Genomic DNA, 114,753 nt, shown 5'->3' on the forward strand with positions numbered 1-114,753 from the left:
AGCGGGGTGCTGGCCGGGCAGATCGCGGCAGGCGTGCTGGCGTTTGCCGTGATGATTGTGCTGTCACGCCATCCGCTGGTGGTGGAAATCAAACGCCAGTTTTGCCGCAACGAAAAACTGCAAAGCTTGCTCCGTGCAGGATAAGAAAACGCGTTAAGAGGTCATTATGAAATTACTTATTCTTGGCAACCATACCTGCGGGAACCGCGGTGACAGCGCCATTCTGCGCGGTTTGCTGGATGCCATTAACATGCTACGACCGGAAACCGAGGTCGATGTGATGAGCCGTTACCCGGTAAGTTCCTCGTGGTTGTTGAATCGCCCGGTGATGGGCGATCCGCTGTATTTGCAGATGAAGCAGCACAATAATGCGGCTGGCGTCATGGGGCGGGTAAAGAAAGTGCTGCGTCGGCGTTATCAGCATCAGGTTTTACTCTCGCGGGTAACTGACTCCGGTAACCTGCGTAATATTGCGATTGCCCAGGGCTTTACCGATTTTGTTCGTTTGTTGTCACGTTATGACGCCATTATCCAGGTGGGCGGATCGTTTTTTGTCGATCTGTACGGCGTACCGCAGTTTGAGCATGCTTTGTGTTCGTTTATGGCGAAAAAACCGTTGTACATGGTGGGACACAGCGTAGGGCCGTTCCAGGACGAACCATTCAATCAACTGGCGAATTACGTGTTTGGTCACTGCAATGCCCTGATCCTCCGTGAACCGGTTAGCCTGGAACTAATGAAGCGCAGTGAAATCACCACGGTAAATGTTGAGCAAGGCGTGGATACCGCCTGGTTGGTCGAGAATCATCAGGATGATGTCGAGTTGGGTTATGCCGTACAGCACTGGCTGCACACGGTGGCAAAGCAAAAAACCGTTGCCATCACGCTGCGCGAACTGGCGCCGTTTGATAAACGTTTGGGGACAACACAGCAGGCTTATGAGCAGGCCTTCGCCGGGGTGGTAAACAGGATCCTCGATGAAGGTTACCAGGTGATAGCGCTATCCACCTGTACCGGTATCGATAGTTACAACAAAGATGACCGCATGGTCGCGCTGAATCTTCGTCAGTACATCAACGATCCAACACGTTATTACGTGGTAATGGATGAGTTGAATGACCTTGAGATGGGGATCATTCTGGGGGCATGCGATCTCACGGTGGGCACACGTTTGCACTCCGCCATTATCTCGATGAACTTTATGACGCCAGCCATCGCCATTAACTACGAGCACAAATCGGCCGGAATTATGCAGCAACTGGGGCTCCCGGAGATGGCGGTTGATATCCGTCATCTGTTGGATGGCAGCCTGGAAGGACAAGTCGCGGATACCCTGGGGCAGTTACCTGAACTGAACGTACGCGTGGAGGAGGCGGTTAAGCGTGAACGCGAACAAGGGCTGCACATGGTGGCGTCAGTGTTATCGCGTATTGGGGAGGAGAAATGAAGGTTGGTTTTTTCTTGCTCAAATTCCCGCTCTCCTCAGAGACTTTTGTCCTGAATCAGATTACTGCGTTTATCGACATGGGATACGACGTAGAAATTGTTGCGTTGCATAAGGGCGACCTTGAGCATACCCATGCCTCATACGATACCTATCGTCTGGGCGATAAAACGCGCTGGTTGCTGAATGAACCGGACGGCAAACGGGCAAAACTGCAATACCGAAGCGCAGCAGCGTTGCGTGGCCTGGCTCGCGCAACGACATGGAAAGCGCTCAACACATCACGCTATGGCGACGAAGCGCGCAATCTTATTTTGGCGGCCATTTGTGGGTTAACGCCAACGCCGTTGCAGGCCGATGTCTTTATCGCACATTTTGGCCCGGCGGGCGTAACCGCGGCGAAGCTGCGTGAACTGGGTGTTATCCGCGGCAAAATTGCCACGGTGTTTCACGGTATCGATATTTCTCATCGGGAAGTGCTCGCCCGCTATACCCCGGAGTATCAAAAGCTGTTCGAGCGAGGGGATTTAATGCTGCCCATCAGCAATCTCTGGGCCGGGCGTTTAAACGATATGGGTTGCCCACCGGAGAAAATTGCCGTGTCGCGCATGGGGATAGATATGACGCGCTTTACTCCCCGTGAGGTGAAAACGCCGGGCACACCGCTGGAAATTTTGTCTGTCGCACGGCTAGCCGAGAAAAAAGGGCTGCATGTGGCTATTGAAGCCTGTCGCCAGCTAAAAGAGCAAGGCGTGGCGTTTCGTTATCGCATTCTGGGTATGGGACCCTGGGAACGCCGTTTACGCACGCTCATTGAGCAATATCAACTGGATGACGTCATTGAGCTGTCGGGTTTTAAGCCTAGCCATGAGGTGAAAGCCCTGCTTGAGCAGGCTGACGTGTTTCTGCTGCCCTCGGTCACGGGTGTCGATGGCGATATGGAAGGGATCCCGGTGGCGCTGATGGAAGCAATGGCCGTGGGTATCCCGGTGGTTTCTACTGTTCACAGCGGTATTCCTGAGCTGGTGGCATCGGGTACGTCTGGCTGGTTGGCACCAGAAAACGATGCGCAGTCGCTGGCGGAACGACTGGCGGCATTCAGCCAGCTCGACAGCGAAGGGGTAAAGCCGATTGTGCTGCGTGCCCGTGAGAAAATTGAAGCTGAATTTAATCAGGCCATCATCAACAGACAGTTAGCCAGCCTGCTGCAAACGATGTAAATCGAGGTTGTATGCCAGAGAAAAAACTCTCCCGACGCACCTTTCTGACAGCAGGCTCTGCACTTGTTGTCCTCCACTCACAGCTCGCCCGTGCGCTTCAACCAAAAGGCAGCGTCAACATTCAGGACTATAACCCAAAGGATTGGGTCGCCTCTTTCCGCCAGGCCTTCTCTGACGGGCAAACCGTGGTGGTTCCCGCGGGGCTGGTATGCGAGAACATGAATACCGGCGTTTTCATTCCTCCTGGCAAAACGTTGCTGCTGCAAGGTCGTGTCAGCGGCAATGGCCGTGGGCGCTTTGTTTTGCAGGAGGGGGGCCAGGTGACAGGCGAGGGGGGAGGGAGCCTGCATAATATTACCCTCGATGTGCGGGGCTCGGATTGCACGATTAAAGGGATCGCCATGAGTGGTTTTGGTCCGGTGACGCAGATTTATATCGGCGGTAAAACGCCGAGGATGATGCGTAATCTGACTATCGATGACATTACCGTCTCGCATGCTAACTATGGGATCCTGCGTCAGGGATTTCATAACCAGATGGAAGATGTACGGATCACCAACAGCCGTTTTAGTGATTTGCAGGGCGATGCCATTGAGTGGAATGTCGCGATAAACGATCGCGACATTCTGATCACCGACCATACCATCGAGCGTATCAACTGTACGAACGGCAACGTTAACTGGGGTATTGGCATCGGACTGGCGGGGAGTACGTATAACAATGACTACCCGGACGCGCTGGCGGTGAAAAACTTTGTTGTGGCGAACATCACCGGTACCGATTGTCGGCAGCTAATCCATGTGGAAAACGGCAAGCATTTCATCATCCGCAATGTCACTGCGCGCAATATCACGACGGATTTCAGTAAGAAAGCGGGAATAGATAACGCAGCGATTGCTATTTATGGATGTGACAATTTTGTGATTGATAATATCAAAATGGAAAATAGTGCAGGAATGCTAATTGGTTATGGCGTTATCAAAGGACGATATTTGTCAATCCCACAAAACTTTAGGTTAAATAATATTCACCTGAATAATGAATCGCTGGGTTATAAATTACGCGGTATTCAGATCTCCTCGGGTAATGCCCGATCCTTCGTCGCTATCACTAACGTGGAGATGACCTGTGCAACACTTGAGCTGCACAACAAACCTCAACACCTTTTTTTACGCAACATCAAGGTAATGCAGCAATCCAAAGTGGGACCAGCGTTAAAAATGCACTTCGATCTGCGCCAGGATGTGCGCGGCAAGTTTATGGCCCGGCAGGATACATTGCTGTCTCTCGCCAACGTCCATGCAGTAAATGAACACGGGCAAAGTTCGGTTGATATCGACAGTGTGAACCAGCATCGGGTTAACGCTGAAGCGCTGAACTTCCGGCTGCCGGAGCGGGGGCGGTAGAGTATATCCCCACTATAATCTTACTGGATATCATTTGCTAAAAGATTATAATCATGGCATTAACCGTTAAAGCTGGGGCTGGGCAGCATTGACTACTCAGGGAAGATGCTCATCTTTATCATATGTATCTTATGTTACGAACAGACAAAGTGATTTATGAACGATAAAGTTTTGCTCATCGGTGCTTCTGGATTCGTGGGTACCAGACTCCTCGAAACGACTGTTGCAGATTTTGATATCAAAAATCTGGATAAACAACAGAGCCATTTCTATCCACAAATCACGCAAATTGGCGATGTTCGCGACCAACAGGCTTTAGATCAGGCTCTTTCTGGCTATGATACTGTTGTCTTGCTTGCTGCTGAGCACCGTGATGATGTCAGCCCGACTTCTCTTTATTACGATGTGAATGTTCAAGGGACGCGTAATGTATTGGCCGCGATGGAGAAAAATGGTGTTAATAACATCATTTTTACCAGTTCTGTCGCAGTTTACGGCCTGAACAAAACCAATCCTGATGAAAACCATCCGCATGATCCATTCAACCACTACGGCAAAAGTAAGTGGCAAGCTGAAGAAGTCCTTCGTGAATGGCATTCCAAAGCTCCAACTGAACGTTCGCTGACCATTATTCGCCCGACGGTTATCTTTGGCGAACGCAATCGTGGCAATGTATATAACCTGCTTAAGCAGATTGCTGGCGGCAAGTTCATGATGGTTGGGGCCGGAACAAATTATAAGTCAATGGCTTATGTAGGCAATATTGTTGAGTTTATCAAATATAAACTTAAGAATGTGACTGCAGGTTATGAGGTTTACAACTATGTTGATAAACCTGATCTCAATATGAATCAATTGGTTACAGAAGTTGAACAGAGCTTAAGTAAAAAGATTCCCTCAGCGCACTTACCTTACGCTTTAGGCATGTTAGGCGGCTATTGCTTTGATATTTTGGGTAAAGTCACGGGCAAAAAATATGCGGTAAGCTCTGTGCGTGTGAAGAAGTTCTGTGCCACAACGCAGTTTGATGCAACGAAAGTCCATTCTTCTGGTTTTGTTGCACCTTACACGTTGTCTCAGGGGTTGGACCGCACATTAAAATACGAATTTTTGCATGATAAGAAAGATGACATCACGTTTGTCTCTGAGTGATTGTTGTTGCTAGCAATATCCGGGACGTAGTTAGCAACGATTTTTCGGAAACGGTATCACAAGTGTTAATTTCAATACGTTTCCGAGGAATCTGAGTTCATCTCTGTGCTGGTGAAGTGTAGTGTTTGCATTCGGTTTACCTTAACCTGGCTATTTTGCGTTAAGGATGGAGCCAGCGATACTGGCTAACATACGGCTAAAGTCTATACTTTATCAGCCGTTAAAAGGTAGGAGAGAGAATGACTAATTTGAAAGCAGTTATCCCGGTAGCGGGCCTTGGGATGCATATGCTGCCAGCCACTAAGGCAATCCCTAAAGAGATGCTGCCGATCGTTGACAAGCCGATGATCCAATACATTGTCGACGAAATTGTAGCTGCTGGGATCAAAGAAATCGTTCTGGTAACTCATGCGTCCAAGAATGCGGTTGAGAACCACTTTGATACGTCTTATGAACTAGAGTCTCTTCTTGAGCAGCGTGTAAAGCGCCAACTGCTGGCTGAAGTACAGTCAATTTGCCCGCCAGGCGTGACCATTATGAACGTCCGCCAGGCTCAACTACTTGGGCTGGGGCATTCAATCCTTTGTGCACGTCCGATTGTTGGGGACAACCCTTTCGTGGTCGTGCTGCCTGATGTCATTCTTGATACGGCAAGTGCTGACCCGCTGCGTTACAATCTTGCCGCCATGGTGGCACGTTTTAACGAAACCGGACGCAGTCAGGTACTGGCCAAACGTATGGAAGGTGACCTTTCTGAGTACTCCGTCATCCAGACAAAAGATGAGTTGGATAACGAAGGTAAAGTTAGCCGCATTGTTGAGTTCATTGAAAAACCGGATCAACCGCAGACGCTTGATTCGGATCTAATGGCAGTAGGGCGGTACGTGCTTTCTGCCGATATTTGGGCGGAACTGGAGCATACGCAACCTGGTGCCTGGGGTCGTATTCAGTTAACCGATGCGATTGCTGAATTGGCGAAAAAACAGTCTGTTGATGCTATGCTGATGACGGGCGACAGTTACGACTGTGGTAAGAAAATGGGTTATATGCAGGCGTTTGTTAAGTATGGGTTGCGGAACTTGAAGGAAGGAGCGAAGTTTCGCAAAGGTATAGATCAACTGTTAAGTGAGTAAATCCGTCGCTGACAGTTATTCTTTGAATATAGCGTGTGCTTAGGATGTTTCTGCCGTTTTATCTTTGCATAGCTACCACCATCAATGGTGGTAGCTATGCATAGTTCTGGGTTATATGATTAAGAACGGGCAGAAGCACATTTTAGGTACTTAGTATGCTTTTCTGGGGCGCAATAAAAACTAGCAGTGATATGTTACACTGGTGGTTCTTTAATTAGATAATAACAATGGGTTAATTATTGAAATTATCTCATTGATTCATGCCTATCTTCCTTGTCTCTGACGGAATTTAGTAAGACAATTAGCAGTTGAATAAAAGCCACTGTGTTGCACCCCTCTACTTGGCACATCACAGTAAAACATCAGTAATGTACGCAGTGCACTGGTAGCTGTTAAGCCAGGGGCGGTAGCTTTCATTTAATTTTTCCTACTAAGAGCTAAACTATGAAAAGAATTATTACATTTGGTACATTTGATGTATTTCATGTCGGTCATATTAACATTCTCGAACGAGCGGCCAAATATGGAGACTATCTTATAGTTGGCATTTCATCTGATGAATTAAATTATTCAAAGAAGAATAGATTTCCTATTTATTCACAGGGTGACAGAATTAAGATAATATCTTCATTAAAGTTTGTTAATGAAGTTTTTGTTGAAGAGTCGCTGGAATTGAAACTAGACTACATTAATAAATATAAAGCTGACATACTGGTTATGGGAGATGACTGGGATGGCAGGTTTGATTGGGTTAAACCTGTTTGCGAGGTTATTTATTTGCCTCGGACACCTTCGATCTCAACAACAGAGATAATTGAAGTTGTTAAAATGATAAAATAATCATGAAAAGAACCATTAATATTTTTAACATACAGAATAAAAACGTTATAATTTATTTGTTTAGTGATCTTCTGGCAAAAGCATTACCGTTTTTATTTATTCCAATATTGACAATGTATTTAAACCCAGAACAGTATGGTAATATCTCGTTGTTCAATATAGGGGTTGAGATTTTTGTGATTTTCATCATTATGGGAGGGAACTCGTACTATAAGATAGAATATTTTAATTTTGAGAACCCAATATCATCTCTCTATAATATAATATTTAATGTAACATTATTGTTTGCAATGGCTTTATTTTTTTCAGTTCCGCTCTATCTGTATTTTGATTCAGTGTATTTATTTAAGATACTGCCAATAATATTGTTATGCGCATATTTACAATCATTGCTTTATTTATATATAAGCTACTATCAATGTAATGAAAAGGCACTGATAGTTGGAGGGATAAATCTATTTTTCTCATTATGTAATTCACTGCTTATGATTTTTTTGCTCAGCTATATGGAGATGAATGAATCATCACGATATTTGTCTTTTGCTGTGTCCTTGATGATTTCCGTATTGCTTAGTTCATTGCTTTTAGGATTTAAAAACAAAGTCAAAATAAGTGCAAAAATAAATGTATCGCTGTTAAAATTTGGTGTCGGAATATTTCCACATGCCATAAGTTGGTGGGCTAGGAGTGGCGTGGAGCGATTACTGATAGGCTGGTATTTATCTATCTCATCGCTTGGAATATATTCATTAGCGATGCAGTTAACATCATTGATGCCACTACTGTGTAATGCTATTAATCAAGCTTTGATGCCAAAAATTGTAAGAAGTTTAAATGAAAAAAAAATTTGCGAGACAAAAAAAATTTTATTCAAAGCTACAGCGATTGTGATGGTGGTATGTGTGACATCATCATTCGCCATGCCGATGTTGCTTAGATATTTTCTTGATCATAGATATTTTGAAGCATTAACATATCTACCATACATGATCTTAGTGTTTATTTTTCAATCTGTGATAGTTTTATATAGTAATATTCTATATTTTTATAAAAATGTAAAATATTTATCTTCTGTCACATTTTGTACGTCTTGTCTACATATATGTTTAGCTATTATCTTGTTAAAGAATAGTTTCAATATATACTCAGTTATTATATCTTCTGCAATAACTTTTTTGATAGCATCATCCTTAGTATTCAGGAAAGCAATGCTATTGATGAGAGATGACTATGATATTTAATAAAATCAAGAATAGAATAATAATCTACAGTACAAAACTAGTCTTTTGTCTTCGTACTTATTATTATTTATTCAAGAATAGGAATAAAACAAAAATATTCGTGTTTACGGATTCTAGGGGGTATGAGGTAACCAATTTATGGAATAAAAGGAATCCCTTCTCATCATATGTTGGAGATTTAATAAAAGAATATAACGTTGAATATCATATTTGTGAGTATGCAAGTACTACAGTAATTGATTTTTTATATGAGTATCACAAACAAATAAACAAAGGGAAATCATATGATTTTGTAATTATGCATATTGGGTTGGTTGATTTCTCCCCAAGACCAAAAAACATGGCCATTAATATCATAAAGACAAAATCGCATAAAATAAAATATATGAATTGGCCATTGACTCTATTTGAAGAACATGTAAATATTCCAATTTCGAAAGAAATTTATAACGGTGAGCAACTTACTAATTTATACACACATGATTTTTAAAGAATGAAATTATTCCGTTGCTTAATAAAATTCCGGGCTTAATTTACATCGGTTGCAATCCGATTTTATCGAGTTGGAGAGGTAACTATTGGCAGGATCGGCCAAAAGATATTAACAACATTTTAATGTCATATAATACTCTCATGCTAACATGTTTGAAAGATAAAAAAATAATTAATATTGAAGCGTGGGATGAACATGAAATAAAAAAATATACTGTCGATAATATTCATTTAAATCGAGAAGGCTACGATAAAATAGCTATAGAATTAAGAAAAATATTGAGAATTGGAAGATGAATTTTTTAATTATTAGAGTTATTGTTCGTTTGCTGTCAATCTGTATACCGCCTAAAAAAGGACTTTTTATATACGGCAGTTGGTTCGGTAACAAATATGGTGATAATTCAAAAGCTTTTTTCGAATACATGTCAAATAACTCAGATGATGATAATTATTGGTTTACAAAAAATAAAGATGTTGCAGCTAGAATTAGTGCTGCTGGCTTTAAAACTCTGTACGGTATGAATTTCAGAAGTATTATAGTGCATTTACGTGCAGAAGCCGTATTTTGTAATTGTTCAGTGAACTCTGATTTACTTGGACAATTTCTGAATCGAAAAACGAAAGTATTTAATCTTTGGCACGGCACACCAATAAAGAAAATTGGTAAGGACGCGATTGCGACTGAGTTAAATGTAACTAAACTTGGTATCTCAAAGCAAAGTTTTTTAATTTCTGGTATTAAAAAAATAATACCTCATGGTGTTTATAGTTTTTTTAAACTCGATACTTACTACCTAGCAAGTTCTGCTACAGTTTCCTCTATACTACAAAGCGCTATGGATATTGATAAAAATAAAGTAATAGTATGTGGGTATCCTAAACTAGACAAGTGTTTTCAAAAGAAGCTCGAAAAAAAAATTGACCAAATTAAAATACTCTATGCACCTACATATAGAGGAGATTATAATAGTGAATTAGATATTTTAACACTGTTTGGATTTAATACAGAAAGAGCTAGAAAAGTTTTAAAGGAAAATAATGCAAATTTAACTATAAGGCTACACCCGGCAAATAAGTTACCTGAATTCTTGGTGAAAAACATTAACGATATAGATTGTATTGTTATAGACAATTCTGAAGATGTCTACGAAACTCTGTGCGATTATAGTTTAATAGTTACTGATTTTTCTAGTATCTATTTTGATGCTCTGGCTGTCGGTGTGAATGCTTTAATCGCACCGTTTGGTTTACAGGACTATCTGCAAAACGACCGAGAGTTGTATTTTTCGCTTAAAGATCTATATCCAGGTACTATGCCATATAGTTGGGATGATTTTTTTGATAACTTTTCTTACTATATGACTGAAAATATGAAAGATCTTTCTCAAGTAAGGACGCAATTTTATGATTATCCCTTTACTCCTTGCTCAAGGGATCTTGTGCATCATGTAAATTCAATACTTGACAGAGATTTTGTTAATGAAAAGCACAGTGAGAAATACTAGTTTTCTATATTTTGCACTTTTATGCATTTTTTTTAGTGTGAATTCAAGCCCAATAAATCCGGCATATATTTTGGGGGGGGGGTTAATATTAATCCTCTTTTTTCATATGTTGACTCATATGAAAATGCAAAAATTTACGCTAATAACAATTTTATTCTCAGTTTCATCTCTTATATTGCAATTGATAGGGATGAGAATGATGCCTTTTTATCCTGAGGGGCCTAACTATTTGACCCCAGTCTTATTCTCTTATTCGATTCTCATTTCAACTTGTGTCATTGAATCTTTCAAGGGAATCAGTTTTAAATCTAGGACAGTTATATATGAGAACATATTTAATCTTGCAATATTTTTTCTCTTTATAGAGTTGATAACTAGAATAATTAACTATAATAGTGCAAATGTTGGGTTCTATTCTCTCAAATATAGCGTTCTTTACTTTGATTCGAATTTCACAGGTTTGGTTATTCTAGCTTTATGTTCTTTTTCGTGGTATTTGAAAAACTTTCAAGGAAAGGATTTCAAAATACAACGTAGACTCTTATATCTGCTACTTCTGGTAACATTCTCTCGAGGAGCAATTGCTGCACTAATTATCACTAGAATAGGACTAGCTAACAAAAATAAAATCAAAATGCGGTCATATATAATGATTACATGTGCGGCTTTAATTTTTGGTATAATGGCGTATGAATATATATCAAAATCTGAAAGCTATGTTGGGTTTGATGGTAGTTTTAATAGCAAGTTTTATATCATAAGTAAGGCGTTGTCATTTTACTATACGCAATCTTCTCTCGTGCATTTTTTTGGTATCGGTTTAGGAAATTCATCCCAATTTATAGGAATATTTGCTCATAACATCTATGTAACGCTAGTGTTAGAAATGGGGATAGCTGGGACAATTCTATTTTTGATGTACATATCTTATACCGTTAAGTTATCAAATGGGCATGTCATGTATGTATGGATACCTGTGTTTATCGGTGGGATATCTCTATTTAGTGCTTTTTCTCCATTTATCTTTATAGTTACATCTTTAATATGTTGTGAGAGTGATTCTGATAGAGGAAAAAAAATTGAAAAACACACCTAAAATAAGCGTGTTAATTCCGGCTTATAATGTAGAACAATGGGTTGAAGAGTCACTTTTGAGTATACTTAGGCAGACCTATGAGAATCTAGAGGTTATAGTTGTTGATGACTGTTCTACAGATAAAACATATGAATTAATTAAAGGGATGGCTGCGCGGGATTCGAGAATAGTTTCTTTAAGAAACAGTAGCAATCTAGGAATAGTTGGGACTCTTAACTATGGCTTAAGATATTGTACAGGTGACTATATATTGCGGCATGATGCTGATGATGTTTCTGAATCAAATAGGATCACCGAACAACTTAGCTGTTTAATAGAAAATAAATTGGACCTTGTTGGTACTCAAATGTTGCCAATTGATAACGAGGGAAACATTATTGGTCCCATAAGCAAACTACCGTTATCTCATGAAATGATTGCTAGAATAGCAAATCTCATTTCGCCACTAACCCATGTATGGTTGTGCAAGAGAGATATATATAATAAATTAGAGGGGTACCGGAATATACCATATGCTGAAGATTTCGATTTTGTTCTCAGGGCTATAGATGCTGGATTTAAATGTGGCAATACATTTTCAGCATTAACTAGAATAAGGCATAGACCTGGTAATACTAGTGATGTTGCAAGCCTTTCCCAGCGAAGAGGACATTTTTATGCTTTGAAATTGCATAAGCAAAGGTTAAAAACAGGTATAGATAGATATAATATTTCTGATAGTGAAAAAATATTAGAGTCAAATAAAATAGTTGCTCTGGCTCATAGTAAATCAACAAAAATGTTGAGCACCGCATATCGAAGTAATAATAAACTAATTACCATTCTATATGTTATCTGCTCATGTGCTTTGTCTTACTATAACACACATTATATTTTCTCAAGAATTTTGGCAAAAAGAATCGTATCAAAATGAAAAAAATAGCTATTGTTACAGACTCCGTATCACACGGAGGTGTTGCTCGTGTAGCTCTAACGTTACTTGATATCTTTTTGAAGAACAATATCGATTGTGTAATCTATACAGTATATGATGAGAACGATTCTGAAGAAAGACCTGAGGTTATTTTGAATAAGAATAGGAAAGGTTATTTAAGTCGTTTATCAGAAATATCTCAAGATATAAAAAAGAAAAAATATACACATGTTTTTATTTTAACAACTGGTAAGCTATCAGTTTTTCTATCTCCTTTCTTAATGAGAACAAATTTCAAGAAATTTGTTTGTGAACATATAAGCTTTGAAAGTTATTCATCTTCCTTACAATTTTTGAAAAGGATAACTTATCATGTGTACAAAAATGTTATTGTATTAACTTCTCATGATCATAATTTATTGCAAGCAAAAAATCTTAATGTCAAATGCATTCATAACCCTTGTCCCTTTAGAAATGATGTTTCTTGTAAGACAGAAAACAATAAAAGGTATTTGGCTGTTGGACATCTTATACCCAGAAAAGGATATGCCCGTTTGCTGAATATATGGCAGCGTTATGTACACAACGGAGGACGAGGGACTTTAAGTATTGTAGGAGATGGACCTCTTAAAAAAAAATTACTGGCTATGATTGATGAACGACAAATTAAAAATGTGATATTTCTTGGTAACATAGAGGATATGGAGTCAATTTATAAAAGACATGATGTATTACTATGCTCAGCACATGCTGAGGGATTACCAATGACATTTATTGAAGCGCAATACTTCTCTTTGCCTGTAATTTCATATAATATTAAAACTGGGCCATCAGAAATTATTGTTAATGGAAAAAACGGGTACCTGATTAATAATAATAATGAAACTCTCTTCGTGGCAAGCATGTTTCAGAGTGAAGATAATAAAACATATAAGCAATTGGCGAAAAACTCCGCAGTTTTAGCCGAAGGATATTCTTATGATAAAATTTTTGAGAAATGGAGTTTATTAATTGATGGTTGAAAATATGCCAGAGTTTTCCGTTCTTATTTCATTATATAACAATGAAAAAAGTTCATATCTCGATGATTGCTTTAATAGCTTATTTATTCAGACGTTGCCAGCATCAGAAATTGTTTTAGTCTTGGATGGGCCAATTAGTAAAAATCTAATGACGGTTGTTGAAAAGTGGAAAGGGAAATTACCTCTTAAAATCTTTCCTATCACTGTCAATGTTGGGTTGGGTAAGGCATTAAATTATGGCCTAAATAAATGTTGCAATGATATCGTTTGCAGAATGGATACTGATGATATATGTATTCCAGAGCGGTTTGAAAAACAAATTAATTACCTTGTTAAACATCCAGATCTTTGTGCACTTGGTTCTGCTATTCAGGAGTTTAATGGAAAGGATAAAGGCAAAATAAGATTTTCTAAAGCTGGGCACAATAATATTGTCAACTATGCGAAAAGAAGAAACCCATTAAATCATATGACTGTTGTCTTTAGGAAGAAATATGTTTTAGATGTGGGGGGGTATCTGCATCACCTGTACATGGAGGATTACAATTTATGGCTACGACTAATTTCCGCTGGTTATGAACTGGATAATCTGGAAGAGCCTTTAGTCAACGCGAGAGTTGGTGAGGGAATGATAAAACGTAGAAAAGGTTGGAGATATATCCAATCAGAATATAAATTGTATATGTTAAAAAAACAGTTAGGGATTGACTTGGGCATTTCTGCATTTAGTGTCTTGTTAATTAGGGCGTCGCCAAGAATTCTGCCACAATGCATTTTATCAAAATTATATTTTTTTCTTCGAAAATGATAGTCATTCATTCTAAATGAACGTATAGCTATTTTATTAACAGATGGTGGGTATATTGGGTTGTATACTGTTATTTAACTTATATGTGCTGGTTATGGGATTGTTATCATTGGTGATTTTTTAAACACATAATTCAGTGCTATTAGTTATTTTAAGAAATCACTTTGCAAGGATTTCATATTTTAGGGGGGGCATAAATGATGAAACTTGCTCTCATAAATATTTTCTGAAAGCAATATTACTGATGTTGTCAACTTTGCAGAGTTGAATTTTGAAAACGAATTAATTAAAAATAATTGAGCATTAATATGATAATGTTGCCAGTAATCCTGAGCATTGCTGAATTAATGTCCTTTAATTCTTATGCCACGACCTATGATGATCCTGAAAATATTCCCTTGACCAAGAATTGTACCATCGGTGGGGCGACAAATCTAAACGAACATCAAAGTTGGTGCGAGTATAGGCTTTAATGTGTTGTTCGGCCTAATAGTAATTTTAATGTTACCCAATTAAGGGGCATTAATCCGGCAGGTTCTCATCCTTCCGAACATATTGATGAAATGCTTCGGGTTATCCAATCAATTTAGTCCATACACTGACTAGTGTAGGATGTGGTGAATTGGAAGTGTTGACCGTATTTGGAGGCCGCTTCTTCTACCTAAAGACTGTACAGGTGTTAGATATTTTATTCATGTTATAGACTTGGCTGATGAACACTTTCCTGTATTAAAAATACTTCAAAAGATTTTCATTTTGATATCTATAATTTAAAAACCAGAAAAAGGTACTAAGTGCTGGAATTAATATGTGTTTTTTAAAGAAGTCACAATAATGTGTTAATTATAGGATATACAATCGTATTCTTGGTGACACTGCTGAGTATTGGGTTGGCCTATTGTTAGCCGAAAAAATCCTCAATAAAGGACATTAAGATCTATTGAGTAAATGATGGAAGAAGCATGGAAGTGGCAGCTAAATAAATGAGCTAATAGTATTCTCCTTGATTTATAATTTATTGCTTATTTCTTTTTTATAAAAGCATCTTCCGCTATCCATATCAAGTATTACTGAGTTACCATCTAATCACATTCAAGCCGCGCATCCGTCGCGCGGTGACCACACCTGACAGGAGTATATAATGTCCAAGCAACAGATCGGCGTCGTCGGTATGGCAGTGATGGGGCGCAACCTGGCGCTCAACATCGAAAGCCGTGGTTATACCGTCTCCGTTTTCAACCGCTCCCGTGAAAAGACCGAAGAAGTGATTGCCGAGAACCCTGGCAAGAAACTGGTGCCTTACTACACGGTAAAAGAGTTTGTTGAATCCCTCGAAACGCCTCGTCGTATCCTGTTAATGGTGAAAGCAGGAGCGGGCACTGATGCTGCTATTGACTCCCTGAAGCCGTATCTGGATAAAGGCGACATCATTATTGATGGCGGTAACACTTTCTTCCAGGACACTATTCGTCGTAACCGTGAACTGTCTGCAGAAGGCTTTAACTTTATCGGTACCGGCGTGTCCGGTGGTGAAGAGGGCGCGCTGAAAGGGCCATCTATCATGCCTGGCGGACAGAAAGAAGCGTACGAACTGGTTGCGCCGATTCTGACCAAGATTGCAGCCGTTGCCGAAGATGGTGAACCGTGTGTCACCTACATTGGCGCTGACGGTGCTGGCCACTACGTGAAAATGGTTCACAACGGTATCGAATACGGCGATATGCAGTTGATTGCTGAAGCCTACTCTTTGCTGAAAGGCGGCCTGAACCTGTCTAACGAAGAGCTGGCGACTACGTTTACCAAATGGAACGAAGGCGAACTGAGTAGCTACCTGATTGACATCACCAAGGACATCTTCACCAAAAAAGATGAAGAAGGCAAATACCTGGTTGATGTGATTCTGGATGAAGCAGCGAACAAAGGCACCGGTAAGTGGACCAGCCAGAGCTCTCTGGATCTGGGCGAACCGTTGTCTCTGATCACTGAATCCGTATTCGCTCGCTACATCTCTTCCCTGAAAGACCAGCGCGTTGCGGCATCTAAAGTGCTATCTGGCCCGCAGGCTAAACTGGCTGGCGATAAAGCCGAGTTCGTTGAGAAAGTGCGTCGCGCACTGTACCTGGGTAAAATCGTCTCCTACGCGCAGGGTTTCTCTCAACTGCGTGCCGCGTCTGACGAATACCACTGGGATCTGAACTACGGTGAAATCGCGAAGATTTTCCGTGCGGGCTGCATCATTCGCGCACAATTCCTGCAGAAAATCACCGATGCCTATGCTGAAAACAAGGGTATCGCAAACCTGCTGTTGGCTCCGTACTTCAAAAATATCGCTGATGAATATCAGCAGGCGCTGCGTGATGTAGTGGCTTACGCTGTGCAAAATGGTATTCCGGTACCGACATTCTCTGCCGCTGTTGCGTACTACGACAGCTACCGCTCTGCGGTACTGCCAGCGAACCTGATTCAGGCACAACGTGACTACTTTGGTGCGCACACGTATAAACGCACTGATAAAGAAGGTGTGTTCCACACCGAATGGCTGGATTAATCTGATTTAGCTTAGTAGTAAACTCAGGCCCGGAGCGCTCCTCCGGGCTTTTTTATTGTCTAAAAATGGTATTCAGCCAGGTCTGATAGCCGATATCAGCGCAAATCACGATATACTCACGTTATGCTGACCCGATACGCCACGCAGGCTGGCGACGTGTTCACCCTCAATGTTTAACCGGAAGAAGTTACAGCGCGAATGAAGATAACTATCTCAGGAACAGGTTACGTAGGGCTTTCGAACGGTATTCTGATTGCCCAGCACCACGAAGTGGTTGCTCTGGATATCGTTCAGGCGAAAGTCGACATGTTGAATCAGAAAAAATCGCCGATAGTAGATAAAGAGATCGAAGAGTATCTGGCGACGAAGCCGCTGAATTTTCGTGCAACGACTGATAAGCATGATGCTTATCGCGATGCTGATTACGTTATTATCTCGACACCAACTGATTACGATCCGAAGACCAACTACTTCAATACCTCAAGCGTAGAGTCGGTGATCCGTGATGTGATTGACATTAATCCACGTGTGGTGATGGTGATTAAATCCACCATTCCGGTCGGTTTTACGCATTCAATTAAAGAGAAGTTTGGCATCGATAATATTTTCTTCTCGCCGGAGTTCCTGCGTGAAGGGCGTGCATTGTACGACAACCTGCATCCGTCGCGTATTGTTATCGGTGAACGTTCTGAACGCGCAGAACGTTTTGCTGCGCTGTTGCAGGAGGGGGCGGTGAAGAAAGAAATTCCAACGCTGTTTACCGACTCGACGGAAGCTGAAGCCATCAAATTATTCGCCAATACCTACCTGGCGTTGCGTGTGGCTTATTTTAACGAGCTGGACAGCTATGCAGAAAGCCTGGGCTTGAACTCCCGTCAGATAATTGAAGGGGTTTGCCTGGACCCGCGTATTGGCAATCACTATAACAACCCGTCATTTGGCTACGGCGGCTACTGTTTGCCGAAAGACACCAAGCAACTCCTGGCGAACTATGCCTCGGTTCCTAATAACATTATTGGCGCGATTGTTGATGCCAACCGCACGCGCAAAGATTTTATTGCCGACTCGATCCTTGCACGAAAACCTAAAGTTGTTGGCGTATATCGTTTAATCATGAAAAGTGGCTCTGATAATTTCCGGGCATCGTCTATTCAGGGGATCATGAAGCGTATTAAAGCCAAGGGGGTACCGGTGATTATTTATGAACCGGTTATGGAGGAAGATGAATTTTTTCATTCCCGGGTCGTTCGCGATTTGAACACGTTTAAAAATGAAGCAGATATTATTATTTCGAACCGTATGACACCGGAACTGAGTGATGTTGCCGATAAGGTGTATACACGAGATCTGTTTGGTAGTGATTAAACAGCGTTGCAGGAAAAAGGCCTTGTATAAGGCCTTTTTGTATTAAACAGCTTTTAACTATACGTTATAGAAATCACGATACCAGTCAACGAAGTTTTTCACGCCATCTTTAACCGTTGTTTCGGGTTTGAAACCGATAACGTCATAGAGTGCCCTGGTCTCTGCGCTGGTTTCCAGCACATCGCCGGGTTGCAGGGGGAGCATATTTTTAGCGGCTTCGATACCCAGAGCATCTTCCAGCGCCTTAATGTAATCCATTAATTCTACCGGGGCACTGTTACCGATATTATAGACCCGATACGGCGCAACACTTGTTGCTGGCGTTCCGGTCTCAACGGTCCATTGTGCATCAACCTGCGGGATGATGTCCTGCAGTCGAACGATCGCCTCGGCGATGTCATCAATATAGGTAAAGTCGCGCTTCATCTTACCGAAGTTGTAGACGTCGATACTTTTTCCTTCAAGCATCGCTTTAGTGAATTTAAACAGCGCCATATCCGGGCGACCCCACGGGCCGTACACGGTGAAGAAACGTAATCCGGTTGTCGGCAGTCCGTACAGGTGCGAATACGTATGGGCCATCAGTTCATTGGCTTTTTTGGTGGCTGCGTATAAGGATACCGGGTGATCGACGGAGTCATCCGTTGAAAATGGCATTTTGCGATTCAGGCCGTACACGGAACTGGAGGAGGCATAGAGCAGGTGTTGGACGTGATTATGCCGACACCCTTCCAGCACATTCAGGAAGCCAGTCAGATTAGAATCCGCGTATGCATGAGGATTTTCGAGCGAGTAACGTACACCAGCCTGAGCGGCGAGATGTATCACGCGATCGAACTGCTCGGTTGCGAAGAGCGCAGCCATGCTGTCCCGGTTTGCTAAATCAACTTTATGAAAATGAAAACCGGGCTGCACCAATAAATCCAGACGAGCCTGTTTAAGACTCACATCGTAGTAATCATTAAGGTTATCGATACCGACGACCTGATGACCCGCCTTCAGGAGGCGTTCACTCACGTGGAAGCCGATAAAACCAGCAGCGCCCGTAACCAGGTATTTCATTTCACATTCCTCTGTCAGGCCAAATTATAACCAGGTGCCAGCAAGCACCGCAAAAAATAGAATCATACCGCTAGATGGTAAAAAAGATAATGGCTATCTGCTACGAGCTGGGTGAATTTCAGGCGAATAGAGGCAAACATTCACATGCTGAATTGATTAATCGAATTATTTTTTAGCAAAGAGTAACGACGTATTGACACTGAGATTTTTCTGCGTTTCTTATTACGTTAAGGTTAAAATACCAATTAAAATCTTTAAAACAATCTGCAATTTTTATCAATAATCCTATGGCATTACCTGCATTTATGACTAAACTATTTCCAGTTTCAGTCTTTCCTCATTTAGGGTATTTATGTCTGTAAGTGATAACAACATATCCGGGCGTAGTAACGATCCGGAGCAGATTGATTTGATCGATTTAGTCGTCCAATTGTGGCGCGGTAAAGTGACAATAATTGTCTGTGTGGTCGTTGCGATTGTGCTGGCGGTAGGCTATCTGGCGGTGGCGAAAGAGAAATGGACCTCTACCGCGATTATCACTCAACCGGATGTGGCGCAGATTGCGACGTACAATAACGCGTTAAACATTGTGTATGGTAGCAGTGCACCAAAGGTAAGTGATCTGCAGACGAATGTGATTGGTCGTTTCAGCACCTCTTTATCTGCGTTAGCTGAAGCGCTCGATAATCAGGAAGAACCTGAAAAGCTGACTATTGAGCAGTCTGTAAAAGGCCAGCCATTGCCACTGGCTGTTTCTTATGTCAGCAATTCAGCGGAAGGGGCTCAGCGCCAGCTTGCTGAATACATTCAACAAACTGATGAAAAAGTCGCCAAAGAGCTGAAACTTGATTTGACTGATAACATCAAGTTGCAAAAGACGACGCTTGAAGATTCTCTGAAAACCCAGGAAGTAGTGGCGCAGGAGCAAAAAGAGTTACGCATCAAGCAAATCCAGGAAGCGTTACGTTATGCCGAACAGGCTAATGTGACGAAACCGCAGCTTCAGCAAACTCAGGATGTGACGCAGGACAGTATGTTCCTTCTGGGGAGCGATGCTCTGAAATCCATGATTGCGCACGAGGCGACACGTCCTTTGATATTGTCTGATAACTACTTCCAGACCAAACAAAAGCTGCTGGATATTGAAAATCTGAAGCTTGAAGGGACAGAGATGCATGCCTATCGCTACGTGATGAAACCGACCCTGCCGATTCGTCGCGACAGTCCCAAAAAATCGATAACTTTGGTGTTGGCGGTACTGCTCGGCGGGATGATTGGTGCGGGTGTAGTTCTGGGACGAAATGCACTGCGTGGTTACAAAGCGAAAGCAATGTAAGTCTGTATGCTTCTGAACTGAATAACAAAAACCGGGTATCACCCGGTTTTTTTATGCCCGAAGTTTACTGATGGCGCTTGCGCAAATTCTCAATCACGGTGGTCAGGTCGAGTTCCTGATCCTGCAGCAGCACCAGCAGGTGATACATCAGGTCCGAAGCTTCATTGGTCAGTTCGAAACGATCCTGTACCGTCGCGGCCAGCGCCGTTTCTACGCCTTCTTCCCCGACTTTTTGTGCGATGCGTTTGGTGCCGCTGGCATACAGTTTTGCCGTGTAAGAGCTTGCCGGATCGGCCGTTTTACGCTCAGCAAGCAGTTGCTCAAGCTGATACAGAAACAGCCACTGGTGGCTGGCTTCACCAAAACAGCTGCTGGTGCCTTTATGGCAGGTGGGGCCAATCGGGTTAACCAGCGCTAACAGAGTGTCGTTATCGCAATCTGGCGTAATGCTGACAACGTTAAGAAAGTGGCCGGAGGTTTCCCCTTTGGTCCACAGCCGCTGTTTAGTACGCGAGTAAAACGTGACTTTCCCGCTTTCGATCGTTTGATCCAACGCCTGCGGGTTCATATAGCCGAGCATCAATACTTCACCGGATACCGCATGCTGTACTACAACCGGCATCAGACCGTCGGTTTTCTCCCAGTCCAGTTCGCGGCATTGTTGCTTCGTTAACATATCCTGATCTCCACGCCCTGCGTTGCCAGGAACGTTTTTAATTCACCAATATTAATAATTTGCTTGTGGAAGACGGAGGCGGCGAGCGCGCCGTCAACGTCTGCGTCACGGAAGGCTTCGAGGAAATGTTCCATCGTGCCTGCGCCACCAGAGGCAATTAGCGGTACGTGGCAAACCTCACGTACTTTTTTCAGTTGCTCCAGATCGTAGCCGTTACGTACACCATCCTGATTCATCATGTTCAGGACAATTTCGCCCGCGCCACGTTTTTGGACCTCCTGCACCCAGTCCAGCGTTTCCCACTGGGTGACGCGGGTACGGTTTTCATCACCCGTATATTGATTGACGTGATATTTACCGGTTTCTGCGTCATACCAGGTATCAATGCCCACCACGATGCACTGTACGCCAAAGCGGTCCGCCAAACGGGTGATAAGCTCCGGTTCGGCCAGCGCCGGGGAGTTGATGGATATTTTATCTGCACCGAAGGAGAGGATCCGCGCCGCATCGTCGATGGACTTAATCCCGCCGGCTACGCAGAACGGAATATCGATCACTTCTGCCACGCGGGATACCCAACTCTTATCCACCACGCGACCATCGCTGGAGGCGGTGATATCGTAAAACACCAGTTCATCAGCGCCTTCATCGGCATAGCGCTTCGCCAGTGGGACGATGTCGCCAATGATTTCATGATTGCGAAACTGGACGCCTTTCACCACCTGACCATCACGAACATCCAGACAAGGAATTATGCGTTTTGCCAGCATTGGATGGCCTCCTCAACGGTAAATTTACCTTCCAGCAGCGCTCGTCCCACGATCACGCCACGAACGCCGGTATCACGCAACGCTGCAACATCGTCGATATCTCCAATTCCGCCGGATGACTGAAAGGCCACCTGCGGATATCGGGCGCACACTTCGTTATAAAGCGACACGTTGGAGCCCGCCAGCGTACCGTCGCGAGAAATATCGGTGCACAGCACATGTTTCAGGCCGACCGGTAAATAGGTCTCCACCAGCGCTTCCAGCGAAACGCCGGAGTCTTCCTGCCAGCCGCTAACCGCTACCTGTTTGTTCCCGCGCTCGTCAATACGAACGTCCAGCGCCAGCACCAGCGCGTCGGCGCCAAACCGGGCGAACCAGCCTTTAACGACCTCCGGTGACTTCACCGCAGTGGAGCCGACAACCACACGCGCAACGCCGGCATCGAGCAGAGCGGCAACGTCTTCTTCTGTGCGCACACCGCCACCAACCTGTACCGGAACGTCTACACTTGCGACCAGTGTTTTAATCAGGGCTATTTGGCGCTTGAGGGGATCTTTGGCTCCGGTGAGATCCACCAGATGCAGTACCTGCGCACCCTGTGCGGCGTAGTCCTGCAAACGAGGTAAGGGGTTGTTGCCGTAATCGCGCTGTTTTGCATAATCGCCCTGATGGAGGCGTACCACCGTGCCGTCGATTAAATCTAATGCCGGAATAATCATCACATCTCCAGAAAGTTTTTCAGCAACTGCGCCCCGGCGGCACCCGAGCGCTCAGGGTGGAATTGCACGCCGAAGAAATTGTCTTTTTGTACCGCTGCGGTGAACGGTTCGCCGTAGTTACACTGAGCGATGGTCCAGGGATTCACCGGCATGGCATAGCTGTGTACAAAGTAAAAATACGCACCGTCCTCAATGCCCTGGAACAGGCGATTACCGGCCTGTGGGTAAACGCGATTCCAGCCCATGTGCGGCAAAGGGAGGCCAAAATCGGTCATTTTGGGCACATCCTGATCAATAATACCCAGCAGATCCACACCATGACTCTCTTCGCTACGACGACCCAGCAGCTGCATACCCAAACAAATCCCCAGTACAGGCTGAGTACAGGCTTTGATGAGTTCAATGAGCTCACGTGCCTGCAACTGATCCATTGCTGATTGTGCAGTGCCCACACCGGGCAGGAAAAGTTTATCGGCGCGCAGGACAACATCGGCGTCACGGCTGACGATCGGGTCATATCCATGACGCGCCACGGCGGATTTCACCGAGTTCAGGTTGGCGCAGCCCGTGTCGAGGATCACCACGTTCATCACAGCACCCCTTTTGAGGAAGGAAGCGTGTCGCCTTCTACGCGAATCGCCTGGCGCAGCGTGCGGCCAAATGCTTTGAATAAACTTTCTACACGGTGGTGATCATTTTTGCCTTTCGTCTTCAGGTGCAGCGTCGCGCCCATGGTGTAGGAGAGCGAACGGAAGAAATGCTCGACCATCTCGGTACTTAAATCGCCAACGCGCTGATAGGCAAATTCAGCCCGGTATTCCAGGTGAGGACGCCCGGAGATATCCAGTGCGCAACGTGCCAGGCATTCGTCCATCGGCAGTACAAAACCAAAACGATTGATGCCGCGTTTATCGCCCAGAGCCAGCTTTAAGGCTTCTCCCAGCGCCAGACCGGTATCTTCCACCGTGTGGTGATCGTCAATATACAGATCGCCTTTCACGGCAATTTCCATGCAAAAACCGCCGTGGGTCGAGATTTGATCCAGCATGTGGTCGAAGAAACCTACGCCGGTATTAATTTTGCTCCGACCTTCGCGATCCAGCCAGACTTTGACATCAATCTGGGTTTCTTTCGTGTTACGTTCAACGTGGGCAAAGCGGTCGCGTTTGGTCAGCTGCTCGCTAATCATTGACCAGTTCAGGGTATCACGGTGATAGCGTAATCCGGTGATACCCATGTTTTCAGCCAGTTGAATATCAGTGGCGCGGTCGCCAATGACGTAGCTGTTTGCAGCATCCAGAGCCTGCTCAACGAGATACTGTTCCACCAGTTTGACTTTTGGCTTCCGGCAATCGCACTCATCCGCCGGCAGGTGTGGGCAGATCAGTACCTCATCAAACACAATGCCCTGCGAGGTGAAAATCTGCATCATCAGGTTATGTGGGCCATCGAAGTCAACCTGCGGGAAGCTCGATGTTCCCAGTCCATCCTGGTTGGTGATCATGACCAGTTTAAAACCGGCTTTTTGCAGTTTCAGCAGCGCAGGAATCACCTCCGGCTCAAAAGCCAGTTTGTCAAAGCGATCAACCTGAAAATCAGTTGGCGGTTCGGAAATCAGGGTTCCATCACGGTCAATAAAAAGATACTTCTGGCTCATACTTGCTCCGCACGTAAAGCGTCAATGACGCGCTGGCTCTCTTCGCGGGTTCCAACTGTAATACGCAGGCAGCCGCTTAACGAAGGTTGTTTGTTCTGATCTCGTAAGATAATGCCTTGATCCCACAAAGATTTAAACACCGAACTGGTGGCTTTAAAGCGTGCCAGAACATAGTTGGTTTGCGAGTCGAAAACCTGTTCCACGCAGGGGATTGTTTTCAGGTTATCGACCAGAAACTGACGCTCCTCCAGGATCTGCGCTACGCGTTCACGCATGGCCGTGATGCCTTGCGGCGTCAGCGCCTGGGCGGCGATATCCGCCACTGGCGTAGAAAGCGGATAGGGGGCAATCACTTTCAGCAGCAGATTGATAATTTCTTCATTAGCCAGCGTAAAACCACAGCGCAAACCGGCCAGGGCAAAGGCTTTCGAGAGCGTACGCAGGATCACCAGATTCGGATATTCGCAAAGCCAGCCAGCCAGTGTCGCCTGCGGACAAAACTCAATATAGGCCTCATCGGCAACCACAATGGCTTTACCTTGTGTCATGTCGATCAATGCGCGCAGATCTTGTGGGTTAATCAGCTGGCCGGTTGGGTTATTGGGGCTGCAAACGTAGACCACTTTCACACCATCAAGCTTGTCGGCGATGCCTGGCAAATCCAGTTGCCAGTTATCAAGGGTCGGGACGGTACGACATTCAACGCCAATTGTTTCGGCGCTGACGCTGTACATGCCGTAAGTCGGCGGACAGTACAAAATTGCATCTTTACCGGGTTCGCAAAAAGCACGGACCAACAGTTCGATCCCTTCATCGGCACCACGGCTGACCAGAACCTGCTCCGGTCTAACGCCGGCGTACTGCGCGTAGTTTTCGATCACCGCTTTTGGCTGACACTCAGGGTAACGGTTAAGCGTCTGTTGGCTTAACTGAAATTCAACGGCGGTCGGAAACTCGTTAGCGTTCAGCCAGACATCGCCATTGCCGCCCAGACGGCGGGCAGACAGATAGGGCGTCAACTCGCGGACGTTTTTACGGGCTAAGTCGGTGACGCTGAGAATCTTGTCAGTGCTCATGCTTGCTCCTTCAGGGCGTTAACACGCAGGGTGACGGCATTTTTGTGGGCGGTCAGTCGCTCAGCGGCGGCCAGCGTTTCAATGGTTGAGGCCAGGGCAGAGAAACCTTGTGGTGATAACTCCTGCACGGTCATCCGTTTCTGAAAATCAGCAAGTCCGAGACTTGAGCAGGTTGCGGTGTACCCGTAGGTTGGCAGGACGTGGTTAGTCCCTGAGGCATAATCACCGGCGGATTCCGGCGACCAGTCACCGAGAAATACGGAGCCAGCGCTGGTAATCTCATCAACCCGTTCACGCGCATCGCGGGTCTGAATGATGAGGTGTTCAGGACCGTATTGATTAGAGATAGCGATGCACTGATCTAAATCGTTAGCCACAATCAGACGGCTCGCGCTGAGCGCCTGACGCGCGGTTTCCGCTCGCGGCAATTCAGCAAGCTGACGTTCTACGGCCTCTGCGACACGGCGGGCGATATCGGCGTCGGGGGTGAGCAGAATCACCTGTGAATCGGGTCCGTGTTCAGCCTGAGAGAGTAAGTCAGACGCGACGAAATCGGGCGTTGCACCGCTGTCGGCAATTACCAGAACTTCTGAAGGACCTGCAGGCATGTCAATGGCTGCACCGTCCAGACGCTGGCTGACCTGGCGTTTTGCTTCGGTCACATACGCATTGCCGGGTCCAAAAATTTTATCCACTTTCGGTACGGTTTCGCTCCCAAATGCCAGTGCAGCAATGGCCTGAGCGCCGCCGACATTAAAGACATCCTGGACACCACATAACTGCGCCGCATAAAGAATTTCGTCGGCGATAGGGGGCGGCGAACACAGCACTACTTTACGGCAACCCGCGATACGGGCTGGCGTGGCGAGCATTAATACCGTAGAGAAGAGCGGTGCCGACCCCCCGGGAATATACAGACCCACAGAATCTACCGGACGGGTAACCTGCTGGCAGCGCACACCGGGCTGCGTTTCGATATCGACCACGGGCAGTTTTTGCGCATTATGGAACGTTTCAATGTTGCTAACGGCCACTGCCATGGCTTGTTTGAGGTCATCACTCAGGCGAGTGCCAGCGGCCGCCATGTCTTCAGTACTGACTTTTAGCGCCGTCACGTTGGTTTTATCGAACTTCGCGCTGTATTCACGCAGTGCATCATCACCACGGGACTTCACGTTATCCAGTATTTCACTCACCGTGCGGGTGATGCTATCCGACGCGGAAATCGCCGGGCGCATCAGTAATTCGCGCTGCTGCTCCGGGCTACAGCTGTTCCAGTCAATGATTGTGCTAAAGCTCATGGCTGTCACTCCATCATCTTTTCAATCGGTAGCACCAGAATCGAGCTGGCGCCGAGCGCTTTCAGTTTTTCCATGGTTTCCCAGAACAGGGTTTCACTGCTCACCATGTGCATTGCAACACGTTGCTGATCGCCAGCCAGCGGCAGAATGGTTGGGCGCTCAGCGCCAGGCAACAGGGCGATAACTTCGTCCAGTCGTTCACTCGGGGCATGCATCATGATGTACTTGGATTCACGTGCCTGAATGACCCCCTGAATACGGGTCAGCAATTTATCAATCAGCAGTTGCTTGGCTTCAGCCATCTCACCGTCGCGTTGAATCAGGCAGGCTTTGGAACGATAAATCACTTCCACTTCACGCAGGCCATTTGCCTCCAGCGTGGCACCCGTTGAGACCAGATCGCAAATCGCATCGGCCAGGCCAGCGCGTGGGGCGACTTCGACAGAGCCGTTTAGCAGACAGGATTTAAATGAGACACCTTTTTGGTCGAGATAGCGCTTGAGCAGGTGTGGGTAAGAGGTGGCGATACGCTTACCGTTCAGTGCTGACGGACCCTCCCAGGCTTCATCAACCGGCGTCGCCAGCGAGAGGCGACAACCGCCGAAGTCCAGGCGACGCAGCGTAAAGTAGCGCGGGTCTTCACCCTGCGCCCGGCGGTTCAGCAACTCTTCTTCCAGAACGTTTTCACCGATGATGCCGAGATCAACGACGCCGTCCATCACCAGACCCGGAATATCGTCATCACGCACGCGGAGAATATCAATAGGCATATTCTCGGCCATGGCAATCAGGCGCTGGGTGTGAAGATTAATTTTAATGCCACAGCGAGCCAGTAATTCGCGTGAATCATCGCTTAAACGGCCTGATTTCTGCATAGCTATGCGTAAACGGGTATTGTCTAACATTCTTTGTTCCTCGTTATCCTGTCTGATTCAATCTGAGTCGCGCACCAAAAAAAAAGCCCCCGGAAGATTTCTTCCGGGGGCTTTCTCATACGCTCATGCACCACTGGAAGATTGAAATGTCTCCCAGCACACATCGCCTGAAAGACTAGTCAGGATGATGGTGGTGATGGTGATTAAATTGAGCGCGTGTCATAAATTTCTCGATGAATGGTTATTCATTTGATGTCTTTTAACCTAAACCACTTTAGTAACAGAAAGCAAGGGCTTTTTTTGATCATTAATTCATTTCATATTGATACTATAAATTGTCAGTCACCGTAGGCTGGCGTAGCCTTGCGTTATAGGCCAACAGTCAGGAGAGAAGGCATGAAAAAGGTCGCAATTGTCGGGTTAGGTTGGTTAGGCATGCCGTTAGCGATGTCGCTGGCGGCCAGAGGCTGGCAAGTCACCGGCAGCAAAACCACATTGGATGGGGTGGAAGCGGCCCGAATGAGCGGTATCGAGAGCTACTCGTTACGCCTGGAGCCTGAACTGGTCTGTGAGTCAGACGATCTCGATGCGTTAATGGATGCCGATGCGCTGGTGATCACGCTCCCTGCGCGTCGCAGCGGTCCGGGAGAGGGATTTTATCTGCAGGCAATGCAGGAACTGGTCGATAGTGCGCTGGCGTATCGTATTCCGCGGATTATTTTTACCAGTTCGACGTCGGTCTATGGCGATGTACAGGGCACAGTGAAAGAGAACTCGCCGCGTAATCCGAACACGGAAAGTGGTCGCGTCCTGAAAGAGCTTGAGGACTGGCTACATAATTTGCCGGGAACGTCGGTCGATATTTTGCGCCTGGCGGGGCTGGTCGGGCCGGGAAGACATCCTGGTCGTTTTTTCGCGGGTAAGACGGCACCGGATGGGCAGCAGGGCGTCAATCTGGTGCATCTGGATGATGTTGTCTCTGCGATTGCCTTGCTGCTACAGGCACCTAAGGGGGGACACATCTATAATATATGTGCGCCCATGCATCCGGCGCGCAATGTGTTCTATCCTCAGATGGCGCGCTTGTTGGGTATGGAGCCCCCGACGTTCCGGGAGGGCGTGAATAAAGGGAAAGTCATCGATGGTAACCGAATCTGCAATGAGCTTGGGTTTGAGTACCAATATCCTGACCCACTGGTGATGCCGATGGAGTGACACACCAGCAGAGTGCCGCTGTATACCGCCAGGGGGCGAGTATGAAACCACTGCTGGATGTTCTGATCATCCTCGATGCATTAGAGAAAGAGGGCAGCTTCGCGGCGGCGTCGGCAAAATTATTTAAGACGCCGTCGGCGCTGAGCTATACCGTGCATAAGCTGGAGAGCGATCTTAATATTCAACTTCTGGATCGTAGCGGGCACCGGGCCAAATTTACCCGAACCGGGCAGATGCTGCTGGAAAAGGGACGGGAGGTGCTCCACACCGTCCGCGAACTCGAAAAACAGGCCATTAAACTTCATGAAGGTTGGGAGAATGAGCTGGTGATCGGCGTGGATGATACCTTTCCCTTTTCGCTTCTCGCGCCACTCATCGAATCTTTCTATCAACATCACAGCGTGACGCGCCTGAAATTTATCAACGGCGTACTGGGCAGTTCGTGGGATGCGCTTACGCAAGGGCGGGCTGATATTATTGTCGGCGCGATGCATGAGCCGCCTTCGGCGAGTGACTTTGGTTTTGCCCGTTTAGGCGATCTGGAGCAGGTCTTTGTTGTTGCCCCTCATCATCCACTGGCGCAGGAAGCAGAACCATTAAATCGCCGGACGATAAAACGGTTTCGCGCTATTGTCGTCGGGGATAATGCACATTCTGTAAATTTGTCGGGTTCTCAGTTAGTTGATGATCAAGAAGCCATTACCGTTTTCGATTTTAAAACCAAGCTGGAGTTGCAAATTAGCGGTCTGGGTTGCGGTTATATACCGCGCTATCTGGCGCAGCGATTTTTGGACAGCGGGGCGCTTATTGAGAAGACAGTGGTCGCGCAGATTATCTTTGAACCCGTGTGGATTGGCTGGAATGAACAGACCGCGGGTTTAGCAAGCGCCTGGTGGCGAGATGAAATTTTAGCAAATAGTGCTATCGCGGGGGTGTATGCAAATGCGGTTGCCGATAAATCAGGCAGTTAGTGAAAAATATTCTTTAACAGTTGTTTCATTCTCTTGTTATTTCTTACCGATTTAGTGCAAAATACGCCGCTTGCAAAAGATGACATTAACCGACGTTTTAATACGCGTCGGTTATTTTTTTGCATCAAACCAATCATTCATAAAAGAGGCCGGGCTTCGTACCGGATAGATACTTACTAAAAACCGACAGTTGTTGTCGCTGAGGAATTTAAAAAAAATGGGGCAATTTTTTGCTTACGCGACGGTTTTCACCGTAAAGGGGAATGATCATGTCGCATAACGTTACTCCAAACACCTCTCGCGTGGAATTACGTAAAACACTTACGTTGGTTCCGGTTGTTATGATGGGCCTTGCCTATATGCAGCCGATGACGCTGTTCGATACTTTTGGTATCGTTTCAGGCCTCACAGACGGTCACGTTCCGACGGCATATGCCTTCGCGCTGATCGCAATTCTGTTTACGGCGCTGAGCTACGGGAAGCTGGTACGTCGTTACCCTTCTGCAGGCTCTGCGTACACCTATGCCCAGAAATCCATTAGCCCGACCGTCGGCTTCATGGTGGGTTGGTCTTCTCTGCTCGACTATCTGTTCGCGCCGATGATCAACATTCTGCTGGCAAAAATTTACTTTGAAGCCCTGGTGCCTTCGATTCCGTCATGGGTATTTGTGATTGCACTCGTGGCGTTTATGACGGCATTTAACCTGCGCAGCCTCAAATCCGTCGCTAACTTCAATACCGTTATTGTGGTGTTGCAGGTAGTACTGATTGCGGTCATTTTGGGTATGGTCGTTTACGGTGTGTTCGAAGGTGAAGGTGCCGGTACACTGGCCAGCTCACGTCCGTTCTGGTCTGGCGATGCACATGTTATTCCGATGATCACTGGTGCGACGATTCTGTGCTTCTCCTTTACTGGTTTTGACGGCATCAGCAACCTGTCGGAAGAAACCAAGGATGCAGAGCGCGTGATCCCGCGTGCGATTTTCCTGACCGCGCTGATTGGTGGCCTGATCTTTATTGTCTCCACCTATCTGTTGCAGCTGTACTTCCCGGATATCTCTCGCTTCAAGGATCCGGATGCTTCTCAGCCTGAGATTATGCTGTATGTTGCAGGTAAAGCGTTCCAGGTCGGTGCATTGATCTTCTCCACCATTACCGTACTGGCATCCGGTATGGCGGCGCATGCAGGCGTAGCGCGTCTGATGTACGTGATGGGTCGTGACGGCGTGTTCCCGAAAAGCTTCTTCGGGTATGTTCATCCAACCTGGCGTACCCCAGCGATGAACATTATCCTGGTGGGTGCGATTGCCCTGCTGGCAATCAACTTCGACCTGGTGATGGCAACGGCGCTGATTAACTTTGGTGCGCTGGTGGCGTTTACCTTCGTTAACCTGTCGGTGATCTCCCAGTTCTGGATCCGTGAGAAGCGTAACAAGACACTGAAAGACCACTTCCAGTATCTGTTCCTGCCGATGTGCGGTGCGCTGACCGTAGGTGCGCTGTGGGTCAACCTGGAAGAGAGCTCTATGGTTCTGGGTCTGATCTGGGCAGGTATCGGTCTGATTTATCTGGCGTGCGTGACCAAAAGCTTCCGCAACCCGGTACCACAGTACGAAGATGTTGCGTAATAACTGACTATGCTGCGCCTGCTTGCCAGGCGCATCTTATAAACCGGAGCACTGCTCCGGTTTTTTTACATCTGCGTTTTACACAATCTCTTCAGCGTATTGCCAGAGTGATTTCAGCAACATTAGCTTCTCTTTGTTATCAGCATACTGCTGACTCAGCATTTGCAGTTCATTGGCATAATGTTGCAAAAATTCCGGCGTGAAAACCTGACGACGATGTTCCAGCCAGCGCTGCTGTTCCGCCTCATCCAGGGTACCTGGGAAGTTACGGGCGCGATAGTTAAACAGCAGCTTTTCAATGCGCTTGTCTACGAAGGTAATATCCAGCGCCGGTAAATTGCGTGGGTCGGTTTCCAGAACGATTTTCATGGCGGCGCGGTCGGCATCGCTGAAAAAACCGTTATACAGCTGAGCATCCACGTTGTCGGACGGCGCAAAAGGCTCCGCCTCGGCAAAAATAGCGACCACTTTATCGCGCACTTGCGGGTTTTCACGCAGGACTTTTAGGTTATCCAGACAAAGCTGACGGTTAATGCCGAGTCGATCCGCATCCTCCGGGCGCAGCGTATTGGCTTGCGCCAGAACAGGGCACTTATTGATGTGTACCAGTTTAACCGGCACAGCGGCATTATCCCCCAGGTCAGCTTTCGCAGTGTAAAGCCGCTCACGCAGGGTGTCGCTATCCAGCTCCAGCAGGGGTGAGATATCACCGGCTAAATCGACCATGATAACCGCATTGCGATTCTCAGGGTGCCAGGCCAGCGGCGCGACCCAACTGGTGTTACCGCGCCATGCCCCGAACATGCCGGAGACATGCACCAAAGGCTTCATTTGCGGGACATCGATCAGCGCGGCCAGTTTGTGCTTGTTACGGTGGCTATAGAGATAGTCAAACAAGCGTGGCTGACGAGATTTAACCAACTGCGCCATCGCGATGGTCGCGTACACATCAGCCATCGCATCATGGGCGTTGGCATGTTCGATGCCGTTCGCTTTAGTTAAATGCTCCAGGCGAAAACTGGGTAAACCATCGTCATTTTCCGGCCAGTTAATTCCTTCAGGACGCAGGGCATAGCAGGCACGCATGACATCCAGTAAATCCCAACGAGAATTATCGTTCTGCCAGCTCCAGGCATAGGGATCGTAAAAATTGCGATAAAGGATATTACGCGTCACTTCATCATCGAAACGCACATTGTTGTAACCCAGGATACAGGTTTTCGGTACGGTAAAAAGTGAGTGGATGCGTGCGGCAAAGGCGGCTTCGTTTTCTCCCTTTTCACGCGCTTCCTGGGGTGTAATGCCGGTGATCAGCACGGCTTCAGGTTGTGGCAGATAGTCGTCTGCAGGCTTGCAATAAAAGACTTCGGGTTCACCAATAATGTTGAAATCGCTATCCGTACGGATAGCCGCAAACTGCGCGGGTCTGTCCAGTGCCGGATGGGTACCAAAGGTCTCGTAATCGTGGAAGAGAAAAGTCGGAAGTTGCTTACCGTCAGTCATTGTTTAGTTATGTCCGGGATCAATTTAGCGCTCGTCTAAGAATACCAAAAATGCACGAGGTAATCAGCAAAGCGATTATCCTTCCTGAGGAACGGTCGCATTAAAATTGAGATGAACAAATATTTATTAAAAATGGATTAATTATTTCAGCCCGCCAGAGAAAATAACGGAAATAAATTATGTTGAAGTTCAGGTATTTTTAATGACCTGAGTGAGAACTATTATTGTTATTTTTACGGTTAACTGTTGTGTTCTGGAAGTTTTAAAAGTCTTTTATAAACAATGGGTTTTATTTCTTTGTATTTGCAGTGAAGCATTGTAATGAAATGTGAGTGAGGTTAAAAATTAATAATTTAAACGCCATATAATTATTGGATATATCTAATAACAGGAGGTTATATGAGTATTAGTCGGCGTAATTTTTTGCGCGGAGTGGGGATTGGCTGCTCCGCTTGCGCAATAGGCAGTTTCCCACCTGGCGCACTGGCGCGAAATTCGCCCGAGAGCATTAAAGGCAAAACAGCGCTCACGCCAAGCTTGTGCGAAATGTGTTCTTTCCGCTGTCCCATTCAGGCGCAGGTCATTAATAATAAGACCGTTTTCATCCAGGGGAATCCCAATGCGCCTCAGCAGGGCACCCGGGTTTGCGCCCGAGGGGGCAGTGGTGTCAGTCTGGTGAACGACCCGCACCGTATTGTTAAACCGATGAAACGCACCGGACCTCGCGGCAGCGGAGAATGGCAGGTCATCAGCTGGCAGCAGGCTTACAAAGAAATTGCCGAAAAAATGGGGGCAATAAAAACGCAATATGGCCCACAGGGCGTTGTCTTCTCTTCCAAATCCGGCTCGCTTTCTGGCCATTTGTTTCAACTTGCTACGGCCTTTGGTTCACCCAATACCTTTACTCACGCCTCGACCTGTCCTGCCGGAAAATCCATTGCCGCTAAAGTGATGATGGGCGGCGATTTAGCCATGGACATTGCTAATACCCGTTATATGGTGTCTTTTGGGCATAACCTGTATGAAGGTATTGAAGTTGCCGATACGCATGAGCTGATGACCGCTCAGGAAAAGGGCGCGAAGATGGTCAGCTTCGATCCACGCTTGTCCGTATTTTCCAGTAAAGCGGATGAGTGGCATGCCATTAAGCCAGGGGGCGATTTACCGGTACTCATGGCGATGTGTCACGTCATGATTAAAGAAAATCTGTATGACGCGGCATTCGTTGAACGCTACACCTCGGGATTTGCACAACTGGCGGAGGCGGTACAAGAGACCACGCCAGAATGGGCACAGACGCTTGCTGATGTCCCTGCTGATGTCATCGTTCGGGTCACCCGGGAAATGGCAGCCTGCGCGCCTCGCGCTATCGTCAGTCCTGGGCACCGCGCCACGTTTTCTCAGGAAGAGATCGACATGCGGCGGATGATTTTCACGCTCAATGTGCTGCTTGGAAACATTGAGCGCGAAGGTGGGCTGTACCAGAAAAAAGGAGCCGCTACCTACAACAAACTGGCAGGCGAAAATGTGGCTCCGGTGCTGGCAAAACCTGACGCCAAATTACCGAAGCCCGCTGCGCAACGTATTGATATGGTTGCCCCACAGTTTAAATATATCGCCGCGGGCGGCGGGGTGGTACAGAGCATTATTGATGCTGTGCTAAATCAGACGCCTTATCCCGTGAAGGGATGGATTATGTCCCGCCATAACCCATTCCAAACCGTTACCTGTCGTCCCGATCTGGTCAAAACCGTCGAACAGCTGGATCTGGTGGTCAGTTGCGATGTTTATTTAAGTGAAAGCGCCGCCTACGCCGACTATCTGTTACCCGAATGTACTTACCTGGAACGCGATGAAGAAGTCTCGGATATGTCCGGGTTGAATCCGGCTTATGCGCTGCGTCAGCAGGTGGTGGAGCCGATTGGCGACGCACGTCCGAGCTGGCAAATCTGGAAGGAACTTGGCGAACAGTTAGGACTGGGGAAATTCTATCCGTGGCAGGATATGCAGACGCGCCAGCTGTATCAGCTTAATGGCGATCATGCCCTGTCTGCGGAACTTCGTCAGAAAGGCTATCGGGAGTGGGGGGTACCGTTGTTGCTCCGCGAGCCTGAGCTTGTACGCCAGTTTACCGCCCGGTATCCCGGCGCCGTGGCTGCGGACAGCGACGGCACCTATGGCGAGCAACTCCGCTTCAAATCCCCGTCAGGCAAAATCGAACTCTATTCCGAAGAGCTGGAGTCCTTACTGCCCGGCTACGGCATTCCACGCGCCCGCAATTTCGCGCTTAAAGCTGACAGCGAACTCTATTTCATCCAGGGCAAAGTGGCTGTGCATACCAACGGTGCAACGCAATATGTTCCTTTGCTGAGTGAACTGATGTGGGATAACGCGGTATGGATACACCCGAAAACGGCAAAAGAAAAAGGGATTAAAAACGGCGACGATATCTGGCTGGAAAATGCCACCGGAAAAGAGAAAGGCAAGGCGCTGGTCACGGCGGGTATTCGACCCGACACGCTGTTTGTTTACATGGGATTTGGCGCCAAGGCAGGGGCCAAAACGGCTGCGACAACGCATGGCATTCATTGCGGTAATTTACTGCCGCATGTGACCAGCCCGGTTTCCGGTACGGTGGTCCACACCTCAGGCGTCACGCTGAGTCGGGCATAAGCAAGGAGAACGTTATGAATCACTCAACAAACCCTTATGTCATGCTGCATGACGAGAAGCGCTGTATTGGCTGCCAGGCGTGTACCGTTGCCTGCAAGGTTCTTAATGATGTACCGGAGGGATACAGCCGCCTGCAGGTGCAGATCCGTTCACCGGAAAAGGAACCTGAGGTCCTGTCTCACTTTCAGTTTGTCCGTGTGTCCTGCCAGCATTGTGAAGATGCGCCGTGCGTCAGTGTCTGCCCAACCGGCGCCTCTTTCCGTGATGAAAATGGCATCGTGCAAGTGGATAAATCCCGCTGTATTGGGTGTGACTATTGCGTCGCTGCATGTCCATTCCATGTTCGCTACCTGAATCCGCAAACGGGAGTGGCCGACAAATGCAACTTTTGTTCCGATACCCGTCTGGACGACGGTCAGTCACCCGCTTGTGTTTCTGTTTGTCCAACGGATGCGTTGAAATTCGGTCGTCGTGACGACCCTGAGATACAGCACTGGATCAGTCAAAAAGAGGTTTACCGGCAGGAGGACAAACGAAGTGGTGCGGTGAGTCTGTATCGGCGTAAAGAGATCCATCAGGAGGAAAATGTATGAATTCTATCTGGGGAGCAGAGCTTAACTATGCGCCAGACTACTGGCCGTTGTGGCTTATCTATGCGGGTGTTCTCATCCTGTTAATGATTGTGGGACTGGTCATGCACGCGCTGTTACGTCGAATGCTGGCCCCTAAAACTGCGGCCGGAGAAGAACATCGTGATTACCTTTATTCGTTAGCGGTTCGTCGCTGGCACTGGGGTAATGCGTTGTTATTTATCCTGCTCCTGCTGAGCGGCTTGTTTGGCCACTTCTCTGTCGGACCAGTGGCGTTGATGGTGCAGGTACATACCTGGTGCGGCTTTGCATTACTGGCCTTCTGGGTTGGCTTTGTGCTGATAAACGCCACCAGCGGAAACGGTTGCCACTATCGCGTGAGGTTTAATGGGCTCATCTCACGCTGCTTGCTGCAGACGCGTTTTTATCTGTATGGGATCATGAAAGGCGAGGCGCATCCTTTTGCGGCGACGGCAGAGAGTAAATTTAACCCTCTGCAGCAACTGGCCTATCTGGCCATCATGTATCTCCTGGTGCCGTTGTTAATCATCACCGGTTTGCTGTGTCTTTACCCGCAGGTTGTCGGCACAGGCCCGATAATGTTAGTGCTGCATATGGCATTAGCCATCGTGGGCATCCTGTTTATTTGCGCACATATTTACCTGTGCACTCTGGGTGACACCCCAGGGCAAATCTTTCGCAGCATGATCGATGGTTACCACCGCCATCGTAGCCATCACGCCGAGACTGCGCCGAGGAAAGGCTAACAGGAAGTGTAATTTCCTCTTCAGACTTATCTGATACGATCAACTTACAGCAAGAAAATGTGCCTTATGTCACATTTTCTTGCAATTTATCCATGTTTGTTCGTCAGAACTTCCGTAAAAAGAACGGCTATTTCTCCTATTCCTGAGGACATGCTGTTGAAACGCCGTTTGTTTATTACTGCTTCCCTACTCGCGATGAGTCTTTCTTCCGCATTTGCGGCAGACACCCCAAGTTTTGCTCCCCAACCTCCCGCAATTGAAGCTGGTGCCTGGGTGCTTATGGATTACACCACGGGGCAAATTCTTACCGCAGGTAATGAACACCAGCAGCGTAATCCCGCCAGCCTGACCAAACTGATGACCGGCTATGTTGTCGATCGCGCTATCGACAGCCATCGCATCAGCCCGAGTGATATTGTGACTGTAGGGCGGGATGCATGGGCAAAAGATAATCCGGTGTTTGTTGGCTCATCCTTGATGTTTTTAAAAGAAGGCGATCGCGTGTCTGTGCGTGATTTAAGCCGCGGTTTGATTGTCGATTCGGGTAATGATGCCTGTGTCGCGCTGGCCGATTATATCGCCGGTGGGCAGGCTCAGTTTGTCACCATGATGAACAGCTATGTTCAAAAACTGAAACTGCAGGACACGCATTTTGAAACCGTACATGGGTTGGATGCGCCAGGCCAGCACAGTTCGGCCTATGACCTGGCCGTATTATCCCGGGCTATTATTCACGGTGAGCCTGATTTTTATCATATGTACAGTGAGAAAAGTCTCACCTGGAACGGTATCACGCAACAAAACCGTAATGGATTGCTGTGGGATAAGACCATGAACGTCGATGGATTGAAGACGGGACACACATCCGGCGCCGGATTTAACCTGATCGCTTCTGCCGTTGATGGACAGCGGCGATTGATTGCGGTTGTCATGGGGGCTGAGAGCGCAAAAGGGCGTGAAGAGCAGGCGCGTAAGCTGCTGATGTGGGGACAACAGAACTTCGATACGGTACAGGTGTTGAGTAGTGGGAAGCAAGTGGGCACCGAGCGGATCTGGTATGGCGACAAAGAACAAATCAGCCTGGGAACGGAACAAGATTTCTGGATGGCGCTCCCTAAAGCGGAAATCCCAAATATTAAAGCCAAATACGTGCTCAATAAGAAAGAGCTGGTTGCCCCCATTGCCGCACATCAACGTGTGGGTGAGATAGAACTCTATGACAGAGATAAAATTGTTGCACACTGGCCACTGGTTACGCTGGAGTCGGTGGGTGAAGGCGGCGTCTTTTCGCGTCTGAGCGATTATTTTCACCATAAGGCGTAATGTTTCCTTATTTCCCTGACTGGCAAGAGTGCGAATCTGCTCACATAATAATCACTATTTCCTTGTGGCCGTAATAGACAAAAATTACACTGTATATAATTACAGTGTAATTGCGGAGGTTATATGGAGTACGAGATCAAGCAGGTTGATAAACGCAGGATTGCCGGTTTTCACATGGTTGGGCCATGGGAAGAAACGGTAAAACAGGGCTTCGAGCAACTGGTGATGTGGGTCGATGGGAAGCAGATCGTGCCGCTGGAGTGGATTGCCGTCTACTATGACAATCCCGATGTTGTTCCGGCGGATAAACTCCGTTGCGATACCGTGGTTTCCGTGCCTGAGAACTTTTTTATCCCGGAGAACAGTGAAGGGGTGATCCTGACAGAACTGGCCGGTGGTGAATATGCGGTTGCCGTTGCCCGCGTTGAGAATCATGACTTCGCGACACCATGGTATGCCTTTTTTAACAGTCTGTTGCAGGACGCAACGTACCAGATATCCGCCAAACCCTGTTTTGAAGTTTATATGAACAACGGTATGGAGGACGGTTACTGGGACATTGAGATGTACGTACCGGTGCAGTCGAAGTAACTGTTTTTTGTGTAAATCAGGATGAAAGTCCTGTACATGACGGTGATGTTTTCACTGAAAAAGCAGGTACAATTCTGTTCTTTGCCATTCCCTGACGGAGTGCATGAGTGCGTGCAGATAAGTCGCTGAGCCCGTTTGAAATTCGCTTGTATCGTCATTATCGCGTTGTGCATGGTATTCGCATCGCACTGGCGTTTCTTCTCACTTTCCTGCTGGTTCGCCTGCTGAACATCCCTGAAGGTACGTGGCCTCTGATCACGCTGGTCGTGATCATGGGGCCTATTTCATTTTGGGGAAACGTGGTTCCCCGCGCGCTTGAACGCATTGGCGGGACGATCCTTGGCGCTGCGCTTGGGCTGGTGGCATTACGACTGGAACTGATTTCGCTTCCACTCATGTTGATATGGTGTGGGGTGGCGATGTTTTTGTGCGGCTGGCTGGCATTAGGGAAGAAACCGTATCAGGCGCTGCTGATTGGTATTACGCTTGCTGTTGTGGTGGGGGCACCCGCTGGCGACATGAATACGGCGTTATGGCGTGGTGGCGATGTTATTCTGGGGTCGCTACTAGCAATGTTGTTTACCGGGATCTGGCCGCAGCGTGCGTTTATACACTGGCGCATTCAACTGGCGCATTGCGTCACGGGATATAACCGTGTCTATCAGGCAGCATTGTCGCCGAACTTGCTCGAACAACCTCGACTGGATAAGCATTTACAGCAGTTGCTGAGTGAAGTTGTCAAAATGCGTGCGTTAATCATTCCTGCCAGTAAAGAAACTCACATCCAAAAATCGATATTTGAGGCTATTCAAACGGTGAACCGCAATCTGGTTTGCATGCTTGAGCTGCAAATTAATGCGCTTTGGGCAACACGGACCAGCCATTTTGTGATACTGAATGCTCAAACGCTGCGTGAAACCCAGCATCGAACCCAACAGGCGTTACTGACAATCACTCATGCGTTATATGAGGGCAATCCCCAGCCTGTGCTTGCCAATACGGAAAAACTCAATGACACCGTGGCTGAACTGCGCCAGCTCATTGATGAGCATAAAGGTGATAATGTGGCCGAAACGCCCATTCATAGCTACGTCTGGCTGAACATGGAAATGGCGCGACAACTGGAGTTACTCTCTCATTTAATCTGCCGCGCATTGCGCAAATAAAGAGCAAGTGAGGGGATTGACTCTACTGCTGCTTCGATTCAGCAAAGATTAAGGGTATGATACTGAAAAAGGCTAAAACCATTGGTAACGACGATGGGTTTACCCTCGATAATTCAGGTTTCAACCATGCATTGTTCATGCATATGCAACTTGAAGTATAGCGGGCATGAAAGTAATGTTGACCCACTTTAGCCGTTGTTTAAACGAATCCGAATCTCACATTATCAGGGGTGTAAAAATGGAAACTACCAAGCCTTCTTTCCAGGACGTGCTGGAATTTGTTCGTCTGTTCCGTCGTAAAAACAAACTGCAACGTGAAATCCAGGACGTTGAGAAAAAGATCCGCGACAACCAGAAACGTGTTCTGCTGCTGGACAACCTGAGCGACTACATCAAGCCGGGTATGAGCGTTGAAGCGATCCAGGGCATCATCGCCAGCATGAAAAGCGACTATGAAGATCGTGTGGATGATTACATCATCAAAAACGCTGAGATCTCTAAAGAGCGTCGTGATATCTCTAAAAAGCTGAAAGCGATGGGCGAAGTGAAAAACGGCGACGCGAAAGCAGAGTAACGTTTTCTGTTTATAAGGGTCGTTGCAATGCAGCGACCCTCACTGTAATTCGACCCCGCCCGTTACCATCCGCAGCAAGTGCTGTTCCGGCCAGTGCCGGGTCAGTTTTTTCTCTGTCAGCATCCATTTGATGTACTCAACATCATGACGTTTTCTGTCCAGCATCAGGCCGACGACGCTACCGCTGTGCGCGACATTGACTCCGTATAAATCGCATTCCTCGACCAGCGCTAATAACGCGTCGAAATCGGGTTTTGGCAACAGTACCTGACTGGCGATTGCGCTGAGCGTTGCCGCTTCTCCCATTCGGTAAGGGTTTTGACTACGACAGGCTTCCTGTACCTTTTCCCACGCCCGTTTGAGAGCGGGAGCACCTGCCTGTAATCCAGACTGGCGGGGAATACGGTGGTAGTCTGCAGTACGCAGCGTTTCCGGGCTTTCGAGTACCAGCAGGTCGAGTTGTGGCTGCGCTTCACAGGCAATTTGTGTGGAGGCATCGTTGTGATCAAAAAGGGTTAACTGGCGAAAAACGGTACTGTCGGTCGGTTCAAGCGAAACACACAGATGCGCCAGTGTCGACTCATCTAATGGATGCCCCAGATGGTGCGCCGTCGCGACAGCCGTGGCGGCAATATCTGCTGTACTGCTGGCCATGCCTTTGGCGATAGGGATGGTTGAATGGATATCGATTCGGATATCCTGGCTGACGTGCGCCGGGTATTGCCAGTGCTGCAACAACCGATCCACCATGGCTCGCGAAAGGGGGCGTTCGTCTGTCAATGGTGAACCTGAACTGACCTCAACGGTGCTATACCATTCAACAGGGCAGGAGACCAGTTTCTCACTGCCCAGAATCCAGCCCTGGATAAGTTCTCCGCATGATGCGGGACATTGCGCAACAGCCACGTCTTCACCTTTGTGATCAGCAATCCTCGGCGCATAGTGTCATGGCGATCGCGCTATTACCATGATTTGCCGCAATTTGCGGTGCGGCAATATTAAGCAGGAACGCCCAATGTCACAGTTTCTGCTATTGCAATACGCATAACATCCTGGGCGATCATCAGCTCTTCGTTGGTATTAATGACAGCCACTTTTACCATCGAATTTTCAGTCTGAATGAAGGTCGCATTGCGTTCATTTTTGGCCTCATCAACGGACAGTCCCAGGAAATTGAGGTTGTGACAAATGGCGGCTCTGGCGCGAGCCGAGTTTTCGCCGATTCCCCCGGTGAAAACCAGTGCATCCAGGCCGCCCATTTGCATAATGTAGCTGCCAATGGTGGCTCGAATGCGTTCGGCAAACAGCGTGAGTGCCAATGCCGCCTGGTGGTTCCCCCTCTCAGCCGCCCGCTCCACATCACGGTAGTCCGGTGAAATACCGGAAACGCCCAATAAACCCGATTCGTTATTGAGTAACTGATTGAGCTGCTGCGGCGTTTTTCCTTCCCGCAGGGCAATCCATGGCAGGATAGAGGGATCGATATCCCCGCTACGTGTCCCCATCATGACGCCTGACTGGGGGGTAAAGCCCATTGATGTGTTAACTGACTGCCCACCCTTGATAGCGCAGATGCTACTACCATTACCAAGGTGGCAGCAGATAACGCGCAGAGCGCTGAGCGGAACGCCCAGTTTCTCCGCCAGCGCAGCGCTGACATATTTGTGGCTGGTGCCATGAAAACCGTATCGACGAATCCCCAGTTCAGCGTAGTAACGCCAGGGCAGAGGATAGATAAAAGCAGGTTCATCGAGCGTCTGATGAAAAGCCGTATCAAAAACCGCGACGGCAGGGGTATTGGGCAAGAGCTGGCGAAAAACGGTAATCCCCAGTGCGTTAACCGGATTATGCAACGGTGCCAATTCAGCAAGACGCTCAATTTCTGCCAGTGTTTCATGAGTTACTAAGGCGGAATCTTTAAACGACTCACCACCATGAGCGACGCGATGGCCTACGCCGTCAATGTCCTCCAAACTGTTGATGATGTTATGATCAATCAGTTTTGCCAGTAACAGGGTTACCGCTTCGCGATGATCGGCAACGGGCAGAATTTCCTGCCATTTTTCTGTGGGTGTTTTAAGGGTAACCTGTCCGTCAGGCATGCCGATGCGCTCAATCAACCCCTGGCATAGCATTTCACCCTGGGGCATAGCCAGTAGCTGGAACTTCAACGACGAGCTGCCTGCATTGATGGCCATTATCTTGTGAGACATGAGGATTCCTTTGCATTCAGAAAGATGAGCATCTCATCGACCCCGGTATTGTTCACCGCGCTGGTGACAAATACTCTTTGTGCTCCAGCCTGTACCAACCAGCTTTCGATGAGAGTGATACGTTGTGGGTTGGCCAAATCGGCTTTGGTTACCAGTCCAATCACGGGCCTGTTCATGGGGCCAGTAAACCCGGGCGAAAAAGGTGACCACGGTGCGTCAGCATTGAGTACCAGAGCGATCATGTCTGCTTCGCATGCGCTGGTTAGCAGCGCGCTGTACAAACAACGGTTCTCAAGGTATTCACCCGGCGTGTCGATTGCTGCAGGAGACCAGACAATCGCCTGGGTTTTCTGATAATGCAGATCTTCTCCGCGCATGCATTGGGTGAGTGACGTTTTACCGCACTGGCTGGGGCCGATGAGCATGATGCGTTTCATAGGTTCATGTCCGTGTAATGGGGCAGGCGGTAAAACGCATCATCTCGCCCAGTGTCCGGGTAACCTGTTTAAGTGCGTATTCGACGGCCGAAACATCACCAGTGAGCACGACCGCTCCGGTAAAACGGTCGAGAAAGCCAATTTCAACCGCGCCGGATTTGGTGGCGATGTCACAAGCGATAATAGAGGCTTCGCTTGGCGTAATGGTCAAAATACCTATCGCTGAGACTGAATCCTGCAATCCCAGTTTCTTGAATAAATCTTTACCAGGATTAGCGATAAGGTGCGCCAGCGTGACCTGCTTACCGGGCACATATTCCTGGATCATACGATCCGTTGTTGGTTGTCTTTCCATTACCCTTCCACCATCTGTCGCCACATGCTCTCATGTGGACGCGGTATCACTGAGCGATAGACCAGCAGACCTTTTTCACCTGCACTGTCACTGGCTACTGACACGGCGTTATTGACATCAGAAACGTCGCCCGCGACGACCATGTAACATTTGCCACCAATACCAAATGCCATATGTACCCGCACCAAAGTGACGTTCGATGCCTTCACTGCGCGATCGGCAGCGCAGATGCAGGCCGCGACACTCCATGTTTCGACAATCCCCACCGCCTGGCGTTTATCCACGCTGTTAAGACCGCTTATCGCCGGAAGTACGCTGTCATGAATATTGGCCAATACCAGACTATCGACGAGCATGTCGCCCGCAAGCGATGTCCCCGTGGCTATCGCCTGCTGCACTGCGCCGACATCCCCTCCGAGCATAAGCAGAAACTTTCCCGGGCAAATGGTCTTACTGACCAGCAAATTCACATTTGCGCTTTTGAGCATGGCATCACCGGCTTCCATCCCTTTGGCAATGCTGGTGAGTTCTAAAATCCCTATAGCCTGAGACATGGTTAACCTCTTATTACCGTGATGGAGTGTTCAGTTATCGCGCTAACAATGCCGTCGATACTGGCGTGAACGGGAGCACCTAACGCGTCTGCCGGTACATCCGCAACGCATTGTCCGCGAACGACACGCTCCCCTTTTTGCACACAGGGGATGGCGATGGCGCCAATATGCTGACGTAGCAGTAATGTCGTTGTATCAGTGGAATACGCTGTTTGTGCGAATGGCGCGTCGTGGTACCAGTCACTGAGACCCAGCTTGGTAATGAGCCGTTTAACCGGTATGAGTCGGTACTTCGCCATTTCATCGGCCGGGTTGAGTGGACCTTCATAACGTTGGTTTTTCGCCCGCAACTCCCGTTTGAGCATTCGGTTGATGCGCATAGGGGAGATCCCTACCGGACACGCGACGCTTTCGCAGACGTTGCATTCTGAGCAGGTAAGGGCGGTAAGCAGCAGTTGCGGCGTAGCGGTTTGCTGGTAATTAACCGCGCGTACCAGAAGATGTGGCGACAATTCATGGCCGATCAAATGCCTTGGACAGAGATCCGTACATAAGCGGCACTGCTCGCAAACGGTTTTGGCAACGGAAAGCACGGTACGTTCATCCTGCATCCGCCTCTGAATCAGCGCATGGGATTTCGGCAAAACCAACAGGCCACCGGTCGTTTTGCTGACCGGCGTATCCAGCGACGTGATCAGACCGCCCATCATAGGGCCGCCGTTGATAAAACCAGGGTCATCAACGGTGGCTCCCCCCGCCAGTTCCAGTACTTCGCGCAACGACATGCCGATGGGAACCGTCAGTGTTAATGGCCTGGCAACCGCGCCGTTAACGGTCAGGGTGCGGCGCGTGACGGGATACTGCTGCTCTACGGCTCGAGCAATATTAAGCACGGTCTGGACGTTATTGACCACGACGCCAACACTGACTGGCAGCGCAGCAGGTGGAACCCGTCGCCCGGTCGCCATCCATATCGTCAGAACTTCATCCCCGGCTGGATAAACATCCGGCAAAATATGCAGCCTGATATCAGCAGGGAGAAGTGGGGTTAAAGCATCGATGGCCTGTCGATACTTTTCTTTCAGGGCAATAATGCCCGTACTGGCACCCGTGGCTTTCATGGCATATTGCACACCGCGTACCAATCGGGCCGCTTGCAAGGCCATTAACTGCTGATCGACCTTCAGCATGGGCTCGCATTCCGCTGCATTCACCAGAAAGGTATCGACTTGGGCCTGTAATTTTACATACGCAGGAAAGCCAGCGCCTCCGGCTCCGACCACGCCCGCAGCACGGACGCGTTCACGTATCGTTTGCACATCATAAAGCGTCGTTTCTGCCGACATGGCTGTATTCATAATAATTCCTCAAGCAGTTCCTGGAGGGCACTGGCGTTGGTTACGCGAGGGTTGGTTTGCAGCGTAACATCAGCCAGCGCGGCTTGAACCATCGACGGTATACGTTGTGACCAGCTTTGCTTTCCGTCTTTGAGCGCGTCAGTAAAAGAGGGGAGTTCACACTGTTTTTTGAGTTGCTCAATCGCATGAATCAGCGCATTGAGTGCCGCTGTGTCGCTCGCATTATCCGGGCATAAGTGACACGCTTTTGTGAGTCGGGCGTACCGTTTGGCTGCCCGTGGATCGCAAGCATTGAAACGAATGACAGAAGTCAGTATGAGCGCATTGGCCAGCCCATGGGGCAGATGAAACTGGCCGCCTATCTGATGGGCTATCGCGTGGTTAATCCCAAGCCCAGCCTGGCTAAACGCCATCCCCGCAAGCGTTGACGCATTGTGCATTTTGCCCCGCGTCGCCAGGCAATCCCCTTTCCTGACCGCGACGGGCAGATACTGGAAGACGATTTGCGCCGATTTTTCAGCTAGCGCGTCAGTGAAGTCGCTGGCTCTGGTGGAAACATAAGCCTCCAGCGCATGCGTCAGAACATCCATCCCGGTGTTCGCGGTGATGGCCGGAGGGACACTGATGACCAGCATCGGATCCAGAATTGCCATATCCGGGTAGAGGGCGTCATTAAATAATGGGTATTTAATGCCTTTATCGGGATCGCTAATCACACAGGCACTGGTGACTTCAGAGCCGGTTCCGCTGGTGGTGGGGATTGCCACACAGGTTTCGATTTCAATACCAAACTGGCGGCTGAACCAGACGATAGCTTTTGCTGCATCAAGCGCCGACCCACCGCCAAAGCCAATCACGACATCCGGTCGCAGGGACTGCATTTGCGCAATCCCTTGTACTACCGTACTGATGGTTGGGTCGGGTGTGATATCGCTGAATATGCTGATGCGATTATCTGCAGGCAACGCGCTACGCAGTGTCTCAATTAGCGGGGAGCGCGCAAGAAAACCGTCGCAGATAATCCAGATATGCTTATTCGTGAAGCGCCTGAGCACATCCAGACTTCCCTGGCCGCTGTACAATCGGGTTTGCAGTGAAAAGCTATTCATGACAGCCTCATTAGCGAATAGAAAAACCGTTTGTCAGCACACAACGACGAGAACGTGCAAAAGTTCGCGCAGACGTTGTCCCTTCACCCGTTGGCGTCGCGATAGTGAAGGTTGTGAAGCCTTCACCACCCACACCAATTCCGGCGTAAGAGGGGCCATTTTTCACGAAAATGGACGTCTGAAGCGTACGCGCTGCAAGATTCAAACGTGACACATTTTGTGAATGCATAATGGCGGTGTGATGCAGTCCCTCTTCAACCTTCAGCGCTAACGTTAACGCGCTGTCAAAATCTTTGACGGTTACGATCGGTAGCATTGGCATCAACTGTTCGCTGGTCACCCATGGATCGTCGGCGTTGACGATGCCAATCAACAGGCGGGGAGCTTTTGCCGGAACCGGTATACCCGCAGCGTCCAGAAGCGTTGCTGGACTTTTCCCCACGAGTTTCTTATTCGCCATCCCTTCAGGCAGACAGGCGGCGCGCAATGCGTTGATCTCTTCACTGTTCAGAAGCATCGCGCCAAAAGACTGCATTTGTTGCACCAGTCGTTCGGCAACGGTATCAACAACAATCAGGCTTTTCTCCGCAATACAGGGCAGGTTGTAATCAAAGGAGGCTCCGTTGATGATATCTTCCGCTGCTTTTACGATGTCGGCGGTTTCATCAACAATACAGGGCGGGTTACCTGCGCCTGCGCCAATGACTTTCTTCCCACTTTTCATGCCCATAGCAACAATGCCAGGGCCACCGGTAATCGCCAGAACTGCGATTTTAGGATGGGCCATCATCTGCTGGGTAGCTTCAAACGTAGGTTCTGTGACCGTAACGACAAGATTGCGAATCCCGGAGCAGCGAAACGCAATATCTTCAATCATGGCGATCAGTTTGAGTGAAACGGTTTTAGCACCAGGGTGTGGACTGAAGTACACGCTGTTTCCGGCAGCGATCATGCTGATACTGTTATTAATAATGGTTTCCGTTGGGTTGGTACTGGGCGCGACGGAACCAATCACGCCAAAAGGAGAGTACTCAAATAACACCATGCCACCGTCACCTGTGAGGGCGGTTGTGGTGAGATCTTCGATCCCAGGGGTGTTATCCAGCGCTGCTTTATTCTTGAGAAATTTATCCTCTTTGTTACCCATTCCTGTTTCTGCAGCACTCTCTGCGGCTAACGAATCCAGATGAGGCGTCAGCTCTTCGCGAAGCGCATGAATGATCGCGCTGCGCGTTTTCAACGGGCATTGTTGGTAGCGCAAGAAAGCCTGGTGAGCGGCGTCTATCGCTTCGCCCACTGACGGGAAAATACCGTTACTTTTTATCTCTTTTTTGGCGGGAGTGAGTTGCTCAGCCAAAATGTTACGGATAAGGGTTTCGAGTTCTGAAGTATTCATTGATGTATTCTCACGTTAATCGCCGCGATGGCGGTTTCTGCAATGTCCATATCCTGTTCAACGCTTCCACCGCTGATGCCAAGACCCCCAAGGAGTGAACCCTCACGCCATAGTGCGTATCCGCCACCAAAGGTGACGACTTTTCCCTGCATATGGCTTTCCAGCCCGTACAGTGCGGCACCCGGTTGTACCGCAGCGCTCAATTCATGCGTGGCGGTTTTCATCGCCACGGCAGTCCAGGCTTTTTTGGGGGCAAGTTCGCTACTCACGAGCAAAGCATCGGGCATGCGCCAGGTCACCGTTTGTGTACCGTTAGGATCAACGATGCTGATGACGACAGGGATCTTGAGTTCTTCTGCTCGCGTTACTGCCGCGCAAGTCAGTTGATGGAGTTCCTGAAAAGACAATGACATCGCTGGCTCCTTCGTGGTTGTTGTCTGAGTGGTAGCCAGATAACGCTCAGTCACTTTTTGGATAATGTCGGCTTGATGGGCGTCGTGATCTTCGGCACGAGCGAGCGCATATAAACAGTCGGACAGGCGATTGATATAACGCATCAATACATGCCGGACAGCGACTTCTGTTGTGAGTTCGACGAGTCGCCTCTCTGCGCGGCGTGCCAGCGTTCGGGCAAAATGCAAGCGGCTGGCGGCTTCGCTACGACCTGGCAAAACAAAGCTGTGCAGTGGAGGGATTCGTCCCATTGCAGTATCAATGGCGGCTTCAAGCGCGTCTATATCTTGTGAACTGATGTAACGCTGCTCTGGGTTCGGCTGCTCGCTTTCGCTGGCTAGTTCTGCGCTAAACCAAAAGAGCTGAAGTTGGATCGCTTCAAGTAACTGGCTATGTTGTTGGTTTTTAACCGCGCAGACGCACAGGCTCAGCGCAGCATTGAGCTCATCCAGGGTACCGTAGGCCTCAACGCGAGGATGTGTTTTACTGACGCGTTGGCCGGTAAAGAGTGCCGTCGTGCCAGCATCGCCCGTTCGGGTATAAATCGCCATAGTCCCCCCTATCGAGACAGCGTGTCGACAATGCCGACAATGGCCAGGTCGATAGCCTCATTTGGGCCGGTAAATACGAGTCTGGCGCTGGAGCCGCTGCTGAGTAATACCAGTTCGCCGGTTCCTGCACCGACAGAGTCAACGGCGACTTCATCCCCGGTAGCTGGGGCGTCAGGGAGTTCGCCGTCAGCACTGACGCGACGTACCAGCAACAGCTTCTTTCCGACCAGTGATGGTGATTTTTGCGTGGATACCACAACGCCTGTAACGCGTGCCAGATGCATGGTTCACTCCTGCTTAATGAGTTGTACATTCCGCATACCGGCTGTTTCCTTTGCCAGTGCGGTAACGACACAGCGACGACGCAGCACCAGAAATCCATCCTGTAAACGGGCTACATCGGCATAACTTAAAAGTGTTCTGGGATGCAGAGTGATGGTTCGTCCCTGTTCGTCACTAAGTTCCAGCGGCAATCGCGCGAGTTTTTTTACGGGTATCGCCGGTAGCAATCGGTGTTGCAGCGATAGCTTCACCCGAACCCCCCAGGCCAGGGCTTCGTGGAGGGTGACGGCAGGAACACTCGACGGATCGTGTTCCGCAATTTGCGTGAGCAAAGGCAGGTCTGCCTGCAGGATACACAGCGTTGAGTACTGACAAAGTAACGACCGGGTCTCGGCTTCCCGCAACTGCGCGACGCTCAGTGAGATTGTGCTTTCCGCGCGTTTCTTTAATCGGGAAATGACCTCCTCGATGATGTGTTGCAGCCGTTCGTCGTTCATCGTGAGGTCACCAGCGTGGCAAATGCCTGTGGATTATCAGCCCCTGCTGCATTGGCTTCGTCAGTATCGATATGCATTTCAAGGCGCATATCCGGTGAAACACGTACGGCGACGTTATCGAAAATGAGTCGGCGCTCGTCGCCATTGATGGCGACCGAGACTTTATCGCCATGGGAGACACGCAGAATAAGCGCATCAAGCGGCGACATATGAATATGACGCTGTGCGACGATCACCCCGGACGTTAAATCCAGTTCGGCAAAAGGGCTGACAAGGCGAATACCAGGTGTACCCTGAATATTTCCCGACATCCGTAGCGGCGCATTGATGCCTAGTGTGCGAGCATCCGTGCGGGATATTTCCACCTGACTGCTGCTACGAAGTGGCCCCAACAGACGCACATTTTTTAACTGGCCTTTCGGGCCAACAAGCGTAACGGTCTGGTTTGCTGCATATTGCCCCGGCTGCAACAGACCTTTTTTTTCGCTGATGGGCTGATTGGGGAACAGGCGGTGATAATCTTCTGCGCACAGGTGAATATGACGATTCGAGATACCCAGAGGAATAGGGCGTTCACGCATTTCATCCAGCACTTTACTGACCGTTGTTTCCAGTTGCTGTTTATCCATTACGCTTCACCTCGTTTACCGGCGTGCAGGCAGAGTGAGCGAGATTCTCCCTTCTGGCGCGGGCAGGCGGGATCAAGACACAAATTACAGCTAATCAGTTCAGGCTCCTGCAGGGCTGCAGGTAATGCCTCTTCCTCGTATTTCTCTTCTTCTGCTCTGTCTTCCGCCACGACCGGTGTAGGGACGATGACGGGGGCGGGCTCGACGACGCCATGGGTAAGAATGCCTTCCCCTGGTCTGGCGATCACGCTATGAGCAATCAGCCCATCCCGAAGGTCTGCGAAACTGGCTCCGGTGGAAATGGCCGCCTGGACGGAGGCCACATCCCCGATGATTTTGATCATCATCCAGCCTGAGCCGTTGGTTTTTTCGAGACCCACCAGCGTGATGGATGCGGCTTTCGCCATGACGTCCGCGCAACTGATGGCTAATGCCAGACCACTAACTTCAAGTAATCCCAGTGATTGCTTCACGCTGTGCTCCTTGTATGCGGCCAGTTAAGCGGACTTAGGTAAAATAGCCTCAACGTCGCTGTGTGGACGCGGGATAACGTGGCAGGATTTCACCTCGCCAACGGCGCTTGCTGCTGCACTCCCGGCGTCTACGGCGGCTTTAACTGCGCCGACATCACCGCGAACCATAACGGTGATAAGGCCAGAGCCGATTTTTTCGTAACCAACCAACTGTACGTTAGCGGATTTCACCATGGCGTCAGCGGCTTCAATAGCGCCGACAAGCCCTTTTGTTTCAACCAGTCCCAGTGCGTTATTCATACTGCTTTTCTCCTGTGGATTATGAGTGGCATTCCCGGAAGGGGATGCCTTTAACCAGTCGCGCAGCGTTATTGCCGATGCTGCGGCGAGCATGGTTATCTTGTTGATACTTCAGCGTAAAAATGGGGGCTGAAGTCGGTAGGTTTTTGTAATGAACGACCAGTTTTTCCCTGCTGCACCCAATGCCAACAAGCAGTGGCGATTGACATGCAGCCAGCCATGCGTTGTGAACAATGTCGGTGGAATCTGTTTCCTGAATCACGAAGGGGATACCTTCTTCTTCAATACCCAGAAGCACGTCATTCCAGAGTGTGGTGCAGTCCCCGACGGTGAAGATCACGATAGCGGGAGCAGTGAGATTACTTTCCATGAGCGAATGCCTTGTACCAGGAGAGAATTAACCCTGTTGCGACGGCATTTCGGGGACCTTCTGTGCCCCGAATATTGCCGCGACCTGCCACCAGTCTGTAATGCGCCAGTGCATCGGTGACCAGTTGAGGCACTTCGAAATCCAGAGAGGACCCACCGACCAGCACGACAAAAGGAATGTCCCGAATATTCCCGGTTGGACTCACCTGACGTAGTGCACGTAACGCATTGGTGACAAATACGCGCTCCTTTGCGCTGCGACGAATAGCCCGGACTTTCTCCAGCGCCAGCTCACCAGGTAGTGGCACCAGTTCATCCGGTTTCACCACGCAAACGCGCGCAAACACTGCAGGTGGCAAAGGGGAAGGGAAGAACTGGACGCTGCCATCTTCATGGCGAAGGTGGAACAAACTCTCTACTTTCGCCAGCGGATATTTTTTAATCTCTTCAGCAAGATACCGGTCATCCAGTCCCAGTTCGCGGGCAATAATCATCGTGACCATATCGCCAGCTCCCGCGAGGTGCGTGGCAATGATTTCACCTTTAGGGTTAATGATGGAGGCGTCTGTGGAGCCCGCGCCGAGATCCAGAATAGCCAATGGACGCGTGGTGCCCGGCGTGGTTAACGCGCCCAGGATGGCCGCTTCAGCTTCAGCGCCGCCAACCTGTACATCAATGCTGAGTTTTTGCGTGATTGCCTGAGCTATCGTCGCCATTTGCAGGCGATCCGATTTCACCATTGAGGCAATACCGACCGCCTGTTCCAGTGAGAACTCTCCGGCAAGCCCTCCCGTGACGCTGACAGGGACGGAAGTATCAACGGCCAGCAGATCCTGAATAAAGATTTCCTGGCTGGGCTTGTTGGTCAACTCCGCCATTGTCTGGCGTACGTGCTCCAGCATGCCGCCAATATTGGTTCCTGCTTCACCGGTGACGTTATCAAGCTTTGGACATTCGCCAACCGCTTTCATAATCGCTTCAGCGCCAGCTGCAACGTCAACGCGAACGGTGCGCCCCTGTGACTGTAGCTCAATGTTTCCGGCAGGAATCGCACGGGCTTTCACATCGCCTGATGGGGTTTTCACGACCACTGCAGAGCGGTTGCCTATCAGCGCTCGTGCCATGGGAACAATATTTTTGGTCTCGTTCGCATCAAGGTTAAAGACAGTCGCAATTCCGTAAGGGTTGGAGAGGGTTTCTATCACTTTTCCTGGAACAGCGACCTCTATTGCAGCCAGCATCCCTAATGGAATGCGGTCGATATAGAGCACTTCGTCAACGATGGGGATCGGCTGATTCAGGCGATTGCTGACCAGTACACCGTCGTCTTGCTGCAAAATTACGCCGGTTAACTGGTACCCCGCGCGAACAGAGGCATTAATCATCGTGGCGACATCCGCAAAATCAAATGCGGATGACACAACCAGGATGTAAGGAACATCTGATGGACGGGTTAACAACTCTTCCGGGGTAATCGTGATCCCCACACCTAACCCAACGCCGCCGGGCGTTTTGGGATTGTGGCCGATCATGGTGGATTCGGTGATGATGGTTTCGGTAATGGTTTCCATCGCCACATCACCAATAACCGGTGTGGCTTCGTTAATACGGATGAGCGAAATATCGCTGACATTGATGCCTGCATTTTTTGCCGCAAGCGAAAGCGCCTCCTGAATACCAAACACATTACGTAATGTGCCCTTAATTCCGGTGGTTTCCGCCAGTGCGCTGCCAGTAATGCTCAGCGTACCCGCATCATCCAGCGTCGCCAGAGCGACTTCCGTTGATGAGTTGCCTATGTCAATGCCAGCTATATATCGCATCGTCCTGTCCTGAGGTTAGTCGTCGCCTTTGAGTTTTTTACGCTCTACATACAGCACTGCCGCTTCACGAACGAAAGCTGCACAGATTTTCGCCTGATAACGATTTTCGAGATCATCAGCGATGGCCATCAGTTCGGCTTTCGTTGAGCGGTAAGGACGCAGCGCGTTGTAGATCTCAAGAATGCGATCGTCAGGGACAGCGGTGAGCTCTGCTGCGCGTTCAAAGTTCATCGCCAGCCTGTCACGTCCGGCATCTTTGGCGATATCAGCCTGAATGCGCAGCGTTTCGGGTGTGATACGCATATCCTGCGCGGTGACCTTATTGCTCAGCACATTTTCAAGCGTGAAGTCATCCAGGGTTTTGTTCGTCGCGGTTTTGACCCACTCCGGATGTTTATTCGCGAGGGGGTAATCCGTGACTTTTGCTGCGGTATGCGTTGATGCACCAGTCGTAGCAGGCGTTGTGGTCTCTCCCTGCAGGCTGTTCATACGGCTCAACACATCACGAACCATCGATTCAATTGCGTCGGTATTCATGGAGTTATCCTTTATCAAAGCGCCACGCGCAGTTCCTGCGGGTTTTTGCCCGTCACGACGTATTTGGTCTCTTTAATGTGCAGAATGGCTGATTTTGCCTGGTACTTCGGACGTGCCATCTGATCATTTAACGTAGGAACCGGCTGCGGAGATTCACGCTTGGCATAACGCGCTGCGTTCTTACCGATCTGGCGATAAGTCTCCAGCGTCAGAAGCGGAGCCTGGGGAAATAGCTCGAGGTTAGAAAGCGGCGGTAAACCTTGCTGGTGGATAACGGTGGTACCTTTGGATTGGATGCCAATTGAGATCCCTGAACCGCTCAGACGGTTGCCTTCCACGGCGACAAATGCCACGTCAGAAGATTTAAAGCAGCGGATAACACGTGCTTTAATGCCTTCCTCTTCAATACCGGCGATCAGTTCGCGCAAGATATTCTTGTGCGGAATACCGACAATATTGACGGTTTGCGACAGACCGAATGCCGGACCTACGGCAATAATCACTTCGTCCTGTTGCTGCCCCTGCTTAGCCTCGCCAATTTCGGTCAAAAAACCATCGCCATGAGCAGATGTTTGTGATGCGACAGCCGCCGTAGGCGCGCGGAAAGAAACAGGTTTATCGCTGGCCTGCATCTCAGACAGCACGTCTTCAATTATCTGGCGCAGCAGCTTTTCATTGATTTCCATTATTCACCCCTTAGCCAAGCTCGTTGGGATCAAGTGCGCCGGGGATATTCTTAATCTCTTCCCAGCGTTCGCCTTGCAGGCGATAACCTGTTGCCGGACCGGCATAATCGTTGACGTCATTGACTGCGGATAGCACTTGTCCGTCGCCGACGATAATGGCGGAGGTATGCAGATAGTCTCCGGTTAACTTGGCCTTCTGGATGTTGAGCATGTCCTGAGCAACATCAGTAAACCCACCCTGGGCAAGGGCTTTCACCACTTCCAGACCGTTACGGTTTTTATTGATGATCTCTTGAGCAAACTTAATATCTTCAACAATGTTACGTTCCGGCATATCTTTTGAACCGTGCGCGTAAGTGGCCGCTTCAACTTCTTCATCGGTAATTGGCGGTAAACCCATTCCGGCAAAAACAGCCTGCAGCGCGCGGGCGGCCTTATTACGAATGGCGATAACGTCCTCTTCACGCACCGGGCGCAGACCGCCGTCCACTTTCAGGTCACGCTGAATAACGTTGTAGTCGTCAAAGTCTTCTGCATCTTCGTTAGAACCCGCGAACATGTTGTCGTAGTTCGGTACGGCGGAATAACCAGAAGAGATGAAATCAGTACCTGGCAGGAATTGCATCAGCAGACGCGCGGTACGACGCATATCCGAGTGAGTAAAGGTTTGGTCATTACTGGATGCGCATTCCAGATCCAGTGAAGAACAGATCAGGTTTTCTGCCAGCACAGCACGGATGCCTGACGGTACGGCGGAAGGGACGCCAATGCAGCTGACGGAACCATTTTGTAACCCCTGAACCCCCGCGGCTTTAGTGATGTAAATGCAGCGCGCCTCCAGATAGAGCATTGATTTGCCTTCGGCGTATCCCATCTGAACTTCTGATCCAGAGCCTGAGGTAAAGCGCATTTTCAGACCGCGAGAAGCGTAAGAGGAGGCCAGGAAGCCTTTCGACCATGGGGTGTCGTCGCCATCGGTAAAGACGGGTTCAGTCCCGTACACAGAAATGGTTTCTGCGTAACAGGTGTGGCCCAACATGCCGAGCTTCAGTTCGGTGGCTTCTTCCAGTGAGCACTGGGTTAACACACCTGGACGCCCAACCTGTGAACCGACGAGCAGCGCAATGGCGTTAAACGGTGCGTAACGCGCCACGGCAACGGTCGTTTCCTGCTCGTCAAAACCACGCCATGCGCCTTCTGCAGCATCTGCTGCAATCTGCACCGGATTATCTCTTACGTTCGTGACGTGCGCTTGTTGAGAAGGGGTTCGACGGGCACGCATTTTCTGCATTGCCATCATCATCTCAACCACATTCATATGTGAAACCACTTCGACAATTTTTGCTGGTGTCATCGCGGTTGTCAGCGGAACAATGTCCTTGCGCTTCACATTGGGGTCGCAAAGCATATTGGCGAGTTTGACGGAGTCCATCGCCATGACTTCTTCTGCACGTGACAGATTAATACCGTAACGGGCAATGAAATGGTCAATCAGATCAAATTCGCTGGCGGCTTTTCCGTCAAGCTCAGTGACCATACCGTTGACGATTTTTATCGATGGTTTAGGGTCGTTCGGGCTTTCCATCGCAATGAAGCCTTCTTCGATCCACTCCTTAACGAAGCCGTCCTGATTCACAGGGCGTTTCGCCAGTGCTTCAAATCTTTTCGATCTCATGAATCAGCCTCACTGATATCAGATGTAGGACGGACGATCGTTTTTCGGCTCTGAGCCGAGCGTCGCAAGGACCGTTTTGCCAATTTCACGCGCGGAAATAACGGCCTGACGTACGGCGCCTGAGTCGCCGGAAATCACCAGGATAGCTTCGTTACTGAAGCTGGTGCCATGTGCCGGGGAGCTATAAGCAACCACTTCAACGTTGGCGGATTTCAGTGCGGTATCAGCCATCAATACCCCCACAGAAGCAGGCGCCCCGACGATAACGCCGCAGGCACGGCCAATCGGCGCCCCGAAGGCTTTTTCCAGCGCGTAACTTGCACGGGCGGTGTATTGCATCTCGATGTGACCAGCTTCGTTGGCATAGACATCGCCAAACGTGCGGTCCAGTTCCTTCAGCGCGACTTCAATTCCGCGTTTCACATCGGAAACATCGTTACCGCCTAAGATAATCAGAGAACCGTGACCCGCTCCGCCTTTGGTATCGCGAGGAAGCTCAATACTGACGACTTCCGTGTTTGTCGCTTTTACCGCTTCATCGGCGGCCATGATGTGTGGGCCCGCGCCTGTACGTGCGCCCAGAATGCCAATGGAGCGGTAACGTTTTTCAAGTTTCATCGCGTCCAGTAGGGCGCTGTCGACGTTTGCGATCACCAGGCCAACCGTGTCGCCAATCGCAGTGCCGACAAATTCCGTTAAACTGCAGCTTTTCTCTGCCATAGCCGTTTCTCGTATTGGAGGAGTATTTTCTGGGATAGCCTTCTGTTCTGGCGTTGCCACTCGGGCAATCACCTGCGCCATGATCTGTTCAACCAGTTCATTGCTGCTCATGAGCTAATTCCCTTCGGTAAGATTTTTTCAACATCGGTATGAGGGCGTGGGATCACATGTACGGCTTTCACTTCACCCACATTACGTGCGGCAGCGGCACCCGCATCGGTTGCTGCTTTTACTGCGCCGACATCGCCGCGCACGATAACGGTTACCAGCCCTGAACCAATTTTTTCGTAGCCGACCAGCATTACATTGGCTGACTTCACCATTGCGTCTGCGGCCTCTATGGCTGCAGTTAAGCCTTTGGTTTCTACCATTCCTAACGCTTCTTGTTGCATAAAGACCTCGCCTGGGTTGTCCCGATATTCATGACTATAAAAAGAAGCGAGGAAAAAGAATGGCTGACTTGAATGTGAGAGTGAAAAAATAGTAAGTGTTCGGTGATATAAAATTGCTAAAATATATTATAACTTATTGATTTTTGGTGTTTTGTTGTAATTTTCTGATGTGATTTTTTGGCTATGTTAATTCCATATTTACACTTTTCCTGATGACAGGGTTAATATCATTTGCTATGTGGAAGAAATGAAATTGTGATGTTGATTTGAAAACGGGAATCTACTGATAGCAATATTTTATTATGCTTATAGTTGCCTTCTAATAGGCTTATTGTCCGTATTCCTTGCTGATTTTAATTAATAAAATGGCAAGAATTTGTTATCGCCACACGATTTTTAAAAGCATCGTGTAAGCAGGTTGCCAACAATTTGCCGACAGGGCTTCTTATAGTAAACATCGAAGTATTCTACTGCCAGCAAGGAGTCCGCTGGTCAAGACACGAACTCTACTCAGAAGGTGTCACGATGAACGATTCACTAAAAGCGCAATGTATTGCCGAGTTTTTGGGTACCGGACTGTTTTTGTTTTTTGGCATTGGATGTCTGAGCGCGCTGAAAGTCGCCGGTGCAAGTTTAGGATTGTGGGAGATCTGTATCATATGGGGGTTGGGTATCTCGCTTGCTGTCTATCTGACCGCCGGGATTTCCGGGGCGCACCTCAATCCTGCCATCACCATCGCGTTGTGGCTGTTTGCCTGTTTTCCGGGGCGTAAAGTGTTGCCCTATAGCGTTGCGCAGGTGGCAGGAGCCTTTGGCGGCGCGTTATTGGCCTATCTGTTGTACGGCAGTCTATTTATCGAGTTCGAAACGACACACCAGATGGTTCGCGGTAGTCTGGAAAGCCTGCAGCTCGCCAGTATTTTTAGTACCTATCCTGCGGCTGCGCTGAGCGTCTGGCAGGCCGCGCTGGTGGAGGTGGTGATTACGTCCATTCTGATGGGCTTAATCATGGCACTGACTGATGATGGTAATGGTGTTCCTAAAGGACCCCTGGCTCCCTTGCTCATCGGCCTGCTGGTCGCTGTTATTGGCGCATCCACCGGCCCACTCACCGGGTTTGCCATGAACCCGGCGCGTGATTTCGGCCCGAAACTATTCGCATGGCTTGCCGGGTGGGGAAATGTTGCGATGACCGGAGGGCGAGAAATTCCCTATTTCATCGTACCGATTGTGGCACCTATTATCGGCGCTTGTGCGGGAGCCGCAATTTATCGTTATTTTATAGGCAAAAACTTACCATGTAATACATGCAAGCTGGAGGGAAACGAGAGCTAGCTCTATGGAAAATGTTTATTTTTGACATGCAAAATTTGATTTCGTGATCCGGTTTCCTGAACCGCTTAAAAAGTCTCCCAAGAATGGGAGACTTTTGTTATTGTCCTTTACACCTTTTTATCATTGCTTTGGATGGCGAGATGAAAATGGGATGTAAATAATATGTTTTATTTATAACAATAAATTAACTGAGAGGTTTTATCATGATTTCTGCGAGTGCCCTGAACTCAGAACTCATTAATAAAATCGCACAGGATTTTGCGCAGGCCACCAGTCTGGCGGTTGTGGTTGTCAATATTCACGGTGATGAAATTTCTGAGCTATTTAATTTCACGCCATTTTGTCAGTTGATGCGCCAACACCCCCAGCACAGTGCCCGCTGCAGAATGAGCGATCGCTGTGGAGGGCTTGAGGCGTCAAAATCCGATCAACCCTGCATCTATCGGTGTCACGCCGGGCTTACTGACTTCTCGATTCCTTTAGTCATAGCGGGTCATCTGGTCGGGTTCGTGTTATGCGGTCAGGTTCGCTTAAGCAATGATGTAGGGTTAGTCGATATTCTGAATGTGGATGACCGTTGGCAGGCCGACCCTGAACTGGTTAGCGAATTTCGTAATGTCCCGGAAATGGACTATTCACGAGTTATTGCCTCTGCGGATCTGCTGAAGTTGATTGTCGAAAATTGTCTTAAAAAACAAATCAATTTTGTCGTCATCAAAGATAATCCTCAACAATCGGAGCCGGTCAGAGCTAACCGTAGTTCGAATCCGCATGACAGTAAAATGAAGAAGGCTCTGCGCTATATTGATGCACATTTATCAGACGATCTGCGTCTGGAAGATGTCGCATCTCATGTTTACCTGAGCCCATACTATTTCAGTAAGTTGTTCAAAAAATATCAGGGAATCGGGTTTAACGCCTGGGTAAACCAACAGCGGATGGCAAGCGCTAAAGAGTTGCTTTGTCATAGCGACTGGAGCATTGCCAGCATTGCGCGTAATTTAGGCTTTTCGCAGACCAGTTATTTCTGCAAAGTTTTTCGCCAGACGTATCAGGTTACGCCGCAGGCTTTTCGCCAGCAAATAAATGTTGTTTCGTCCAATGAGTCAGCATAAATAGCAATAATTTGCTATTGCCGATTTTTGATATCGTACGGTATGTCCGTCATTATAAAATGAAAACCAGGAGCAGCAGTCAATAAATTGTCATAGCGCAACAAAATAATGGTATTAGAGGGATAAACTGCACCAGTTTTTATTTTTGTGATGAGATACAGTGTCTATGTGAAAGACTTTCTTTATTCTTTACGGACGCTTTCATTCAGAATACGAACATATGAATTGCATGGGTTAATGCCAAAACATTGGCTAGATGAACCCGGAAAGATATTAATTTGAATTACTGTCATGAGGTCTTGAATTTTCCTCATGACGCAGAGCTGAATTAAATCGGCTCTTGAGCTGACAGGTTTGCCACATTTGTGGTTGGGAAGGGGGTGAGAATCCCCCGCAGCCCCCGCTGCTGTGATGCTGACGACCCCGTATAGACCACTGATCGTGAGATTGGGAAGGACGGGCGAGAATGACGCTAAGCCAGAAGACCTGCCTGTCAGTGACTACCAACAACTTCGGTGGGAAGTGGGTTGCGCAGATGCATACAGTCGAGAGACTGGGTATCTATACACCCCTACCACCCTGAACAGGATCAGGGTATGGCAGTCGATTTACACGCGTTTGTTCTTGCAGGCACCGGAAGCGGCTGTGGTAAAACTACGGTGACGCTGGGCTTGCTAAGCTTGATGAAAAAACGTGGTTTGCGCGTCCAGCCATGCAAAGTGGGTCCTGATTATCTCGATACCGGCTGGCACACGGCTGTGTGCGGTACAGCTTCCCGCAATCTTGATAGCTTCATGCTTCCTGTTCCTGTACTTAACGCCTTGTTTTGCGAGCAGATGCAGCACGCAGATATCGCTGTTATCGAAGGCGTTATGGGATTGTATGACGGCTACGGTACAGACCCTGACTACTGCAGTACCGCCGCGATGGCGAAGCAGCTGGGTTGCCCGGTGATTTTACTGGTTGATGGCAAAGCCGTTTCTACCTCCATCGCCGCGACGGTAATGGGGTTCCAGCATTTTGATCCTTCCCTGAACATCGCCGGCGTCATTGTTAATCGGGTAAACAGCGAATCACATTACCAGTTACTCAAAGTCGCGATTGAGCGTTACTGCTCAGTGCCTGTCTTAGGTTACGTGCCTCGCATGGAAGGCGTCGCTCTCCCGGAACGTCATCTTGGATTAGTGACTGCGCGCGAGTCAGTCATCAATCAGCAGCCGTGGCAGGAATTCGCCGAAACGCTGGAGCGAACGCTGAATATCGACGCGCTTCTGGCATTAAGCCAGATGGATACTCAGCCTGTTGGTGAGTGGCCGGTACTTCCCGCCGCTGATGCAGGCGCAGGTCTTACGCTTGCTATTGCGGATGACGAAGCGTTTAACTTCTACTACCCGGACAACATCACTCTTCTGGAACGTACGGGCATTAACATTGTTCGTTTCAGCCCATTACACGACAGCCATTTACCGGACTGCCAGATGATCTGGTTAGGTGGCGGCTATCCTGAACTGCATGCTGAAATGCTTGCCAGCAATACCTGCATGCTCGCGCAATTACGGTCGGCGCATCAGCGTGGTGTGGCTATTTACGCAGAGTGCGGCGGGTTGATGTATCTCGGAAGCTCGCTGGAGGATGGCAACGGTGATATCTGGCCAATGGCGGATATCATTCCCGGCCACAGCAAGATGGGTAAGCGCTTGACCCGTTTTGGCTACTGTGAAGCACAAGCGGTTCAGCAAACCTTGCTGTCCGCACCAGGCGAAGTGCTGCGTGGGCATGAATTTCACTATTCTGATTTTACGCCTGAAACACCCGCTGTGATGGACTGTCGCAAAGTGCGGGATGGTAAAACGTTGCAAGCATGGTCAGGCGGCTGGCAGGTCGGTAATACGTTCGCCAGCTATCTGCACGTTCATTTTGCCCAACGTCCAGAGATGCTCAATCACTGGCTGGCAGCCGCGAGGAGTGCGTTATGACGCTGCTTGCATGGTGCGTGGCCTGGCTTCTCGATTTTATCATTGGTGACCCGCAGAGTTGGCCGCATCCGGTGCGCTGGATAGGCAATTTTATCTCAACCGTTCAGCGCGTAATTCGACGTTACTGCCACAGTGACAGTATGCTGCGCATCGGTGGCGCGGTGATGTGGGTAGTGGTTGTAGGGGGAACCTGGGCTGTTTCCTGGGGCGTGCTGGCGCTGGCCAAGTCAATTCACCCGTGGTTAGGGTGGGCTGTTGAGGTCTGGATGATCTTTACCGTACTGGCGGGCCGTTGTCTGGCGAATGCCGCACGGGATGTCGAGCGTCCGCTTCGCGCCAATAATCTTGCCGAAAGCCGGGAAAAACTCGCCTGGATTGTGGGACGGGACACCTCGCAGTTGCAACCGCTGCAGATTAATCGCGCCGTGGTGGAAACCGTTGCGGAAAACACGGTTGACGGCATTATCGCGCCACTGTTCTTTCTGTTCCTCGGCGGAGCCCCGCTGGCGATGGCCTACAAAGCCGTGAATACCCTGGATTCCATGGTTGGCTACAAACATGAAAAGTACCGCGCTATCGGTATGGTCAGCGCGCGTCTGGACGATGTGGCGAACTTTATTCCTGCGAGACTGAGCTGGTTACTGCTGAGCGTGGCGGCATTTTTATGTCGTCAAAACGGCTCCCGCGCGCTGCATATAGGCTGGCGCGATCGCTATAACCATAGCAGCCCAAACTGTGCGTGGTCGGAGGCCTCCGTTGCCGGGGCGTTAGGCATTCGTCTGGGTGGTCCTAACGACTACTTTGGCGAGCGCGTTGAGAAACCGTGGATTGGTGATGCCCAACGCGACATTTCAGTAGATGACATTTCCCAAACGATTCGATTGATGTGGGTCGCATCGACGCTGGCACTGGTGCTGTTTATCGCACTGCGGTGGCTGTTGGTCGGTGTAGCCTGAGGACAAAACTATGCAATATATCCAGCAACCCCAGGCGATTGAGGCCAAAAGTTTCGACATCATTGGCGAGATTATTCGTGAAACCCGCCCGGACTATCAGTTTGCCAGTCCGTTACATGAAGCCATCATCAAGAGGGTGATCCACACCACAGCTGACTTCGACTGGCTGGACATTTTATGGTTCTCCGACGATGTGCTGGAGCAGTTTTGCGCCGCATTAAGCCGCCCGAGCGTTATTTACACGGACACCACCATGGCGCTTTCCGGGATCAACAAAACCCTGTTGGCAAAATTTGGTGGTGAGTGCCGTTGTTATATCAGCGATCCGCGAGTGGTGCGCGCGGCAAAAGAGCAGGGGATCACCCGTTCAATGGCCGCCGTTGACATTGCGGTAAATGAAGAAGGTGAAAAGCTGTTTGTCTTTGGTAATGCGCCGACGGCTCTATTTCGTCTACTTGAGCATGATGTCGCTGTCAGTGGCGTGGTTGGCGTACCGGTCGGTTTTGTTGGCGCGGAGGAATCGAAAGACGCGCTGACGCAAAGCAACCTGCCAGCCATTGCGGCGTTAGGGCGCAAAGGCGGGAGTAACGTTGCCGCCGCTATCGTCAACGCGATGCTCTACCACATGCAGGGGGCGCGATGAGCGACCAGGCCTTCGATGCGCCGGTGTGGCACAACGGTAAAGCACTGCGCAAAGGTTACACCACGGGTTCCTGTGCGACGGCGGCAGCGAAAGTCGCTGCATTAATGGTACTGCGCCAGCATTTGATCCATCAGGTTTCCATCGTAACGCCTTCCGGCGTGACGCTATGCCTGAACGTTGAGTCGCCGCACATTGAAGGACAACAAGCCATAGCAGCCATCCGCAAAGACGGTGGCGACGATGTGGACGCGACGCACGGGATGCTGATTTTTGCCCGCGTCACGTTAAATGATAGCGGTGAGATCGTTGTGCAGGGCGGTGAAGGCGTCGGCACTGTGACCCGCAAAGGAATTGGTCTGCCGGTGGGCAGTTCAGCGATCAATCGTACGCCACGACAGACGATTGAGTCTGCGGTACGCGAGGCGATAGGTCCGCATCGCGGAGCGCACATTGAGATCTTCGCGCCCGAAGGGGAAGAGCGCGCGCAAAAAACGTATAACTCGCGTTTAGGGATTCTGGGCGGCATTTCTATCATCGGCACCACGGGTATCGTCACGCCGATGTCGGAAGAGAGCTGGAAACGTTCACTGTCGCTGGAGCTGGAAATCAAACGCGCAGCAGGGCTGGAACGTGTTGTGCTGGTGCCGGGTAATCACGGTGAACGTTTCGTCCGCGAACAGATGGGGATCGACACGCAGGTTGTTGTCACCATGAGCAACTTTGTGGGCTACATGATTGAAGAAGCGGTGCGTCTTGGATTCCGACAAATCGTTCTGGTTGGTCATCCAGGCAAGCTGATTAAAATCGCCGCCGGGATCTTCCATACCCACAGTCATATTGCCGATGCACGTATGGAAACGCTGGTTGCCCATCTTGCTCTGCTCGGCGCACCGCTGGAACTGCTCACACTGGTCAGTGACTGCGATACCACCGAAGCGGCGATGGAACACATTGAGGTTTTCGGCTTTCAGCATATTTATGACCATCTGGCCAAACGCATTTGTATGCGTGTTCTGCAAACGTTGCGCTTTACCAAAAATCCCCCGACCTGCGACGCCATCATGTTCTCTTTTGACAACCAGGTGCTCGGTAGTAACCGTCCGGTCGCAGAGATTGCTAAGGAGATGCAATGTTAACCGTCGTAGGGATGGGACCTGCGGGCTTGCACCTGATGACGCCCGCGGCGCGCGAAGCCGTCGCAACGGCGGATGTTCTGGTTGGAGGCAAGCGGCATCTACAGCAATTCCCCGATTTTACCGGTGAACAGTTTGTTCTTGGCGCCAACATCCCGGAGCTATTGAGCTGGATTAGCCGGCAGCAGGATCGGCATGTTGTGGTACTGGCCTCTGGCGATCCGCTGTTCTATGGCATTGGTACCCGGATGGTGGCGCACTTTGGCATCGAAAATGTACGCATTGTCCCTGGCATCAGCGCGGTGCAGTACCTGTGCGCGCAGTCCGGTATTGATATGAACGACATGTGGCTGACCAGCAGCCACGGTCGCAGCGTCTGTTTTGATGAACTGGCACGACATAACAAGGTGGCGATGGTGACGGATGCCCTGTGCGGTCCACGTGAAATCGCGCACCAACTTATTGCACGAGGTAAGGGACATCGCTGGATGGTCATTGGCGAAAACCTGGCGATGGAAAACGAGCGTATCCACTGCCTGCCTCTGAGTGAAATTAATGCCGACTATGACATGAATGCAGTGGTGATCCTCGATGAAAGATGAGCTTTTTCTGCGTGGAGAGAAGGTGCCGATGACCAAAGAAGCGGTGCGTGCGCTTGCCCTCTCAAAACTTGAATTACACCGCGCCAGCCACCTGATTGATATTGGCGCGGGTACCGGCAGCGTATCGATAGAAGCGGCGTTGCAATATCCGTCGCTGCGCGTCACGGCGATCGAGCGTAACCCTGCTGCGTTGAGGCTTCTGGACGAGAATCGTCAGCATTTTGCCTGCGGGAATATCGATATTTATCCCGGTATTGCACCGATGACGATCACCGAAAAAGCCGATGCCATATTCATGGGCGGCAGCGGCGGTCACCTGACCGATCTGATTGACTGGTCGATGCGTCAACTGTACCCCGCTGGTCGACTGGTGATGACATTCATTCTCCAGGAAAACCTGAATACTGCCCTGGCACATCTCGACCATCTCGGCGTACAAGGCGTGGATTGTCTGCAAATGCAGGTTTCCTCTCTTACCACGCTGGGAAGTGGTCACTATTTCAAACCGAATAACCCCGTATTTGTTATCGCCTGTCAGAAGGAAGGAAACCATGTCTGAGATTTTTGATCCCCGTAGTGTGTGGTTTGTTGGCGCTGGTCCTGGCGATCGCGAACTGATTACCCTCAAAGGTTACCGGTTGCTGCAGCAGGCGCAGGTCGTCATCTACGCCGGATCGCTGATTAATACTGAGCTGCTGGAATATTGCCCGGCCGGCGCTGAATGTCATGACAGCGCGGAACTGCATCTGGAGCAGATCCTCGATCTCATGGAAGCCGGGGTGAAAGCCGGAAAAACCGTCGTGCGTCTGCAAACCGGCGATGTCTCGCTCTATGGCTCCGTACGTGAGCAGGGCGAAGAGCTGACCAAGCGAGGCATTGACTGGCAGGTCGTGCCAGGCGTTAGCGCCTTCCTGGGCGCGGCAGCGGAACTTGGCGTCGAGTACACCGTACCTGAGGTTTCCCAAAGCCTAATCATTACCCGTCTGGAAGGTCGCACGCCGGTACCAGAACGTGAACAACTGGAGGCGTTTGCCAGCCACCAGACGTCGATGGCGATTTACCTTTCTGTCCAGCGTATTCATCGTGTTGCAGAGCGTTTGGTCGAGGGGGGATACCCGGAGACCACGCCGGTCGCCGTCATCTATAAAGCAACCTGGCCGGAAAGCCAGACCGTTCGTGGCACCCTGGCGGATATCGGCGACAAAGTGCGTGATGCAGGGATCCGCAAAACGGCGCTCATTCTGGTCGGTAACTTCCTGGGCTCGGAGTATCACTACTCCAAACTCTATGCGGCGGACTTTAGCCATGAATACCGTAAAGCCTGAATCCATTGCGCTGTTTTGCCTGACGCCAGGCGGTGTGGTGCTGGCGAAGCGTCTGGCGGCAATGCTGCCGGTAACCTGTTTCACCAGTGAAAAATTGCTGGAGGAGGGATTTGTTCCCTTCGAAAACGGTTTTGCTCAGGCGGCACGCGATGCTTTTGCGAATTACTCCGCGCTGATTTTTATCGGTGCGACCGGTATTGCGGTACGCGTACTGGCACCGCTGGTAAACGACAAATTTTGCGACCCAGCGGTCGTGGTGATTGATGAGCGCGCCCAGCATGTTATCAGCCTGCTCTCCGGTCATGCGGGTGGCGCAAATGCGCTGGCGCGTTATCTGGCGGGAATGCTGGGTGCCGATCCGGTGATTACCACGGCAACCGATGTGAATGATATGGCGGCGCTGGATACGCTGGCATTCCAGCTGAACGCGCGGATGAACGATTTCCGCTCGGTGGTGAAAATCGTCAACCAGATGCTGGTGAGCAATAAGCGGGTTGGTCTGTGGTGGGATGACGAGCTGGCGCAGGATGTCAGTCACTGCGATCGTCGCGGGTTTATCACCGTCACCGACCTGACGCAATTGCCGGAACTGGATGCGCTAATTTGCATCACCCTGCGCACCGATTTGCCCGAATTGCCGGTCCCGCACTGGAAGCTGGTGCCGCAGCGTGTGGTGGCCGGAATCGGCTGTCGACGCGACACGCCATTCCCGCTGTTAGCCGAGTTGCTGGCCCGTCAACTTGAAGCCCAACGGCTCGACCCGCTAGCGTTAAAAGCGATTGGCAGTATCACGCTGAAAAAAGATGAGCAGGGGCTGATACAGCTGGCTTCCTGCTGTCGCGTTCCATTTGAAACCTTTACTGCTGACGCGCTGCGTGAGCACGAACACCGTTTTCCTGCCTCATCGTTTGTTCGCAAAACGGTCGGAACGGGAAGTGTATCCGGTCCTGCAGCCTGGTTGCTGAGTCACGGACAACTGTTAGGCGAGACCCTGCGCGAACAGGGCGTCACTATTACTTTGGGAGTTTCACACTGATGTTAAGCGTAATTGGAATTGGCCCTGGCTCGCAGGCAATGATGACCATGGAAGCCGTTGAAGCGCTGCAGGCGGCAGAAATCATTGTTGGCTATAAAACCTACACCCATCTGGTAAAAGCCTTTACCGGTGATAAGCAGGTGATCAAAACCGGTATGTGCAAAGAGATTGAACGCTGTCAGGCGGCAATCGAACTGGCGCAGGCAGGACACAACGTCGCGCTGATCAGCAGCGGCGATGCCGGAATTTACGGCATGGCAGGCCTGGTGCTTGAGCTGGTCAGCAAGCAGAAGCTGGATGTTGAGGTTAAGTTGATTCCGGGAATGACCGCCAGCATTGCCGCTGCTTCTTTGCTCGGCGCACCGCTGATGCACGATTTCTGTCATATCAGCCTCAGTGACCTGTTAACACCATGGCCGGTCATCGAAAAACGCATTATTGCCGCCGGTGAAGCCGACTTCGTTATCTGTTTCTACAACCCGCGCAGCCGGGGCCGTGAAGGGCATCTGGCACGTGCTTTCGAATTACTTTCAGCCAGTAAAAGTGCACAAACGCCGGTGGGCATTGTGAAGTCAGCCGGGCGTAAAAAACAGGAGAAATGGCTGACCACATTGGGTGATATGGATTTTGAACCGGTTGATATGACCAGCCTGGTGATTGTCGGCAACAAAACGACCTATGTGCAGGATGGACTGATGATCACGCCACGAGGTTATGTGCTGTGAATTACGGTGATGTACTGGTCATGGGCGGCACCAGTGATGCGCGCATGCTGTGCCAGCAACTGGATGCCGCAAACGTAGCTTACACCCTGTCGGTTGCGACTCCGACAGGGAAACAGCTGGCGGGTGACATCAAAGGTCAGGTGCGCTGTGGGCGCCTGGAGCGGGAGCAAATGATCGCCTGGCTGCAAGAGAATCGTACGCGCTGGGTGATAGATGCTTCACATCCGTATGCCGAGGTGGTGAGCCGGAACATCATGGGAGCCTGCGAAGCAGCCGGTGTACTGCTGAGCCGCTATCAACGCCCTGAACAGCTGAGCGGTTTGGCCCACCCCTACCTGTACACCGTTCAAAGCATTCAGGAAGCCTGCGAACTGGCGCGACGCTTCGGCGATCGCGTGTTGCTGACGACCGGCAGTAAAGATTTGGCTCGGTGGCGTGAAGGATTACCGGAAAAAACGCTGTTGGCACGTGTCCTGCCTGTGCCTGACGTTATCCAACAATGCGCAGATTTAGGGTTTGGCGTGGGTGAAATCTTCGCACTCTGTGGACCCTTTAGCGCCGAGTTTAATGCTGCATTTTACCGTCAGTGTCTGGCGGATGTGGTGATCACCAAAGCGTCAGGCGCGGAAGGTGGTTATCAGGAAAAAGTTCAACCTTGTCTGGATGCCGGTATCCCCTGCATCGTGATTACACGTCCGGCACCGTTGGTGACGGGAGAAGAGTTACTGGAGAGTCAGGCCGCATTTGGGGCGCGTTTAGCGCGCTGGCTGGCCGCTGCTTAAGGAGTAATCGATGAAAAAAGCGCTTCTGGTGATCAGCTTTGGCACCAGCTATCACGATACCTGTGAGAAAAATATTGTGGCCTGCGAGCGCGATCTTGCGGCCAGTTGTCCTGACCGCGATCTGTTTCGTGCGTTTACCTCCGGGATGATCATCCGCAAGCTCAAGCAGCGTGACGGCATCGATATCGACACCCCGCTGCAGGCTCTGCAAAAACTGGCGGAGCAGGGCTACCAGGACGTCGCGATTCAGTCACTGCACATCATTAACGGTGATGAATACGAAAAAATTGTCCGTGAAGTCCAGAGCATGCGCCCGCTGTTCTCGCGCCTGACGCTGGGTGTACCGCTACTGAGCAGCCACGACGATTACGCGCAACTGATGCTGGCGCTGCAACAACAGATGCCGCCGCTGAAAGCGCGTGAAAAAGTGGTGTTTATGGGACACGGGGCCAGCCATCATGCTTTTGCCGCCTACGCCTGTCTCGATCACATGATGACAGCGCAGGGTTTCCCGGCACGCGTAGGCGCGGTGGAAAGCTACCCGGAAGTGGATGTCATTATTGACAGTTTAGGTCGGGAAGGCGTGACGGCGGTGCATCTCATGCCGCTGATGTTAGTGGCTGGTGACCATGCCATTAATGATATGGCGTCCGACGAAGACGACTCGTGGAAAACGTTATTTAACGCAGCGGGCATTCCGGCTACTCCGTGGCTAAGTGGCCTGGGTGAGAACCCGGCGGTGCGCGCCATGTTTGTGGCACATTTACAACAGGCGCTCAATGTGGCGCTGGAGGAAGCAGCATGAGCGGCAAATTGTATGCGCTGAGCACCGGACCGGGCGCATCTGATCTTATCACCGTGCGTGCGGCGCGCACTCTGGGCTCACTGGATATTCTCTATGCACCCGCCGGACGTAAAGGTGGCGATAGCCTGGCGCTGTCAATCGTACGTGAATACATTGGTGAACAGACGGAAGTGCGTTGCTGCCACTTTCCAATGAGTGCTGACAGCGCCGAGAAAGAAGCGGTCTGGGACGAGGTTGCGGCGGCGCTGGTACAGGAAGTGAATGCCGGTAAGCAGGTGGGCTTTATCACGCTCGGCGACGCCATGCTGTTTAGCACTTGGGTCTTTTTACTCCAGCGTATTGGTTGCCCTGACTGGTTAGAAATTGTCCCTGGCGTGACCTCTTTTGCGGCGATTGCCGCCCGCTCAAAAACGCCGCTCGCCATGGAGCAGCAGTCGCTGGCCGTCGTCTCCTGTACGGCACCGGAAGCCGAAATCCAGCAGGCGTTAAAACAGCACGAGAGCCTGGTACTGATGAAAGTCTATGGTCGTTTTGCGCGTATCAAGGCATTGCTGCAACAAGAGGGCTTGCTGGGTTGCGCGTTAATGATGTCAGAAGCCACGCTGCCGGGTGAGCAGTGCTGGCGCCATCTTGATGAAGTGAATGACGATCAGTCCCTACCTTATTTCTCGACCATTCTGGTTAACAAACAGTGGGAGTATGCACAATGAAGCTCGAACAACAGCTAAAACAGCTGTCTTTCAGCGGGTTGGCTGCGGCGCTATTACTGATGATTGTTCCTGAACAAGCGTTCGCGATGCACATTATGGAGGGTTTTTTACCGCCGATGTGGGCGCTGGCCTGGTGGCTGCTGTTTTTACCTTGCCTGTGGTATGGACTGGTGCGTTTGCGCCAAATCGTGCAGGAAGATAGTCATCAGAAAGTGCTGCTGGCGCTGTGCGGGGCGTTTATTTTTGTGTTGTCGGCGTTGAAAATTCCTTCGGTTACAGGCAGTTGTTCGCATCCGACCGGCGTAGGTCTGGCCGTTATCCTGTTCGGGCCTGGCGTTGTCGCTATTCTTGGTGCGATCGTCTTGTTATTCCAGGCATTGTTGCTGGCACATGGGGGGTTAACCACGCTCGGCGCTAACGGTATGTCGATGGCGGTTATTGGACCGGTAGTGGGCTATATGGTGTGGAAGATGGCCTGCCGTGCGGGGTTCCGTCGTGATGTCTGCGTCTTCCTGTGTGCGATGCTGGCGGATCTTGTCACTTACTTCGTCACGTCGGTTCAACTGGGTGTGGCCTTCCCGGATCCGTCTGCGGGCGCGGTGGGGTCAATCGTCAAATTCATGGGTATTTTCTGTCTGACGCAGATCCCAATCGCTATTGCGGAAGGGCTACTCACCGTCATGATTTATGACCAGTTAACCAAACGTCAGTTGATTACCGCACAAGGACATTAACGATGAAAAAGACGCTGATTCTGTTAGGGATGGTGATTGCGCTGGTGATCCTGCCGTTCTTTATCAATCACGGTGGTGAATACGGTGGCTCGGATGGCGAGGCGGAAAGCCAGATTCAGGCGATTGCCCCGCATTATGAGCCCTGGTTCCAGCCGTTATATGAGCCAGCCAGCGGCGAGATTGAAAGTCTGCTGTTTACGCTTCAGGGATCGCTGGGTGCGGCGGTGATTTTCTATATCCTGGGTTATACCAAAGGCAGACAACGCCGTGATGACCGGACTTGACAGGCTGAGTTACCAGAGCCGCTGGTTCAATGTTTCGCCACAGCGGAAATTCCTGCTCTGGTTGGTGATGATGATCCTGGCTTTTACTCTGCCCCCGTTGGGGCAGGGTCTGGAGCTATTGCTCATTGCTGCGTTGACCTGTTGGCTGTTGCGTATTTCTTTCTGGCGCTGGTGCCGCTGGATGGCATTGCCGTTTGGGTTTCTGGTGGTGGGCGTCGTGACGATTTTATTTAGCGTGAGCCGCGATCCGCACACCTTACTGGCAAGCTTTCCGGTAGGCAGCTACTGGCTGGGGATCACGGCAATGGGCGTACAGACCGCGAATGAAACCTTCTGGCGTAGCCTGGCGGCGCTGGCGGCAACGTTCTGGCTGGTGTTGAACCTGCCATTTCCGCAGCTCATTATTCTGCTCAAACGTGCGCATGTTCCGCGACTGCTCACTGAACAGATCCTGCTGACCTGGCGATTTATTTTTATCCTGTTAGACGAAGCGCTGGCCATTCACCGCGCACAAACGCTGCGTTTTGGTTATCGTAGCTTGCCGTTGGGTTATCGCTCGCTGGCGATGCTGGTGGGATTGTTGTTTACGCGCGTGTTGATCCGCTATCAACAAATGACCACCACACTGGATATCAAACTGTATCAGGGTGATTTTCACCTGTAAGGAAAAGTATGCTTGCCACCTCTGCGCTTTGGTTTCGCTATCAGGATGATCCCATCCTCAAAGGGCTAACGCTGGACTTTTCTCCGCATGCCGTCACTGGACTGGTAGGGGCGAACGGATGCGGAAAATCTACGCTGTTTATGAATCTTAGTGGCTTACTGCGCCCCCAACAGGGCGCGGTAATGTGGCAAGGGAAACCACTGGATTACAGTAAGCGTGGTCTGCTGGCGCTGCGCCAGCAGGTGGCAACCGTATTTCAGGACCCCGATCAGCAAATCTTTTATACCGACATCGACAGTGACATCGCATTCAGTCTGCGCAATCTGGGCGTGGATGAAGCCGAAATTGCCCGCCGGGTGGACGATACCCTGACGCTGGTAGACGCGCAGCATTTCCGCCATCAACCCATTCAATGTTTAAGCCACGGGCAAAAGAAACGTGTGGCGATTGCCGGGGCGCTGGTGCTGCAGGCGCAATATCTGTTACTGGATGAACCGACTGCGGGTCTGGATCCATCCGGTCGTGCGCAGATGATTGAAATCATCAAACGTATTGTGTCGCAGGGAAACCACGTGGTTATTTCCAGCCATGATATTGACCTTATCTATGAAGTGAGCGATGCGGTTTATGTTTTACGCCGGGGTGAAGTGCTGGCGCACGGCACACCGGGTGAGGTATTTGCCCGCACGGATCTCATTGAACAAGCCGGATTAACTCAGCCCTGGCTGGTAAAACTGCATACACAGTTAGGCTTTCCGCTGTGTAAAACAGAGGCTGAATTTTTTAGCTGTATGCGAGAGAACGCACTGAAGGAGGCGTCATGACGCAGGCAATAATGTTGCAGGGTACGGCATCTGATGTAGGCAAAAGCGTACTGGTCGCCGGGCTGTGTCGTATTTTTTACCAGGATGGACTGCGTACAGCGCCGTTTAAATCGCAGAACATGGCACTGAACTCCGGCATTACCCCAGAAGGTAAAGAGATGGGGCGCGCGCAAATTTTTCAGGCCGAGGCTGCCGGGATCACGCCGGATGTGCGCATGAACCCTGTGCTACTTAAACCAACCAGCGATCGCAAAGCTCAGGTCGTATTGATGGGGAAAGTCGCAACCGATATGGATGCGGTGAGCTATCACGAGTACAAGCCGCGACTGCGTGAACAGATTCTTTCGGTCTATAACAGCCTGGCGCAGGAATTTGATGTTCTGGTGCTGGAAGGTGCGGGCAGTCCGGCTGAAATTAACCTGCGCGATCGCGATATCGTTAATATGGGCATGGCCGAAATGGCGCAGTGTCCGGTTATTTTGGTTGCTGATATCGACCGCGGTGGGGTGTTCGCCTCCATTTACGGCACCCTGGCGCTGCTGCGCGACCACGAACGCGCCAGAGTCAAAGGCGTCATCATTAATAAATTTCGCGGCGATGTGGCCCTGCTTTACTCGGGCATTGAACAAATTGAAGCGCTGACCGGCGTGCCTGTGCTTGGCGTTATGCCGTGGCTGGATGTCGATCTGGAAGATGAAGATGGGGTTGCGCTGCAAAAAGGCAAATATTTGCGCACTGACAAACGCGACATTGAGATTGCCGTTGTTCAACTGCCGCATATCTCTAACTTTACGGATTTTAATGCGCTGGCCGCACAACCTGATGTCCGCGTACGTTATGTTCGTCAACCGGAGGAGCTGGCAGGGGTTGATTTGGTGATCCTGCCGGGCAGCAAAAATACGCTCGGCGATCTGGTCTGGTTACGTGAAAGCGGCATGGCGCATGGTGTGATGCAGTTACACCAACAGAACGTACCGGTCGTCGGCATCTGCGGCGGCTATCAGATGCTCGGTGACACCATCATTGATGAGGTGGAGTCTGGTTTGGGTACTCAGCCCGGACTGGGACTGCTCAATACGGTAACCCATTTTGCCCGGCACAAAACAACGACTCTGGTCGAGGGGCAGATGTTGCCAGCGCTTCCTGACTGGCTGGCGGGTGTGGCGGGACTCTCCGTACGCGGTTATGAAATTCACATGGGTGAAACGGAATTATCAGGAGAATGCCAGTCAGTGATGACACTGGATAAAGATGGCGGCAGCGTGGCTGACGGTGCCGTCAGTCATGACGGTCTGGCGTTTGGCACTTATCTCCACGGTCTGTTCGATAGCGATCAGTTCACCCGCGCGCTGGTTAATGGTCTGCGTACGCGCAAAGGCTTAGCACCACTGGATTCAACCTTCCATTACGCGCAATATAAATCGCAGCAGTTTGATCTGCTGGCGGATGCGATGCGGCAACACATCGATATTGAAAAAATTTATACCATCATGCAGCAACATCGGGAGCCAGTATGATGATTCTGGTTACCGGCGGCGCGCGTAGCGGCAAAAGTCGGCATGCAGAGGCGCTGATCGCTGACGCACCGAGTGTCCTCTATATCGCGACCTCACAGATTTTTGATGAGGAGATGGCAGCACGTATTCAGCACCATCGTGATGGTCGTCCCACACACTGGCGTACCGCCGAGCGCTGGCAACATCTTGATGATCTGATAACGGCGATGAACGATCCGCAAGAGGCGATTTTACTGGAGTGCATCACCACGATGGTGACCAATCTGCTCTTTGCGTTGGGCGGTGACAGCGATCCTGACAGTTGGGATTACGCGGCAATGGAACAGTCTATTGAGGCCGAGATGCGTTTGTTGATCGAAGCCTGTCAACGTTGCCCGGCAAAGATCGTTCTGGTGACAAACGAAGTGGGGATGGGGATTGTTCCGGAGAATCGTCTGGCGCGGCATTTTCGTGATATTGCCGGACGTGTTAACCAGCGCCTGGCGGCGGCCGCCGATGAGGTCTGGCTGGTGGTATCTGGTATTGGAGTCAAAATTAAATGAGTAAGTTGTTCTGGGCAATGCTCTCTTTTATCAGCCGCTTGCCTGTTCCTGCACGTTGGTCGCAAGGACTCGATTTCGAACAGTATTCTCGCGGGATCGTCATGTTCCCGCTCATTGGCGTTGTGCTGGGGGGACTGTCAGGGCTGGTTTTTATGGTATTGCAGCCATGGTGCGGTATTCCGCTGGCGGCCCTGTTTAGCGTTCTGGCACTGGCGCTACTGACAGGCGGTTTTCATCTGGACGGTCTGGCGGATACCTGTGATGGCATTTTTTCCGCTCGTCGTCGTGAGCGGATGCTGGAAATTATGCGCGACAGCCGCCTGGGGACACATGGCGGCCTGGCGTTAATCTTTGTTTTGCTGGCAAAAGTACTGGTGGTCAGTGAGCTGGCACTGCGCGGAACGCCGATGCTGGCAGCGCTGGCGGCGGCCTGTGTCGCCGGTCGGGGAACTGCGGTTCTGCTGATGTACCGGCATCGTTATGCCCGCGAAGAAGGGTTGGGAAATGTCTTTATTGGCAAAGTTACTGGACGACAAACCTGCGTTACGCTGGGGTTTGCGGCGATCCTTGCCGCCGTTCTGCTCCCCGGCATGCGCGGCGTGGCGGCGCTGGTCGTTACGATGGTGGCAGTGTTTATTCTTGGGCAATTATTAAAACGTACGTTGGGTGGACAAACCGGCGATACGCTCGGTGCGGCCATAGAACTTGGCGAGTTGATCTTCTTACTGGCTCTGCTTTGAGTCAGCTAACACATTGAGAACCCTTATGCAGACTTTATCCTCTTTACTCCAGATGATCCCTGTACCCGATAGTGCTGCGATGCTGCGCGCACAGCAGCACATTGATGGTTTACTTAAGCCGCCTGGTAGCCTTGGACGACTCGAATCCCTTGCCGTACAGCTGGCGGGTATGCCGGGGCTGAAAGGGGAGCCGCGCGTAGGGGGGAAAGCGATGCTGGTGATGTGCGCCGACCACGGTGTGTGGGATGAGGGCGTTGCCGTTTCGCCCAAAGTGGTCACGGCGATTCAGGCCGCAAATATGACGCGTGGGACGACCGGCGTTTGTGTTCTGGCGGCTCAGGCGGGGGCAAAGGTGCATGTGATTGACGTGGGGATTGACGCTGATCCGATCCCTGGCGTGGTCAATATGCGCGTGGCGCGCGGCTGTGGAAATATTGCTGAAGGGCCGGCAATGAGCCGCTCTCAGGCAGAAGAGCTGCTGCTGGAAGTCATCCGCTATACCCGTGAATTAGCGAAAGAGGGTGTGACGCTGTTTGGTGTCGGTGAGCTGGGTATGGCGAACACCACGCCAGCAGCGGCCATTGTCAGCGTGTTGACCGGCAGCGATGCCGAGGATGTGGTGGGTATTGGCGCCAACCTGCCGCTTTCGCGGGTGGGGAATAAGGTGGATGTTGTCCGTCGTGCGATTGCCATCAATCAGCCCGATCCCCGCGACGGTGTCGATGTGCTGGCAAAAGTGGGCGGGTTTGATCTTGTCGGTATGGCCGGCGTGATGTTAGGTGCAGCTTCCTGCGGCTTGCCTGTCCTGCTGGATGGATTCCTCTCCTATTCGGCCGCACTCGCCGCCTGCCAGATTGCGCCGGAGATTAAGCCATATCTGATCCCATCGCATTTCTCCGCCGAGAAAGGCGCCCGAACCGCACTGGCACATCTGGAGCTGGATCCGTATCTCAATATGGGCATGCGCTTAGGCGAGGGGAGTGGCGCTGCGCTGGCGATGCCGATTGTCGAAGCCGCCTGCGCGATGTACAACAATATGGGGCATTTAGCCGCCAGTAATATTGTGCTGCCGGATGGAAAGGAAGCATAGTCAATCTGAACCCCGCTCAAGGCGGGGTTTCTTCTTGTTTGTGTCCGTTGTAATCCCGAAAAACAGATAAAAAAGCTATAATTAACGGATATCTGCTGCGACGAAGGAAAGGAAAATGATGCGTCGTGTAAAACTGTTATGTTCACTCATCATGCTGCTCGCGAGTCAGGGATCGCAGGCAGTGAGTTATCCGCTGCCACCCGAGGGAAGTCGTCTGGTGGGGAGTCCTCTGACAATTACGGTGCCATCAGGAAATACTCAGCCGCTGGAGGCATTTGCTGCCCAGTACGGGCAAGGCTTGAGCAACATGCTCGAAGCCAATCCCGGTGTGGATGTTTTTTTGCCTAAGTCGGGGTCAACGCTGGTTGTGCCGCAGCAGATTATTTTGCCGGATACCGTGCGTGAAGGGATTGTCATTAACGTCGCAGAAATGCGCCTTTACTATTATCCCAAAGATACAAATACGGTTGAGATCTTACCGATCGGTATCGGTCAGGCAGGGAGGGAAACGCCGCGCAACTGGGTTACTGCGGTAGAGCGCAAGCAGGAGGCGCCTGGCTGGACGCCAACGGCGAATACCCGACGTGAATATGCCGCGCGAGGCGAGACGTTACCTGCGTTTGTGCCCGCCGGACCCGACAACCCGATGGGGCTCTATGCGATATATATTGGCAGGCTCTATGCCATCCACGGCACAAACGCCAATTTTGGCATTGGCTTGCGAGTGAGCCAGGGCTGTATTCGTCTGCGCAATGACGATATCAAATACCTGTTTGATACCGTGCCGGTTGGGACGCGTGTTCAATTGATCGACAGGCCCATCAAATACACGGCTGAGCCAGACGGCACCCGCTGGGTTGAGGTTCATGAGCCGCTGTCCCGTAATCGCTCTGAATATGAGTCAGACAGAAAGGTTCCGCTGCCCGTCACACCCGCGTTGCGCACGTTTATCACCGGCAGTGGTATCGATGTTAATCGCGCGAATGCGACCCTGGAGCGTCGTTCCGGGATGCCGGTGAATATCAGCCAGATACAAAAATACTGATCAGCGACACGCGGTATTTTCTTTGCGGTCAGCGAATACTGACCGCTTGTTGACCGTGATACTGCCCCATTTTCACAAAGCCGATATGGTCTGCCATCAATTGCGCTTCGTGCTCACTGTGCGTCACCAACAGCGCGGTTTGCCCGGCTGCGCGTAATATATCGCGAACCTCGCCACCCAGACGTTCTCGAGTGTTTTTATCAAGACTGGAAAAGGGTTCATCCAGCAGCAGAATCTCAGGCCGCGGAGCCAGCGCGCGCGCTAACGCAATACGCTGTTGCTGCCCGCCTGAAAGCTCATGAGGATAACGGTCGGCGTGGCTGTGTAATTCCACCATTTTCAACAGTTCAGCGACCCTGGCCTGCTGCTCTTCACGCGGTGTCCGTCGTAAGCCAAAGGCTACGTTTTGTTGTGCCGTCAGATGGGGGAATAATGCATATTCCTGAAAGACCATGCCGACATGCCGTTTTTCCGGCGGCAGGTGAATTTCGGGCCCTGCAACGCGTCGTTGTGAAACATAAATTTCACCGCGTTGCAGACGTTCAAACCCGGCAACCGCACGAAGTACGGTCGTTTTCCCACAACCTGAGGCACCCAGCAGACAAGCGATTTCCCCTTTGCGCACAGCCATGGAAAACCCGGTCAGCACCGCTTGCTGGCTATTGCCGTAGGCAACATGCACATCCTGAAGGCGTAATGCAATTTCTGACATTGTGATTCTCTTAACCCCGGCGCGTCATTTGGTGACGCACCAATAAAATAACCGGTAGCGTGCCTGCTAAAACGATCAGTAGCGCGGCAATCGCGCCTTCTTCATAGGTTCCCCGCGCGGCTTCGGCATACAGCAATGTTGCCAGCGTTTCGAAGTTTACCGGGCGTAAAAGCAGCGTGGTTGGCAGCTCTTTCATCGCATCTGCAAAAACCAGTAATGCACTGCTGACTATCGCGGGTCGCAGGAGCGGGAAGTGAACGCGCGCAAATGTGCCAGCGCCATTCTCACCCAATAAACGGGAAGCCTGTTCAAGGGAAGGGGGGATTCGCCCTAATCCCGAATCCAGGGCACCGATGGCAATCGCCTGAAAGCGCATCGCGCAGCAAATCACCAGCAAAATACCGGCCGACATCAACGGTAATCCGCGTGTATTCAGCAAGTCGGCCAGCCAGCGATCTACCGCCATCGCAGGTGTGAGAAAACCGATGGCCAGAATAGTGCCAGGCACGGCGTAACCTAACGACGCCAGACGCATGACGCCGCGGCGAAAGCCGGGCATGGCGTTGTCTGCAGCGCTGTGACGAGCACTCCATGCCACCAGTAAACTGACGCAGACCACGACCAGCGTGGTTCCTGCGGCCAGTGTCAGCGTATTTTGTAATGCTGAAAGCAACGAGGCAGAAATCGGATTATCTTCACCCAGCCTTTTGGCGCTCTCCCACATTAAAAACAGTACCGGGGCAAGGAACCCCAAAATAACCGGCAGTGCGATGACTGCGCCGAGAAGCCATCCTCGCCAGCCGTACACGCGTGTCGGTTGAATCTCCCGCAGGTTGCGGCTGCTGAATCCTTGTTTTCTGCGGCCATAAAATTCCAGCGTCAGAATAAGGAATATAAACATCAGCATCATGCAGGCGATTTGTGCAGCGGCGGAGAGATCAGAGCGTGAAATCCATGTGGTATAGACGGTGACCGTCAACGTTTGTACGCCGAGAAACTCTGATGCGCCAATGTCGTTGAGCGTTTCCAGAAGCGCGAGACTGATACCTACGGCCAGCGCCGGACGTGCCATGGGCAGAGCCACGCGAAAAAATGTTCCGGCAGCGCTGCATCCCAGCGTACGTGCGGCTTCCAGTAAATGAGCCGGCTGACTAATAAACATGGCGCGGGTTGTCAGATAAACGTAAGGATACAGCACGAGTCCGAGCAAAATAATCGCGCCGGACAGGGAGCGTAAATCAGGCAGACGAAACTGCCGCGGGCTGTCGAAACCGAGTAAGAAACGGATGAATGTTTGCAGCGGACCAATGGGATGCAACAAATCCAGCCAGGCGAAAGCGACGATATAGGTCGGCATTGCCAGCGGCAGCAACAGCGCCCAACTGAGTATTTTTCGGCCGGGAAAATCCCATGCAGTTACTGCCCATGCGCTGCCAACGCCAATGACGCCGACCATCACGGCGACGCCCGCCAGCAAGAGTACGGTGTTTTTTAACGCGGCAGGTAATACAAAAGTGATGAGATTATCCCAATGGGATAAGTCAGCCTGCGTGGCCTGCCAGATCAGCGCAATAACAGGTGTCAGCACACCCAGTGCCACACACAGCGCGCCAAGGTGCAACGGCGTTAATAACGACTGCGGCCCGGAAACCAGGCCGCGTAATGTCGGAAACTGCAGTGATTTATTGATCGAATCCAACTTTATCTACCAGAAGACTTGCTTGTTTACGGTACTTAACGATTTCGGTTAATGGGATCTTATCGACATCGATTTCACCGATTGTGGCACTGATAACCGGGTCGAGCGTAACGCCTTTCAGTACCGGATACTCAAAGTTTGCCTTCGCATACTGCTGTTGCGCAGGTGCGGAAACCAGATATTCCATCAGCTTAACGGCATCTGCTTTATTCGGCGCATAACGGGCCACGGCAGCGCCACTGATATTGACGTGTGTACCGCCTTTCTCGAAGGTAGGTTTAACCACTTTAATCGCATCACCCCAACGACGCGCATCACTGCCTTCTTTGGCATTTTTCATATGCCCGACGTAATACGAGTTCGCCAGACCAATATCACAAATACCACCGAGAATATCACGGGCAACGTCACGGTCGCCGCCGGTCGCTTTACGTGCAAGGTTAGCTTTCACGCCGCGCAGCCATTCTTCAGTTTTGGCTTCACCGTGATGGGCAATCATGGCGGCAATCAGTGCGGTATTGTAGGGATGCTGTCCTGAGCGGATGCAAACTTTACCTTTGTACTCCGGGCTCGCGAGTTGTTCGTAATGCCAGTTATCAATCGGCATGGACTTCTCGGCATAAAGCACGCGGGCTCGCATAGAAAGTGCAAACCACTGATTATCTGCTCCGCGCAGGTTGGCCGGAATGGCCGTCTTAAGCGCTTCGGATTGCACGGGCTGGGTGACGCCAGCTTCGACTAAATCGATAAGGTTACCTGCATCAACCGTCATCAGCAGGTCGGCAGGGGAGTTTTTACCTTCCGCTTTCACACGCTCGAGCATGCCATCCTTAATATAAACCGTACTGACTTTTATGCCGCTGGTTTGAGTCCAGCTATCCAGTAAGGGCTGAATCAGGCCCGGTTCACGCGTGGTATAAAGCGTTAATGTATCCTGAGCAAAAACCGGCAGGCTGACAGAGAGGGTTAGAGCAGATGCAAGCGTGATACGGCGCAGTCCGGTGCGAGGCAGAGCATTCATCGTTTATATCCCAGAGTAATTGGAACGTACAGTAACCCGAGCAGGAGCTCGTACTTTTGGCCCGCGTACAATAAATGATAATCACTAGCACTTACAATAAATGCAAAGTTTAAACGATTTGCATTTACATAACTTTAATCAACGATGTGATATGCATGCGGCGGGTGAGGTGGGTGCTTCCTTTCCTCTCCAGACAATTCTGGTCAACCACGTGATCCATCAATTCCCGCGATTATTTTTCGATACTGCCTCTAAAAGGGTGAATGCTTTGCCCTTCATCTGTTAAATACTGGAATACGCTTTCAACTTCCCCCCAAAGACACATGCCTCTTTTATCTCAACGCGTCACACTCCTTACTATAGCTTTGCACCTATATCGTATTTAACCTATATTTAAGGGAGGTCCCGTGTGGACAATAAAAACAACGGATACGTTTGATCGCTGGTTTACCTCGCTCAATGATAGCGACCGGACTCGCGTGCTTGCTGCGCTGATGGTCCTGCGGGAAAAAGGACCTGGGTTGTCCAGACCGTACGCTGATACGCTCAGAGACTCCTGCTATAGCAACATGAAAGAGTTGCGTATTCAGAGTCGGGGCGATCCCATACGGGCGTTTTTCGCTTTTGATCCGATACGTACCGGTATTGTGCTTTGTGCCGGACTTAAGGTTGGCAATGAAAAGCGTTTTTATGATGAGATGCTCCCGCTTGCGGATCGGGAATTCACTAATTGGCTGAATACATTTGAAGAGAAGGAGTAACGCGATGGGCAGAACGCTGGAGCAGCTTATTGCGGATGAAAAACCTGACGTTGTGGCCGAAGCGCAAGTGATGGCGACGGACATCCTGCTCAATATTCATCTTGCTGAACTGCGCGAGAAGGTGCAAAAAACGCAGGTTGAAATGGCTGATGTTCTGGGTATCAAGCAGCCTACTGTTGCAGGAATGGAAAAGCCTGGCCGAGACCTGAAACTCTCTACGCTCAAACGCTATGTTGAGGCAGCGGGTGGAAAACTTCGCCTTGACGTTGAACTACCGGACGGGTCTCACTATGGATTTGTACTATGATTTCTGACGTTAACAGGTGATTCTAGCGACAGAAAGGGGAGGAGGGACTCCACAATCGAGTTGAAATGATCCTCAAATTGGGCCTCCCATTTTTCAGAAATGGGTAAAAGCAAAAAGCCTGCTCAGTTTCCTGAGCAGGCTTCTTAAATTTGGCTCCTCTGACTGGACTCGAACCAGTGACATACGGATTAACAGTCCGCCGTTCTACCGACTGAACTACAGAGGAATCGTGTGAACGAGGCGCATATTAGCGATGGGCGTTGAGGTTGTCAAAGGGGGAAATGCAATTAGGTGTTTGTTTGCTGACAAAAACAGCAAAGCGGTGAACTTTCGATCTTTTACTCTTTTTGCTCCATTCTGGTGCGCCGCTACCCGCTGTGGGGCAGGTGAAAAATAGTGGAAAGGGGAAATTAACTTTATTTATTACCGCCGAACCGTATTTGATGGGGGTTCAGCGGTGTCACCTGCATTCAGGGGAAACTGGCAAGCATCTTGCAATCCTGGTTAATACGACGTGCCAGCACGGGTTCTGGTATTCCGACAGGAGGCAAAATGAACTTCAGACGACTGAAATACTTCGTAAAAATCGTCGATATTGGTAGCCTGACCCAGGCAGCGGAAGTGTTGCACATCGCGCAACCCGCGTTGAGTCAGCAGGTTGCTACGCTGGAAGGTGAACTGAATCAACAGCTATTGATCCGCACCAAGCGGGGGGTAACGCCGACTGACGCAGGGAAAGTGCTATATACCCATGCCCGGACGATTTTACGCCAATGCGAACAGGCGCAGCTTGCGGTCAATAATGTGGGGCAGACGCTGAGCGGCCAGGTCTCGATTGGTCTTGCCCCAGGCACTGCGGCGTCATCCATCACCATGCCGTTACTCCAGTCAGTACGCGCCGAGTTACCGGATGTCCTGATCTATTTGCATGAAAACAGTGGTGCCGTGCTCAACGATAAACTGCTCAGTGGTCAACTCGACATGGCGGTACTTTACGAGCGTTCACCGGTGGCGGGCATCTCCAGTCAACCGCTCTTAAAAGAAGATCTTTTTCTGGTCGGCACGCGCGACTGTCCGGGGCAAAGTGTGGATTTAACCGCCGTAGCCCAGATGAGTCTGTTGCTTCCGCGCGATTACAGTGCGGTTCGATTACGTGTCGACGAGGCCTTTTCACTCCGCCGCTTAACAGCCAAAGTGATCGGTGAAATTGATTCTATTTCTACCTTAACGGCTGCCATTGCCAGCGGTATGGGGGTAACGGTTTTACCTGAGTCGGCAGCTCGTGCCTTATGTAAGGCCGCGAATGGCTGGATGGCGCGTATTACAACACCTTCGATGAATCTGCCATTGTCATTAAACATGTCTGCCAGAGGAAGTTTATCGCCGCAAGCACAAGCGGTGAAAGACATCCTGTTGTCGTTGGTCAGCCGTCCTGCGCTGGAAAACCGGGAACTGCAGCTGGTCAGTTAAACCTTATTCCCGGCGGGAATAAGATGCAGGTTTTTATTATTTGTTATGCCGGGCATCAGACTTTAACAATAGCGTAATGTCTGATGTACCCGGAGCCAAATGTGAATTTCCAGCAACTTAAAATAATCCGCGAGGCGGCACGTCAGGATTACAACCTGACGGAAGTCGCGAATATTCTTTATACCTCGCAGTCGGGGGTAAGCCGGCATATTCGTGAACTTGAAGATGAGCTTGGCATTGAAATATTTATCCGGCGGGGGAAGCGTCTGCTTGGTATGACTGAACCGGGCAAGGCCTTGCTGGTTATCGCTGAGCGTATTCTCAACGAGGCCGGCAATGTGCGCCGACTTGCAGATCTGTTCACCAATGACACATCCGGTGTTCTGACGATTGCCACGACGCATACCCAGGCGCGTTATAGCCTGCCCGCGGTGATTAAAGCATTTCGTGAACTCTTTCCCGAGGTTCGTCTGGAGCTCATCCAGGGAACGCCGCAAGAGATTGATGTGCTTTTGCAAAATGGTGGGGCAGACATTGGTATTGCCAGCGAGCGGTTAAGTAGCGACCCGCTGTTGGTCGCCTTTCCGTGGTTCAGATGGCATCACAGCCTCCTCGTCCCGCACGATCATCCGTTAACACAGACCCCTTTGCTGACGCTGGAATCTATTGCTCACTGGCCGCTCATTACCTATCGCCAGGGCATTACGGGGCGTTCTCGTATTGATGAGGCATTTGCGCGTAAAGGGCTGCAGCCGGGTATTGTCCTCAGCGCACAGGATTCAGATGTGATCAAAACCTATGTGGCGTTGGGGTTAGGTATTGGGATAGTCGCGGAGCAATCAAGCGGTGAGCAGGAAGAGGGCACGTTAACCCGCCTTGATACCCGGCATTTATTTGATGCGAATACGGTCTGGCTTGGCCTGAAACGCGGTCAGTTACAGCGTAATTACGTCTGGCGGTTCATTGAGCTATGTAATGCAGGTCTGTCAGTGGAAGAGATTAAGCGACAGGCGATGGAACCCGACGATGTGATGATTGACTATCAGATATAAAACAAAAAGCCCGCGATAAGCGGGCTTCTTAAATATGGCTCCTCTGACTGGACTCGAACCAGTGACATACGGATTAACAGTCCGCCGTTCTACCGACTGAACTACAGAGGAATCGTTGTGGAGGCATATCTTAGCGGCGAAAAAACTTTTGTCAAACCCCATTTTTCGTATTGGGGATTAATTGATGCTTCTCTCAACAGCTTGTTGCATTTACAGACATTTTATCTGGAAAAATCTTTGCAGCTTTTTTGATTCTCCCTCATTATTTGAAATGAGGTTTCAACTTTTCTCATTAAGGTTCACTTTGAACGTGTCCGCAGCCCTACACCGGGTCGTTTCCCGTACGCCCTGGTATGCCAAACGTAAGAGCTATAAAGTTCTTTTTTGGCGCGAAATCACCCCGCTTGCCGTGCCCATTTTTCTGGAAAATACCTGTGTCCTGCTGATGGGGGTGCTCAGTACCTTCCTGGTGAGTTGGTTAGGTAAAGAAGCCATGGCGGGTGTCGGTCTTGCCGACAGTTTCAATATGGTGATCATGGCATTTTTCGCTGCCATCGATCTGGGCACCACGGTGGTCGTTGCCTTTAGCCTTGGGAAACGAGACCGTCGCCGCGCCAGAGCGGCAGCCAGACAATCACTGGTCATCATGACGATTTTCGCAGTCGTGCTGGCGGCGGTCATTCACTATTTTGGCGAACAGATTATTGATGTCGTTGCCGGGGAGGCAACACCCGAGGTCAAAGCGCTGGCGCTGACGTACCTGGAATTGACGGTGCTCAGTTACCCGGCAGCGGCCATTGCGTTGATCGGCAGTGGGGCGCTTCGTGGTGCCGGGAATACCAAGATACCGCTGCTCATTAACGGCGGTATGAACATACTGAACATCATCATCAGTAGCATCCTTATTTACGGTATTTTTTCCTGGCAAGGGCTGGGATTCGTCGGGGCAGGGCTGGGCTTGACGATTTCCCGCTACATTGGTGCCGTCGCCATTATCTGCGTCTTGATGGTGGGGTTTAATCCGGCGCTGCGTATTCCCCTTAAAAGCTATTTTAAGCCCCTGAACCTCGCCATTATCTGGGAAGTCATGGGGATCGGTATTCCTGCCAGTATAGAATCCGTGCTGTTTAATGGCGGAAAGCTGTTAACCCAGATGTTTGTGTCTGGCATGGGGACCAGCGTGATTGCGGGCAACTTTATCGCGTTTTCTATTGCTGCTTTGATCAACCTTCCAGGTAACGCGTTGGGTTCTGCTTCCACGATCATATCCGGCAGGCGTCTGGGAAACGGCCAGATTGCTCAGGCGGAAATCCAGTTACGGCACGTATTTTGGTTGTCCACGATTGGATTAACCGCAATTGCGTGGCTGACGGCCCCCTTTGCCGGAGTGATGGCCTCCTTCTATACCCACGATCAGGACGTAAAAGAGGTCATAGTCATTCTGATTTGGCTCAACGCCGCGTTTATGCCGATATGGGCAGCATCCTGGGTTCTTCCTGCTGGGTTTAAAGGCGCACGAGATGCACGTTTTGCAATGTGGGTTTCCATGTTAGGTATGTGGGGCTGTCGTGTTGTAGCCGGTTATACCCTCGGGATCGTATTAGGATGGGGTGTCATCGGCGTCTGGATGGGGATGTTCTTCGATTGGGCAGTACGCGCGGCGCTGTTTTATTGGCGAATGGTGAGCGGTCGATGGTTATGGAAATACCCACGCCCTGAACGTGAAAAGTGTATAAAACAACCTGTTGCGCCTGAATAAGCGCCGAAATGAGGAATATTTCAGCAAACGATCGTCTTTATACATTCAGGCTTTGACAATGCGGATGGGCATCGCTAATATTCGCCTCGTTCACACGATTCCTCTGTAGTTCAGTCGGTAGAACGGCGGACTGTTAATCCGTATGTCACTGGTTCGAGTCCAGTCAGAGGAGCCATATTTAAGAAGCCTGCTCAGGAAACTGAGCGGGTTTTTTGCTTTTTAGCACCACAGGTTTCTCCTCAACGTTCAGATGCGGTCTGGTCCACCTGACGTGCAGGTGGACGTGTGTCGCTGTGGGTACTATCAGAATTGATAACTTGCTGTGAGACTGACGTTACGCGGTTCGCCATAGACGATAGAACCTTCAACGTTGGTGTCGTAGGTTTTATCAAACAGGTTATTGATATTGCCCTGAATGGTGAAGTTTTTCGTGATCTGATAACGGGTGAACAGATCCACAAGCGTATAACTCCCTTGTTCTGCACGGAAGGTGCCGTAAGGGGTAACGGTATCGCTATAAACTCGGTTCTGCCAGTTAACACCGCCGCCAACGGTGAGCTCGGGAATTGTCGGCAGGCGATAACGGGTGAACACTTTTACGCTGGTACGCGGCAGATTTGGGTTCACCGCATTCCCTTCATTGTCTTCTGCGACATAACGCGTCGCGCCGAAAGTCATCTGCCAGTTATCTGTAATCGCACCGTTAACTTCAAATTCGACCCCTTTACTGACCGTGCCATCCGTTGCTTTATAGGCCGTTTCACCATTACTGCCGGCGATCGGGACGCCGGTAGACTGGCCCAGGTTGTCCTGCTCTATACGGAACACCGCCAGAGTTGTCGTCAGACGACTATTCATCCAGTCCGACTTCAGACCCACCTCGTAGTTGTTGCCGGTAATAGGGGACAGATATTTGCCCGAGCTGTCTCGCTCATTCTGCGGCTGGAAGATAGAGGTATAACTGGCGTACGTTGACCAGTTGTCGTCGATGTCATAAACCAGACCCGCATACGGCGTGGTGTGGTTTTTCTCCATGCTGTAGGTCAGAGTATCGATGCGCCAGTTGGTATAGCGTGCGCCCAGAATTAAATGCAGGGGATCGGCCAGCGAGATGCGCGTTGCGGCATACAGTGACTTCATATGCGTGGTATCGTCCTGCGCCAGACTCTGGGGGCTCCAGAGGGTTTCAGGGAAGTTGCCATTGAAGTTATAAAAGCTGCCCAGTTCGCTCGGGAAAACGTTCGCCCATGCACTGTCATAACGGTTGTTTTGCTTACTGTAGCTGCCGCCCACCATCAGATTATGTTGACGACCAAACAGGTCATAGCCACCGTCGGCAAACAGATCGACAGCATCTACTTTGCGTTTTCCACTGTTCCAGCCGGTGCCACCGACATAATCATAACCCGGACCATAGTTAGAATACGGGCCAACCAGCATGCCGGTGTTCTTATCGACATAGGCATCGATATACATCGTTTTACTGTCGAATTTGACCTCTGAGTGGGTGGCGTTCATGGTCGCCTGCCAGGTCCCGGCAAAACGCTGTTTAAGGGTGACAAAGACTTTGTTGATGTCTTTATCATTGTAGGCCCAGTCAGGAGCCGTACTGCGCGAGCGGTCATAGCTGTTTTTGCTGCCATCGGTATTCCAGCGCGGTAAACCACCCCAGGTCGGGCTGTTCACATCAATGCGCTGATATTCATACCCTGCAGACAAAAGGGTGGTATCGCCGAGATCGGCATCAACAATTCCGGAGAAGAACATCTTTTCGCTGTTGTAGCGATCAAGCCAGGAATCGTTGTTCTGATACCCCGTCACAATGCGAGCGCGGACATTGCCCTCTGCCGTCAGTGGACTTTGTAAATCTGTCACATAGCGCTGTTTGTTCCAGCTGCCATATTCTGCCGAAACATTTCCCGTAAACTCACGACTTGTCGCATGTTTTCGAATCATATTAATGGAAGCGGAAGGGTTGCCAGTGCCGGTCATTAAACCGTTCGCGCCACGAACGACTTCCACACGTTCAAACAGAGCCATATCGGACAGCGCATCGCCGAGATTCCAACGTGACTCAAAGTAGGTTGGAATGCCATCAACCATGTAATTATCAATCTGGAAACCGCGGGAGAAATAACTGCTGCGATCCGAATCCGCCTGGCTTTTGCTGATCCCTAACGTGTTATCCATTACATCGCCCAGCGTTTGTAGCTGCTGATCTTCCATGCGCTGCAGGCTGACAATGCTGACGGATTGCGGGATATCACGCTGCGTCATCTGCATTTTTGTGCCCGCAGTGGTTGATTTGACGCTGTAATCCTGCGCTTCGCTGGATGTAGCAGAGGCAGAACCTTCAACGATCACGGTTTCCTCTGTAGGCGCAGCAACGCTCGTAGAGGGGAGCAACGCTATGGCAATGCAGGCGGCGAGCAAAGAGGGGGCTACAGTAAATTGGGGCGAGTTATCCCTGTCGAATGTTGGAAAAGACATCTGAAGGTCCTTGATTATTATTAATATTGGGTTCGAATGACACGTGTCTGAGGTGAACCCTTTAGGTGTTAACTATTTAAATTGCATGTAAATACAAATGCGAAATATACGCATTTACATTCAATGTGTAAACAGATGCAACAGCCATAAATGAAATAATGTTTCAGTACTATTGCTGGGCTATCGCGTTGGGAAATGGTTATAAGAACAGCACTGGAAGCGTTTTTGGCTTAAATAATCGAGGGTTAAAGTTGAAAGAGCGTGAGTAACTCGCTCATACTCTATACTCGCAGAGTGACCCGGCGTAGCATGCACAACGCAAGGCTCTTAATGAAAAAGGAAAATGTCGTGGCAGAAGAAACTATATTCAGCAAAATTATTCGTCGTGAAATTCCCTCTGATATCGTGTACCAGGACGAACTGGTCACCGCGTTTCGTGATATTTCTCCGCAGGCACCTACGCATATCCTGATCATTCCTAACGTCCTGATCCCTACCGTTAACGATGTTACGGCCGAACACGAACAGGCGCTGGGCAGAATGGTCACGGTTGCCGCGAAAATAGCTGAACAGGAAGGCATTGCCGAAGACGGTTACCGTTTGATCATGAATACGAATCGCCACGGGGGCCAGGAGGTGTATCACATTCATATGCATCTGCTGGGAGGCCGTGCGTTGGGTCCAATGCTTGCGCATAAAGGCCTTTGATCATGACGAGAGGATGCATTGCACTGTCGTTGAGCTTGCTGCTACTGGCTGGCTGTCGTTCACATCCCGAAATTCCGGTCAGTGACGAACAGACCCTGGTGATGGAATCAACGATACTGGCTGCGGGGATATCAGCAGAACAACCCGTATTAACCACGTCTGATATTCAGGCCTCGGCATCCTCGCGACTCTATAACGAAAGACAAGAACCTGTCACCGTTCACTACCGGTTTTACTGGTATGACGCCAGAGGGTTGGAGATGCACCCTCTGGAAGCGCCACGCAGCATCACTATTCCGGCACGTTCGGCGGTGACGCTGTACGGCAGCGCCAATTTTCTGGGGGCGCACAAAGTTAGACTTTATCTTTATTTGTAAGGGGTGAATCTTGATGATCAAAATGAATCGCTACGCATTGATTGCCGCGCTGGCGATGTTCCTCTCTGGTTGTGTGGCGCAACGTGAGCCTGCACCGGTTGAGGAAGTCAAGCCGGTGCCGGAGCAACCCGCGCAGCCGCAACAGCCCGTACCGGTTGTCCCTACGGTGCCTACCATTCCGCAGCAACCGGGTCCGATTGAACATGAAGATCAAACGGCACAACCGACCCCACGGCAACGTCATTATGACTGGAACGGTGCCATGCAGCCGATGGTCGGGAAAATGCTTCAGGCCGAGGGTGTCAAAGCCGGTGGGGTTCTGCTGGTTGATAGCGTGAATAACCGTACCAATGGCTCTTTGAATGCAGGCGAGGCAACGGAAACACTGCGTAATGCGCTGGCGAATAATGGGAAATTTACCCTGGTTTCTGCACAGCAATTGTCACTGGCCAAGCAACAGTTAGGTCTGTCACCAAACGACAGTCTGGGTACGCGCAGTAAAGCGATTGGTATTGCCCGTAACGTTGGCGCACAGTATGTGCTCTATTCCAGCGCATCCGGTAACGTCAATTCGCCTTCACTGCAAATGCAATTAATGCTGGTACAAACTGGCGAGATAATCTGGTCAGGTAAAGGTGCGGTTCAGCAACAATAACAGAATGACGCGCGACGAGGTGTTGTCGCGCTATTTTCCGCAGTATCACCCCGTCGTGGCCAACCAAAGCGGCTTGAGCGGCGGGAGCTGTATCATCGAACACCATTCCCACCGCGTCGTGCTTCGTTGTCATCATGATCCCTACGCCCCCGAGGCGCATTTTTTACGCCACTATCATGCGTTGAAAAGCCTGCCGGAAAGCCTGGCGCCCAGACCGCATTTTTATACGCGAGGGTGGATGGCAGTGGGCTATTTTCACGGTAAGGTAGAATCCAGATTACCGGAAGCCGACGAACTCGCAGGCTTACTGTATCATCTTCATCAACAACCCTGTTTTGGCTGGCGGGTTAGCATGTTGCCGTTACTCGAACAGTACTGGCAGTCCAGCGATCCTGCGCGTCGAACGTTGCGTTGGTTACGTGTGCTCAAGCAGTTAAGAAAACGGCGGGAGCCTCGCCCATTGCGCCTGGTACCATTGCATATGGATGTCCACGGCGACAATATCGTGCATACGGCGTCAGGGCTGCGGTTGATCGACTGGGAGTATGCCGGGGATGGCGATATTGCGCTGGAACTGGCGGCAGTGTGGGTCGCCGATGAGTCTCAGCATCGACAACTGGTTAACGCCTATGCGCAGAAGGCGCATATTGAACCTGAAACCCTGTGGCGACAGGTCTGCCAATGGCAACCCTGGGTGATGATGTTGAAAGCGGGCTGGTTCGAGTATCGCTGGCAACAAACCGGCGAGAGACAATTTATCAGGCTGGCCGATGAAACCTGGCGGCAGCTTACAATGAAAGGATAAGGAGAGCAGTGTGGGTCCAGTAATGTTGGATGTTGAAGGGTATGAGCTGGACGCGGAAGAGCGCGAGATTCTGGCACATCCGCTGGTGGGTGGGTTGATCCTCTTTACCCGAAATTACCACGACCCGGAACAGTTGCGTGAACTGGTTCGTCAGATTCGCGCGGCGTCACGTAATCACCTGGTGGTGGCGGTGGATCAGGAAGGGGGACGTGTTCAGCGTTTTCGCGAGGGCTTTACTCGCCTGCCTGCGGCACAATCCTTTGCCGCGTTACACGGCCTGGAAGTGGGCGGAAAACTGGCTGAGGATGCAGGATGGCTCATGGCCAGTGAAATGATCGCCATGGATATCGACATCAGTTTTGCGCCGGTACTGGATGTGGGGCATATCAGCGCTGCGATTGGTGAGCGTTCTTATCATGCCGATCCCGCGAAAGCGCTGGCAATGGCGAGCCGTTTTATTGACGGCATGCATGCTGCAGGCATGAAAACCACCGGTAAACATTTCCCCGGCCATGGCGCGGTGACGGCGGATTCACACAAAGAAACGCCGACCGATCCGCGACCGGAAGCCGAGATTCGCGCTAAAGATATGTCGGTGTTCAAGTCACTGATTACGGAAAATAAACTTGATGCGATTATGCCAGCACACGTCATTTATAGTGAGGTGGACCCGCGTCCGGCGAGTGGCTCTCCTCACTGGCTGAAAACGGTGCTACGTCAGGAGCTTGGCTTCGAAGGCGTCATTTTCTCTGACGATCTGTCGATGGAAGGTGCGGCGATCATGGGAAGTTACGCGGAACGTGGACAAGCATCGCTCGATGCAGGTTGCGATATGATCCTGGTCTGCAATAATCGTAAGGGAGCTGTCAGTGTGTTAGATAATCTGTCGCCGATCAATGCGGAACGTGTTACACGTTTGTATCATAAAGGTTCATTTTCGCGTCAGGAACTGATGGACTCGGCACGCTGGAAAACGATCAGCGCCCAGCTCAACCAGCTTCATGAGCGTTGGCAGGAAGAGAAAGCAGGTCATTAACGCAAGTTTGGTGAGGATGCGATGATTATCTATTTACACGGTTTTGACTCTAACAGCCCGGGCAACCACGAGAAAGTATTGCAGCTGCAATTCATCGACCCGGATGTCAGGCTGATTAGCTACAGTACACGGCATCCTAAACATGATATGCAGCATCTGCTGAAAGAAGTAGATAAAATGTTGCAACTTAATGTGGACGACAGGCCGTTGATTTGCGGCGTGGGGCTGGGTGGCTACTGGGCTGAACGGATTGGTTTCCTGTGTGATATTCGCCAGGTGGTGTTTAATCCTAACCTGTTCCCGTACGAGAACATGGAAGGGAAAATCGACAGGCCCGAAGAGTATGCGGACATCGCCACAAAATGCGTGACCAACTTCCGTGAAAAGAATCGCGACCGCTGCCTGGTTATCCTGTCACGCCATGATGAAGCGCTGAACAGTCAGCGATCGTCAGAAGAGCTGCACCATTTCTATGAAATAGTATGGGATGAAGAACAAACGCATAAGTTCAAGAATATCTCCACGCATTTGCAGCGCATCAAAGCCTTCAAGACGTTAGGTTAGTCATTCATTAAATGTTAATTAAACCAGCCTTCGGGCTGGTTTTTTTGTCCTTTACATTTGGGTTGTCTATCTTTTCAGCATTAAAACTTGATGCACATCAATTTTGGTATGACCAATGCACCGTTCGTGTTATTCTCACTCTCGAAGAACATTTTCATTACCGTAACTTGTTGTTAATTAAAGGCTATGTCAATAACTTTTAATTAACAATTGGTTAATAAATTTGAGGGGGTCACGTTGACTACACCATTGAAAAGGATCGTGATTGTCGGCGGCGGTGCTGGCGGACTGGAAATGGCGACGCAGCTGGGTAAAAAACTGGGTCGTAAGAAAAAGGCAAAAATCACGCTGGTAGATAGAAACCATAGCCATCTGTGGAAACCTTTATTGCACGAAGTGGCGACTGGGTCACTGGATGAAGGTGTAGATGCGCTGAGCTATCTGGCACATGCCCGAAATCATGGCTTCCAGTTTCAGCTGGGCTCGGTGATGGATATCGACCGTGAAGCCAAGACTATCACCATTGCTGAGTTACGCGATGAGAAAGGCGAACTTCTGGTGCCTGAGCGTAAAGTGCCGTATGACACACTGGTGATGGCATTGGGCAGTACGTCCAACGACTTCAACACGCCGGGCGTAAAAGAAAACTGCATTTTCCTCGATAACCCGCACCAGGCGCGTCGTTTCCACCAGGAAATGCTGAACCTGTTTTTAAAATACTCCGCGAGCCTGGGCGCGAACGGAAAAGTGAATATTGCTATTGTGGGCGGCGGGGCGACGGGTGTAGAACTCTCTGCTGAACTGCACAATGCGGTAAAACAGCTGCACAGCTATGGGTACAAAGGGCTGACCAACGAAGCGCTAAACGTGACGCTGGTGGAAGCCGGTGAACGTATTCTGCCTGCGTTGCCGCCGCGTATTTCCAGCGCCGCGCATAATGAACTGACCAAACTGGGTGTCCGTGTACTGACTCAGACGATGGTGACCAGCGCTGATGAAGGCGGTCTGCACACTAAAGACGGTGAATACATTAAAGCCGATCTGATGGTGTGGGCAGCGGGTATCAAAGCGCCAGACTTTATGAAAGAGATTGGTGGTCTGGAAACAAACCGCATCAACCAGCTGGTGGTGGAGCCTACGCTGCAAACCACGCGCGATCCTGACGTTTACGCGATTGGTGACTGTGCTTCCTGTGCTCGTCCGGAAGGTGGCTTTGTTCCACCACGTGCTCAGGCTGCACATCAGATGGCATCCTGCGCGTTGAACAACATTCTAGCGCAGATGAATGGTAAAGCCCTGAAAGCGTATCAGTATAAAGACCACGGCTCTTTGGTTTCGCTTTCTAACTTCTCTACCGTCGGTAGCCTGATGGGGAACCTGACGCGCGGTTCGATGATGGTGGAAGGGCGTATTGCTCGCTTTGTGTACATCTCGTTGTACCGTATGCACCAGATTGCGCTGCACGGTTACTTTAAAACCGGGCTGATGATGTTGGTCGGCAGTATTAACCGTGTGATCCGCCCACGCCTGAAACTGCATTAATCATAGACGTATCTTGCCGGATAACACTGTGTTTATCCGGCACCTTCTTCAGAGTTCTCTGAATCATGCTGTTTTGCAGCACCCTCACGCTATTTTCATCCCCATTCCGATTGGCATTCCTCACATCTTGTTGCAAAGTTGTTGCTAATAGCAAAAAAGGAGGAAGTCCCGTGAATAAATCAATGTTGGCGGGTATAGGGATTGGCGTAGCTGCTGCGCTGGGTGTTGCAGCGGTGGCCAGTCTGAACGTTTTTGAGCGTGGCCCACAGTATGCACAAGTGGTTTCTGCAACCCCGATTAAAGAGTCAGTAAAAACACCGCGCCAGGAGTGCCGGAACGTGACGGTTACGCACCGTAAGCCGGTACAAGATGAAAACCGTATCGCGGGTTCCGTGCTGGGTGCGGTAGCGGGTGGTGTCATCGGTCATCAGTTCGGTGGCGGGCGTGGTAAAGATATTGCGACCGTAGCGGGTGCGTTAGGTGGGGGATATGCCGGCAACCAGATCCAGGGGTCAATGCAGGAAAACGATACCTACACCACAACGCAGCAGCGCTGTAAAACGGTGTACGACAAGTCTGAGAAAATGCTTGGCTACGACGTAACATACAAAATTGGCGATCAGCAGGGCAAAATCCGAATGGATAAAGATCCCGGGTCGCAAATTCCACTGGATAACAACGGCCAGTTGGTTCTGAATAACAAAGCATAAAATAGCTTTACGCTGTACATCAATTAGCCCCCCATTCGCTCAGGCTGGGGGGCTTTTTTTATCAGAAGGTTAGGGCGTAGTTCAGACCAAATGTACGTCCACGGCCTTTGTATTCATACAAGGATGGGCTACCGTACGTTGGGCTATAGAGCAGCGGCGCACGTTGTCCCCAGAGGGTGGTATATTCTTCGTTCAGCAGGTTTTCAACGCTAAAGGTCAGTTTACCCAGAGGGAGCTGATAGCTGCCGATAAAGTCCATGGTGTTATATCCGTCCAGCTTGTTGCCGCTGGCGTCGCTCAGATCAAATGTTTGCTGGCTCTGCACACGCAATGACCAGGGTTCAGGTGCCCAGCCGACCCACGCTGTTGCTTTTGACGGAGAGGCCAGAGTGACATCCCATTTCTGCCATTTCCCGTTCTGTTTCACTTCTGATTTTATAATATTGAAGTTACTCCCCACGCTCCAGTCAGTGTCCGCAATGAAATAATCCACTGCGCCTTCAAGACCATAAATCCGGCGGTCGTCAGGTTGAACGTTAATGGTCATATCGCTACGGTTAACGACGATAGATTTATCGGACGTGGAGTAATAGGCGGCCAACTGTGTGCGCAGGCTATCGCCCGTGTAACGCCATCCCAGTTCGAAAGAGTTAACTTTAATGCCTTCCAGGCGTGAATCCGCTACGTTGACGCTGCGCAGGAGTTGATAATGATCGCCAACCAGCGAGTAGGTTCCGTTACCATAGTATTTCCCCGGGTCAGGAAGCTCCACGCCCTGGGAGAAGTTAAACCATGTCTGCTGACGGTCGGTCAGATGGGCGAGGATACCGGCGTTAAACAGGACGTTATCGTAATCGGTTTTACCACCCGGAATAGCATCGGCGGAATTTGCCAGACCGGTTGCGATGCCTTGCTGTTGCGTATAGCCGATAAAGTCATCAACCCTGTTTTCAGTCCACTGGTATCGCACACCAGCGCTCAGCGTAAAGATGTCATTAATGTCATAACTGTTTTGCAGGAAAGGCGCGAAGTTGGTGATGCTGTAACCCGGGTAGCGTCCGGTGGTATAGGCCGTGCGGTTATCCATCCCGCCAGAGGGCAGGGACCAGGCAAGATCAAAGAATTTCTGATTGGAATCGAAAGTTTCGTGATCGGCATCGATACCCCACGTCAGCTCCCAGTTATCCATCAACTGGCTATTGAGGGTAATTTTGGCGCCAAACTGGTCGGTATCCTGTTGCGATGCGGAGAAACTGGTCACCTTACCTTTGCTTAACGTTGGGAAGGGGTAGAATTTTAACGATTCGTCACGGTAATAGATCTGGCTAACCAGATTCTGACCAAAGAAATTGGCATCTGAATATTGCAGGCTAATCAGATGACGCTCTGTACCGGGAATACGATCAGAATTCAGACCGCTGCTGGTCCAGGCTTTCCCGGCTCCCGTTACCGCAGACATATTCTCGCCCAGGTCCAGTCCATAATCGTCATCGCCCTGGCTCTTATAGTACTGTGTGACCAGTTGCAGCTGGCGATTGTCATCCAGTTCAATCGTCCCTGTGCCCATGATATCCAGGCGGTCGGAATGCTGCAGACCGGTTTGAGTATTATCCAGCAGTAAGGCGTCGTTGTTGCCGTCATACCAGCCGCCAAACCGTTGATAAGCCACGGACATGCGCCCGGAAGCGCGGTCAGTCCCGCCACTGACCGCGGCGGCAACGCGTTCGTCATGGTCGTTACTGTTGTTGAACCCGCTTTTACTGCCCAGTTCAAGCTCAACTTCACGCTCAGGCTGGCCTTTTTTGGTAACGATATTGATCAACCCACCGGTACTACCGCCGCCATAAAGCGATGTCGCACCCGAAATAACTTCGATGTGAGCAATATTAAAAGGGTCAATGGAATCAAGCTGGCGACTGTCGGTGCGGGAAGAGTTCAGACGGACACCGTCAATCAGCACAACGATGGCGCGACCGCGCATGTTCATGCCGTAGTTTGTCCGTCCCTGGCTACTGACATCGATGCCGGGGATCAACTGAGCGAGGACATCCTTAAACTCTTTACCGCCCTGTACTTGCTGCTCAATCTCACTTCCTTCGATAACCCAGGTCGTTTGCGCCATTTCCGCAACGGTCCGCTGGCTACGGTTGGCACTGACGATGAGATCTTCTTCCTCAGCCGCCATTGCCGGTAGGGTTAAAGACAATAAGAGAGGATTGAGCACCCAAAGACGCTTATTCATTGGTATTCCTTTTCAAAAAAGTCGGTCTGTTTTTGTTATCGCGGTCTGGAAACCGAAGGTTACATTGTGAAACGGATGTTAAAACAAATGCGAATATTGCTGATAATAATTGGCATTATCAATGCTTTTTACAAAAACAATGCCTTAAATCCATGAAAGTAATGAGAAATGTAGGGGTAATGGTGTGTGAAATTCACCGGGGGCGTCATCAACTCCCGGTGATATCATCAAAGTGTGCGGAGGGGGAAATCAGGAATCTTTAAGCAGTTCTGGCCACAGCCGTAAGGTTGTACGGGTTATCTGCATCAGTTTTTCGAACGATGCGCCTTCGCGGGCGCTAATCGACATCCCTTGTAATATACAGTTCAGGAATTCAGCCAGCTTTTGTGCATCACAGTGCGCTGGAATTTCGCCATGTTCCTGCCGTTGGTGAAGAAACTGAGCAAGCGTCTGCTCTTGCATGGCGTGCCGGGATTTAACTGTATGCGCAATTTCGCGGGAGGAGGCGGCAAGCGTCGCGGAGGTGTTAATCATAAAACATCCTGCCGGGGTGTCCTCGCTGGTGAAACAGGTTGCGATTGCCGTGAAATAGTCCTCCAGTGCGGATTCAAGACTTTTCTCTTCACAAAACAACTGCGCTTCGTGTTTTGCCGCGAATCGGCTGATGTAGCGGTCCAGCACGGCGCGAAATAATCCTTCTTTATTGGTAAATTCCGCATAGAGCGTGGGGGCTTTAGCTCCGGTTGCTTCCACAAGGTCGGAAAGCGATGTCGCTTCGTACCCGTGCTGCCAGAAGAGTGTCATGGCCTTATCAAGCGCGGCTTCCCTGTCGAACACTTTCGGTCGGCCACGGCTTTTTTTTGCACAACCTGTCGTTTCAGTTGTCATGATGCCGTTGTACCTGGTTGGGTTTATTGAACAACCATTATAAAAATATTTACCCTCACTCTCCAGCGGATTCACGATAAAAATAATTGGTTGCTATTGATATGAAAAATAAGGCCTTTGCATTTTATATAACGATCATTATAAAAAATGTTGACGTGTGACGCAGATCACATCTATGATTTACCTATCGATCGTTAAGTTAATGCTTGCGACATACATTCATCTGCCAAAGGTTACCATTATGAAAAACGTAAAAACGCTCCTTCTTGCTACCGTCCTGAGCTCTCTTTCATTCGCCAGCTTTGCAGCTGTTGAAGTTCAGGCAACACCTGCAGGCCAACAGAAAGTCGGTATTATTTCTGCTAATGCTGGGACCAACTTAGGTTCTCTGGAAGATCAACTGGCGCAGAAAGCTGATGAGATGGGTGCGAAATCATTCCGCATTACTTCCGTTACCGGTCCTAACACCCTTCACGGAACGGCTGTTATCTACAAATAAGTTTTAACCCATCGCAATGCCACTGCGAGTTAAATAAAAAGCCCCGCTGAATAACAACATTCAGCGGGGCTTTTTTATCGGTTAAATTTACAGTGTTTGCTGAGTGACGTCCTGATGACGAGTCACGTCTACGGGCATTCCAGAGCGCAGTTCCATTGCGTGTTCCATTACCTCGGTATCCGTTTGCGCTGCATTTTTGAAGTTCTGCATTGACGCGTTCAGCACGATTGGCAGCAGCTGCGGGTCATCATTAATTTTTTCTGATAGTGGCTGGTGAACTTCAACCAGACGCACACCGTCAGGTTCCACAGATGCTTTGATCGGGGTGTTGATAATATTGACTTTGGTTCCTGGCGTGACCTGACGGAACAAGGTTTCAATATCACCATCACGCAGGCGAATACAGCCTGAACTGACACGCATACCAATGCCAAAATCGGCGTTGGTACCGTGCAACAAATAGACGCCGCCGTAAGCTGCCAGGCGAATAGCGTGATGGCCCATCGGGTTATCCGGTCCGGCAGGCACAACGGCAGGGAGGTCTATACCCTGTGCTTTATAACGAGCACGGATGTTCGCGGTTGGCGTCCAGGTAGGATTGGCGCGTTTGTCTGAAATGGTGGTCACCATGGTCGGTGTCAGGGTGTCACCACCTAACTGGCCGATCCCAATGGGATAGACGGTCACCGAATTTTTACCCGGATGGTAGTAATAAAGACGCAATTCGGCGAGGTTAATCACAATCCCTTCGCGCGGCGCGTCTGGTAGCAGCGTTTGTAGCGGAATCGTCAACACGCTACCCGCGCGCGGTACGAAAGGATCGACGCCGGGATTAGCCTGAAGCAGCGCCAAAAATCCCACGTTGTATTTTTTCGCAATCGCTTCCAGTGAGCCCCCGTTGTTTTCGACAACGTGAACCGTGTTTTTACCCACGACCTTGCTTCCGGGAGGAGGCAACGGCCAGGTATTTGCCTGCGCAGGAAGTGCCAGCGCCAGGGTCGCGGCAAGCGTAAAAAACGAGAGCCAGCGAGAGAGTCGCGTATTTGTCATTATCACCACAAATCAAAAGGTTATTATAAAAACTAATCAATTGGGCATTATGAAGGGTTGATGTGTTTTGAAGTGCAGGGGAAGTGCAAAGTGTTGTAAATTTCAACAGGAAAGGTGGGCGAGCCTGACATTAACAGCTGAGTATGCCGGGTAAGGCGTTGCACCATAACCCGGCATCCGGCTCTAGGCCACCGCGTTTTCTTCGAGCTGGCGCATAAACTGACGCACCCAGTCGATACGTGTTTTACGCTCAGCCAGATCCTGCATGAACTTCAGCCGCGTTGGACCGTCGAGGCGGAAATGCTGCGGTTGCTTTTGCAGTAAACCAATCAGCCAGACCGGGTTGACGTGGTTTTTCTCTGCAAATTCAATCGTGCCACCTTTTTCATTGCCTTCAAGTTTCCTGATGCCCAGTTTTTGCGCCTGCTGGCGTAAACGGGCAATGTCCAGCAATGTACGGGCCGGGTCGGGGAGCAGACCAAAACGGTCTATCAGCTCGACCTTAATTTCCTCCAGCTCATTTTCATTCTTCGCGCTGGCGATGCGTTTATAGAACGACAGGCGCGTATTAACATCCGGAATGTAGTTGTCAGGTAACAATGACGGCATCCGCAGTTCAACTTCGGTTTGTTGACTGGTGAGATCTTCCAGCGACGGTTCACGCCCCGCTTTGAGCGCATCAACCGCGTTTTCCAGGAGCTCCATATACAACGAGAAACCGATGGTTTCCATGGAGCCGCTCTGATCTTCTCCCAGCAGTTCCCCCGCGCCACGAATTTCGAGGTCATGGGTTGCCAGGGCAAATCCTGCGCCCAGGTCTTCCAGCGATGCAATGGCTTCGAGGCGTTTCTGCGCGTCGGTGGTCATGGCTTTGGGATGCGGCGTCAACAGCCAGGCATAGGCCTGGTGATGCGAGCGTCCGACGCGCCCACGCAACTGATGCAACTGCGCCAGGCCAAAGTGGTCTGCACGTTCAATGATAATGGTGTTAGCGGTCGGGATATCGATCCCGGTTTCAATTATCGTGGTGCACACCAGTACGTTAAAGCGCTGGTGGTGGAAATCGTTCATCACCCGTTCCAGTTCGCGCTCACGCATTTGCCCGTGGCCGATGGCAATACGCGCTTCCGGCACCAGTTCCGCCAGTCGGTCGGCGGTTTTATGAATGTTTTCAACATCGTTGAACAGATAATAGACCTGGCCGCCGCGCAGTACCTCACGCAGAATCGCCTCACGTACCACCAGATTGTCATATTCGCGGACAAACGTTTTGACCGCCAGACGGCGGGCAGGCGGGGTAGCGATGATTGACAGATCGCGCATGCCGCTCATTGCCATATTGAGCGTACGTGGAATCGGCGTTGCGGTCAGGGTCAGAATATCGACGTCAGCTCGCATTGCTTTAATACGCTCTTTATGACGTACGCCAAACCGGTGTTCTTCATCGACGATCAGCAGACCCAAATCTTTGAGCTTCACATCGCTTTGCAGCAGTTTGTGCGTGCCGATGAGAATATCGATTTTCCCTTCAGCAACCTGCTCCAGAATTTGCGTCTGCTCTTTGGCGCTGCGAAAACGGGAAAGCATCTCAATGCGCACTGGCCAGTTGGCAAAGCGGTCACGGAAGTTGTCGAAGTGCTGCTGAGCGAGCAGGGTGGTCGGCACCAGCACGGCGACCTGTTTGTGGTTCTCTACCGCCAGGAATGCGGCGCGCATCGCCACTTCTGTTTTACCGAACCCGACATCGCCGCAGACCAGACGGTCCATGGCCAGCGGCTGACACATATCGCTGAGTACTGCGTTAATCGCCTGGGCCTGATCGGGCGTCGTTTCAAAGGGGAAGCTGTCACAAAACAGCTGGTACTGTTCACGATCGTGTTTAAAAGCAAAACCTTCTTTTGCTGCGCGTTGCGCATAAATATCTAACAGCTCGGCCGCCACATCGCGTACTTTCTCAGCGGCTTTCTGACGTGCGCGTGACCAGGCGTCGCCCCCGAGTTTATGCAGCGGCGCATTCTCCTCTGCGCCACCCGCGTAGCGGCTGATCAGATGTAAAGAGGAGACTGGCACATACAGTTTGGCGTCGTTGGCGTAGGTGAGCATCAGGTATTCGCCCGTAATACCACCTGCTTCCAGGGTTGTCATACCCGCATAGCGACCCACACCGTGTTCAAGATGAACCACCGGCTGGCCAGGGTGCAGCTCAGCGAGGTTACGGATTAATGTGTCCGGGTTGATCGTGCGACGCGAGTCCTGACGGCGGCGCGCCACGCGCTCACCGAGAAGGTCACTTTCGCAGATCAGTGCCAGATTCCGCTTAGTGTCGATAAACCCGTGCTCTGCCGAGCCAATCATCAGGTAACGGCCAGTCTCTACGGCTTCATCGAGGCGCAAAATGCGCTTCGGCGCAATCTTGATACGGGCGAGAAGTTCACCGAGCGCCTCACGACGACCCTCGCTTTCAACCGAGAACACCACCGGGCCATTAAAGGCCTCGAGGAATTTGCGTAGCGCATCCAGCGGTGCTTTTTGCTGGGCCTGTACCGCCAGTTCTGGCAGCTTCTGGTATCCCAGGTTGGTATTCGCGGCTTTCTTCGGCAGGCTCTCGGTTTTAAGCTGCACGCGCGGCCAGCGTTTAAGTTCAGAGAACAGCTCATCCACGCGCAACCACAGTGATTCTGGTGGCAGAAGCGGGCGCATCGGATCGACGCCCCGGTTCTCAAAGCGTGAGAAAGTATCCGCCTGGAAGCGTTCCGCGCTGGTCTCCAGATCGCCGGTATTCACTAACAGCGTATTAGCGGGGAAGTAGCTGAACAGTGGCGGCAGCGGCTCGCTGAAAAACAGCGGTTGCCAGTATTCGATTCCGGCAGGCAGCGTACCTTTGCTGACCTGCTGATAAATATGCTCGGCGTCGCGTTTAACTTCAAAGGTATCGCGCCACTGGCTACGGAACAGCTCAATGGCCGTTTTATCCGTCGGGAATTCGTGCGCAGGCAATAAGTTAATGGCCTCGACTTCTTCCAGCGTGCGCTGAGTGTCTGTGTCAAACAGCCGCAGACTGTCGATTTCATCATCAAAGAAATCAAGACGGTAAGGGAGCTCGCTGCCCATCGGGAACAGATCCAGCAGTGCGCCGCGCGTGGCATATTCACCGTGTTCCATCACCTGATCAACGTGGCGGTAACCGGCACTGTCCAGTTGCTCGCGCAGGGCGTCACGGGACAGACGCTGACCCTTTTTCATCACCAGCGCGTGACCGTGCAGATAGCTGTGCGGGCATACGCGCTGCATCAGCGTATTGACCGGTACAATCAGCACGCCGCGCTGCATCGACGGTAGCTGATAAAGCGTTGAGAGCCGTGAGGAGATGATTTCCTGATGTGGTGAAAAACTGTCGTAAGGGAGCGTTTCCCAGTCTGCCAGGTTCATCACCATCTGATCGGTGAACTGACGTATTTCATCATGCAGGCGCAGGGCATTTTGCATGTCCGGCGCGATGAGCACCACCGGACCAGCGTGGTGTTCGGCTATTTCTGCCACCAGCGTAGCGCAGGCGGCACCGGTAAGTTCACCTAACTGGCGCTGATCGCCAGCTTTCGCTGGGAGCGTGTAACGATGTTGTTCAGGCATAACGGTTGTAAGGATCTCGTTTAGGTATACGTCTGATAAGCAATGTTCTTTATTATCCGTGATCGTTTCTCATAAGCAAATTGAATCGCCCCCGAATGGGGGCAAAAAAAGTGTTGGGATTAGCGGGCGTTGGTCGCGAAAGAGGGCGGGGAAAAGAGCAAATCGGCGACGGTTTTTTGTGAAATCTTCCTTACCGCAAGTCCTGTCAGCGTACAGAGCAGCAGGCAGGCGAACGGATAAATCAGCAGCAGTGTCAGTTCCATTGTCGCCGGCCATTCAGCGTGATTAATTTTAGGGATTAACGTTAAGCTGAAGAACTCAACCAGGATACGGTGGGTGGTGTAAATGGCGATGGTGTTTGCGCCAATGACGCTTAACGGACTGGAAGCACGCATGCCAACGCGCTGCTCGAACTGATAAAACGTCTTCATGATGAGCACAATGGAAAGCAGCGAAAGGAACAGCGAAACATTTACCCACCATGCCATGATGGACAGGATCACGCTCATCGCCACGATGATGGGGTGACGGCGCAGTGGAACCTCTTTAATCCCAATCATAAGCGTTGCGCCAAACCATGCGCCGAGACAGTACCAGGGCAGGTTACGTATTACGCTGTTCATTCCCCACCAGGGCGTCGGGAAGAAATTGATAGCGATGCTCAGTAACGCGAACAGCACCAGCAGGGGGGACGCCCAGCGGCTGAGGATTTTGCACACAATAAAATAGACGACCAGGGCGTACAGATACCACAGGCTGGTACTGGCGGTCAGCATGCCGCGCGTAAACTCACCCACGGAGTCCGCATAGGCGGCGTTGGCGGTATGCGTCAGATCACGCTCCGGGGCTAAGCCGTCATTGAGCGCGCTTATGGCCAGCCACTGAACTACGCCCCACAGAGCCAGCACCCAGACAATATGCCAGATCCGCTTATTCGCGCAGGTTGCCCAGGGCTCGTCGTCGATGTAGCGACGGATCAGATACCCCGATATAAAGAAAAAGACCGGCATTCGAAACGGCGCCAGGTAGAGATTGAGGTAGATCCAGCATTTCGTCAGGAGTGGTGAAAGCGGGTGCTGAAACGTGGTGAGTTGCGGGTAAAAGGTAATGACCGAGTGGTAGATAACCACCAGACAGATGCACAACCCTTTGATTTGATTAATCCATAGTTCTTTTTTATTCATTGTGATGGCGTATTCCTGTTGCTTGATAGAGATTGCCATCCTGCGGTTACCGGGGGCGCCTGTAATGCGTAACCGTCTGCATTTTATTTTTTTCAGATAAAGATCAGGATCAAACGCGGATGAGAAGAGAGATAACTTTAGAAGATTGATTTGTTTATGCTTTTCAGCGTAAAGCTGACGAACACTTACGGTTCAGTCATTTACCCATTCTGCTTTCGCTTATATACTCGTGACTTTGCTAACAGCAACCAGACGGATTTCATGTATCAACCTGTCGCTCTATTCATCGGCCTGCGTTACATGCGTGGGCGTGCTGCAGATCGCTTCGGTCGCTTCGTTTCCTGGCTCTCCACCATCGGCATTACTCTTGGGGTAATGGCGCTGGTTACGGTGTTGTCGGTGATGAACGGTTTCGAGCGCGAGCTGCAAAATAACATCCTTGGCCTGATGCCTCAGGCAATTCTCTCGTCTGAGCAAGGCTCCATTAACCCACAAAAGCTACCGGAAAAAGCCGTGGTATTGAACGGTGTTAACCGTATTGCGCCGCTAACGACAGGTGATGTCGTTTTGCAAAGTGCGCGCAGTGTGGCGGTTGGCGTTATGCTGGGCATCGACCCGGCACAAAAAGATCCCCTTACGCCGTATCTGGTCAATGTGAAGCAAACAGATCTCGAACCGGGTAAGTATAATGTCATCCTGGGTGAGCAGCTTGCCGGGCAACTGGGCGTGAACCGGGGCGATCAAATCCGCGTGATGGTACCGTCTGCCAGTCAGTTTACCCCGATGGGGCGGCTGCCGAGCCAGCGCTTGTTTACGGTAATCGGTACGTTTGCCGCCAACAGCGAAGTCGATGGCTACCAGATGCTGACCAATATTCAGGACGCATCGCGACTGATGCGCTATCCGGCCGGTAATATTACCGGCTGGCGTCTGTGGCTGAACGAGCCGTTAAAGGTTGATACGCTGAGTCAGCAAGCGCTGCCGCAGGGCACGAAGTGGCAGGACTGGCGTGAGCGTAAAGGCGAACTGTTCCAGGCTGTCCGCATGGAAAAAAACATGATGGGTCTGTTGTTGAGCCTGATCGTGGCGGTTGCGGCATTCAATATTATTACCTCGCTGGGTCTGATGGTGATGGAGAAGCAAGGCGAAGTGGCGATTTTACAAACTCAGGGGCTAACACCACGACAGATAATGATGGTGTTTATGGTTCAGGGCGCCAGCGCCGGGATTATTGGCGCATTGTTGGGCGCGGTTCTGGGCGCATTGCTTGCCAGCCAGTTGAATAACCTGATGCCGATCATCGGGACGTTACTGGATGGCGCGGCATTACCTGTTGCTATTGAACCCCTGCAGGTAATCGTCATTGCGCTGGTGGCGATGGCCATTGCACTGCTGTCTACGCTGTATCCTTCCTGGCGCGCTGCCGCCACTCAACCCGCTGAGGCTTTACGTTATGAATAAGATCCTGTTGCAATGCGACAACCTGTGCAAACGCTATCAGGAAGGCACTGTGCAAACTGATGTACTGCACAATGTCAGCTTTAGCGTCGGCGAGGGCGAAATGATGGCGATTGTCGGCAGCTCCGGCTCCGGCAAGAGTACGCTGCTGCATCTGCTGGGCGGACTGGATACGCCGACATCGGGCGATGTCATTTTTAGCGGACAGCCCATGAGCAAACTTTCGTCTGCGGCAAAAGCGGAACTGCGTAATCAGAAGCTCGGGTTTATCTACCAGTTCCACCATTTGCTGCCGGATTTCACCGCACTGGAAAACGTGGCGATGCCGTTGCTGATCGGTAAGAAGAAACCGGCAGAAATTACCGAGCGTGCCCGCGAGATGCTGAAGGCGGTGGGGCTGGATCATCGTGCCAGCCATCGCCCGTCTGAGCTTTCAGGCGGTGAGCGCCAGCGTGTAGCTATCGCACGCGCGCTGGTCAATAACCCGCGTCTGGTGTTGGCGGATGAACCAACCGGTAACCTGGATGCGCGCAACGCTGACAGCATTTTCGAACTTCTGGGTGAACTGAATCGTTCTCAGGGCACGGCATTTCTGGTCGTGACACACGATCTGCAACTGGCGAAGCGCATGAGTCGCCAGCTTGAAATGCGCGACGGTCGCCTGACGGCCGAACTGAGCCTGATGGGAGCAGAGTAATGGCTTCGCCTTTATCGTTATTGATTGGGTTGCGCTTTAGCCGTGGGCGGCGGCGTGGCGGCATGGTCTCGCTGATTTCTGTTATTTCCACCATCGGCATTGCGCTCGGCGTGGCGGTATTGATTGTCGGTTTGAGTGCTATGAACGGTTTTGAGCGTGAGCTGAATAACCGTATTCTCGCCGTTGTCCCGCACGGTGAGATAGAAGCGGTTAACCAGCCGTGGAACAACTGGCAGGAAGCGCTGGACAAGGTGCAGAAAGTGCCCGGTATCGCGGCGGCGGCACCCTACATCAACTTTACCGGACTGATAGAGAGCGGCGCAAATTTGCGCGCGGTGCAGGTGAAAGGCGTTGATCCTAAACAGGAACAACGTTTGAGTGCACTGCCTTCGTTTGTCCAGAATCATGCCTGGGATAATTTTAAAGCCGGTGAGCAGCAGATTATTATCGGGAAAGGCATTGCCGATGCGCTGAAGGTGAAGCAGGGCGATTGGGTGTCGATTATGATCCCTAACGCCAGCGCCGATCATAAGCTGATGCAGCCCAAACGTGTGCGTTTGCACGTCACGGGGATTCTGCAACTGAGTGGGCAGCTCGATCACAGCTTTGCCATGATCCCCATGGAAGACGCGCAGCAATACCTCGAGATGGGGTCCAGCGTTTCCGGGATCGCCCTCAAGGTCAACGATGTCTTCAATGCCAATAAGCTGGTCAGAGATGCCGGTGAGGTGACCAACAACTATGTCTACATTAAAAGTTGGATTGGTACCTACGGTTATATGTATCGCGATATCCAGATGATCCGCGCCATTATGTATCTGGCGATGGTACTGGTCATTGGCGTTGCCTGTTTTAATATCGTTTCAACGTTAGTGATGGCGGTAAAAGACAAGAGCGGCGATATTGCGGTATTAAGAACGCTGGGGGCTAAAGACGGGTTAATTCGTGCCATTTTTGTCTGGTATGGATTGCTGGCGGGTCTGCTGGGTAGCCTGACAGGTGTCGTTATTGGTGTTGTTGTCTCATTGCAACTCACGCCGATCATTAACGGGATAGAAGCACTTATCGGTCATCAGTTCCTCTCTGGTGATATCTATTTTATTGACTTCCTGCCATCCGAATTACACTGGCTGGACGTTGTTTACGTGCTGGTTACGGCATTATTGCTGAGTCTTTTGGCGAGTTGGTATCCGGCGCGGCGCGCCAGTAATATTGATCCTGCGAGAGTACTTAGCGGCCAGTAAAAATAATAAGGAGCGGTGATGTATTACGGATTTGACATCGGCGGGACTAAAATTGCGCTGGGCGTGTTTGATAATCAGCGTTGTTTGCAATGGGAAAAACGCGTCCCTACGCCTCGCGACAGCTATGACGCTTTTTTGGATGCGGTTTGCGAGCTGGTAACAGAGGCAGACCAGCGCTTTGGCGTTAAGGGCTCCGTGGGGATTGGCATTCCCGGAATGCCGGAAACGGAAGACGGTACGCTGTATGCGGCTAACGTTCCCGCTGCCAGCGGCAGGCCGCTCCGTGCCGACCTGAGTGCGCGTCTGGATCGCGATGTTCGCTTGGATAATGATGCCAACTGTTTTGCACTCTCCGAAGCCTGGGACGATGAGTTCACCCAATACCCGTTAGTGATGGGGTTAATCCTCGGTACGGGTGTCGGCGGTGGTTTAGTGCTTAACGGAAAATCCATTACCGGGCGCAGTTATATCACCGGCGAGTTTGGTCATATTCGTCTGCCAGTGGATGCACTGACGCTGATGGGATTTGACTTCCCGCTGCGTCGCTGCGGATGCGGCCAGTTGGGATGTATCGAAAGCTATCTTTCCGGTGGCGGATTTGCATGGCTTTATCAGCATTACTACCATCAACCCCTGGATGCCCGTGAGATTATCGCGCTCTGGGAACAGGGTGATGAACACGCGCGGGCCCACGTCGAACGTTATCTGGATTTGCTGGCAGTTTGCCTGGGGAATATTCTGACTATCGTTGATCCTGATTTAGTAGTGATTGGCGGTGGCTTGTCGAATTTCACCGCGATAACGACGCAACTGGCGGATAGACTTCCGCGTCATCTGCTGCCGGTCGCTCGTGTACCGCGAATTGAACGGGCACGACATGGTGATGCGGGTGGGATGCGCGGAGCCGCTTTCCTACATCTTACCGATTAATACAAAGAGGTTGTTATGCTGTCGCGTCGGGGTCATCGGTTAAGCCGTTTTCGTAAAAATAAACGCCATTTGCGCGATCGCTTGCGTCAACGGATCTTTTTCAGAGACAGAGTGGTGCCTGAATTGATGGAAAAACCAAGAGTATTAGTCCTGACGGGAGCAGGGATCTCTGCCGAGTCAGGGATTCGTACCTTCCGTGCCGCCGATGGTCTGTGGGAAGAGCATCGGGTTGAAGATGTCGCCACTCCAGAGGGATTTAGCCGCAACCCGGGGCTGGTGCAGTCGTTTTATAATGCGCGTCGCCATCAGTTGCAGCAGCCTGAAATTCAGCCTAACGCGGCACATATTGCACTGGCAAAACTTGAAGAAGCGCTGGGCGACCGTTTTTTGCTGGTGACACAGAACATTGATAATCTGCACGAGCGTGCAGGTAGCCAGAACGTTATCCATATGCATGGTGAACTGCTCAAAGTTCGCTGTTCGCAAAGCGGGCAGATTTTGGAATGGACAGGGGATGTGACCCCGGAAGATAAATGCCATTGCTGCCAGTTTCCGGCACCGTTACGTCCACACGTCGTGTGGTTTGGCGAAATGCCGCTGGGTATGGATGAAATCTATATGGCGTTGGCAATGGCGGATGTTTTCATCGCCATTGGCACATCGGGGCATGTCTATCCGGCGGCAGGTTTTGTGCACGAAGCGCGACTGCATGGCGCGCATACGGTGGAGTTAAATCTCGAACCCAGCCAGGTAGGCAGCGAGTTTGAAGAGAAGTATTACGGCCCGGCGAGCCAGGTGGTACCTGAGTTCGTTGAAAAGTTACTGAAAGGGCTCTAATCGGTTTATTGTACCGGGTGGGCGATTTGCCCACCCGGCTTAATACGACACCGAGAGTCAGCCTGAATCGCGAAGCGCTATCAGGCTTTGATGACCTTGCGGGGTTAGCGTCCTGCTTTCAGCTTCTGATAATACTCTTCATAAATCGCGCTGGCGGAACCCACGTCGTTCTGCCATTCACCTTTGCTGATGGTTTCAGCATCAGGATAAAGCGTTTTATCGTTCGCGACGTCCGGCTTAAGCAGTTTACGCGCGGCCAGGTTTGGTGTGGGATACCCAATCGTTTCCGCAACCTGTTTGGCGACATCCGGGCGCAGCAGGAAGTTAATCAGCTTCAATGCGCCTTCTTTGTTTTTGGCGTTCGCCGGAATAGACAGACTGTCCATCCAGAAAATCCCACCTTCTTTCGGCCACACAACTTCCAGCGGAGTACCTGCCTGACGAGCAACAAACGCAGAGCCGTTCCATACCATGCCCAGATTGACTTCGCCTTCCATATACGGGTTTGCCGGATTATCAGAGTTGAAAGCCGCGACGTTAGGCATCAGTTTCTTCAGCTCGTTATAAGCGGCTTCAATCTCTTTCGGATCGGTCGTATTCCCTGAGTAGCCCAGTTTGCGCAGCGCCACCTGGAATACTTCACGGGCATCATCCGTTAACAGCAGGCTCCCCTTATATTCCGGTTTCCACAGATCGGCCCAACTTGTCACGGTTTTCGGGTCAATAGCATCGCTGTTGATGCCAATCGCTGTCGCGCCCCAGATATACGGAATAGAGTAGTCATTATTCGGGTCAAACGGCTTGTTAAGCATTTCAGGATCAAGGTTGTTGAAGTTGGTTAACTTCGACTTGTCGATCTTCTGAATCATGCCTTCCTTGCGCATTTTATCGACGTAATAAGTGGAAGGAACCACCAGATCGTAAGCACCATCCTTATACGTTTTGAGCTTGGCATACATGGTCTCGTTCGACTCATAGGTCGAGTAGATCACCTTAATACCCGTCTCTTTTGTAAACTGTTCAAGCAGTCCCGGCGGAACGTACTCGGTCCAGTTATAGAAATAGAGCGTGTTATTGTCATTAGCGTGAGCGGCACTCATTCCCAGTGCCAGAGCACCTGCCGCAAGCAGGTGGCGTGACCATTTTTTCATTTAACGTCCCCTGAATAGTGAGCCTTGTGGCCCTTGGTTTTATCACGTGCGACGAGCTGGCTGGTAATAACCATAACCAGCGACAGAACTAACAAAATGGTGGCCAACGCATTGACTTCCGGTGACACGCCGACTTTAACCATTGAGTAGATTTTTAATGGCAGAATTTCATAACTTGGTCCGGTCACGAACGATGAGACAACAACATCATCCATCGATAGCGTAAAACTCAGCAACCAACCCGCGGCTACTGCTGGCATCGCCAGCGGCAGAATAATTTTCCGCAGAATCGTGACTTCACTGGCGCCCAGATCTTTCGCGGCTTCCAGCATACGTACGTCAAAGCCCTTCAGGCGCGAGTAGACGGTCACCACCACAAAAGGCAGGCAGAAGGTGATATGCGAGAACAGCAGCGACCAGAAACCCAGCTGGATCCCGAGCAGCATAAACAGAACTAACAATGAAATTGCCATGACAATATCAGGCGACATCATCACCACGAATAACATGCCGCTGACAAAAGGTTTCCCGCGAAAACGGTAGCGGTAAAGTGCGACAGCCGTGAGTGAGCCGATCAGTGTGGCAAAGGTTGCTGAAACAACAGCCATCGTAAGCGAATGTTGAGCGGCCTGCAGCAGGCTGTCATTGTTGATCAACAGGCTGTACCAGTTAGTGGTAAAACCTTGCCAGTTGATACCAAAGCGTGAGCTGTTAAAAGAGTTCACAATCAAAATGATGATTGGAATATACAGGTAAGCATAAATGGCGGTCATGAAACCACCGCGAAGCAGTCTGCCGATCATTCGAGATCCACCCCCTTGTGCTGATGAGGGGACAGTTTCAGAGCATTGAAATGATTCAATTTTTCCTTATCTCCAACATCTCTCCAAAACTATCTGATTAAACAGCACGCAAAAAAACGCGGCCATCACTTGAGGCCGCGCATTTTACAACAATTTTCCCCCTTATCGGGAAAAAATGGCTGATTTAATGACGAGTGTTGTTTGTGACACCCGCGGATGGAGCTGACTGGCCGATTAACGTACGCTGACGCCCATAACCTGTCCGCTGCTTTGGTCCATATCAAACCGTGCGGTGAAACCCGCTTTACGCCAGCGAGTGCGCTCTTCGTTTTGCGATTCCCAACCCAGGGCTTCCATATAATCTACCGCTTCGCCTTGATACTTCCCGGCAATGTGACGGTCGAGAGTGCGCGCAACATCTGCTGCCGCTTCAGGCTCTACCTGTCCGTGATGGCGACTGGCTTGTGCGGCATTTTGCCGCTGAGTATGGTGGATGTTGCACGTTCCGTTAGCTTCACTAACTTGTGTGCAACCCGATTTTTCAAGCTGTGCCCGGTATGATTCACTGATAGCCAATGCGTTGTGAAAATAGAACCCTCCCATCAGCAGGATGAGCACTGTTGTGATTTTCTTGCTTTTCATCTATTAATACTCCGAAAGCGAATAGTTAGAATAATATGTTAATGATGAAGAATACGTTTATGCGTAGCGTCATCATTATTTCCTGTCTGTCTAAATATTATTTGCCAGCTTTTGCTCGCGTTAACCATGTGAAAAATGCCAACAATAAACCAATGAGCAATAAAGGTACGAAGATAATAATGCCTGCCGCCAAAAATCCGGCCAGCGTTGCATTCTCGTAACCTGCTACAGAATCTATTCCTTTAATGCCATCGTAGAACCGAAACAATTCCACCACGAAAAACAGGCAGTAGGCGATAAAAACCCACAGAACAATTTTCCCAGGAACCGTTCGGGCATTTTTAATAATACCCATGTTGTTATTTAATACTCATTCGGTAGTGTATTGAGTTAATACCAGCAGCGAGAGCCATTGTCTGCCTGACTGGCATCCGGTAACTCTGCGCACGATGGTAGCGTAACGCCATCACGGGTGATCATATTTTTATCATGGTGGTGATGCTTATGATGATGTTGCTGGCCTTCACCACAGGTACCATTCGCATCTTCCACTTGTGTACAGCCACTTTGTTCCAGACTTTGATTGTACGCCTCACGTCCCTGGGGCGGGGCGATCACGCAGCCTGACAACATGACGGATAAACTGCCGATTGCTAACAGCATTGAAACTTTATTCATTATTTTACTCTCAGGTTATAGGACTCAGAAAGCTATCTTTTCTCTGGCCTTTATTACCTACAGATAGTTCAGCATCCATGCCCAAAGATAGCTTTTTCAGTGGTCTGATGAGTTCATTCTATTTAAAGAATTAACCTGTTCAACAATTAAATTCAGCATTATATATTTTTTTAAGATGTTGTTTTATCTTGAGGTTCTTCTGAGTGCAGGGGTTATGTTATCAGGTCGTATCAAAGACATTGATTTTGAGTATATGCCATCTGTTTTTTACTGTTAATTTAAACGGTGATGCAGTGCAAATTGTTATCGGCAATGAGTGATAAGTTAATTTATTCTTCAGGATTAATCTTATGTTGTCTGGAAAGGAAATATTAATTCTTAATTAATGGGAAAGTTAAATTTCAAATGAAATAGATACGTTTGATATTATCGTGCCATCAAAGAAAAATAATACCTCTTAATGATTAGAGGTGAATAATAAAAAGCCGGAGGTCATCAGACTTCCGGCTCGTAATATGATTCAGGCAGGGGTTATCGCTGCTTAATCGCCTAACTCGCTGGCTTTTCTGTTCAGTAAGCGGGATGCGCGCCAGTAAATCAGGAGCATCAGCCCCATCACGACAGTCAGCGTGATGCTGGTCGCGGCGCCAAACGGCCAGTCGCGAATATTGAGGAACTGAACCTTAATCACGTTACCAATCAGCAGGTTTTTCGCTCCACCCATCAGGTCGGAAACGTAGAACAACCCCATTGCGGGCAGCATGACCAGCAGACAACCGGCAATAATCCCCGGCATCGTTAACGGAATAATGATGCGGGTAAAGGTCTGAAGTTTACTGGCACCAAGATCGCGTGCGGCTTCAAGTAGTGGTTTATCCAGCTTCTCAATACTCGAGTAGAGCGGCATCACCATAAACGGCAGCAGAATGTAAACCAGGCCGATAATGACCGCGCTGGGGGTAAACATGATACGAATTGGCGTATCAATGACGCCAAGCCACAGCAAAAACTCGTTGAGATAACCTTTGGTACTGAGGAAGATTTTGAGTCCATAGATGCGAATCAGCGAGTTGGTCCAGAACGGAACAATCAGCAGGAA

Annotated in this window: 117 protein-coding genes, 3 tRNA genes, 1 pseudogene, 1 riboswitch and 1 other annotated feature (2 of these 123 only partly in view); of the genes and pseudogenes, 72 read left to right on the top strand and 49 right to left on the bottom strand. The window is 50.4% G+C overall.

Annotation, left to right across the window (positions count from 1 at the left end; all coding sequences use genetic code 11):
* From wzxC to ugd, 16 genes are all read left to right on the top strand, one after another.
* A protein-coding gene (gene wzxC, locus N7268_RS14445) for a colanic acid undecaprenyl disphosphate flippase WzxC (RefSeq protein WP_260863421.1) crosses the window boundary here: on the top strand, positions 1-144 show its 3' portion. It extends 1,335 nt beyond the left edge of the window; the window shows 144 of its 1,479 coding nt (coding positions 1,336-1,479); the start codon falls outside the window, past its left edge; its stop codon occupies positions 142-144.
* A gap of 22 nt (positions 145-166) precedes the next feature.
* Positions 167-1,447 carry a colanic acid biosynthesis pyruvyl transferase WcaK gene (gene wcaK / locus N7268_RS14450; protein WP_260863422.1) on the top strand — a complete coding sequence of 427 codons (1,281 nt, stop codon included), beginning with the start codon at positions 167-169 and terminating at the stop codon, positions 1,445-1,447.
* A complete protein-coding gene (gene wcaL, locus N7268_RS14455) occupies positions 1,444-2,664 on the top strand; it encodes a colanic acid biosynthesis glycosyltransferase WcaL (RefSeq protein WP_260863423.1) in 1,221 nt (406 codons plus the stop codon). The genes wcaK and wcaL overlap by 4 nt, the downstream gene beginning before the upstream one ends.
* Before the next feature lie 11 nt (positions 2,665-2,675).
* Positions 2,676-4,070 (top strand): colanic acid biosynthesis protein WcaM, encoded by a 1,395-nt coding sequence (gene wcaM, locus N7268_RS14460; RefSeq protein ID WP_260863424.1) that lies wholly within the window; start codon positions 2,676-2,678, stop codon positions 4,068-4,070.
* A gap of 156 nt (positions 4,071-4,226) precedes the next feature.
* Entirely contained in the window at positions 4,227-5,222 is a 996-nt protein-coding gene (locus tag N7268_RS14465; RefSeq protein WP_260863425.1) for an SDR family oxidoreductase, read from the top strand.
* Positions 5,223-5,461: 239 nt separating this feature from the next.
* Positions 5,462-6,355 carry a GalU regulator GalF gene (gene galF, locus N7268_RS14470; protein WP_260863426.1) on the top strand — a complete coding sequence of 298 codons (894 nt, stop codon included), beginning with the start codon at positions 5,462-5,464 and terminating at the stop codon, positions 6,353-6,355.
* Between the two features lie 444 nt (positions 6,356-6,799).
* Entirely contained in the window at positions 6,800-7,195 is a 396-nt protein-coding gene (locus tag N7268_RS14475; protein WP_260863427.1) for an adenylyltransferase/cytidyltransferase family protein, read from the top strand.
* A gap of 2 nt (positions 7,196-7,197) precedes the next feature.
* The gene (locus tag N7268_RS14480; RefSeq protein WP_260863428.1) at positions 7,198-8,436 is read left to right on the top strand and encodes a lipopolysaccharide biosynthesis protein; all 1,239 of its coding nucleotides are present in this window, start codon (positions 7,198-7,200) and stop codon (positions 8,434-8,436) included.
* Positions 8,437-8,536: 100 nt separating this feature from the next.
* Complete coding sequence (locus tag N7268_RS14485) at positions 8,537-8,926, top strand: hypothetical protein (RefSeq protein ID WP_260863429.1); 390 nt, start codon at positions 8,537-8,539, stop codon at positions 8,924-8,926.
* A gap of 295 nt (positions 8,927-9,221) precedes the next feature.
* Positions 9,222-10,436, top strand: coding sequence for a CDP-glycerol glycerophosphotransferase family protein (locus tag N7268_RS14490; protein ID WP_260863430.1), 1,215 nt, complete (start codon positions 9,222-9,224; stop codon positions 10,434-10,436).
* The gene (locus N7268_RS14495) at positions 10,411-11,532 is read left to right on the top strand and encodes a hypothetical protein (protein ID WP_313958404.1); all 1,122 of its coding nucleotides are present in this window, start codon (positions 10,411-10,413) and stop codon (positions 11,530-11,532) included. The genes N7268_RS14490 and N7268_RS14495 overlap by 26 nt, the downstream gene beginning before the upstream one ends.
* On the top strand, positions 11,516-12,445 hold the full coding sequence (locus tag N7268_RS14500) for a glycosyltransferase family 2 protein (RefSeq protein WP_260863431.1): 930 nt from the start codon (positions 11,516-11,518) through the stop codon (positions 12,443-12,445). The genes N7268_RS14495 and N7268_RS14500 overlap by 17 nt, the downstream gene beginning before the upstream one ends.
* Positions 12,442-13,467, top strand: a complete 1,026-nt coding sequence (locus tag N7268_RS14505) for a glycosyltransferase (protein ID WP_260863432.1) — start codon at positions 12,442-12,444, stop codon at positions 13,465-13,467. The genes N7268_RS14500 and N7268_RS14505 overlap by 4 nt, the downstream gene beginning before the upstream one ends.
* The gene (locus N7268_RS14510; protein ID WP_260863433.1) at positions 13,460-14,275 is read left to right on the top strand and encodes a glycosyltransferase; all 816 of its coding nucleotides are present in this window, start codon (positions 13,460-13,462) and stop codon (positions 14,273-14,275) included. Before N7268_RS14505 ends, N7268_RS14510 begins: the two co-directional genes overlap by 8 nt.
* A 1,141-nt stretch (positions 14,276-15,416) precedes the next feature.
* Positions 15,417-16,823 (top strand): NADP-dependent phosphogluconate dehydrogenase, encoded by a 1,407-nt coding sequence (gene gndA / locus N7268_RS14515; protein ID WP_260863434.1) that lies wholly within the window; start codon positions 15,417-15,419, stop codon positions 16,821-16,823.
* Between the two features lie 198 nt (positions 16,824-17,021).
* Positions 17,022-18,188: a UDP-glucose 6-dehydrogenase gene (ugd, locus tag N7268_RS14520; protein ID WP_260863435.1), complete on the top strand. Its 1,167-nt coding sequence runs from the start codon at positions 17,022-17,024 to the stop codon at positions 18,186-18,188.
* Positions 18,189-18,245: 57 nt separating this feature from the next.
* Here the strand turns inward: ugd and N7268_RS14525 are convergent, their stop codons facing one another.
* Positions 18,246-19,250, bottom strand: a complete 1,005-nt coding sequence (locus tag N7268_RS14525) for an NAD-dependent epimerase (protein WP_260863436.1) — start codon at positions 19,248-19,250, stop codon at positions 18,246-18,248.
* Positions 19,251-19,602: 352 nt separating this feature from the next.
* Here N7268_RS14525 and wzzB point away from each other — a divergent pair, with 352 nt between their 5' ends.
* A complete protein-coding gene (gene wzzB, locus N7268_RS14530; protein ID WP_260863437.1) occupies positions 19,603-20,586 on the top strand; it encodes an LPS O-antigen chain length determinant protein WzzB in 984 nt (327 codons plus the stop codon).
* Positions 20,587-20,650: 64 nt separating this feature from the next.
* Here wzzB and hisIE read toward each other — a convergent pair whose 3' ends face one another.
* The 9 genes from hisIE to hisL all read right to left on the bottom strand — a co-directional run bounded on the left by hisIE (position 20,651) and on the right by hisL (position 27,883).
* The gene (gene hisIE, locus N7268_RS14535) at positions 20,651-21,262 is read right to left on the bottom strand and encodes a bifunctional phosphoribosyl-AMP cyclohydrolase/phosphoribosyl-ATP diphosphatase HisIE (protein WP_260863438.1); all 612 of its coding nucleotides are present in this window, start codon (positions 21,260-21,262) and stop codon (positions 20,651-20,653) included.
* The gene (gene hisF / locus N7268_RS14540) at positions 21,256-22,032 is read right to left on the bottom strand and encodes an imidazole glycerol phosphate synthase subunit HisF (protein ID WP_260863439.1); all 777 of its coding nucleotides are present in this window, start codon (positions 22,030-22,032) and stop codon (positions 21,256-21,258) included. The genes hisIE and hisF overlap by 7 nt, the downstream gene beginning before the upstream one ends.
* Positions 22,014-22,751 carry a 1-(5-phosphoribosyl)-5-[(5-phosphoribosylamino)methylideneamino]imidazole-4-carboxamide isomerase gene (gene hisA / locus N7268_RS14545; protein WP_260863440.1) on the bottom strand — a complete coding sequence of 246 codons (738 nt, stop codon included), beginning with the start codon at positions 22,749-22,751 and terminating at the stop codon, positions 22,014-22,016. Before hisA ends, hisF begins: the two co-directional genes overlap by 19 nt.
* The gene (hisH, locus tag N7268_RS14550; protein WP_198904552.1) at positions 22,751-23,341 is read right to left on the bottom strand and encodes an imidazole glycerol phosphate synthase subunit HisH; all 591 of its coding nucleotides are present in this window, start codon (positions 23,339-23,341) and stop codon (positions 22,751-22,753) included. The genes hisA and hisH overlap by 1 nt, the downstream gene beginning before the upstream one ends.
* The gene (gene hisB, locus N7268_RS14555) at positions 23,341-24,408 is read right to left on the bottom strand and encodes a bifunctional histidinol-phosphatase/imidazoleglycerol-phosphate dehydratase HisB (protein ID WP_260863441.1); all 1,068 of its coding nucleotides are present in this window, start codon (positions 24,406-24,408) and stop codon (positions 23,341-23,343) included. Before hisB ends, hisH begins: the two co-directional genes overlap by 1 nt.
* Complete coding sequence (gene hisC / locus N7268_RS14560) at positions 24,405-25,484, bottom strand: histidinol-phosphate transaminase (RefSeq protein ID WP_260863442.1); 1,080 nt, start codon at positions 25,482-25,484, stop codon at positions 24,405-24,407. Before hisC ends, hisB begins: the two co-directional genes overlap by 4 nt.
* Positions 25,481-26,785 (bottom strand): histidinol dehydrogenase, encoded by a 1,305-nt coding sequence (gene hisD, locus N7268_RS14565; RefSeq protein ID WP_260863443.1) that lies wholly within the window; start codon positions 26,783-26,785, stop codon positions 25,481-25,483. Before hisD ends, hisC begins: the two co-directional genes overlap by 4 nt.
* Positions 26,786-26,790: 5 nt before the next feature.
* Positions 26,791-27,690 (bottom strand): ATP phosphoribosyltransferase, encoded by a 900-nt coding sequence (gene hisG, locus N7268_RS14570; protein WP_198904548.1) that lies wholly within the window; start codon positions 27,688-27,690, stop codon positions 26,791-26,793.
* A 47-nt stretch (positions 27,691-27,737) separates the two neighbouring features.
* Positions 27,738-27,860: a sequence feature (His leader region), on the bottom strand.
* Positions 27,836-27,883, bottom strand: coding sequence for a his operon leader peptide (hisL, locus tag N7268_RS14575; protein WP_101741515.1), 48 nt, complete (start codon positions 27,881-27,883; stop codon positions 27,836-27,838). It overlaps the preceding feature by 25 nt.
* A gap of 173 nt (positions 27,884-28,056) precedes the next feature.
* On the opposite strand from hisL, the gene N7268_RS14580 reads away from it, so the two are divergent.
* From N7268_RS14580 to plaP, 4 genes and pseudogenes are all read left to right on the top strand, one after another.
* Positions 28,057-28,875, top strand: coding sequence for an SDR family oxidoreductase (locus N7268_RS14580; RefSeq protein WP_198904547.1), 819 nt, complete (start codon positions 28,057-28,059; stop codon positions 28,873-28,875).
* Positions 28,876-28,916: 41 nt separating this feature from the next.
* Positions 28,917-29,901, top strand: a pseudogene (locus N7268_RS14585) (LysR family transcriptional regulator).
* Between the two features lie 162 nt (positions 29,902-30,063).
* Positions 30,064-30,126, top strand: a complete 63-nt coding sequence (gene yoeI, locus N7268_RS14590) for a membrane protein YoeI (RefSeq protein WP_101706264.1) — start codon at positions 30,064-30,066, stop codon at positions 30,124-30,126.
* Positions 30,116-31,474, top strand: coding sequence for a putrescine/proton symporter PlaP (gene plaP / locus N7268_RS14595; protein WP_260863444.1), 1,359 nt, complete (start codon positions 30,116-30,118; stop codon positions 31,472-31,474). The genes yoeI and plaP overlap by 11 nt, the downstream gene beginning before the upstream one ends.
* Positions 31,475-31,552: 78 nt before the next feature.
* On the opposite strand, the gene sbcB is transcribed toward plaP, so the two are convergent.
* Positions 31,553-32,977 (bottom strand): exodeoxyribonuclease I, encoded by a 1,425-nt coding sequence (sbcB, locus tag N7268_RS14600; RefSeq protein ID WP_260863445.1) that lies wholly within the window; start codon positions 32,975-32,977, stop codon positions 31,553-31,555.
* Between the two features lie 399 nt (positions 32,978-33,376).
* On the opposite strand from sbcB, the gene phsA reads away from it, so the two are divergent.
* The 7 genes from phsA to N7268_RS14635 all read left to right on the top strand — a co-directional run bounded on the left by phsA (position 33,377) and on the right by N7268_RS14635 (position 40,661).
* Positions 33,377-35,650: a thiosulfate reductase PhsA gene (gene phsA, locus N7268_RS14605; protein WP_260863446.1), complete on the top strand. Its 2,274-nt coding sequence runs from the start codon at positions 33,377-33,379 to the stop codon at positions 35,648-35,650.
* A 14-nt stretch (positions 35,651-35,664) separates the two neighbouring features.
* Complete coding sequence (gene phsB, locus N7268_RS14610) at positions 35,665-36,243, top strand: thiosulfate reductase electron transport protein PhsB (protein ID WP_260863447.1); 579 nt, start codon at positions 35,665-35,667, stop codon at positions 36,241-36,243.
* Positions 36,240-37,007 (top strand): thiosulfate reductase cytochrome B subunit, encoded by a 768-nt coding sequence (gene phsC, locus N7268_RS14615; RefSeq protein ID WP_260863448.1) that lies wholly within the window; start codon positions 36,240-36,242, stop codon positions 37,005-37,007. The genes phsB and phsC overlap by 4 nt, the downstream gene beginning before the upstream one ends.
* Positions 37,008-37,157: 150 nt before the next feature.
* A complete protein-coding gene (gene dacD, locus N7268_RS14620) occupies positions 37,158-38,330 on the top strand; it encodes a serine-type D-Ala-D-Ala carboxypeptidase DacD (protein WP_260863449.1) in 1,173 nt (390 codons plus the stop codon).
* Positions 38,331-38,453: 123 nt separating this feature from the next.
* Entirely contained in the window at positions 38,454-38,921 is a 468-nt protein-coding gene (gene sbmC / locus N7268_RS14625; RefSeq protein ID WP_260863450.1) for a DNA gyrase inhibitor SbmC, read from the top strand.
* A gap of 107 nt (positions 38,922-39,028) precedes the next feature.
* Complete coding sequence (locus tag N7268_RS14630; protein ID WP_260863451.1) at positions 39,029-40,087, top strand: FUSC family protein; 1,059 nt, start codon at positions 39,029-39,031, stop codon at positions 40,085-40,087.
* A 238-nt stretch (positions 40,088-40,325) separates the two neighbouring features.
* Positions 40,326-40,661, top strand: a complete 336-nt coding sequence (locus N7268_RS14635; RefSeq protein WP_198904537.1) for a DUF496 family protein — start codon at positions 40,326-40,328, stop codon at positions 40,659-40,661.
* 39 nt (positions 40,662-40,700) lie between these two features.
* On the opposite strand, the gene N7268_RS14640 is transcribed toward N7268_RS14635, so the two are convergent.
* From N7268_RS14640 to pduA, 21 genes are all read right to left on the bottom strand, one after another.
* Complete coding sequence (locus N7268_RS14640; RefSeq protein ID WP_260863452.1) at positions 40,701-41,567, bottom strand: L-threonine kinase; 867 nt, start codon at positions 41,565-41,567, stop codon at positions 40,701-40,703.
* 92 nt (positions 41,568-41,659) lie between these two features.
* Complete coding sequence (locus N7268_RS14645) at positions 41,660-42,874, bottom strand: acetate/propionate family kinase (RefSeq protein WP_260863453.1); 1,215 nt, start codon at positions 42,872-42,874, stop codon at positions 41,660-41,662.
* Entirely contained in the window at positions 42,859-43,311 is a 453-nt protein-coding gene (pduV, locus tag N7268_RS14650; protein WP_260863454.1) for a propanediol utilization protein PduV, read from the bottom strand. The genes N7268_RS14645 and pduV overlap by 16 nt, the downstream gene beginning before the upstream one ends.
* Before the next feature lie 4 nt (positions 43,312-43,315).
* Positions 43,316-43,666 (bottom strand): propanediol utilization microcompartment protein PduU, encoded by a 351-nt coding sequence (gene pduU, locus N7268_RS14655; protein ID WP_032939586.1) that lies wholly within the window; start codon positions 43,664-43,666, stop codon positions 43,316-43,318.
* The gene (gene pduT / locus N7268_RS14660) at positions 43,666-44,220 is read right to left on the bottom strand and encodes a BMC domain-containing protein (RefSeq protein WP_198904533.1); all 555 of its coding nucleotides are present in this window, start codon (positions 44,218-44,220) and stop codon (positions 43,666-43,668) included. The genes pduU and pduT overlap by 1 nt, the downstream gene beginning before the upstream one ends.
* 2 nt (positions 44,221-44,222) lie before the next feature.
* On the bottom strand, positions 44,223-45,578 hold the full coding sequence (gene pduS, locus N7268_RS14665; protein WP_260863455.1) for a cobalamin reductase PduS: 1,356 nt from the start codon (positions 45,576-45,578) through the stop codon (positions 44,223-44,225).
* The gene (locus N7268_RS14670) at positions 45,575-46,687 is read right to left on the bottom strand and encodes a 1-propanol dehydrogenase PduQ (protein WP_260863456.1); all 1,113 of its coding nucleotides are present in this window, start codon (positions 46,685-46,687) and stop codon (positions 45,575-45,577) included. The genes pduS and N7268_RS14670 overlap by 4 nt, the downstream gene beginning before the upstream one ends.
* A gap of 10 nt (positions 46,688-46,697) precedes the next feature.
* Positions 46,698-48,083 carry a CoA-acylating propionaldehyde dehydrogenase PduP gene (pduP, locus tag N7268_RS14675; protein WP_260863457.1) on the bottom strand — a complete coding sequence of 462 codons (1,386 nt, stop codon included), beginning with the start codon at positions 48,081-48,083 and terminating at the stop codon, positions 46,698-46,700.
* Complete coding sequence (pduO, locus tag N7268_RS14680; RefSeq protein WP_260863458.1) at positions 48,080-49,087, bottom strand: two-domain cob(I)yrinic acid a,c-diamide adenosyltransferase PduO; 1,008 nt, start codon at positions 49,085-49,087, stop codon at positions 48,080-48,082. Before pduO ends, pduP begins: the two co-directional genes overlap by 4 nt.
* A gap of 8 nt (positions 49,088-49,095) precedes the next feature.
* Positions 49,096-49,371, bottom strand: coding sequence for a EutN/CcmL family microcompartment protein (locus N7268_RS14685; protein WP_260863459.1), 276 nt, complete (start codon positions 49,369-49,371; stop codon positions 49,096-49,098).
* Between the two features lie 3 nt (positions 49,372-49,374).
* Positions 49,375-49,866 carry a microcompartment protein PduM gene (gene pduM, locus N7268_RS14690; protein WP_260863460.1) on the bottom strand — a complete coding sequence of 164 codons (492 nt, stop codon included), beginning with the start codon at positions 49,864-49,866 and terminating at the stop codon, positions 49,375-49,377.
* Entirely contained in the window at positions 49,863-50,495 is a 633-nt protein-coding gene (locus N7268_RS14695) for a phosphate propanoyltransferase (protein WP_260863461.1), read from the bottom strand. The genes pduM and N7268_RS14695 overlap by 4 nt, the downstream gene beginning before the upstream one ends.
* Positions 50,495-50,968, bottom strand: a complete 474-nt coding sequence (locus tag N7268_RS14700) for a BMC domain-containing protein (protein ID WP_260863462.1) — start codon at positions 50,966-50,968, stop codon at positions 50,495-50,497. Before N7268_RS14700 ends, N7268_RS14695 begins: the two co-directional genes overlap by 1 nt.
* A gap of 24 nt (positions 50,969-50,992) precedes the next feature.
* Positions 50,993-51,268, bottom strand: a complete 276-nt coding sequence (gene pduJ, locus N7268_RS14705) for a propanediol utilization microcompartment protein PduJ (RefSeq protein WP_001057752.1) — start codon at positions 51,266-51,268, stop codon at positions 50,993-50,995.
* Between the two features lie 19 nt (positions 51,269-51,287).
* On the bottom strand, positions 51,288-51,638 hold the full coding sequence (locus N7268_RS14710) for a glycerol dehydratase reactivase beta/small subunit family protein (RefSeq protein ID WP_260863463.1): 351 nt from the start codon (positions 51,636-51,638) through the stop codon (positions 51,288-51,290).
* Positions 51,628-53,460, bottom strand: coding sequence for a diol dehydratase reactivase subunit alpha (locus tag N7268_RS14715; protein WP_260863464.1), 1,833 nt, complete (start codon positions 53,458-53,460; stop codon positions 51,628-51,630). Before N7268_RS14715 ends, N7268_RS14710 begins: the two co-directional genes overlap by 11 nt.
* 15 nt (positions 53,461-53,475) lie before the next feature.
* A complete protein-coding gene (pduE, locus tag N7268_RS14720; RefSeq protein ID WP_260863465.1) occupies positions 53,476-53,997 on the bottom strand; it encodes a propanediol dehydratase small subunit PduE in 522 nt (173 codons plus the stop codon).
* Between the two features lie 14 nt (positions 53,998-54,011).
* Positions 54,012-54,683 carry a propanediol dehydratase medium subunit PduD gene (gene pduD, locus N7268_RS14725; RefSeq protein ID WP_260863466.1) on the bottom strand — a complete coding sequence of 224 codons (672 nt, stop codon included), beginning with the start codon at positions 54,681-54,683 and terminating at the stop codon, positions 54,012-54,014.
* A 10-nt stretch (positions 54,684-54,693) separates the two neighbouring features.
* Positions 54,694-56,358, bottom strand: coding sequence for a propanediol/glycerol family dehydratase large subunit (gene pduC / locus N7268_RS14730; RefSeq protein ID WP_198904520.1), 1,665 nt, complete (start codon positions 56,356-56,358; stop codon positions 54,694-54,696).
* An 18-nt stretch (positions 56,359-56,376) separates the two neighbouring features.
* Positions 56,377-57,189 carry a propanediol utilization microcompartment protein PduB gene (pduB, locus tag N7268_RS14735; RefSeq protein WP_198904519.1) on the bottom strand — a complete coding sequence of 271 codons (813 nt, stop codon included), beginning with the start codon at positions 57,187-57,189 and terminating at the stop codon, positions 56,377-56,379.
* Positions 57,186-57,470, bottom strand: coding sequence for a BMC domain-containing protein (pduA, locus tag N7268_RS14740; protein WP_198904518.1), 285 nt, complete (start codon positions 57,468-57,470; stop codon positions 57,186-57,188). The genes pduB and pduA overlap by 4 nt, the downstream gene beginning before the upstream one ends.
* A 525-nt stretch (positions 57,471-57,995) precedes the next feature.
* Here pduA and pduF point away from each other — a divergent pair.
* The 23 genes from pduF to ldtA all read left to right on the top strand — a co-directional run bounded on the left by pduF (position 57,996) and on the right by ldtA (position 78,053).
* Positions 57,996-58,805 carry a propanediol diffusion facilitator PduF gene (gene pduF, locus N7268_RS14745; protein WP_260863467.1) on the top strand — a complete coding sequence of 270 codons (810 nt, stop codon included), beginning with the start codon at positions 57,996-57,998 and terminating at the stop codon, positions 58,803-58,805.
* Positions 58,806-59,008: 203 nt separating this feature from the next.
* Positions 59,009-59,920, top strand: a complete 912-nt coding sequence (gene pocR / locus N7268_RS14750; RefSeq protein ID WP_198904516.1) for a transcriptional regulator PocR — start codon at positions 59,009-59,011, stop codon at positions 59,918-59,920.
* Positions 59,921-60,253: 333 nt separating this feature from the next.
* A riboswitch (cobalamin riboswitch) is annotated at positions 60,254-60,429 on the top strand.
* 87 nt (positions 60,430-60,516) lie between these two features.
* Complete coding sequence (locus N7268_RS14755; protein ID WP_260863468.1) at positions 60,517-61,896, top strand: cobyrinate a,c-diamide synthase; 1,380 nt, start codon at positions 60,517-60,519, stop codon at positions 61,894-61,896.
* Complete coding sequence (gene cbiB / locus N7268_RS14760; protein ID WP_260863469.1) at positions 61,893-62,852, top strand: adenosylcobinamide-phosphate synthase CbiB; 960 nt, start codon at positions 61,893-61,895, stop codon at positions 62,850-62,852. Before N7268_RS14755 ends, cbiB begins: the two co-directional genes overlap by 4 nt.
* A 10-nt stretch (positions 62,853-62,862) precedes the next feature.
* Positions 62,863-63,495 carry a cobalt-precorrin-8 methylmutase gene (locus N7268_RS14765; protein WP_260863470.1) on the top strand — a complete coding sequence of 211 codons (633 nt, stop codon included), beginning with the start codon at positions 62,863-62,865 and terminating at the stop codon, positions 63,493-63,495.
* Complete coding sequence (gene cbiD, locus N7268_RS14770; protein ID WP_260863471.1) at positions 63,492-64,631, top strand: cobalt-precorrin-5B (C(1))-methyltransferase CbiD; 1,140 nt, start codon at positions 63,492-63,494, stop codon at positions 64,629-64,631. Before N7268_RS14765 ends, cbiD begins: the two co-directional genes overlap by 4 nt.
* Positions 64,625-65,230, top strand: coding sequence for a cobalt-precorrin-7 (C(5))-methyltransferase (locus N7268_RS14775; protein ID WP_260863472.1), 606 nt, complete (start codon positions 64,625-64,627; stop codon positions 65,228-65,230). The genes cbiD and N7268_RS14775 overlap by 7 nt, the downstream gene beginning before the upstream one ends.
* Positions 65,220-65,789, top strand: coding sequence for a decarboxylating cobalt-precorrin-6B (C(15))-methyltransferase (locus tag N7268_RS14780; protein WP_198904510.1), 570 nt, complete (start codon positions 65,220-65,222; stop codon positions 65,787-65,789). Before N7268_RS14775 ends, N7268_RS14780 begins: the two co-directional genes overlap by 11 nt.
* Positions 65,782-66,555 (top strand): cobalt-precorrin-4 methyltransferase, encoded by a 774-nt coding sequence (locus tag N7268_RS14785; protein WP_260863473.1) that lies wholly within the window; start codon positions 65,782-65,784, stop codon positions 66,553-66,555. Before N7268_RS14780 ends, N7268_RS14785 begins: the two co-directional genes overlap by 8 nt.
* Positions 66,536-67,591 carry a cobalt-precorrin 5A hydrolase gene (cbiG, locus tag N7268_RS14790; protein WP_260863474.1) on the top strand — a complete coding sequence of 352 codons (1,056 nt, stop codon included), beginning with the start codon at positions 66,536-66,538 and terminating at the stop codon, positions 67,589-67,591. Before N7268_RS14785 ends, cbiG begins: the two co-directional genes overlap by 20 nt.
* Positions 67,591-68,316: a precorrin-3B C(17)-methyltransferase gene (locus N7268_RS14795; protein ID WP_198904507.1), complete on the top strand. Its 726-nt coding sequence runs from the start codon at positions 67,591-67,593 to the stop codon at positions 68,314-68,316. Before cbiG ends, N7268_RS14795 begins: the two co-directional genes overlap by 1 nt.
* A complete protein-coding gene (locus N7268_RS14800; protein ID WP_260863475.1) occupies positions 68,313-69,098 on the top strand; it encodes a cobalt-precorrin-6A reductase in 786 nt (261 codons plus the stop codon). Before N7268_RS14795 ends, N7268_RS14800 begins: the two co-directional genes overlap by 4 nt.
* 10 nt (positions 69,099-69,108) lie before the next feature.
* Positions 69,109-69,903, top strand: coding sequence for a sirohydrochlorin cobaltochelatase (gene cbiK, locus N7268_RS14805; protein WP_198904505.1), 795 nt, complete (start codon positions 69,109-69,111; stop codon positions 69,901-69,903).
* Positions 69,900-70,613, top strand: a complete 714-nt coding sequence (locus N7268_RS14810) for a cobalt-factor II C(20)-methyltransferase (protein ID WP_198904504.1) — start codon at positions 69,900-69,902, stop codon at positions 70,611-70,613. Before cbiK ends, N7268_RS14810 begins: the two co-directional genes overlap by 4 nt.
* Positions 70,610-71,347: a cobalt ECF transporter S component CbiM gene (cbiM, locus tag N7268_RS14815; protein ID WP_198904503.1), complete on the top strand. Its 738-nt coding sequence runs from the start codon at positions 70,610-70,612 to the stop codon at positions 71,345-71,347. The genes N7268_RS14810 and cbiM overlap by 4 nt, the downstream gene beginning before the upstream one ends.
* A 2-nt stretch (positions 71,348-71,349) precedes the next feature.
* Positions 71,350-71,631 carry an energy-coupling factor ABC transporter substrate-binding protein gene (locus tag N7268_RS14820; protein ID WP_198904502.1) on the top strand — a complete coding sequence of 94 codons (282 nt, stop codon included), beginning with the start codon at positions 71,350-71,352 and terminating at the stop codon, positions 71,629-71,631.
* The gene (locus tag N7268_RS14825; RefSeq protein WP_260863560.1) at positions 71,618-72,295 is read left to right on the top strand and encodes an energy-coupling factor ABC transporter transmembrane protein; all 678 of its coding nucleotides are present in this window, start codon (positions 71,618-71,620) and stop codon (positions 72,293-72,295) included. Before N7268_RS14820 ends, N7268_RS14825 begins: the two co-directional genes overlap by 14 nt.
* Positions 72,296-72,303: 8 nt before the next feature.
* Positions 72,304-73,119, top strand: a complete 816-nt coding sequence (locus tag N7268_RS14830) for an energy-coupling factor ABC transporter ATP-binding protein (RefSeq protein WP_260863476.1) — start codon at positions 72,304-72,306, stop codon at positions 73,117-73,119.
* Positions 73,116-74,636, top strand: a complete 1,521-nt coding sequence (locus N7268_RS14835) for a cobyric acid synthase (protein ID WP_260863477.1) — start codon at positions 73,116-73,118, stop codon at positions 74,634-74,636. The genes N7268_RS14830 and N7268_RS14835 overlap by 4 nt, the downstream gene beginning before the upstream one ends.
* On the top strand, positions 74,633-75,178 hold the full coding sequence (gene cobU, locus N7268_RS14840; protein ID WP_260863478.1) for a bifunctional adenosylcobinamide kinase/adenosylcobinamide-phosphate guanylyltransferase: 546 nt from the start codon (positions 74,633-74,635) through the stop codon (positions 75,176-75,178). Before N7268_RS14835 ends, cobU begins: the two co-directional genes overlap by 4 nt.
* Complete coding sequence (gene cobS, locus N7268_RS14845; protein WP_260863479.1) at positions 75,175-75,918, top strand: adenosylcobinamide-GDP ribazoletransferase; 744 nt, start codon at positions 75,175-75,177, stop codon at positions 75,916-75,918. The genes cobU and cobS overlap by 4 nt, the downstream gene beginning before the upstream one ends.
* 25 nt (positions 75,919-75,943) lie before the next feature.
* Complete coding sequence (gene cobT, locus N7268_RS14850; protein ID WP_260863480.1) at positions 75,944-77,008, top strand: nicotinate-nucleotide--dimethylbenzimidazole phosphoribosyltransferase; 1,065 nt, start codon at positions 75,944-75,946, stop codon at positions 77,006-77,008.
* Positions 77,009-77,126: 118 nt separating this feature from the next.
* Positions 77,127-78,053, top strand: coding sequence for a L,D-transpeptidase (gene ldtA / locus N7268_RS14855; protein WP_260863561.1), 927 nt, complete (start codon positions 77,127-77,129; stop codon positions 78,051-78,053).
* 28 nt (positions 78,054-78,081) lie between these two features.
* On the opposite strand, the gene N7268_RS14860 is transcribed toward ldtA, so the two are convergent.
* The 3 genes from N7268_RS14860 to N7268_RS14870 are packed head-to-tail and all read right to left on the bottom strand — an operon-like array spanning position 78,082 to position 81,485.
* A complete protein-coding gene (locus N7268_RS14860) occupies positions 78,082-78,765 on the bottom strand; it encodes an ABC transporter ATP-binding protein (RefSeq protein ID WP_260863481.1) in 684 nt (227 codons plus the stop codon).
* Positions 78,766-78,775: 10 nt separating this feature from the next.
* Positions 78,776-80,464 (bottom strand): ABC transporter permease, encoded by a 1,689-nt coding sequence (locus N7268_RS14865; RefSeq protein ID WP_260863482.1) that lies wholly within the window; start codon positions 80,462-80,464, stop codon positions 78,776-78,778.
* Positions 80,448-81,485 (bottom strand): extracellular solute-binding protein, encoded by a 1,038-nt coding sequence (locus N7268_RS14870; protein WP_260863483.1) that lies wholly within the window; start codon positions 81,483-81,485, stop codon positions 80,448-80,450. The genes N7268_RS14865 and N7268_RS14870 overlap by 17 nt, the downstream gene beginning before the upstream one ends.
* A 407-nt stretch (positions 81,486-81,892) precedes the next feature.
* On the opposite strand from N7268_RS14870, the gene N7268_RS14875 reads away from it, so the two are divergent.
* Both N7268_RS14875 and N7268_RS14880 read left to right on the top strand, forming a co-directional pair.
* On the top strand, positions 81,893-82,246 hold the full coding sequence (locus N7268_RS14875; protein ID WP_260863484.1) for a type II toxin-antitoxin system RelE/ParE family toxin: 354 nt from the start codon (positions 81,893-81,895) through the stop codon (positions 82,244-82,246).
* A 4-nt stretch (positions 82,247-82,250) separates the two neighbouring features.
* Complete coding sequence (locus N7268_RS14880; RefSeq protein ID WP_260863485.1) at positions 82,251-82,553, top strand: helix-turn-helix domain-containing protein; 303 nt, start codon at positions 82,251-82,253, stop codon at positions 82,551-82,553.
* Positions 82,554-82,703: 150 nt separating this feature from the next.
* On the opposite strand, the gene N7268_RS14885 is transcribed toward N7268_RS14880, so the two are convergent.
* Positions 82,704-82,779, bottom strand: a tRNA-Asn gene (locus tag N7268_RS14885).
* Positions 82,780-83,105: 326 nt separating this feature from the next.
* On the opposite strand from N7268_RS14885, the gene nac reads away from it, so the two are divergent.
* Entirely contained in the window at positions 83,106-84,023 is a 918-nt protein-coding gene (nac, locus tag N7268_RS14890; RefSeq protein ID WP_198904491.1) for a nitrogen assimilation transcriptional regulator NAC, read from the top strand.
* Positions 84,024-84,124: 101 nt separating this feature from the next.
* Positions 84,125-85,075, top strand: a complete 951-nt coding sequence (gene cbl / locus N7268_RS14895; protein WP_260863486.1) for an HTH-type transcriptional regulator Cbl — start codon at positions 84,125-84,127, stop codon at positions 85,073-85,075.
* Between the two features lie 35 nt (positions 85,076-85,110).
* On the opposite strand, the gene N7268_RS14900 is transcribed toward cbl, so the two are convergent.
* Positions 85,111-85,186 (bottom strand) — tRNA-Asn (locus tag N7268_RS14900).
* Positions 85,187-85,192: 6 nt separating this feature from the next.
* Between N7268_RS14900 and N7268_RS25215 the strand changes: the two genes are divergently transcribed.
* The 3 genes from N7268_RS25215 (at position 85,193) to N7268_RS14910 (ending at position 87,009) form a co-directional block, all read left to right on the top strand.
* Positions 85,193-85,327 (top strand): DUF5951 family protein, encoded by a 135-nt coding sequence (locus tag N7268_RS25215; protein WP_409929191.1) that lies wholly within the window; start codon positions 85,193-85,195, stop codon positions 85,325-85,327.
* 19 nt (positions 85,328-85,346) lie between these two features.
* Positions 85,347-86,834 carry an EmmdR/YeeO family multidrug/toxin efflux MATE transporter gene (locus N7268_RS14905; RefSeq protein WP_260863487.1) on the top strand — a complete coding sequence of 496 codons (1,488 nt, stop codon included), beginning with the start codon at positions 85,347-85,349 and terminating at the stop codon, positions 86,832-86,834.
* A gap of 99 nt (positions 86,835-86,933) precedes the next feature.
* Positions 86,934-87,009: transfer RNA gene (locus tag N7268_RS14910), tRNA-Asn, on the top strand.
* A gap of 128 nt (positions 87,010-87,137) precedes the next feature.
* Here N7268_RS14910 and fhuE read toward each other — a convergent pair.
* Positions 87,138-89,324 carry a ferric-rhodotorulic acid/ferric-coprogen receptor FhuE gene (fhuE, locus tag N7268_RS14915; RefSeq protein WP_260863488.1) on the bottom strand — a complete coding sequence of 729 codons (2,187 nt, stop codon included), beginning with the start codon at positions 89,322-89,324 and terminating at the stop codon, positions 87,138-87,140.
* A gap of 348 nt (positions 89,325-89,672) precedes the next feature.
* Here fhuE and hinT point away from each other — a divergent pair, with 348 nt between their 5' ends.
* From hinT to N7268_RS14955, 8 genes are all read left to right on the top strand, one after another.
* Positions 89,673-90,032 carry a purine nucleoside phosphoramidase gene (hinT, locus tag N7268_RS14920; RefSeq protein ID WP_260863489.1) on the top strand — a complete coding sequence of 120 codons (360 nt, stop codon included), beginning with the start codon at positions 89,673-89,675 and terminating at the stop codon, positions 90,030-90,032.
* A 2-nt stretch (positions 90,033-90,034) separates the two neighbouring features.
* Positions 90,035-90,409, top strand: a complete 375-nt coding sequence (locus N7268_RS14925; RefSeq protein ID WP_198904487.1) for a YcfL family protein — start codon at positions 90,035-90,037, stop codon at positions 90,407-90,409.
* A 13-nt stretch (positions 90,410-90,422) separates the two neighbouring features.
* Entirely contained in the window at positions 90,423-91,064 is a 642-nt protein-coding gene (gene lpoB / locus N7268_RS14930) for a penicillin-binding protein activator LpoB (RefSeq protein WP_260863490.1), read from the top strand.
* Positions 91,045-91,869 carry a thiamine kinase gene (gene thiK / locus N7268_RS14935; RefSeq protein WP_260863491.1) on the top strand — a complete coding sequence of 275 codons (825 nt, stop codon included), beginning with the start codon at positions 91,045-91,047 and terminating at the stop codon, positions 91,867-91,869. The genes lpoB and thiK overlap by 20 nt, the downstream gene beginning before the upstream one ends.
* A 10-nt stretch (positions 91,870-91,879) precedes the next feature.
* The gene (gene nagZ, locus N7268_RS14940; RefSeq protein ID WP_260863492.1) at positions 91,880-92,905 is read left to right on the top strand and encodes a beta-N-acetylhexosaminidase; all 1,026 of its coding nucleotides are present in this window, start codon (positions 91,880-91,882) and stop codon (positions 92,903-92,905) included.
* Positions 92,906-92,926: 21 nt separating this feature from the next.
* On the top strand, positions 92,927-93,469 hold the full coding sequence (gene ycfP / locus N7268_RS14945; RefSeq protein WP_198904483.1) for an alpha/beta hydrolase YcfP: 543 nt from the start codon (positions 92,927-92,929) through the stop codon (positions 93,467-93,469).
* A 237-nt stretch (positions 93,470-93,706) separates the two neighbouring features.
* Positions 93,707-95,011, top strand: coding sequence for an NAD(P)/FAD-dependent oxidoreductase (gene ndh / locus N7268_RS14950; protein ID WP_198904482.1), 1,305 nt, complete (start codon positions 93,707-93,709; stop codon positions 95,009-95,011).
* A gap of 170 nt (positions 95,012-95,181) precedes the next feature.
* Positions 95,182-95,721, top strand: a complete 540-nt coding sequence (locus N7268_RS14955; protein ID WP_198904481.1) for a glycine zipper 2TM domain-containing protein — start codon at positions 95,182-95,184, stop codon at positions 95,719-95,721.
* Between the two features lie 61 nt (positions 95,722-95,782).
* Here the strand turns inward: N7268_RS14955 and N7268_RS14960 are convergent, their stop codons facing one another.
* Together N7268_RS14960 and comR are read right to left on the bottom strand one after the other, a co-directional pair.
* Entirely contained in the window at positions 95,783-97,963 is a 2,181-nt protein-coding gene (locus N7268_RS14960) for a TonB-dependent siderophore receptor (protein WP_260863493.1), read from the bottom strand.
* 249 nt (positions 97,964-98,212) lie between these two features.
* Complete coding sequence (gene comR, locus N7268_RS14965; protein WP_260863494.1) at positions 98,213-98,851, bottom strand: TetR family copper-responsive transcriptional repressor ComR; 639 nt, start codon at positions 98,849-98,851, stop codon at positions 98,213-98,215.
* Positions 98,852-99,092: 241 nt separating this feature from the next.
* Between comR and bhsA the strand changes: the two genes are divergently transcribed.
* Positions 99,093-99,350 carry a multiple stress resistance protein BhsA gene (bhsA, locus tag N7268_RS14970; protein WP_198904478.1) on the top strand — a complete coding sequence of 86 codons (258 nt, stop codon included), beginning with the start codon at positions 99,093-99,095 and terminating at the stop codon, positions 99,348-99,350.
* 87 nt (positions 99,351-99,437) lie between these two features.
* On the opposite strand, the gene N7268_RS14975 is transcribed toward bhsA, so the two are convergent.
* From N7268_RS14975 to N7268_RS14985, 3 genes are all read right to left on the bottom strand, one after another.
* On the bottom strand, positions 99,438-100,403 hold the full coding sequence (locus N7268_RS14975) for a L,D-transpeptidase family protein (protein ID WP_260863562.1): 966 nt from the start codon (positions 100,401-100,403) through the stop codon (positions 99,438-99,440).
* A 180-nt stretch (positions 100,404-100,583) separates the two neighbouring features.
* On the bottom strand, positions 100,584-104,030 hold the full coding sequence (gene mfd / locus N7268_RS14980; RefSeq protein WP_260863495.1) for a transcription-repair coupling factor: 3,447 nt from the start codon (positions 104,028-104,030) through the stop codon (positions 100,584-100,586).
* Positions 104,031-104,149: 119 nt separating this feature from the next.
* Positions 104,150-105,214 (bottom strand): acyltransferase family protein, encoded by a 1,065-nt coding sequence (locus N7268_RS14985; protein WP_260863496.1) that lies wholly within the window; start codon positions 105,212-105,214, stop codon positions 104,150-104,152.
* A 261-nt stretch (positions 105,215-105,475) separates the two neighbouring features.
* Here N7268_RS14985 and lolC point away from each other — a divergent pair, with 261 nt between their 5' ends.
* The 5 genes from lolC to cobB are packed head-to-tail and all read left to right on the top strand — an operon-like array spanning position 105,476 to position 110,380.
* Positions 105,476-106,675 (top strand): lipoprotein-releasing ABC transporter permease subunit LolC, encoded by a 1,200-nt coding sequence (lolC, locus tag N7268_RS14990; protein WP_260863497.1) that lies wholly within the window; start codon positions 105,476-105,478, stop codon positions 106,673-106,675.
* Positions 106,668-107,369, top strand: a complete 702-nt coding sequence (lolD, locus tag N7268_RS14995) for a lipoprotein-releasing ABC transporter ATP-binding protein LolD (protein WP_198904475.1) — start codon at positions 106,668-106,670, stop codon at positions 107,367-107,369. The genes lolC and lolD overlap by 8 nt, the downstream gene beginning before the upstream one ends.
* On the top strand, positions 107,369-108,613 hold the full coding sequence (gene lolE / locus N7268_RS15000; protein ID WP_260863498.1) for a lipoprotein-releasing ABC transporter permease subunit LolE: 1,245 nt from the start codon (positions 107,369-107,371) through the stop codon (positions 108,611-108,613). Before lolD ends, lolE begins: the two co-directional genes overlap by 1 nt.
* A gap of 18 nt (positions 108,614-108,631) precedes the next feature.
* Positions 108,632-109,543, top strand: a complete 912-nt coding sequence (gene nagK / locus N7268_RS15005; protein ID WP_260863499.1) for an N-acetylglucosamine kinase — start codon at positions 108,632-108,634, stop codon at positions 109,541-109,543.
* Between the two features lie 15 nt (positions 109,544-109,558).
* Complete coding sequence (gene cobB, locus N7268_RS15010) at positions 109,559-110,380, top strand: Sir2 family NAD+-dependent deacetylase (protein WP_198904472.1); 822 nt, start codon at positions 109,559-109,561, stop codon at positions 110,378-110,380.
* Positions 110,381-110,484: 104 nt separating this feature from the next.
* On the opposite strand, the gene potD is transcribed toward cobB, so the two are convergent.
* The 6 genes from potD to potB all read right to left on the bottom strand — a co-directional run.
* Positions 110,485-111,531, bottom strand: coding sequence for a spermidine/putrescine ABC transporter substrate-binding protein PotD (potD, locus tag N7268_RS15015; protein WP_260863500.1), 1,047 nt, complete (start codon positions 111,529-111,531; stop codon positions 110,485-110,487).
* Complete coding sequence (potC, locus tag N7268_RS15020) at positions 111,528-112,334, bottom strand: spermidine/putrescine ABC transporter permease PotC (protein ID WP_260863501.1); 807 nt, start codon at positions 112,332-112,334, stop codon at positions 111,528-111,530. The genes potD and potC overlap by 4 nt, the downstream gene beginning before the upstream one ends.
* 234 nt (positions 112,335-112,568) lie before the next feature.
* Positions 112,569-112,976 (bottom strand): hypothetical protein, encoded by a 408-nt coding sequence (locus tag N7268_RS15025; protein ID WP_260863502.1) that lies wholly within the window; start codon positions 112,974-112,976, stop codon positions 112,569-112,571.
* Between the two features lie 97 nt (positions 112,977-113,073).
* Positions 113,074-113,331 (bottom strand): hypothetical protein, encoded by a 258-nt coding sequence (locus tag N7268_RS15030; protein ID WP_260863503.1) that lies wholly within the window; start codon positions 113,329-113,331, stop codon positions 113,074-113,076.
* Positions 113,332-113,366: 35 nt separating this feature from the next.
* Positions 113,367-113,654 (bottom strand): hypothetical protein, encoded by a 288-nt coding sequence (locus N7268_RS15035; RefSeq protein WP_260863504.1) that lies wholly within the window; start codon positions 113,652-113,654, stop codon positions 113,367-113,369.
* A gap of 541 nt (positions 113,655-114,195) precedes the next feature.
* Positions 114,196-114,753, bottom strand: partial view of a spermidine/putrescine ABC transporter permease PotB gene (gene potB / locus N7268_RS15040; protein WP_198904466.1) — the 3' portion only. It continues 306 nt past the right edge of the window; only the last 558 of its 864 coding nucleotides appear in the window; the start codon falls outside the window, past its right edge; its stop codon occupies positions 114,196-114,198.

Source organism: Citrobacter sp. Marseille-Q6884, from assembly GCF_945906775.1.
Taxonomy (GTDB): domain Bacteria; phylum Pseudomonadota; class Gammaproteobacteria; order Enterobacterales; family Enterobacteriaceae; genus Citrobacter.

What these genes read in the sequence shown, in the direction of transcription:
- wcaK (WP_260863422.1), top strand. Translation starts at nt 167, where the DNA reads ATGAAATTACTTATTCTTGGCAACCATACCTGCGGGAACCGCGGTGAC.
- wcaL (WP_260863423.1), top strand. Translation starts at nt 1,444, where the DNA reads ATGAAGGTTGGTTTTTTCTTGCTCAAATTCCCGCTCTCCTCAGAGACT.
- wcaM (WP_260863424.1), top strand. Translation starts at nt 2,676, where the DNA reads ATGCCAGAGAAAAAACTCTCCCGACGCACCTTTCTGACAGCAGGCTCT.
- N7268_RS14465 (WP_260863425.1), top strand. Translation starts at nt 4,227, where the DNA reads ATGAACGATAAAGTTTTGCTCATCGGTGCTTCTGGATTCGTGGGTACC.
- galF (WP_260863426.1), top strand. Translation starts at nt 5,462, where the DNA reads ATGACTAATTTGAAAGCAGTTATCCCGGTAGCGGGCCTTGGGATGCAT.
- N7268_RS14475 (WP_260863427.1), top strand. Translation starts at nt 6,800, where the DNA reads ATGAAAAGAATTATTACATTTGGTACATTTGATGTATTTCATGTCGGT.
- N7268_RS14480 (WP_260863428.1), top strand. Translation starts at nt 7,198, where the DNA reads ATGAAAAGAACCATTAATATTTTTAACATACAGAATAAAAACGTTATA.
- N7268_RS14490 (WP_260863430.1), top strand. Translation starts at nt 9,222, where the DNA reads ATGAATTTTTTAATTATTAGAGTTATTGTTCGTTTGCTGTCAATCTGT.
- N7268_RS14495 (WP_313958404.1), top strand. Translation starts at nt 10,411, where the DNA reads ATGAAAAGCACAGTGAGAAATACTAGTTTTCTATATTTTGCACTTTTA.
- N7268_RS14505 (WP_260863432.1), top strand. Translation starts at nt 12,442, where the DNA reads ATGAAAAAAATAGCTATTGTTACAGACTCCGTATCACACGGAGGTGTT.
- N7268_RS14510 (WP_260863433.1), top strand. Translation starts at nt 13,460, where the DNA reads ATGGTTGAAAATATGCCAGAGTTTTCCGTTCTTATTTCATTATATAAC.
- gndA (WP_260863434.1), top strand. Translation starts at nt 15,417, where the DNA reads ATGTCCAAGCAACAGATCGGCGTCGTCGGTATGGCAGTGATGGGGCGC.
- ugd (WP_260863435.1), top strand. Translation starts at nt 17,022, where the DNA reads ATGAAGATAACTATCTCAGGAACAGGTTACGTAGGGCTTTCGAACGGT.
- N7268_RS14525 (WP_260863436.1), bottom strand. Translation starts at nt 19,250, where the DNA reads ATGAAATACCTGGTTACGGGCGCTGCTGGTTTTATCGGCTTCCACGTG.
- wzzB (WP_260863437.1), top strand. Translation starts at nt 19,603, where the DNA reads ATGTCTGTAAGTGATAACAACATATCCGGGCGTAGTAACGATCCGGAG.
- hisIE (WP_260863438.1), bottom strand. Translation starts at nt 21,262, where the DNA reads ATGTTAACGAAGCAACAATGCCGCGAACTGGACTGGGAGAAAACCGAC.
- hisF (WP_260863439.1), bottom strand. Translation starts at nt 22,032, where the DNA reads ATGCTGGCAAAACGCATAATTCCTTGTCTGGATGTTCGTGATGGTCAG.
- hisA (WP_260863440.1), bottom strand. Translation starts at nt 22,751, where the DNA reads ATGATTATTCCGGCATTAGATTTAATCGACGGCACGGTGGTACGCCTC.
- hisH (WP_198904552.1), bottom strand. Translation starts at nt 23,341, where the DNA reads ATGAACGTGGTGATCCTCGACACGGGCTGCGCCAACCTGAACTCGGTG.
- hisB (WP_260863441.1), bottom strand. Translation starts at nt 24,408, where the DNA reads ATGAGCCAGAAGTATCTTTTTATTGACCGTGATGGAACCCTGATTTCC.
- hisC (WP_260863442.1), bottom strand. Translation starts at nt 25,484, where the DNA reads ATGAGCACTGACAAGATTCTCAGCGTCACCGACTTAGCCCGTAAAAAC.
- hisD (WP_260863443.1), bottom strand. Translation starts at nt 26,785, where the DNA reads ATGAGCTTTAGCACAATCATTGACTGGAACAGCTGTAGCCCGGAGCAG.
- hisG (WP_198904548.1), bottom strand. Translation starts at nt 27,690, where the DNA reads ATGTTAGACAATACCCGTTTACGCATAGCTATGCAGAAATCAGGCCGT.
- N7268_RS14580 (WP_198904547.1), top strand. Translation starts at nt 28,057, where the DNA reads ATGAAAAAGGTCGCAATTGTCGGGTTAGGTTGGTTAGGCATGCCGTTA.
- plaP (WP_260863444.1), top strand. Translation starts at nt 30,116, where the DNA reads ATGTCGCATAACGTTACTCCAAACACCTCTCGCGTGGAATTACGTAAA.
- sbcB (WP_260863445.1), bottom strand. Translation starts at nt 32,977, where the DNA reads ATGACTGACGGTAAGCAACTTCCGACTTTTCTCTTCCACGATTACGAG.
- phsA (WP_260863446.1), top strand. Translation starts at nt 33,377, where the DNA reads ATGAGTATTAGTCGGCGTAATTTTTTGCGCGGAGTGGGGATTGGCTGC.
- phsB (WP_260863447.1), top strand. Translation starts at nt 35,665, where the DNA reads ATGAATCACTCAACAAACCCTTATGTCATGCTGCATGACGAGAAGCGC.
- phsC (WP_260863448.1), top strand. Translation starts at nt 36,240, where the DNA reads ATGAATTCTATCTGGGGAGCAGAGCTTAACTATGCGCCAGACTACTGG.
- dacD (WP_260863449.1), top strand. Translation starts at nt 37,158, where the DNA reads ATGCTGTTGAAACGCCGTTTGTTTATTACTGCTTCCCTACTCGCGATG.
- sbmC (WP_260863450.1), top strand. Translation starts at nt 38,454, where the DNA reads ATGGAGTACGAGATCAAGCAGGTTGATAAACGCAGGATTGCCGGTTTT.
- N7268_RS14635 (WP_198904537.1), top strand. Translation starts at nt 40,326, where the DNA reads ATGGAAACTACCAAGCCTTCTTTCCAGGACGTGCTGGAATTTGTTCGT.
- N7268_RS14645 (WP_260863453.1), bottom strand. Translation starts at nt 42,874, where the DNA reads ATGTCTCACAAGATAATGGCCATCAATGCAGGCAGCTCGTCGTTGAAG.
- pduV (WP_260863454.1), bottom strand. Translation starts at nt 43,311, where the DNA reads ATGAAACGCATCATGCTCATCGGCCCCAGCCAGTGCGGTAAAACGTCA.
- pduU (WP_032939586.1), bottom strand. Translation starts at nt 43,666, where the DNA reads ATGGAAAGACAACCAACAACGGATCGTATGATCCAGGAATATGTGCCC.
- pduT (WP_198904533.1), bottom strand. Translation starts at nt 44,220, where the DNA reads ATGTCTCAGGCTATAGGGATTTTAGAACTCACCAGCATTGCCAAAGGG.
- pduS (WP_260863455.1), bottom strand. Translation starts at nt 45,578, where the DNA reads ATGAATACAGCCATGTCGGCAGAAACGACGCTTTATGATGTGCAAACG.
- N7268_RS14670 (WP_260863456.1), bottom strand. Translation starts at nt 46,687, where the DNA reads ATGAATAGCTTTTCACTGCAAACCCGATTGTACAGCGGCCAGGGAAGT.
- pduP (WP_260863457.1), bottom strand. Translation starts at nt 48,083, where the DNA reads ATGAATACTTCAGAACTCGAAACCCTTATCCGTAACATTTTGGCTGAG.
- pduO (WP_260863458.1), bottom strand. Translation starts at nt 49,087, where the DNA reads ATGGCGATTTATACCCGAACGGGCGATGCTGGCACGACGGCACTCTTT.
- N7268_RS14685 (WP_260863459.1), bottom strand. Translation starts at nt 49,371, where the DNA reads ATGCATCTGGCACGCGTTACAGGCGTTGTGGTATCCACGCAAAAATCA.
- pduM (WP_260863460.1), bottom strand. Translation starts at nt 49,866, where the DNA reads ATGAACGACGAACGGCTGCAACACATCATCGAGGAGGTCATTTCCCGA.
- N7268_RS14695 (WP_260863461.1), bottom strand. Translation starts at nt 50,495, where the DNA reads ATGGATAAACAGCAACTGGAAACAACGGTCAGTAAAGTGCTGGATGAA.
- pduJ (WP_001057752.1), bottom strand. Translation starts at nt 51,268, where the DNA reads ATGAATAACGCACTGGGACTGGTTGAAACAAAAGGGCTTGTCGGCGCT.
- N7268_RS14710 (WP_260863463.1), bottom strand. Translation starts at nt 51,638, where the DNA reads ATGGAAAGTAATCTCACTGCTCCCGCTATCGTGATCTTCACCGTCGGG.
- N7268_RS14715 (WP_260863464.1), bottom strand. Translation starts at nt 53,460, where the DNA reads ATGCGATATATAGCTGGCATTGACATAGGCAACTCATCAACGGAAGTC.
- pduE (WP_260863465.1), bottom strand. Translation starts at nt 53,997, where the DNA reads ATGAATACCGACGCAATTGAATCGATGGTTCGTGATGTGTTGAGCCGT.
- pduD (WP_260863466.1), bottom strand. Translation starts at nt 54,683, where the DNA reads ATGGAAATCAATGAAAAGCTGCTGCGCCAGATAATTGAAGACGTGCTG.
- pduC (WP_198904520.1), bottom strand. Translation starts at nt 56,358, where the DNA reads ATGAGATCGAAAAGATTTGAAGCACTGGCGAAACGCCCTGTGAATCAG.
- pduB (WP_198904519.1), bottom strand. Translation starts at nt 57,189, where the DNA reads ATGAGCAGCAATGAACTGGTTGAACAGATCATGGCGCAGGTGATTGCC.
- pduA (WP_198904518.1), bottom strand. Translation starts at nt 57,470, where the DNA reads ATGCAACAAGAAGCGTTAGGAATGGTAGAAACCAAAGGCTTAACTGCA.
- pduF (WP_260863467.1), top strand. Translation starts at nt 57,996, where the DNA reads ATGAACGATTCACTAAAAGCGCAATGTATTGCCGAGTTTTTGGGTACC.
- pocR (WP_198904516.1), top strand. Translation starts at nt 59,009, where the DNA reads ATGATTTCTGCGAGTGCCCTGAACTCAGAACTCATTAATAAAATCGCA.
- N7268_RS14755 (WP_260863468.1), top strand. Translation starts at nt 60,517, where the DNA reads ATGGCAGTCGATTTACACGCGTTTGTTCTTGCAGGCACCGGAAGCGGC.
- cbiB (WP_260863469.1), top strand. Translation starts at nt 61,893, where the DNA reads ATGACGCTGCTTGCATGGTGCGTGGCCTGGCTTCTCGATTTTATCATT.
- N7268_RS14765 (WP_260863470.1), top strand. Translation starts at nt 62,863, where the DNA reads ATGCAATATATCCAGCAACCCCAGGCGATTGAGGCCAAAAGTTTCGAC.
- cbiD (WP_260863471.1), top strand. Translation starts at nt 63,492, where the DNA reads ATGAGCGACCAGGCCTTCGATGCGCCGGTGTGGCACAACGGTAAAGCA.
- N7268_RS14775 (WP_260863472.1), top strand. Translation starts at nt 64,625, where the DNA reads ATGTTAACCGTCGTAGGGATGGGACCTGCGGGCTTGCACCTGATGACG.
- N7268_RS14780 (WP_198904510.1), top strand. Translation starts at nt 65,220, where the DNA reads ATGAAAGATGAGCTTTTTCTGCGTGGAGAGAAGGTGCCGATGACCAAA.
- N7268_RS14785 (WP_260863473.1), top strand. Translation starts at nt 65,782, where the DNA reads ATGTCTGAGATTTTTGATCCCCGTAGTGTGTGGTTTGTTGGCGCTGGT.
- cbiG (WP_260863474.1), top strand. Translation starts at nt 66,536, where the DNA reads ATGAATACCGTAAAGCCTGAATCCATTGCGCTGTTTTGCCTGACGCCA.
- N7268_RS14795 (WP_198904507.1), top strand. Translation starts at nt 67,591, where the DNA reads ATGTTAAGCGTAATTGGAATTGGCCCTGGCTCGCAGGCAATGATGACC.
- cbiK (WP_198904505.1), top strand. Translation starts at nt 69,109, where the DNA reads ATGAAAAAAGCGCTTCTGGTGATCAGCTTTGGCACCAGCTATCACGAT.
- N7268_RS14810 (WP_198904504.1), top strand. Translation starts at nt 69,900, where the DNA reads ATGAGCGGCAAATTGTATGCGCTGAGCACCGGACCGGGCGCATCTGAT.
- cbiM (WP_198904503.1), top strand. Translation starts at nt 70,610, where the DNA reads ATGAAGCTCGAACAACAGCTAAAACAGCTGTCTTTCAGCGGGTTGGCT.
- N7268_RS14820 (WP_198904502.1), top strand. Translation starts at nt 71,350, where the DNA reads ATGAAAAAGACGCTGATTCTGTTAGGGATGGTGATTGCGCTGGTGATC.
- N7268_RS14825 (WP_260863560.1), top strand. Translation starts at nt 71,618, where the DNA reads ATGACCGGACTTGACAGGCTGAGTTACCAGAGCCGCTGGTTCAATGTT.
- N7268_RS14830 (WP_260863476.1), top strand. Translation starts at nt 72,304, where the DNA reads ATGCTTGCCACCTCTGCGCTTTGGTTTCGCTATCAGGATGATCCCATC.
- N7268_RS14835 (WP_260863477.1), top strand. Translation starts at nt 73,116, where the DNA reads ATGACGCAGGCAATAATGTTGCAGGGTACGGCATCTGATGTAGGCAAA.
- cobU (WP_260863478.1), top strand. Translation starts at nt 74,633, where the DNA reads ATGATGATTCTGGTTACCGGCGGCGCGCGTAGCGGCAAAAGTCGGCAT.
- cobS (WP_260863479.1), top strand. Translation starts at nt 75,175, where the DNA reads ATGAGTAAGTTGTTCTGGGCAATGCTCTCTTTTATCAGCCGCTTGCCT.
- cobT (WP_260863480.1), top strand. Translation starts at nt 75,944, where the DNA reads ATGCAGACTTTATCCTCTTTACTCCAGATGATCCCTGTACCCGATAGT.
- ldtA (WP_260863561.1), top strand. Translation starts at nt 77,127, where the DNA reads ATGCGTCGTGTAAAACTGTTATGTTCACTCATCATGCTGCTCGCGAGT.
- N7268_RS14860 (WP_260863481.1), bottom strand. Translation starts at nt 78,765, where the DNA reads ATGTCAGAAATTGCATTACGCCTTCAGGATGTGCATGTTGCCTACGGC.
- N7268_RS14870 (WP_260863483.1), bottom strand. Translation starts at nt 81,485, where the DNA reads ATGAATGCTCTGCCTCGCACCGGACTGCGCCGTATCACGCTTGCATCT.
- N7268_RS14880 (WP_260863485.1), top strand. Translation starts at nt 82,251, where the DNA reads ATGGGCAGAACGCTGGAGCAGCTTATTGCGGATGAAAAACCTGACGTT.
- nac (WP_198904491.1), top strand. Translation starts at nt 83,106, where the DNA reads ATGAACTTCAGACGACTGAAATACTTCGTAAAAATCGTCGATATTGGT.
- N7268_RS14905 (WP_260863487.1), top strand. Translation starts at nt 85,347, where the DNA reads ATGAGGTTTCAACTTTTCTCATTAAGGTTCACTTTGAACGTGTCCGCA.
- fhuE (WP_260863488.1), bottom strand. Translation starts at nt 89,324, where the DNA reads ATGTCTTTTCCAACATTCGACAGGGATAACTCGCCCCAATTTACTGTA.
- N7268_RS14925 (WP_198904487.1), top strand. Translation starts at nt 90,035, where the DNA reads ATGACGAGAGGATGCATTGCACTGTCGTTGAGCTTGCTGCTACTGGCT.
- lpoB (WP_260863490.1), top strand. Translation starts at nt 90,423, where the DNA reads ATGATCAAAATGAATCGCTACGCATTGATTGCCGCGCTGGCGATGTTC.
- ycfP (WP_198904483.1), top strand. Translation starts at nt 92,927, where the DNA reads ATGATTATCTATTTACACGGTTTTGACTCTAACAGCCCGGGCAACCAC.
- N7268_RS14960 (WP_260863493.1), bottom strand. Translation starts at nt 97,963, where the DNA reads ATGAATAAGCGTCTTTGGGTGCTCAATCCTCTCTTATTGTCTTTAACC.
- comR (WP_260863494.1), bottom strand. Translation starts at nt 98,851, where the DNA reads ATGACAACTGAAACGACAGGTTGTGCAAAAAAAAGCCGTGGCCGACCG.
- bhsA (WP_198904478.1), top strand. Translation starts at nt 99,093, where the DNA reads ATGAAAAACGTAAAAACGCTCCTTCTTGCTACCGTCCTGAGCTCTCTT.
- mfd (WP_260863495.1), bottom strand. Translation starts at nt 104,030, where the DNA reads ATGCCTGAACAACATCGTTACACGCTCCCAGCGAAAGCTGGCGATCAG.
- N7268_RS14985 (WP_260863496.1), bottom strand. Translation starts at nt 105,214, where the DNA reads ATGAATAAAAAAGAACTATGGATTAATCAAATCAAAGGGTTGTGCATC.
- lolC (WP_260863497.1), top strand. Translation starts at nt 105,476, where the DNA reads ATGTATCAACCTGTCGCTCTATTCATCGGCCTGCGTTACATGCGTGGG.
- lolD (WP_198904475.1), top strand. Translation starts at nt 106,668, where the DNA reads ATGAATAAGATCCTGTTGCAATGCGACAACCTGTGCAAACGCTATCAG.
- lolE (WP_260863498.1), top strand. Translation starts at nt 107,369, where the DNA reads ATGGCTTCGCCTTTATCGTTATTGATTGGGTTGCGCTTTAGCCGTGGG.
- nagK (WP_260863499.1), top strand. Translation starts at nt 108,632, where the DNA reads ATGTATTACGGATTTGACATCGGCGGGACTAAAATTGCGCTGGGCGTG.
- cobB (WP_198904472.1), top strand. Translation starts at nt 109,559, where the DNA reads ATGCTGTCGCGTCGGGGTCATCGGTTAAGCCGTTTTCGTAAAAATAAA.
- potD (WP_260863500.1), bottom strand. Translation starts at nt 111,531, where the DNA reads ATGAAAAAATGGTCACGCCACCTGCTTGCGGCAGGTGCTCTGGCACTG.
- potC (WP_260863501.1), bottom strand. Translation starts at nt 112,334, where the DNA reads ATGATCGGCAGACTGCTTCGCGGTGGTTTCATGACCGCCATTTATGCT.
- N7268_RS15025 (WP_260863502.1), bottom strand. Translation starts at nt 112,976, where the DNA reads ATGAAAAGCAAGAAAATCACAACAGTGCTCATCCTGCTGATGGGAGGG.
- N7268_RS15030 (WP_260863503.1), bottom strand. Translation starts at nt 113,331, where the DNA reads ATGGGTATTATTAAAAATGCCCGAACGGTTCCTGGGAAAATTGTTCTG.
- N7268_RS15035 (WP_260863504.1), bottom strand. Translation starts at nt 113,654, where the DNA reads ATGAATAAAGTTTCAATGCTGTTAGCAATCGGCAGTTTATCCGTCATG.